87 protein-coding genes and 2 tRNA genes are annotated in these 95,063 nt (G+C 66.6%); 46 read left to right on the forward strand and 43 right to left on the reverse strand.

Annotated elements, in window-relative coordinates:
* A partial coding sequence (gene dnaE / locus TF1_RS10255; protein ID WP_061783846.1) for a DNA polymerase III subunit alpha occupies positions 1-2,988 on the forward strand: 2,988 nt, incomplete at its 5' end.
* 44 nt (positions 2,989-3,032) lie between these two features.
* Here the strand turns inward: dnaE and TF1_RS10260 are convergent.
* The gene (locus TF1_RS10260) at positions 3,033-4,871 is read right to left on the reverse strand and encodes a glycoside hydrolase family 15 protein (protein WP_011290493.1); all 1,839 of its coding nucleotides are present in this window, start codon (positions 4,869-4,871) and stop codon (positions 3,033-3,035) included.
* A 315-nt stretch (positions 4,872-5,186) separates the two neighbouring features.
* On the opposite strand from TF1_RS10260, the gene TF1_RS10265 reads away from it, so the two are divergent.
* The 11 genes from TF1_RS10265 to TF1_RS10315 all read left to right on the forward strand — a co-directional run bounded on the left by TF1_RS10265 (position 5,187) and on the right by TF1_RS10315 (position 13,261).
* Positions 5,187-5,513 (forward strand): YbaB/EbfC family nucleoid-associated protein, encoded by a 327-nt coding sequence (locus tag TF1_RS10265; RefSeq protein WP_016187973.1) that lies wholly within the window; start codon positions 5,187-5,189, stop codon positions 5,511-5,513.
* Positions 5,514-5,612: 99 nt separating this feature from the next.
* Entirely contained in the window at positions 5,613-6,212 is a 600-nt protein-coding gene (gene recR, locus TF1_RS10270; protein WP_011290491.1) for a recombination mediator RecR, read from the forward strand.
* 221 nt (positions 6,213-6,433) lie between these two features.
* Complete coding sequence (locus TF1_RS10275) at positions 6,434-7,705, forward strand: aspartate kinase (RefSeq protein WP_011290490.1); 1,272 nt, start codon at positions 6,434-6,436, stop codon at positions 7,703-7,705.
* The gene (locus TF1_RS10280; protein ID WP_011290489.1) at positions 7,702-8,760 is read left to right on the forward strand and encodes an aspartate-semialdehyde dehydrogenase; all 1,059 of its coding nucleotides are present in this window, start codon (positions 7,702-7,704) and stop codon (positions 8,758-8,760) included. The genes TF1_RS10275 and TF1_RS10280 overlap by 4 nt, the downstream gene beginning before the upstream one ends.
* Before the next feature lie 915 nt (positions 8,761-9,675).
* Positions 9,676-9,909, forward strand: coding sequence for a hypothetical protein (locus TF1_RS10285; RefSeq protein WP_011290487.1), 234 nt, complete (start codon positions 9,676-9,678; stop codon positions 9,907-9,909).
* A 303-nt stretch (positions 9,910-10,212) separates the two neighbouring features.
* Positions 10,213-10,446, forward strand: a complete 234-nt coding sequence (locus TF1_RS10290) for a hypothetical protein (protein WP_016187972.1) — start codon at positions 10,213-10,215, stop codon at positions 10,444-10,446.
* Between the two features lie 310 nt (positions 10,447-10,756).
* Positions 10,757-10,993: a hypothetical protein gene (locus tag TF1_RS10295; protein ID WP_011290485.1), complete on the forward strand. Its 237-nt coding sequence runs from the start codon at positions 10,757-10,759 to the stop codon at positions 10,991-10,993.
* Positions 10,994-11,289: 296 nt separating this feature from the next.
* A complete protein-coding gene (locus TF1_RS10300; RefSeq protein ID WP_038043006.1) occupies positions 11,290-11,541 on the forward strand; it encodes a hypothetical protein in 252 nt (83 codons plus the stop codon).
* A 255-nt stretch (positions 11,542-11,796) separates the two neighbouring features.
* Positions 11,797-12,045, forward strand: a complete 249-nt coding sequence (locus TF1_RS10305; protein WP_011290483.1) for a hypothetical protein — start codon at positions 11,797-11,799, stop codon at positions 12,043-12,045.
* A 295-nt stretch (positions 12,046-12,340) separates the two neighbouring features.
* A complete protein-coding gene (locus TF1_RS10310) occupies positions 12,341-12,616 on the forward strand; it encodes a hypothetical protein (RefSeq protein ID WP_016187970.1) in 276 nt (91 codons plus the stop codon).
* Positions 12,617-12,886: 270 nt separating this feature from the next.
* On the forward strand, positions 12,887-13,261 hold the full coding sequence (locus tag TF1_RS10315) for a hypothetical protein (RefSeq protein WP_016187969.1): 375 nt from the start codon (positions 12,887-12,889) through the stop codon (positions 13,259-13,261).
* 27 nt (positions 13,262-13,288) lie between these two features.
* On the opposite strand, the gene TF1_RS10320 is transcribed toward TF1_RS10315, so the two are convergent.
* Entirely contained in the window at positions 13,289-14,083 is a 795-nt protein-coding gene (locus TF1_RS10320; protein ID WP_011290480.1) for a GntR family transcriptional regulator, read from the reverse strand.
* A 600-nt stretch (positions 14,084-14,683) separates the two neighbouring features.
* Here TF1_RS10320 and TF1_RS10325 point away from each other — a divergent pair.
* On the forward strand, positions 14,684-15,250 hold the full coding sequence (locus TF1_RS10325; RefSeq protein ID WP_011290479.1) for a PLDc N-terminal domain-containing protein: 567 nt from the start codon (positions 14,684-14,686) through the stop codon (positions 15,248-15,250).
* 53 nt (positions 15,251-15,303) lie between these two features.
* On the opposite strand, the gene TF1_RS10330 is transcribed toward TF1_RS10325, so the two are convergent.
* Positions 15,304-15,489 (reverse strand): hypothetical protein, encoded by a 186-nt coding sequence (locus TF1_RS10330; RefSeq protein WP_061783847.1) that lies wholly within the window; start codon positions 15,487-15,489, stop codon positions 15,304-15,306.
* Positions 15,490-15,730: 241 nt separating this feature from the next.
* On the opposite strand from TF1_RS10330, the gene serS reads away from it, so the two are divergent.
* Both serS and TF1_RS10340 read left to right on the forward strand, forming a co-directional pair.
* Positions 15,731-16,999, forward strand: coding sequence for a serine--tRNA ligase (gene serS / locus TF1_RS10335; RefSeq protein ID WP_011290478.1), 1,269 nt, complete (start codon positions 15,731-15,733; stop codon positions 16,997-16,999).
* Positions 17,000-17,289: 290 nt separating this feature from the next.
* Positions 17,290-17,601 carry a type II toxin-antitoxin system VapB family antitoxin gene (locus tag TF1_RS10340; protein WP_011290477.1) on the forward strand — a complete coding sequence of 104 codons (312 nt, stop codon included), beginning with the start codon at positions 17,290-17,292 and terminating at the stop codon, positions 17,599-17,601.
* On the opposite strand, the gene TF1_RS10345 is transcribed toward TF1_RS10340, so the two are convergent.
* Positions 17,568-18,485 carry a LysR family transcriptional regulator gene (locus TF1_RS10345; protein WP_061783848.1) on the reverse strand — a complete coding sequence of 306 codons (918 nt, stop codon included), beginning with the start codon at positions 18,483-18,485 and terminating at the stop codon, positions 17,568-17,570. The genes TF1_RS10340 and TF1_RS10345 overlap by 34 nt on opposite strands.
* 83 nt (positions 18,486-18,568) lie before the next feature.
* Here TF1_RS10345 and TF1_RS10350 point away from each other — a divergent pair, with 83 nt between their 5' ends.
* A complete protein-coding gene (locus TF1_RS10350) occupies positions 18,569-19,675 on the forward strand; it encodes an aminotransferase class V-fold PLP-dependent enzyme (RefSeq protein ID WP_011290475.1) in 1,107 nt (368 codons plus the stop codon).
* Positions 19,676-19,800: 125 nt separating this feature from the next.
* Here TF1_RS10350 and TF1_RS10355 read toward each other — a convergent pair.
* From TF1_RS10355 to TF1_RS10370, 4 genes are all read right to left on the reverse strand, one after another.
* Positions 19,801-19,888 (reverse strand) — tRNA-Ser (locus tag TF1_RS10355).
* A gap of 823 nt (positions 19,889-20,711) precedes the next feature.
* The gene (locus tag TF1_RS10360) at positions 20,712-21,197 is read right to left on the reverse strand and encodes a nucleoside deaminase (protein WP_016187966.1); all 486 of its coding nucleotides are present in this window, start codon (positions 21,195-21,197) and stop codon (positions 20,712-20,714) included.
* Positions 21,194-21,688 carry a tRNA adenosine deaminase-associated protein gene (locus TF1_RS10365; protein ID WP_061783849.1) on the reverse strand — a complete coding sequence of 165 codons (495 nt, stop codon included), beginning with the start codon at positions 21,686-21,688 and terminating at the stop codon, positions 21,194-21,196. The genes TF1_RS10360 and TF1_RS10365 overlap by 4 nt, the downstream gene beginning before the upstream one ends.
* 58 nt (positions 21,689-21,746) lie before the next feature.
* Positions 21,747-22,247 carry a tRNA adenosine deaminase-associated protein gene (locus TF1_RS10370; RefSeq protein ID WP_011290472.1) on the reverse strand — a complete coding sequence of 167 codons (501 nt, stop codon included), beginning with the start codon at positions 22,245-22,247 and terminating at the stop codon, positions 21,747-21,749.
* Positions 22,248-22,554: 307 nt separating this feature from the next.
* Between TF1_RS10370 and upp the strand changes: the two genes are divergently transcribed.
* The 4 genes from upp to TF1_RS10385 all read left to right on the forward strand — a co-directional run bounded on the left by upp (position 22,555) and on the right by TF1_RS10385 (position 24,662).
* A complete protein-coding gene (gene upp, locus TF1_RS10375; protein ID WP_016187965.1) occupies positions 22,555-23,208 on the forward strand; it encodes a uracil phosphoribosyltransferase in 654 nt (217 codons plus the stop codon).
* Positions 23,209-23,600: 392 nt separating this feature from the next.
* The gene (locus TF1_RS10380; RefSeq protein ID WP_011290471.1) at positions 23,601-23,825 is read left to right on the forward strand and encodes a hypothetical protein; all 225 of its coding nucleotides are present in this window, start codon (positions 23,601-23,603) and stop codon (positions 23,823-23,825) included.
* Positions 23,826-23,966: 141 nt separating this feature from the next.
* The gene (locus TF1_RS16245) at positions 23,967-24,134 is read left to right on the forward strand and encodes a hypothetical protein (protein ID WP_011290470.1); all 168 of its coding nucleotides are present in this window, start codon (positions 23,967-23,969) and stop codon (positions 24,132-24,134) included.
* Between the two features lie 15 nt (positions 24,135-24,149).
* Positions 24,150-24,662 (forward strand): PH domain-containing protein, encoded by a 513-nt coding sequence (locus TF1_RS10385; RefSeq protein ID WP_061783850.1) that lies wholly within the window; start codon positions 24,150-24,152, stop codon positions 24,660-24,662.
* 491 nt (positions 24,663-25,153) lie between these two features.
* On the opposite strand, the gene dnaB is transcribed toward TF1_RS10385, so the two are convergent.
* Positions 25,154-26,503, reverse strand: coding sequence for a replicative DNA helicase (gene dnaB, locus TF1_RS10390; protein ID WP_011290468.1), 1,350 nt, complete (start codon positions 26,501-26,503; stop codon positions 25,154-25,156).
* An 869-nt stretch (positions 26,504-27,372) separates the two neighbouring features.
* Here dnaB and TF1_RS10395 point away from each other — a divergent pair.
* The 5 genes from TF1_RS10395 to TF1_RS10415 all read left to right on the forward strand — a co-directional run bounded on the left by TF1_RS10395 (position 27,373) and on the right by TF1_RS10415 (position 33,963).
* Positions 27,373-28,791: an LCP family protein gene (locus TF1_RS10395; RefSeq protein WP_011290466.1), complete on the forward strand. Its 1,419-nt coding sequence runs from the start codon at positions 27,373-27,375 to the stop codon at positions 28,789-28,791.
* A 558-nt stretch (positions 28,792-29,349) separates the two neighbouring features.
* A complete protein-coding gene (manA, locus tag TF1_RS10400; RefSeq protein WP_011290465.1) occupies positions 29,350-30,621 on the forward strand; it encodes a mannose-6-phosphate isomerase, class I in 1,272 nt (423 codons plus the stop codon).
* The gene (locus TF1_RS10405; protein ID WP_227480965.1) at positions 30,618-31,724 is read left to right on the forward strand and encodes a hypothetical protein; all 1,107 of its coding nucleotides are present in this window, start codon (positions 30,618-30,620) and stop codon (positions 31,722-31,724) included. Before manA ends, TF1_RS10405 begins: the two co-directional genes overlap by 4 nt.
* Positions 31,721-33,031 (forward strand): DUF6716 putative glycosyltransferase, encoded by a 1,311-nt coding sequence (locus tag TF1_RS10410; RefSeq protein WP_061783851.1) that lies wholly within the window; start codon positions 31,721-31,723, stop codon positions 33,029-33,031. The genes TF1_RS10405 and TF1_RS10410 overlap by 4 nt, the downstream gene beginning before the upstream one ends.
* Before the next feature lie 173 nt (positions 33,032-33,204).
* On the forward strand, positions 33,205-33,963 hold the full coding sequence (locus TF1_RS10415) for a metal-dependent hydrolase (RefSeq protein WP_038042994.1): 759 nt from the start codon (positions 33,205-33,207) through the stop codon (positions 33,961-33,963).
* 27 nt (positions 33,964-33,990) lie between these two features.
* Here TF1_RS10415 and TF1_RS10420 read toward each other — a convergent pair whose 3' ends face one another.
* The 13 genes from TF1_RS10420 to dnaA form a co-directional block, all read right to left on the reverse strand.
* The gene (locus TF1_RS10420; protein ID WP_011290461.1) at positions 33,991-35,319 is read right to left on the reverse strand and encodes a polysialyltransferase family glycosyltransferase; all 1,329 of its coding nucleotides are present in this window, start codon (positions 35,317-35,319) and stop codon (positions 33,991-33,993) included.
* A gap of 4 nt (positions 35,320-35,323) precedes the next feature.
* Positions 35,324-36,286: a glycosyltransferase family 2 protein gene (locus TF1_RS10425; protein WP_011290460.1), complete on the reverse strand. Its 963-nt coding sequence runs from the start codon at positions 36,284-36,286 to the stop codon at positions 35,324-35,326.
* Positions 36,287-36,364: 78 nt separating this feature from the next.
* Positions 36,365-37,276 (reverse strand): N-acetylneuraminate synthase family protein, encoded by a 912-nt coding sequence (locus tag TF1_RS16505; RefSeq protein WP_011290459.1) that lies wholly within the window; start codon positions 37,274-37,276, stop codon positions 36,365-36,367.
* Between the two features lie 6 nt (positions 37,277-37,282).
* Positions 37,283-38,473, reverse strand: coding sequence for an acylneuraminate cytidylyltransferase (locus tag TF1_RS16510; protein WP_340147992.1), 1,191 nt, complete (start codon positions 38,471-38,473; stop codon positions 37,283-37,285).
* Between the two features lie 1,119 nt (positions 38,474-39,592).
* A tRNA-Ile gene (locus TF1_RS10440) sits at positions 39,593-39,666 on the reverse strand.
* A 160-nt stretch (positions 39,667-39,826) separates the two neighbouring features.
* Positions 39,827-40,519, reverse strand: a complete 693-nt coding sequence (locus TF1_RS10445; protein WP_011290457.1) for a DUF3566 domain-containing protein — start codon at positions 40,517-40,519, stop codon at positions 39,827-39,829.
* A gap of 199 nt (positions 40,520-40,718) precedes the next feature.
* Entirely contained in the window at positions 40,719-43,265 is a 2,547-nt protein-coding gene (gene gyrA / locus TF1_RS10450; RefSeq protein WP_011290456.1) for a DNA gyrase subunit A, read from the reverse strand.
* Between the two features lie 56 nt (positions 43,266-43,321).
* The gene (gene gyrB, locus TF1_RS10455) at positions 43,322-45,259 is read right to left on the reverse strand and encodes a DNA topoisomerase (ATP-hydrolyzing) subunit B (protein ID WP_016187959.1); all 1,938 of its coding nucleotides are present in this window, start codon (positions 45,257-45,259) and stop codon (positions 43,322-43,324) included.
* A gap of 364 nt (positions 45,260-45,623) precedes the next feature.
* Positions 45,624-46,145 carry a DUF721 domain-containing protein gene (locus TF1_RS10460; protein ID WP_011290454.1) on the reverse strand — a complete coding sequence of 174 codons (522 nt, stop codon included), beginning with the start codon at positions 46,143-46,145 and terminating at the stop codon, positions 45,624-45,626.
* A complete protein-coding gene (gene recF / locus TF1_RS10465; RefSeq protein WP_011290453.1) occupies positions 46,135-47,268 on the reverse strand; it encodes a DNA replication/repair protein RecF in 1,134 nt (377 codons plus the stop codon). The genes TF1_RS10460 and recF overlap by 11 nt, the downstream gene beginning before the upstream one ends.
* A gap of 101 nt (positions 47,269-47,369) precedes the next feature.
* Positions 47,370-48,254 carry a phosphogluconate dehydrogenase (NAD(+)-dependent, decarboxylating) gene (gene gnd, locus TF1_RS10470; protein ID WP_011290452.1) on the reverse strand — a complete coding sequence of 295 codons (885 nt, stop codon included), beginning with the start codon at positions 48,252-48,254 and terminating at the stop codon, positions 47,370-47,372.
* Positions 48,255-48,313: 59 nt separating this feature from the next.
* A complete protein-coding gene (gene dnaN / locus TF1_RS10475; RefSeq protein WP_011290451.1) occupies positions 48,314-49,456 on the reverse strand; it encodes a DNA polymerase III subunit beta in 1,143 nt (380 codons plus the stop codon).
* A 757-nt stretch (positions 49,457-50,213) separates the two neighbouring features.
* Positions 50,214-52,061: a chromosomal replication initiator protein DnaA gene (gene dnaA, locus TF1_RS10480; protein ID WP_016187958.1), complete on the reverse strand. Its 1,848-nt coding sequence runs from the start codon at positions 52,059-52,061 to the stop codon at positions 50,214-50,216.
* A 788-nt stretch (positions 52,062-52,849) separates the two neighbouring features.
* Here dnaA and rpmH point away from each other — a divergent pair.
* The 8 genes from rpmH to TF1_RS10510 all read left to right on the forward strand — a co-directional run bounded on the left by rpmH (position 52,850) and on the right by TF1_RS10510 (position 58,466).
* Positions 52,850-52,993, forward strand: a complete 144-nt coding sequence (rpmH, locus tag TF1_RS15890; RefSeq protein ID WP_011293534.1) for a 50S ribosomal protein L34 — start codon at positions 52,850-52,852, stop codon at positions 52,991-52,993.
* 85 nt (positions 52,994-53,078) lie between these two features.
* The gene (rnpA, locus tag TF1_RS10485) at positions 53,079-53,522 is read left to right on the forward strand and encodes a ribonuclease P protein component (protein ID WP_011293533.1); all 444 of its coding nucleotides are present in this window, start codon (positions 53,079-53,081) and stop codon (positions 53,520-53,522) included.
* Positions 53,519-53,836, forward strand: coding sequence for a membrane protein insertion efficiency factor YidD (gene yidD / locus TF1_RS15895; protein WP_011293532.1), 318 nt, complete (start codon positions 53,519-53,521; stop codon positions 53,834-53,836). The genes rnpA and yidD overlap by 4 nt, the downstream gene beginning before the upstream one ends.
* A 25-nt stretch (positions 53,837-53,861) precedes the next feature.
* Positions 53,862-54,788, forward strand: coding sequence for a membrane protein insertase YidC (gene yidC, locus TF1_RS10490; protein ID WP_011293531.1), 927 nt, complete (start codon positions 53,862-53,864; stop codon positions 54,786-54,788).
* 126 nt (positions 54,789-54,914) lie between these two features.
* Entirely contained in the window at positions 54,915-55,454 is a 540-nt protein-coding gene (locus TF1_RS10495) for a Jag family protein (protein WP_011293530.1), read from the forward strand.
* Positions 55,455-55,716: 262 nt separating this feature from the next.
* On the forward strand, positions 55,717-56,430 hold the full coding sequence (rsmG, locus tag TF1_RS10500) for a 16S rRNA (guanine(527)-N(7))-methyltransferase RsmG (protein ID WP_011293529.1): 714 nt from the start codon (positions 55,717-55,719) through the stop codon (positions 56,428-56,430).
* A gap of 211 nt (positions 56,431-56,641) precedes the next feature.
* Complete coding sequence (locus TF1_RS10505) at positions 56,642-57,475, forward strand: ParA family protein (protein ID WP_173668090.1); 834 nt, start codon at positions 56,642-56,644, stop codon at positions 57,473-57,475.
* A gap of 34 nt (positions 57,476-57,509) precedes the next feature.
* Entirely contained in the window at positions 57,510-58,466 is a 957-nt protein-coding gene (locus TF1_RS10510) for a ParB/RepB/Spo0J family partition protein (RefSeq protein WP_173668091.1), read from the forward strand.
* Positions 58,467-58,602: 136 nt separating this feature from the next.
* Here TF1_RS10510 and trxA read toward each other — a convergent pair whose 3' ends face one another.
* From trxA to TF1_RS10545, 7 genes are all read right to left on the reverse strand, one after another.
* Positions 58,603-58,926, reverse strand: a complete 324-nt coding sequence (gene trxA / locus TF1_RS10515; RefSeq protein ID WP_011293526.1) for a thioredoxin — start codon at positions 58,924-58,926, stop codon at positions 58,603-58,605.
* Positions 58,927-58,991: 65 nt separating this feature from the next.
* Entirely contained in the window at positions 58,992-59,924 is a 933-nt protein-coding gene (trxB, locus tag TF1_RS10520; protein WP_011293525.1) for a thioredoxin-disulfide reductase, read from the reverse strand.
* Positions 59,925-60,103: 179 nt separating this feature from the next.
* Positions 60,104-60,952 (reverse strand): anti-sigma factor family protein, encoded by an 849-nt coding sequence (locus tag TF1_RS10525; RefSeq protein ID WP_061783852.1) that lies wholly within the window; start codon positions 60,950-60,952, stop codon positions 60,104-60,106.
* Complete coding sequence (gene sigM / locus TF1_RS10530; RefSeq protein ID WP_016187955.1) at positions 60,949-61,578, reverse strand: RNA polymerase sigma factor SigM; 630 nt, start codon at positions 61,576-61,578, stop codon at positions 60,949-60,951. The genes TF1_RS10525 and sigM overlap by 4 nt, the downstream gene beginning before the upstream one ends.
* Positions 61,575-63,092: a protein kinase family protein gene (locus TF1_RS10535; protein WP_011293522.1), complete on the reverse strand. Its 1,518-nt coding sequence runs from the start codon at positions 63,090-63,092 to the stop codon at positions 61,575-61,577. Before TF1_RS10535 ends, sigM begins: the two co-directional genes overlap by 4 nt.
* Before the next feature lie 543 nt (positions 63,093-63,635).
* The gene (murJ, locus tag TF1_RS10540; protein ID WP_082797713.1) at positions 63,636-65,378 is read right to left on the reverse strand and encodes a murein biosynthesis integral membrane protein MurJ; all 1,743 of its coding nucleotides are present in this window, start codon (positions 65,376-65,378) and stop codon (positions 63,636-63,638) included.
* Positions 65,379-65,487: 109 nt separating this feature from the next.
* Positions 65,488-67,935: a DUF6049 family protein gene (locus TF1_RS10545; RefSeq protein WP_255266169.1), complete on the reverse strand. Its 2,448-nt coding sequence runs from the start codon at positions 67,933-67,935 to the stop codon at positions 65,488-65,490.
* A 358-nt stretch (positions 67,936-68,293) separates the two neighbouring features.
* Here TF1_RS10545 and TF1_RS10550 point away from each other — a divergent pair, with 358 nt between their 5' ends.
* On the forward strand, positions 68,294-69,802 hold the full coding sequence (locus TF1_RS10550) for a CCA tRNA nucleotidyltransferase (RefSeq protein WP_169803315.1): 1,509 nt from the start codon (positions 68,294-68,296) through the stop codon (positions 69,800-69,802).
* A 45-nt stretch (positions 69,803-69,847) separates the two neighbouring features.
* On the opposite strand, the gene TF1_RS10555 is transcribed toward TF1_RS10550, so the two are convergent.
* The 5 genes from TF1_RS10555 to TF1_RS16515 form a co-directional block, all read right to left on the reverse strand.
* A complete protein-coding gene (locus tag TF1_RS10555) occupies positions 69,848-71,149 on the reverse strand; it encodes an MFS transporter (RefSeq protein WP_061783854.1) in 1,302 nt (433 codons plus the stop codon).
* A gap of 19 nt (positions 71,150-71,168) precedes the next feature.
* The gene (locus tag TF1_RS10560) at positions 71,169-71,855 is read right to left on the reverse strand and encodes a hypothetical protein (RefSeq protein ID WP_016187949.1); all 687 of its coding nucleotides are present in this window, start codon (positions 71,853-71,855) and stop codon (positions 71,169-71,171) included.
* A 288-nt stretch (positions 71,856-72,143) separates the two neighbouring features.
* On the reverse strand, positions 72,144-73,223 hold the full coding sequence (locus TF1_RS10565; RefSeq protein WP_011293516.1) for an inositol-3-phosphate synthase: 1,080 nt from the start codon (positions 73,221-73,223) through the stop codon (positions 72,144-72,146).
* A 94-nt stretch (positions 73,224-73,317) separates the two neighbouring features.
* Positions 73,318-73,881, reverse strand: coding sequence for a PadR family transcriptional regulator (locus TF1_RS10570; RefSeq protein WP_011293515.1), 564 nt, complete (start codon positions 73,879-73,881; stop codon positions 73,318-73,320).
* A gap of 723 nt (positions 73,882-74,604) precedes the next feature.
* The gene (locus TF1_RS16515) at positions 74,605-75,051 is read right to left on the reverse strand and encodes a hypothetical protein (protein ID WP_159055917.1); all 447 of its coding nucleotides are present in this window, start codon (positions 75,049-75,051) and stop codon (positions 74,605-74,607) included.
* A gap of 195 nt (positions 75,052-75,246) precedes the next feature.
* Here TF1_RS16515 and TF1_RS10575 point away from each other — a divergent pair, with 195 nt between their 5' ends.
* From TF1_RS10575 to rplI, 6 genes are all read left to right on the forward strand, one after another.
* Positions 75,247-77,439: a transglycosylase domain-containing protein gene (locus tag TF1_RS10575; protein ID WP_016187948.1), complete on the forward strand. Its 2,193-nt coding sequence runs from the start codon at positions 75,247-75,249 to the stop codon at positions 77,437-77,439.
* Positions 77,436-78,806: a glycosyltransferase family 87 protein gene (locus TF1_RS10580; protein ID WP_011293513.1), complete on the forward strand. Its 1,371-nt coding sequence runs from the start codon at positions 77,436-77,438 to the stop codon at positions 78,804-78,806. The genes TF1_RS10575 and TF1_RS10580 overlap by 4 nt, the downstream gene beginning before the upstream one ends.
* 120 nt (positions 78,807-78,926) lie before the next feature.
* Complete coding sequence (gene rpsF, locus TF1_RS10585; RefSeq protein ID WP_011293512.1) at positions 78,927-79,217, forward strand: 30S ribosomal protein S6; 291 nt, start codon at positions 78,927-78,929, stop codon at positions 79,215-79,217.
* 49 nt (positions 79,218-79,266) lie between these two features.
* Entirely contained in the window at positions 79,267-79,812 is a 546-nt protein-coding gene (locus tag TF1_RS10590) for a single-stranded DNA-binding protein (RefSeq protein ID WP_061783855.1), read from the forward strand.
* Positions 79,813-79,873: 61 nt separating this feature from the next.
* Positions 79,874-80,110: a 30S ribosomal protein S18 gene (rpsR, locus tag TF1_RS10595; protein WP_011293510.1), complete on the forward strand. Its 237-nt coding sequence runs from the start codon at positions 79,874-79,876 to the stop codon at positions 80,108-80,110.
* A 26-nt stretch (positions 80,111-80,136) separates the two neighbouring features.
* Entirely contained in the window at positions 80,137-80,583 is a 447-nt protein-coding gene (gene rplI, locus TF1_RS10600; RefSeq protein ID WP_011293509.1) for a 50S ribosomal protein L9, read from the forward strand.
* 156 nt (positions 80,584-80,739) lie between these two features.
* On the opposite strand, the gene TF1_RS10605 is transcribed toward rplI, so the two are convergent.
* The 3 genes from TF1_RS10605 to TF1_RS10615 are packed head-to-tail and all read right to left on the reverse strand — an operon-like array spanning position 80,740 to position 84,440.
* Entirely contained in the window at positions 80,740-82,095 is a 1,356-nt protein-coding gene (locus TF1_RS10605) for an MATE family efflux transporter (RefSeq protein ID WP_016187947.1), read from the reverse strand.
* A 60-nt stretch (positions 82,096-82,155) separates the two neighbouring features.
* Positions 82,156-83,718 carry an FAD-dependent oxidoreductase gene (locus TF1_RS10610; protein ID WP_011293507.1) on the reverse strand — a complete coding sequence of 521 codons (1,563 nt, stop codon included), beginning with the start codon at positions 83,716-83,718 and terminating at the stop codon, positions 82,156-82,158.
* Positions 83,715-84,440, reverse strand: coding sequence for a class I SAM-dependent methyltransferase (locus TF1_RS10615; RefSeq protein ID WP_061783856.1), 726 nt, complete (start codon positions 84,438-84,440; stop codon positions 83,715-83,717). The genes TF1_RS10610 and TF1_RS10615 overlap by 4 nt, the downstream gene beginning before the upstream one ends.
* 89 nt (positions 84,441-84,529) lie before the next feature.
* Here TF1_RS10615 and TF1_RS10620 point away from each other — a divergent pair, with 89 nt between their 5' ends.
* Both TF1_RS10620 and TF1_RS10625 read left to right on the forward strand, forming a co-directional pair.
* Positions 84,530-85,711 (forward strand): lycopene cyclase family protein, encoded by a 1,182-nt coding sequence (locus TF1_RS10620; RefSeq protein ID WP_061783857.1) that lies wholly within the window; start codon positions 84,530-84,532, stop codon positions 85,709-85,711.
* Positions 85,712-85,826: 115 nt separating this feature from the next.
* Positions 85,827-86,045 (forward strand): hypothetical protein, encoded by a 219-nt coding sequence (locus tag TF1_RS10625; RefSeq protein ID WP_011293504.1) that lies wholly within the window; start codon positions 85,827-85,829, stop codon positions 86,043-86,045.
* A gap of 58 nt (positions 86,046-86,103) precedes the next feature.
* Here the strand turns inward: TF1_RS10625 and TF1_RS10630 are convergent, their stop codons facing one another.
* The 5 genes from TF1_RS10630 to TF1_RS10650 all read right to left on the reverse strand — a co-directional run bounded on the left by TF1_RS10630 (position 86,104) and on the right by TF1_RS10650 (position 90,321).
* A complete protein-coding gene (locus TF1_RS10630) occupies positions 86,104-86,685 on the reverse strand; it encodes a DUF4352 domain-containing protein (RefSeq protein ID WP_011293503.1) in 582 nt (193 codons plus the stop codon).
* A 238-nt stretch (positions 86,686-86,923) separates the two neighbouring features.
* Positions 86,924-88,303, reverse strand: coding sequence for an MBL fold metallo-hydrolase (locus tag TF1_RS10635; protein WP_011293502.1), 1,380 nt, complete (start codon positions 88,301-88,303; stop codon positions 86,924-86,926).
* A gap of 45 nt (positions 88,304-88,348) precedes the next feature.
* Positions 88,349-89,134 carry a sulfite exporter TauE/SafE family protein gene (locus tag TF1_RS10640; protein WP_011293501.1) on the reverse strand — a complete coding sequence of 262 codons (786 nt, stop codon included), beginning with the start codon at positions 89,132-89,134 and terminating at the stop codon, positions 88,349-88,351.
* Between the two features lie 2 nt (positions 89,135-89,136).
* Positions 89,137-89,733: a rhodanese-like domain-containing protein gene (locus tag TF1_RS10645; protein ID WP_011293500.1), complete on the reverse strand. Its 597-nt coding sequence runs from the start codon at positions 89,731-89,733 to the stop codon at positions 89,137-89,139.
* Positions 89,734-90,045: 312 nt separating this feature from the next.
* Positions 90,046-90,321 (reverse strand): metal-sensitive transcriptional regulator, encoded by a 276-nt coding sequence (locus tag TF1_RS10650; RefSeq protein WP_011293499.1) that lies wholly within the window; start codon positions 90,319-90,321, stop codon positions 90,046-90,048.
* 108 nt (positions 90,322-90,429) lie between these two features.
* On the opposite strand from TF1_RS10650, the gene TF1_RS10655 reads away from it, so the two are divergent.
* From TF1_RS10655 to TF1_RS10670, 4 genes are all read left to right on the forward strand, one after another.
* The gene (locus TF1_RS10655) at positions 90,430-91,008 is read left to right on the forward strand and encodes a hypothetical protein (RefSeq protein WP_011293498.1); all 579 of its coding nucleotides are present in this window, start codon (positions 90,430-90,432) and stop codon (positions 91,006-91,008) included.
* 98 nt (positions 91,009-91,106) lie between these two features.
* The gene (locus tag TF1_RS16675; protein ID WP_011293497.1) at positions 91,107-92,039 is read left to right on the forward strand and encodes an SCO family protein; all 933 of its coding nucleotides are present in this window, start codon (positions 91,107-91,109) and stop codon (positions 92,037-92,039) included.
* A 36-nt stretch (positions 92,040-92,075) separates the two neighbouring features.
* Positions 92,076-92,633 (forward strand): copper chaperone PCu(A)C, encoded by a 558-nt coding sequence (locus tag TF1_RS10665; protein WP_061783858.1) that lies wholly within the window; start codon positions 92,076-92,078, stop codon positions 92,631-92,633.
* Between the two features lie 18 nt (positions 92,634-92,651).
* Positions 92,652-93,944, forward strand: a complete 1,293-nt coding sequence (locus TF1_RS10670) for a Dyp-type peroxidase (RefSeq protein ID WP_011293495.1) — start codon at positions 92,652-92,654, stop codon at positions 93,942-93,944.
* A gap of 64 nt (positions 93,945-94,008) precedes the next feature.
* On the opposite strand, the gene TF1_RS10675 is transcribed toward TF1_RS10670, so the two are convergent.
* Entirely contained in the window at positions 94,009-95,013 is a 1,005-nt protein-coding gene (locus TF1_RS10675) for a DUF5914 domain-containing protein (protein ID WP_011293494.1), read from the reverse strand.
* Positions 95,014-95,063 lie beyond the last annotated feature (50 nt).

The following is a 95,063-nucleotide window of genomic DNA, read 5'->3' on the forward strand; positions in this document are numbered from 1 at the left end:
GTGGAGTTGATGGACCACGGTCTGGATATTGAGCGGGAAGTCCGCTCCGGCTTGTTGACTGTGGCGAAGAAGCTCGGCCTGCGGCCCGTGGTCACCAACGACTCCCACTATGTGACCGAGGACCAGGCGGCCGCGCATGACGCGCTGCTGGCCGTGGGTGTGGGCAAGAACCTCGACGACCCTACGCGTTTCCGGTTCAACGGCACCGGCTACTACCTCAAAAGCGCAGAAGAGATGCGGTCCCTCAACACGTTCGACGAATGGTTGGAGGGGTGCCGCAACACGCTGTGGATCGCCGAGCAGGTGGAGGACGGCGCATACGACGACGTGTTCCGCCCCCGGGACTTGATGCCGAAGTTCCCGGTGCCGGAAGGGGAGACGCAGGCGAGCTGGCTGCGCAAGGAGATTGAACGCTGCATCCCGAACCGGTACCCCAACGGGCCGAGCCGGGAAGTGCGGGAACGTATCGAACACGAGTTGAGCATCATCGAGCGGATGGGGTTCCCCGCCTACTTCCTGGTGGTGGCGGACATCTGCCAGTACGCGCGGCGTTCGGGGATCGCGCTGGGGCCGGGACGTGGTTCGGCGACCGGGTCGATGGTGGCCTACGTGCTCGGGATCACCGACTTGGACCCGTTGGAGCACTCGCTGCTATTTGAACGGTTCCTCAACCCCGAGCGTGTGTCGATGCCTGACATCGACTTGGACTTCGACGAACGTAAGCGCGGCGACATGATCCGCTACGTGACGGAACGCTACGGGGAGGACCGGGTCGCGCAGATCCTCACGTTCGGCACGATTAAGGCGAAGGCTGCGATCAAGGACGCGACGCGGATCCTCGGCTACCCGTACGCGCTCGGTGACAAGATCACGAAGGCGTTCCCGCCGGCGGTGGGTGGTAAAGAGATTCCGCTGTCCGCGGTCTTCGACGAAAGCCACCCCCGCTACAACGAGGCGGCTGAGCTGCGGCAGCTCATCGAATCCAACCCGGACGCCCGCAAGGTGTATGAGACTGCAAGCGGTCTGGAAGGGCTGACCCGGGGCACGGGTGTGCACGCGGCGGGTGTGATCCTCTCCGCTGAGCCGCTGCTCGATGTGATCCCGCTGCACAAGCGGGAGACGGACGGGGCCATCATCACAGGCTTCCCCTATCCCCAGTGCGAGGAGATGGGCCTGTTGAAGATGGACTTCCTGGGGTTGCGGAACCTGACGGTCATCGACGACGCGATCCAGAACATCAAGGCCAACGAGGGCAAGGAGATCAACCTGTCCGCCCTGCCGTTGGACAACAAGAAGACGTATGAGCTGCTGTCGCGCGGGGACACGCTCGGTGTGTTCCAGCTTGACGGTGGTCCGATGCGGGCGCTGCTCAAGCGGATGGAGCCGAAGAAGTTCGGTGACATTGCCGCTGTGCTCGCCCTGTACCGGCCTGGTCCGATGGCGGCGAACGCGCACAACGACTATGCGGACCGGTCGAACGGGCGCCAGGAGATCACTCCGATCCACCCGGAGCTGAAGGAGGCGTTGGACCCGATCCTCGCCGAGTCTTTCCACCTGATCGTCTACCAGGAGCAGGTGATGGCGATCGCCCAGCAGCTCGCCGGGTACACGCTGGGCGGCGCGGACTTGTTGCGCCGCGCGATGGGGAAGAAAAAGAAGGAGGCCCTGGAGAAGGAGTACACCAAGTTCTCCGAAGGCATGCTGTCCCGGGGCTTCTCCAAGGAGGCCATGCAGGCCTTGTGGGACGTGATGCTTCCCTTCTCCGGCTACGCGTTCAACAAGTCGCACACGGCCGGGTACGGGATGATTTCTTATTGGACCGCCTATTTGAAGGCGAATCACCCGGCGTCCTACATGGCGGCTCTGCTCACGTCGGTGGCGGACGACAAGGACAAGATGGCTGTCTATCTGGCGGAGTGCCGGAAGATGGGCATCCGGGTGCTGCCGCCGGACGTCAACGAGTCGGGTCTGCAGTTCACCCCGGTCGGCAACGACATCCGTTTCGGGTTGGGCGCGGTCCGCAACGTGGGCGCCAACGTGGTGGAGTCGATCCTCAAGACCCGTGAGGAGAAGGGGAAGTTCACGTCGTTTGTGGACTTCCTGTCGAAGATTGAGCTGACGGTCTGCAACAAGCGGGTCATCGAGTCGCTGATCAAGGCGGGGGCGTTCGACTCGCTCGGCCACTCTCGCCTGGACTTGTACCGGCACCACGAGGCCGCGGTGGATGCGGTGCTCAGTTCGAAGAAGCAGGAGGCGCACGGCCAGTTCGACCTGTTCGGCGGGGGTGACGAGGAGGACGGCGGGGAGAGCGCGCCGCTGGGCTTCTCCATCAACTGGACGGGTGAGGAGTGGGACCGGAAGACCAAGCTCGCGTTTGAGCGGGAGATGCTCGGCTTGTACGTGTCCAGCCATCCTTTGGCGGGGGCCGAGCGGATTCTGGCGCGGGCTAGTGACGCCCCGCTGCTGGACGTGGTGAACGGGGAGCGCCGCAACAACGACGAGGTGCGGATTGCGGGCTTGATCTCCAAGGTGGAGAAGCGCATCAACAAGGCGGGCAACCAGTGGGCGATCGCCACGGTCGAGGATTTGGACGCTTCTATTGAGGCTTTGTTCTTCCCCAAGGTGTATCCGCTGTATGTGGACGCTTTGGTGGAGGACACCGCGGTGTCGATCAAGGGGCGGCTCAACGACCGGGACGGCACCTTCTCCCTCTTCGTGTCCGAGATGTCGATTTTGGACATTTCCCATGTGTCTGAGGGGGAGCCGCCGGTTCTGTTGACTATTCCGGAGAAGAGGGTCACCCGGGAGTTGATCAGCGAGCTGAAGCAGACGCTGCGCAGCCACCGGGGGGACACGCCGGTGCGGATCCGGGTGGACAACCCGCGGCGGTCGCGGATTTTCGCGATCGACGACTATCCGGTGCGGGTCAGCCCGGAGTTTTCGGGTGAGGTGAAGAGCCTGCTGGGACCGGAGTCGATCACCTACTGATCCCGGTGTGGTGTGGGGGCCTGCCGTCCCGGCATGGTGCGTGGCTAGGCGGGGCGGCGGGCCTCCACGCGGTGGGCGCGTTCCCGTTGGGCTTCGTCCAAGTGGAGTGCTGCTTCGATCAGCGCCAGGTGGGTGAACGCGTGCGGATAGTTGCCGAGCATGGTGCCGTCTGCGGTCATTTCTTCCGCAAACAGGCGGAGTGCTCCGGCGTGGGCGCACAGGGTGGTGAAGCGGTGGTGGGCTTCGTCGACCCGGTTGGCGAGGACGAGCGCGGAAACCATGTCGAACGAGCAGGGGAGGAACGCGCCTTCCCCGGTGTCGGGCACGTCGTCGCGGGTGGTGGAGGCGTCGTAGCGGTGCACGAGGAAGCCGGCTTCGCCTAGTTCGGCGTCGATCCGGTCGATGGTGGCGACGACGCGGGGGTCGGTGCCGGGGAGGAAGTCGACGAGGGGAATGTGCAGCAGGGAGCCGTCGACGTTGGCGGCCCCGTAGGTTTGCACGAACCTGCCGAGCCCGGCGTGGCAGCCTTTCGCGATCACGTCGGTGCGGATCGCGTCGCGTTCTGCCTGCCACTGGTCGAGGGTGTCAGCGGGGACGGTGCCGGTCTGTTGGAAGAGGCGGATGGCCCGGTCGAAGCACACCCACGCGTACAGTTTCGATTCGGTCCAGTGCCGGGGACTGGTGTTGATCCCCCACACTCCGGCATCGGGGTGGCGCCACAGCCGGCCTGCGATCTCCACTACTTTGCGGAGTTCGTTGAGGTCGGTTAGGGAGGTGTGTCCGGTGGCCTCGTGGTAGGCGAAGGCTGCTTCCAGGATGTGTCCGTAGACGTCGAGCTGGTGCTGCCGGTAAGCGTCGCTGTGGATGCGCACGGGCCGGGAGTCGTGGTAGCCGCTGAGGTGGGTCAGCGTGGTTTCGTTGGGGAGCGGGGTGTTGTCGATGCGGGTGACGGGCGGCACCCGGTTTTCTTTTTCTGCGCAGTAGTCGAGGAGGAATCGCAGCAGTTGGCCTGCGTCGTTGTGGTGGCCGAGGCGGAGCAGGGCGCGGATGGTCCGGGCTGTGTCGCGGCGCCACGCGTAGCGGTAGTCCCAGTTGCGGGCTCCTCCCGGCCATTCGGAGAGCGACGTGGTGGGGGCGGTGATGAGGGCGCCGCTGTCGTCGCTTATGAGTCCTTTGAGGACGACTGCGCTGTGCCGCACCCAGTCGGCTGCGACGCCCTGGTAGTCGGAGCGGGATGCCCACGCCTGCCAGGTGTGCGTGGTCTGGGTGAGGAGGTGGTGGGCGGTGGTGGCGTCGACGCGGCGCAGCATGTCGCCCGTGTAGTCGAGGCCGAGTGCCACGGATTCTCCGGCGCGCAGCACCATGTCGGTGACGACGGCTCCTGACCGGTCGGGGATGGTTTCTGCGGGGCCGGAGAGGAGGAGGCCGCTGTGCTCGTCGATGAGCGCGTGGCTTCGGCTGGTCCAGTGGGCGTCGCGGGTGCTGTAGTCGGGGCGTGCCGTGATCCGGGATTGGAGGCGCACGGTGCCGCGCTCGCAGTGCAGGAGCCGCACGAGGATTCCGGCGGGTGCGATTCCGGAGGCGTGGCGGGGGACCACGGCGAGGAAGTCGTGGCCTACCGCGGTTCCGTTCGGGGTGTGCCAGCGGGTGCGCAGCACCAGGGTTTCCGCGAGGTAGTCCCGGTGGACTGTGGTGGCTTCGGGCACGGTCCACTCCCAGGCGCCGCCGTGGTGCCGGTCGAGGAGGCGGGCGAAGACGCTGGGGCTGTCGAAACGGGGCGCGCACAGCCATTCAATGGTGCTGTCGGGGGCGACGAGTGCGGCGGTGCGGCAGTCGGACAGCATCGCGTACTCGCTGATGGGCGGGATTGTGGTTGTGGTCATGGTCGCAACTCCGGTCGCTCGGGCGTGTCGAACGGTGTTGCTGGGTGCGCATCCTTGTGATGCGTGGGGGTGTACGGGCGGGAGGACGGGGCACAACTGTTGCTCGTCATGGTGTCTTCCGCCTGTCGTCGGATGCCTTACGGCGTGGAGCAGGGTTTTTTGCCGTGACTATTGCTGGCTATCCCTCTTGGGGGTGGGTAAACCCGCTGGGGGTGTCGCATCCGTGGTTTTGGGGGGCGGGAGAGCGGCTAGGCTCGCAGGCACGGACAACCCAGACCAAGGAGCAGAACAGTGAATCCTGGTGGCGGATTGGACATGCAGGCGATCCTGCAGCAGGCCCAGCAGATGCAGCAGCAGCTCATGGCGGCCCAGCAGGAGTTGGATGAGACCAAGGTGACGGGCTCTTCCGGTGGCGGTCTGGTCAGTGTCACCATGAACGGGCGCGGACAGGTGGAGGACGTGTCCATCGACCCGAAAGCGGTGGACCCTGATGACGCTGCGGAGACCGCGCAGACGATTGCGGACCTGGTGCTGGCAGCGATCCGCGACGGTGAGCGTATGGTGGAAGAGATCCAGCAGCAGAAGATGGGTCCGCTCGCCCAAGGGTTGGGCGGTGGTTTTCCTGGGCTTCCCGGTCTGTGACCGGTCAGCCGGGGTCGCGGGTCCGGTGGGGTAGGGTCCTCACCGGTTCCGTGTGTCCACTACGGTGGTAGCAGTATCCACGTCACGAGTAGGCAGGCAATGTACGAAGGCGCGGTTCAGAATCTGATCGACGAGCTTGGGCGGCTGCCTGGCGTCGGTCCGAAAAGCGCGCAGCGTATTGCCTTCCACCTGCTCGCCGCGGAGACCGCTGACGTTCACCGTCTGGTCAACGCGCTTGTCGCGGTCAAGGAGCGGGTCCGGTTCTGTGCCGTGTGCGGCAACATTGCCGAGGAGACCCAGTGCCGGATCTGCCGTGACCCGCGTCGGGACGACACGGTGATCTGTGTCGTTGAAGAGCCGAAGGATGTCGTGGCTATCGAGCGGACGCGGGAGTTCCGCGGCCGCTACCACGTGCTCGGTGGTGCAATCAGCCCGATCGAGGGCGTGGGCCCCGACGATCTGCGTGTGAAAGAGCTGATGGCGCGCCTCTCCGAAGGCCGGGTCACCGAGGTGATTCTCGCCACGGACCCGAACCTGGAGGGTGAGGCGACCGCCACCTATCTGGCACGCCTTCTGAAACCCATGGGGCTGAAGGTCACCCGGCTCGCCAGTGGCCTGCCCGTGGGAGGCGACCTCGAGTATGCGGACGAGGTCACCCTGGGCCGGGCCTTCGAAGGCCGCCGAGCCCTCGACTTCTGAGAGCCGAACTTCAGCCCCCTCGCCCCAGCGGCCGCGGCAGGTCACCCGGCCGGGCGAGAGCCGTATCCGGGTGATTGGTCGACGGCCCCACTGATATCCCTGTCCTGTTCACGGGTATCTCCCTGCCTCGGCTCCTGTCCGACGCGCAGGGAGCCGTGAATCTCCGATCACTAGACTGGCTGGTCGATTACCGTGAACCCGATTCCTCAGGAGCGCCGACCGTGGCTTTGATCGTGCAAAAGTACGGCGGGTCGTCCGTCGCTGATGCGGATGCCATTAAGCGGGTAGCCGAACGGATCGTCGCTCAGAAGAAAGCCGGATACGACGTGGTCGTCGTGGTCTCCGCCATGGGCGACACCACTGACGAGCTTCTCGACCTTGCGAAGCAGGTGAGTCCGCTCCCGCCGGGCCGGGAGTTGGACATGCTGCTGACTGCCGGGGAGCGGATCTCGATGGCCCTGGTTGCGATGGCTATCGGGAACTTGGGCTATGAGGCCCGGTCGTTCACCGGTTCGCAGGCCGGGGTGATCACCACGTCGCTGCACGGCAACGCGAAGATCATCGATGTCACCCCGGGGCGGATCAGGGATGCGCTCGCCGAAGGGGCGATCTGCATCGTCGCTGGCTTCCAAGGGGTGTCGCAGGACAGCAAGGACATCACCACGTTGGGCCGCGGTGGTTCGGACACTACGGCTGTGGCGCTTGCTGCGGCGCTCAACGCCGACTTGTGCGAGATCTACACCGACGTCGACGGGGTGTTCACTGCTGATCCGCGTATCGTGCCCTCCGCTCGACGCATCCCCCAGATCTCCTACGAGGAGATGCTGGAGATGGCGGCCTCCGGCGCCAAGATCCTGCATCTGCGCTGCGTGGAGTATGCGCGGCGGTACAACATTCCGCTGCACGTGCGCTCGTCTTTCAGTCAGAAGCCCGGTACCTGGGTCGTCTCGGAAGTTGAGGAAACCGAAGGCATGGAACAACCGATCATCTCCGGCGTGGCGCATGACCGGAGCGAAGCCAAGATCACGGTTGTGGGGGTGCCCGACCGTGTCGGCGAGGCAGCAGCGATCTTCAAGGCGCTGGCCGACGCTGAGATCAACGTGGACATGATCGTGCAGAACGTGTCCGCGGCTTCCACGTCGCGTACGGACATTTCTTTCACTCTGCCTGCCGACTCGGGGCAGAACGCGCTGGCCGCGTTGAAGAAGATCCAGGACAAGGTCGGTTTCGAGTCGCTGCTGTACAACGACCGGATCGGCAAGGTGTCGCTGATCGGCGCGGGGATGCGCTCCTATCCGGGGGTGACTGCTCGGTTCTTTGACGCTGTGGCCCGCGAGGGCATCAACATCGAGATGATTTCCACTTCCGAGATCCGCATCTCGATCGTGGTGGCGCAGGACGACGTGGACGCCGCAGTGGCCGCCGCGCACCGTGAGTTCCAGTTGGACGCCGACCAGGTCGAGGCCGTTGTGTATGGAGGTACCGGCCGATGAGTAACCGTCTTCCCACTCTCGCCGTTGTGGGGGCCACCGGTGCGGTGGGCACTGTCATGTTGGACATTCTTTCCACGCGTAAGAACGTGTGGGGGGAGATCCGCCTGGTGGCGTCGGCCCGGTCTGCGGGCAAGCGGCTCACGGTCCGCGGCGAGGAGGTCGAGGTTCAGGCTATTTCCCCGGAGGTCTTCGACGGGGTCGACGTGGCCATGTTCGACGTCCCCGACGAGGTGTCCAAGGAGTGGGCGCCGATCGCGGCGGAGCGGGGCGCGGTTGTCGTGGACAACTCTGGTGCGTTCCGTTTGGACGACGACGTGCCGCTGGTGGTGCCTGAGGTCAACGCCGAGCAGGTGCGCAACCGTCCGCGCAACATCATCAGCAACCCGAACTGCACGACCCTGTCGATGATTGTGGCGATCGGGGCGCTGCACCGGGCCTACGGGCTGACGGACCTGGTGGTGAGCTCGTACCAGGCGGCGTCCGGTGCGGGCCAGCAGGGGGTCGACACGCTGTACGACCAGATCGCCAAGGTGGCGACGGACCGCACGTTGGGTACTCGTGCGGGGGATGTGCGGGCTGCGGTGAGCGACTTGGGTCCGTTCCCGGCGCCGCTGGCGTTGAACGTGGTGCCATGGGCGGGGTCGTTGAAGGACGACGGCTGGTCGTCGGAGGAGTTGAAGGTCCGCAACGAGTCCCGGAAGATCCTCGGACTGCCTGACCTGCGGGTGTCGGCAACGTGTGTGCGCGTGCCGGTGGTGACCACCCACTCGCTTGCGATCCACGCGACGTTCTCCACGGAGGTGGATGCGGACGAGGCGCGGCGCCTGCTGGCTTCCTCTCCTGGCGTGGTGGTCCAGGACGACCCGGCGAAGGGCGAGTTCCCGACCCCGATTGACGTGGTCGGTACGGACCCGACGTGGGTGGGACGGATCCGCCGTTCGCTGGACGACCCGCGGTCGCTGGACTTGTTCCTGTGTGGGGACAACTTGCGTAAGGGTGCGGCGTTGAACACCGCCCAGATCGCTGAGCTGCTCGCTGAGGAGTTCACCAGCTAGCGCGGTTCTGGTCTGTTTGCGGGGAGGACGGCTGCTCGCCGGTGCGGCGGGTGGCGCGGTCCTCCCCGTTTTTCGTGTCTCGGCGGGGCGTGCTGCGGCCGGTGCGCAGCGGAGGCGGGGGTTGGCGCGGGAGAGAGGGTTCGATGGCCGCAGTCCTTTCCCTGCTTCGGATCCGCTTCATCCGGAATTCCGGTTTTCTTATCCTCGAAAAAGGGGAGAGCAGTTTCTTCTTTTCAACCGGAGAAAAATGTCTTCTATCCCATGAAACGCGGTGATCCGAACTGCAGGGACAGTAAAACAGTTGCAAGGATGTCTGGGGCGAGGTTTCTGTTTACCGGTAGTACGGGCATCGTTTGTTTGGTGCTGTTCAACGTCTGAGGCGATGGCCGGCGACTTGTGTCGTCGGCCATCGTGCGTTGCGGGGGAATGGACGCGGTGTGGCTGCCCGCTGCGGGGGCGGTTGTCCGGACACTGCTATATCGGCCGCTTTGACCAGCATCTTGAGGACTGGCATGTCGCCACGGGCCGGCTAGGGAGGGCCGCGTTCTGCTGCGAGGAGGGTGCAGCGGCCACAGGATCAATTCCGGATCTTGTGTCGGCAACGCCAATCCCAACAACAAAAGAAACCGTAATTCTTGTTTTCATTGCACTCCGTTCCCCTTCTGCACAGGAACGCTTTTCTTTCGGAGATCTCGGAAGGAGAACCAAATTTTCTCTTCCTCTACCTTTCTCCGCTAGTAACGTTGAGAGCCAATTGTTCAAAAAAGAGTCCAGGGCACGGATTTTCTCGTCTGTCTCGACTGGGTTGTGCGGCACTGTTGTGGTGTGCGTCCAGGAGAAAACTCCTGGACGTTGCGATAACGGCTGGCGGCCGCCTATCGGTCGCCGAGGGCACGAGAGAAAGGTATGTCTCAGATGCGGCGAATCATGAAGCTAGCCGCTGTGGGCGCGCTGGCCGCGGGGCTCGTCGGCGCGGGGGCCTCGACCGCCTTCGCCCACGACTACACCGAGATCACCGCCACCAAGACGGCACAGTGTGTCGCTGAGCAGCCAGCAGTCGGCCTCGGCCTGCTCGCCGGGCTGGGCTTGAACGTCAACGCCCTCAACTCGGCGTCCTGCACGGGCAGCGTCAACGTCAACGACAACTAGAAACCGCAATTCTTATTTGCATTAAAAACCATTCCACTGCCCTGATATAAAAGCGCCGCCTCCCACAGGAGTCTGGGGAGGCGGCGCGTCTTTCTCTCTCCCCCAGATCGCCCGGATTTGCGACGGTCACACTGTGGTTTTGCCGGTAAAGACAATGCAAAACCCGCGTTCCGAAGCGTTGCAGGTAAACCCCCGCATGGCATTGTTGTGCTGCACGGTTTGAAGGATGCTCTCAACCGTCATCGCAGTGAGCTGATGGTCGCTTTTGTCGACCGTCGTTACCGTCATCGAAAGGTATTTGTCATGCGGCGAATCATGAAGCTGGCTGCCGTGAGCACGCTGGCCGCGGGTCTGCTCGGCGCCGGGGCCTCCAGCGCCCTGGCCGGCGACTACACCGAGATCACCGCCACCGAGACCGCGCAGTGCATCTCGGCTCAGGAGGCTGGCGGTTTCAGCTTGCTCATCGGTGCGGGCGCGAACGTCAACGCCCTCAACGCGGCGTCCTGCACGGGCAGCGTCAACATCAACGACAACTAGAAACCGCAATTCTTATTTGCATTAAAAACCATTCCACTGCCCTTCGGGAAAAGACGACCTCCTCCACACTCTGCTGGAGGAGGTTCCGTTTTTACCCTCTTCCACACACTTCCCCTTGCTTCCCCAGATAATGGATTGCAATGAAACAATAAAGGGAAGCAAAGGAATGGCATAACGCGCATTCGTCCATTCAAAACGCGTTGGATTAACGGCAGTATTGCAGCACGTGTTCGGGCGATCAGCTCGGCACAGACCGTTGATCGGTGGTCGTTGTAGCGACCGTCGTTACCGTCATCGAAAGGTATTTGTCATGCGGCGAATCATGAAGCTGGCTGCCGTGAGCACGCTGGCCGCGGGTCTGCTCGGCGCCGGGGCCTCCAGCGCCCTGGCCGGCGACTACACCGAGATCACCGCCACCGAGACCGCGCAGTGCATCTCGGCTCAGGAGGCCACCGGTGCGGGTCTGCTCCTCGGCCTGGGCCTGAACCTGAACCTGCTCAACTCTTCGGCCTGCGCTGGCAGCGTCAACGTCAACGACAACAACTAGTTTCGAGGGCGCTCCGGTCCGCCTGGACTGACACCCCATCGCTCTCCACCCGCCGCCTCCCACGGCACGGCTGTCTGGACCGTGGGAGGCGGCCCGACACCCAACCCGCGTCGCACGGCGGCGTGGGCTAGCGGCATTTTCAGTAAAAGAAAAGCAATCCCCGTGTCTTCGCGTGGCTCATGCCCACCCCATGCGACATAGTTTCCGAGAGCAATCGAGAGATCACTCTCGGTGCACACCTGTCGATTGACGGTCGCCTGACCGCCAACGGTCACCATTTGAAAGGTTTGAGTCACATGCGTCAGATGACGAGGCTAGCCACGGTGGGCGCGATGAGCCTGGCCCTGGTCGGTGCCAGCGCTTCCGCTGCGCTGGCGGGCTACCACGAGTTCTCCAGCGAGGAGACCTTCACCAACATCGACCAGTGCGTGGTGGTCCAGCAGTTGGAGGCCGGCGGCCTGACCCTTCCGGACATCATCCCTCCGGACCTGCTGGGCGGCTCTGCCTACAACTGCATCGGCAACGAAGTCGTCGTCGTCAACGAGTAGTGCCTCCAGGGCTCCTCCCAACGCTGCGAGGAGCCCCCGTTTCTCATCCCAGAGACGGTCTTTGACTCTCCCATGAAACCGGCCCCGGACGGCCCAGCCCGCTCCGGGTAAGGGAGTCACGGTCTTCACCGGCCTCGTTCGCCCGTGGCCGCAGACCGTCGCCGCATCAAGCCAGAAAACGTGCTTCTCAACGCCCGCCCGCTGGCCGTGTCCGTTCCCACACGGTCAGCGGGCCTCACAGAAGGGACACCCTCAATGCGTGGAATCGTCAAAGCCGCGGCGGTGAGCGCGATCACCGCGGGACTGCTCAGCTTCAGCACCGCTACTGCCCTGGCCGGCGGATTTGAGATCGACCGGGAGTCGCACACCACTGTCGTGGACCAGTGCGTTGTCGACCAGCGCGTGACCATCTCCAGCCCGCTCGACCTTCCCGCCGAGCTGCTGCCGCTGGGGGAGGACACCTACAACTGCATCAGCAACGAGGCCGTCGTCATCAACCGCTGACACCTCGTCTGGAGCTCCCTCTCTGCAGGGAAGGCGGCCGCCTTCCACCTGGCTTCTGGGAGAAGGCGGCCGCACCCGTACTGACATTGATCCCGCACACCCTGGGCTGTGCGTCACGGTTGCGACCCACCACCCGATCCCCTCCGCCTGGTCTTCCGCTCTGCTTCTTTCTTTGTCATCGCGTCACCGGCTCCCGGCCTCCCGATCCCTGCGCGACACGGACCACACCCGCATCTTCGACCCGTCGGCCGTGACCGTTTCACACACCGAGATCCACACGGAAGGGACACCCTCAATGCGTCGAACCGTCACTGCCATAGCAGTGGGGACGCTTGCCGCAGGGCTGTTCAGCAACACCGCTCCTGCTCTGGCCGGTGAGGAGCCGCGCCCCATCGTCATGGAGCTGTGCACGGTCACCCAGCGCCTCATCACCGGGAACGTCACCGTTCCCTCCCCCGCACCGGCGCCTGATGAGCCTCCGGACCTGCCGGCGCCGGCCCCCGAAGCGCAGCACCACCCCTTGCTCGCCGCGGCATGCGAGGGCAACTCCGTCACCGTCACTACTCCTTAAGCCCAGCACACCCGCAGCTCTTGCCCAGGGCTGCACTCGAAAGCACGACGGTCTCGGGCCTGTCCGCGAAGACCGTCCCATCCGGCCTGGAGGAGTCCGCTACTGCTTCGGAAGGCGGCCTTCCGAAGGCCACAGCGGCACACGGTTCCCGTGGCTCTGCGCGCTGTGGCAAGAGTGGGGCTGTCCAGCGTCCCCGCTGCGGCTTCTTCGGCCTTGTCCGTCGCTGCCTACCGCACGAGCAGCGGACGTCCGAAAACCCGAAGAAAAGGAATGGATTCTGTGATGCGCCAGATCATCAGGGGGGCGGCAGTAAGCGGGGCGGCCGCGTGTCTTCTCGCTGTCAGCTCCTTCCCCGCCCTCGCCGAAGAAGAAGCGGACTGGTCTACGGACGTGAGCATCGACCTGCCCGTCCTGGACGACGAGGTCTCCGGCCTCAACGAGCAGCCTGAAGGCGAAGGGCTGGAAGAGGACACTGTCGGGGCGGGAACCGTCATCAACCAGTGCGTTGTCGAACAGGACGCTCTCGTGCTAGGTCTGGCCCCCGGCGACCCCGGTGGTCTTCCGCTGCTGTCCCTAGGCTTGAACGTCCTCAACGAGTACTACTGCATCGGCAACACTGTTGAAGTCCACAACCACGCCAACTAGGCGTACTCCTCACTCCAGCTGGTTTGCTCACTCTGCCGATCCCATCTGAGAAGAAGCGGCCGTCTCCCGGGACCGTGGGGGAGACGGCCCGTTCTTGTCCGCGGCAGTCCGCCCCGGCCGGGACGGGGAAACCAGCCGGTAGCCGAGCCGGCAGTGCTCCGCTGAGACGATGAGGTCCGACGTTTCCACGACCCGCCGCCCAGCAAAATGGGTGCGCTGCACGAGCAGGATGGCCGTGCCCGGCTCCAGTGCGAGCCGCCGCGCTTCCACCTCCCGCAGTCGACGAACCGACACCTCCTCTTCGATCCGGTCCACGGTGACCCCCACCTCGGCGAGCCGCTCCGCCACACTGGTGTCTGGCCGCTCCCCCGGGGTCAGGCCGGTGCCCAGCGTGAGAATGGCGGGCTCCCACGCCACCCACAGCGCGATCGGAGTGCCCTGCGCGTATCCGAGGCATTCCGTCCGGTACAGCGGCTCCCCCACCCGGGTGCCGAGCCGCCGGGCCATGGCAATGGACGCGGTCTCGGTCCGGGCCCCCAGCCACTCGGTGCGCAGCGGGTCGAGCCCGGGGAGGTGGGAGGTGCGGGATAAGAGGACTTCCGCGGAAGGCGCTCGCACGTAGTACCCGGATCCGGCCCGTCCCTCAATCAGCCCTTCTGCCACGAGAAGCTGTAACGCGCAGCGCGCCACCTGCTCGCTGACCGCGTGGCGGCGGGCCAGCTGGGCCCGCGAAGGCAGCCGAGTCCCTGGGGGAAGCTCCCCGTTGAGGATGGGTTCCCGCAGACTGTCGGCGACCCGCAGGTAGCCGGGCTTCTCAGTCACGGTTATCCGCACGGTTGGACTCTGCCTCCACGACACTGGTCGAGACTGTGTGTCACGACTGTGGTCCCGGGGCATACGGATCTGCTTGCGATGACGTGTCGCCGCTCGCCCATGGAGCCAGTAAAGCAGCAGGTCGTGCCCGTGCGCAGAGAAATCAAGAAGGAAGCCCGCTTTTCTTCCACCCGACCGACGGTCACGGAGAGTACATGTCTTCGGGGTTTTCTGAGGGCGCGTCGACGTGGAGACCGGACCGCTGTGGAGAGCAGCGGCCGCCATCCGCAACCCCGTGTCCCGGGAGTCCGGCCCCGGCGGTGACCCGCGGGTCAGCGGTGTCTCCGCTGCTGTTTCCCGGGGGGACGTGCCCCGCCGCCCAGACCGCGGTCTGCGCTGTCAGCCTGCTTTCCCGGCTCCGATGCGCCTACGCACAAGCCTGTGCCCGTGGACGGGCAGCATGCTCCGGGCTCCTATGCGGAGCGTGTCCGACAATCGCAGGGAGTTTTACCGTCGGCTGGCCGTGCCGCTGGCGTGCGTTGGGTCGTGACTCCCCATGCTGGTGATAGCAGCCGGAAAAAGAGTCGCAGAGGGAGGGTCACGGCAGCCGTGACACAGCAGCCGATGTCGGACAGCACCGCCATGCTCGTAGGAATCCTCGCGGGCCTGGCCACAATCGCGCTACTCACCTTGGTCATCGCGGCGCTGGCCTCCGTACTGTCCATGCGTTCGCTGACCCGGGGCGGCAAGCTGCTGTGGACGCTCCTCGTTCTCCAACTGCCGATCCTCGGCGCTGTTGCATGGTTCGTCATCGGCCGGCAAGGCCCGCTCAACAGCCTGCTCGGCTTGATCAAAAGCGGCCGCCACGAATCCCCCGGCACCGGAGAGCACGTCCACGACGACCTGTTCGAAACCGACGTGGACCGGCTTCTTGCAGCCTCGAACGGGGCAGAGTCGCGCAGCTCGCGGCGGGCCACCGCTCTCGTCACCGAGCCGTCTCGCTTCGCCGACGAGTACAGTCCGGCAGACCACTCGTGGCACACCGTCAACGGGCACCACGATACGGCCACGATCAGGGCCCGCACTGGGGCGACCGCCTCACGGAGGGGCAGCGACTCCACCCCGCGGTTCCGTAGTGAACGTTCCAGGATTCCGCGTTCCCGAATGCCCAGGTGAACGTTGAGGGGCCCTCACCTGAAACGTTGGGAACAGCGTGCCTGGCGGGGGTCTCAGCCCACCAGCACCGAATCCTCGTCGAACATCCAGTCTTCCGAGGCCACCCGGTACAGCTCGTGGCGCAGTGCCAGCTCCAAAGCCGTGTCTTCGGGTGCAACCTCGTCGAGCCGGTCCAGTGCCGCGCGGATTTCCGCGGCGGTCATTGCACCAACCGGCTTCATCCCCCAGTGCTGTGTCATTGTGTTCTCCCCCTTTCTGCTCCGCCACCACACCGGTGCGGAGCGCAGGCCGGTTTCCCGGCCGAAGCGAGACCCGTCGCAAGGAGGGATCCCACTCGTGTCCTCGTGTAGGCCCCCTTGCCGCACGCTGCGTCCCCGTGACAGGTCCTTTCGGCCTCATTCGACGAGGCCGACACCTTTATCGTTCCAGAAACGTCTGACACTGTGTGCGGAAAGCCGTGATACCGGTACCCTGCTCAACGTGATCGACCTTCGAGCTCTACGGGAAGACCCTGACCGTTTGCGCGCGTCGCAGCGGGCACGCGGCGAAGACGAATCTGTCGTCGACCGGCTGCTGGATCTGGACTCGCGGCACCGCGCCGCCCTGGCGCGTTTCGAAACGTTGCGCGCCGAACAGAAAAGCGTCGGCAAGTCTGTTTCCCGCGCCTCCGCAGAGGAGCGGGAAGCGCTGCTGAACCGGGCGAAGAGTCTGGCGTCCGAGGTCAAATCCGCTGAGGCTGAGGCCGAAGCGCTCTCCGACGAGCTCACCACACTGCTGCGTTCCGTGCCGAACGTGGTGGAAAGCGACGCGCCGGTGGGCGGGGTTGACGACTTTGTCGTGGTCGAAGAGGTCGGCACGCCCCGCCAGTTCGACTTCACCCCCCGCGACCACCTGGAACTGGGTGAGATGCTCGGCGCCATCGACACGGAGCGGGGCGCCAAAGTGTCGGGGGCGCGGTTCTACTTCCTCACCGGTGTCGGCGCGCTGCTGGAACTGGGCCTGCTCAACTTGGCGATGCAGCGGGCCGTCGCCAACGGCTTCACCCCGATGATCCCGCCGGTGCTGGTCAAACCGGAGACCATGGACGGCACCGGGTTCCTCGGGGAGCACGCTGCGGAGGTCTACCACCTTCCCGCCGACGACCTGTACCTGGTGGGCACCTCCGAGGTGCCGCTGGCCGGGTACCACGCGAACGAGATCCTGCCCGCTGACGCCCTGCCGACCCGCTACATCGGCTGGTCGTCGTGCTTCCGCCGGGAGGCGGGCTCCTACGGCAAGGACACGCGCGGCATCATCCGGGTCCACCAGTTCAACAAGGTGGAGATGTTCGTCTACGCTCACCCGGACGAGGCGCACGAGGAGCATCTGCGGCTGCTCGCGTGGGAACGCGAGATGCTTGACCTGATCGAGGTGCCCTACCGGGTGGTGGACATCGCCGCCGGTGACCTGGGGACGAGCGCGGCACGCAAGTACGACTGCGAGGCGTGGCTTCCCAGCCAGGGCCGCTACCGCGAGCTCACGTCCACGTCGAACTGCACCGAGTTCCAGTCCCGCCGTCTCAACATCCGCTACCGCGACACTGACGGCAAGCCGCGGTTCGTGGCCACGCTCAACGGCACGCTGGCCACCACGCGGTGGATTGTCGCGATCTTGGAGAACCACCAGCAGGAGGACGGTTCCGTGGTGGTGCCTGAGGCGCTCCGCCCGTTCGTGGGCCAGGACGTGCTGCACCCGATCGCGAAGAAGTAGGAGGGGGGCCGGTGGCCGGGGACCGGCTGCTGTCTTGCGGCCACCGCAACACCTCTTCAGGAACAGCCGCCTGCCGCGGAGGGTTTTCTCCGCGGTTTTCTAGGTTGGGCGGCTGTTTTTCTCTGCTTCTCGAACTTTTTCAGCGCGGACATTCCCCGTGCACCCCCTTTTTCCTTTCGCGGGCTGAAATATCCTCTTCGGGGCTGTTTCCGCCGACCTCATTCTGAACAGGGGGTGTCCGTTTCTCTGTCATCTCTCACCACCTGTCCAGTTCCGCTTACTATTGGTGCATGGTCTTCAAGCGGGTCGGCAACGGCCGTCCTTATCCTGATCACGGCCTGTCGCCAAGCGCGTGGTACAAGATTGCGCCTAGACAGGTGCGGCTGGATGAGCTCGTGACCACCAAGAGTGTTTTAGATTTGAAATACCTCCTCTCCAAGGACTCCACCTTCTTCGGGGATCTTTTTCCGCACGTGGTGCGGTGGAAAGGCGAACTCTACTTGGAGGACGGATTGCACCGGACGCTGCGCGCCGCCTTGCAGCAGCGGGAAACGGTGGCGGCCCGGGTTTACGACCCGGCCTGGTTCCCGGAGTTGAGTTGACCCACCGCGGCGGTGAGCTCGTCTACGAGCGCCGCGGCAGCAGGCGGTATCGTGCCCCCGGCAACAGCCACGAACAGGCGCCGCCAGCCCAGTTCCGGGGAGTCGACCACGGCGACGTTCTCCCCCTGGTGGAGGAGGAGGGCAAGCTGCGGCAGCACCCCCACTGCCATGCCCAGGGACACGAGACGCTGAACGGCCAGGTGGTCGTCGGTGGTGTAGGCGATCCAGGGCTCGAATCCGGCCCGGCGGCACACGTGGACGAGGTGGGAGCGGCAGCGCTCGCAGCCCGCCACCCAGGTCTCTTTGCGCAGGGCAGCGAGTTCCAGAGTGTGCTCAGCGGCGAGCGGGTGGTCACCGGGAAGCAGCAGCCGCACCTGTTCCCGGCAGAGCGTGACCTCGCGGATGCCGGTGCTCGCATCAGGGGGTGTCTCGTCGTAGGAGAAGGCGAGGGTGACGTCCACTTCGCCTTCGCGGAGCAGGTCCAAGGATTCGGGGGGTTCCGCTTCGACCAGGGTGACCGCGACATCGGGGGCGCGTTCCCGCAGGGTGGCCAGGGCTTGCGGCACGATTCCGGCGGTGGCTGTAGGGAAGGCAGCGAGGCTGACCCGGCCTGCCCGCAGTCCCGCGATGGCCGCGACTTCTTCTTCAGCCGTGTCCAGCCGGGCCAGTACGGCTTCCGCGTGGCCGACGAGGACCCGGCCCGCTTCGGTGAGCCGCACCCCGCGCCCGTGCCGCACCACGAGGGGCGTGCCCACTTCCGCTTCGAGGCGGGCAATGTGGTGGGAGACGGCGGGCTGGGTGTAGGAGAGGGCGCGCGCGGCCGCGCTCATCGATCCCAGTCGGGCCACCTCGCACAACACACGGAGTCGAGTGAGGTCCAGCACACCCCCAAGGTATCAAAGCTATTTATGAGAGAAGACGAAAATCTTTTCTTGATCTTTGAGATCGGGTTGCTGACAATCCAAGCATGGACACCGCACCCCTACTTCCCTCGTCAATCCGCGACCAGTTCACCCGTGAGGTGGTCTATTTGAACACCGCCACCTGCGGGCTTCCGCCCCGCGTCGCCCACGAGGCGACTCTCGCCGTGGAGCGCGACCGCGCCCGAGGACGGTTGACGTTGGACATTGCGCATCAGGCGGTGGAGCGGTCGCGGGCCGCCTTCGCCAGACTGGTCGGAGTGCCCGTGTCTCGAGTGGCGGTCGGATCGCAGGCGTCCTTCTTCGTCGGACTGGTCGCGGCTTCTCTTCCCCCGGGTGCAACCGTGGTCGTGGCCGAGGAGGACTTCACCTCGGTGACCTACCCTTTCCTCGCCGCAACCGGACGAGGGGTCACGGTCCGCCCGGTTCCGCTGGACCGGATCATCGACGCCGTGGACACGAGCGTGGACCTTGTCTCGGTCTCTGTGGTCCAGTCCGCCGACGGCCGTATCGTTGATGTTCCCGCGCTGCTGGACGCGGCTGCCACGCACGGCGCGCGGGTGCTGCTGGACACCACCCAGTCGTCGGGCTGGCTTCCTATTCCCGCAGACCGCGTGGACTACCTGGTGTGCAGCGCCTACAAGTGGCTGCTGGGACCGCGGGGCGCCTGTTTCTTCGCGGGAACCGACGATGCCCTGGCCGAACTCACGCCGATCGCGGCGAACTGGTTCGCGGCTGAGGACATCACGAGCGCGTTCTACGGCACCGAGCTACGCCTGGCCTCGGATGCGCGCCGCTTCGACCTGTCCCCGGCGTGGGCGTCGTGTGTGGGGCTCGCCCCTGCTTTGGAGCTGCTCGCCGACCTGGGGGAAGCAGCGCTCGGAGCCCATAACGTCGCGTTGGCGAACCGGTTCTGCGCTGCGCTGGGACTGCCGCCCACCGATTCAGCGATCGTCAGCGTGGCAGTGGACGCCAAGGCGCAACAGGTTCTGGCCGACGCGGGGATTGTCGCGGCCATGCGCGCAGGCCGCATGCGCTGCGCTTTCCACCTGTCCACGGACGCGGCAGACGTCGACCGCGCAGTGGAGGAGATCGGGCCGTACCTGCGCGACGCAAACCTGGAGGAGGCTGTCCGCGTGCCGGGCGACCGGTAGGGGACGCAGGAACGCGCAGAGCGGTGGACCGGGGTTCTCCGCGCAGCAGCACCTGCTGGGATGTGCTCGCGGTCAACGGTCGTCCCCGGGGAAAGCAAGAGGCCGGTCCTCCAGGACCGGCCTGCTGGCGGTGGAGGTGGGATTTGAACCCACGGAGGGTTGCCCCTCACACGCTTTCGAGGCGTGCGCACTAGGCCGCTATGCGACTCCACCGCGGACCACTCTACATGGCTCTGTGAAGTGCCGCGAGTTGAGCGGTCTCCACCCGACACTTTATGTGCGGTAAGTCACATTGAAGACAAAGTGCGCCAAGTGGAGCATCCCGGCCATCGGGTACCGCCACCGTGCTTCACCCGTCTCTCGAGCACAGCGCCCCCGGCAGGCTCGCATGGCCGGAAAGTGCGGCGTCCAGCGAGCAGTAAAGAGCTCGACCGCCGGACAGGCTTGTCGGCCTCTCGGATCCCTGTTTGGGGGATCGGTGGGCCGCCTCGTCCCCGTCTTCGCTGCCCTGTCACGGATGAATCTCACCCTGGCTGCGCCAACGGGAGGAAATGCTCTCTTCACGCGAAGCGCCCCCGTAAAACCATGGGGTACGGCACGCCGGTTACGAATACGAGCCTTTACCCGGAGACGCATTCCCCGACCAGCCCGCCTCGCCCCGGAAACTCCCCCTGAAATTCGTTTCTTTCGCGAAAGCCCGGCATACCGTCATCCGCCTCATCACCGAGCATCTCCATGCCCTGCTCCTGCTTTCCGGAAAGGCACAATTTCGACTTCACCAGATGTGGAGTTCAACGGGGAAGATTGGCGCACGCGGTTTCAGAAGTCCTTTTGCGCACGGGGAGTTCACTGCAGGCCAGTGGTTTTCTGTGCTTCCGCTCCCCATGGCGAATGCTTTCCTGCCCACGCAGCGCATGCCGTCGGGATGCTGGCGGGCCGACTACCCTGCAACACCGCCGGGTCCGACGAAACGGTGTTCGTTGCACGCGTGCGGCTGGTACTCACTGACGGTGGTGTCTGCCAGGGCTGGGCAGTGCTATCGGGTACGGTGGCGCGCGAAGAAATCGGTGAGGAGGCGGCTGCACGCGGCAGACAGTTCCGGGTCCACGAGGTCGGGGGGAATCACTTCGGGACGGTGGTTGAGTCGCCGGTCGCGAACCACGTCCCACAGGGACCCTACGGCTCCTGCCCGTTCGTCGCGTGCCCCGTAGATGAGCCGTTCGATCCGGGCCAGCACGATGGCGCCCGCGCACATCGTGCACGGTTCAAGAGTGACCGCCAGGGTGCAGCCGCTCAGCCGCCAGCTGCCTAGACGCCGTGCTGCGGCGCGCAAGGCGAGCACTTCGGCGTGTGCGGTGGGGTCGCCGGTGGCCTCGCGCTCGTTGTGGCCGGCGCCGATGACCACGCCGTCCGGGTCGAGGACGACAGCGCCCACGGGAACATCGCCGCTAGACGATGTCTTCTCGGCCTCTTCCAGCGCCCGCCGCACGGCGGCGTCGACCCCACTCCGCCCTACGCTCATGCCCGCAGCTCGTCGAGTTCTCCGGCGAATCCGGCACGGTCAGCGATGGTGGTCAGCGCATCCGCGGGCAGGATGCCTTCGCGCGTGGTCAGCACCATCAGTTCGGTGCCTGGGATGCCGAGGTCGTCGAGCAGGTCGGGGTCTCCCACCGGTTCGGGGTAGGGGTTCTGCCCCGTGCCTTCGGTTTCTTGATCGTCGTCTATTCCTCCGTCGGTTTCGAGGAACAGGCGGGCTGCCGGGTGCCCGTACACCACTCGCATGTCGGAGAGGAAAGCTCGCGGCTCCCCGGTGTCGTCCAGTCGGGCAACGCCGAACCATTCGTCGTCGGCTTCCGCGAGCACCACGACGGAGGTTTCTGCGGTGGACTCGGCCGCGGCCGTGTCACGCATCAGATCGGCAAGGTCGTCGATTCCCTCGTACTCCGCTAAATCCACCTCGGTCCCCGTCCACCCGTCTGCTGCATGGGAGAAGACCGCTGCGAAAACCGCCACCCGGACTCCTGTCTACTGCGCTTCTTCAACCACGTGCCAGCCGGTGTGCACGCTGGCTTTACCCCAACGCGTCCAGGGCGCGTTGGAAAGCAGCGTGAAATCCGAGACGTTCCGCGATACTGGACAGCACCTCGTCCGGATACAGGTCGAGGTCTCCGGCCAGTGCACCCAATTCCATCTCATCCAGCCCCAGGTCAGCGAGGATCGACATGTCTCCTGCGGGGAGCACCTGGTCTACATCCTCGTCGTCGGGGATGTCGATATCCAGGTATTCCAGGACATCGCGGGCGATCTTCCAGTCCATCGACGCGGTGATATCGGAGAGGAAGACGCTGACGTTGTCCCGTCCGTAGACGCGGGCGAGGATGAAGAAGTCGTCGGCGACCGAAACCAGGCCGATGGCTCCGCTGATGCTCGGCTGCTGGTGGAGGGCGTGCAACAATCCTTTGAGGTCGCGGGTTAGCGCGACTGGGAGCAGGTCGACATCCCAGTAGTCTTCTTCTCGATAAGCTACGGCGGCGAAGTCGCCTGCGCCATCGTCCAGTTCGAGTTCCGTCATCGTCGCTCCACCCGGCTGGCCTTGGTCAAACCAGAATCGCAGATCGTCCCTTGCTTGGTCACTGAAACGGCTGCCTTCGCCCGTGTTGTGCTCTCCTAGCGGGAAGGCTGGTCCGTTGTAGAAGTCCGCGCTCACATCTCCTATTAGAACGGACGTTCCTGTAGGAACAGAACGTGATCCGGTCTTCAACCGCACCCCGCGACAGCGACAGAGCGCCCCGCGGGGAGCACGCACCGTGAAACCCCTGGTGGAATCGGTTTGACGGGGAATGTGTGGGAAGGCGCCCGGAACGATAGTTTGATCTCCTATGGAGATCTTCGTTGTGGACCATCCGCTCGTTGCCCACAAGCTCACCACGCTGCGGGACGTGCGCACGGATTCGCCTACCTTCCGCCGTCTCACCGACGAACTCGTGACTCTTCTCGCCTATGAGGCGACGAGGGATGTGCGGGTGTCGGAAGCCACGGTGCAGACTCCGCTGACCGAGACGGTGGGGGTCCAGCTTTCCCGGCCGGTTCCGCTAGTGGTGCCGATCCTGCGCGCCGGGTTGGGCATGCTGGACGGGATGACGCGTCTGCTGCCCACCGCCGAAGTGGGCTTTTTGGGGATGGTCCGCGACGAGGAGACGCTGCAGCCGGCGACTTACGCAGACCGGCTGCCTCGGGACTTGTCGGGGCGGCAGTGCTATGTGCTCGACCCCATGCTGGCGACGGGCGGCACTTTGGCGGCGGCGTTGCGGCTGCTGGTGGAGCGGGGCGCCGACCATATCACTGCGCTCTGCCTGCTTGCTGCCCCGGAAGGGTTGGAGCGGCTGCGCACCGGTTTGAGCGGGGTGTTGGAGGAGCGCGGCGACCTGCGGCTGCGTGTGGTGACGGCCGCTATCGACGAGCGTCTCAACGAGTCGGGGTTCATTGTTCCTGGGCTGGGGGATGCGGGGGACCGGTTGTACGGCTCCGCATAGCCACTGGAAAGTTTCTTTCTCCACTCCCCAGATAAATTAAGGAAACTTTATGTTTTAGTTTTATCTCCTGGGGAATAAAGCAATGCTTGTTCGGGATCTAAAACTCTACCCCTGGGATCACAACCAGGGGTTTCTTGTACCAGTCGAACTCATATCGAGATATACGCGTGACCCGTTGTGGTAATGATGTTTATGGCTCCTAATAATTCTCCGCACAACCCCAACCGAAAAACCGTGATCTCCACCACTCATCCCCCCGGTCCCTGATCGGGCGCTCGGTGGTCGGCACAATCCCGCGCCTGCGGGAAGGTGCCCCGCCCGCTCTGGACTGCGCCGGAGCTCACAAAGAGATCGGAGCACCACGACCGCTCTCTGCCGTCCCGAGGAGTGACATGTCCCAGACCCATGACGCGCTCTCGCGCGACCTCGCCCCCGTTGTCACGCGACTCAGCGCCGAGTTCAAGGACGTGCACCCGGAATCGATCGTGTCCCGCTGCGTCACCGCGGCCCGGAACGGGGCGGAGGACGTGGTCGGCTACGCCACTCCGGAGCTCGTGGAGCGGATTGCGCGGCAGCACCTGAAAGTTCTCGCCTTGGCCCTGGCGGAGCAGCGCTGACCAAATATCGGACGAAGGTCCGACCCTAACCTTCTGACCTGGAACGGCACGCCAGAGCTTCCTATTGTCTTTACGTGTCCCAGCACTGGTGTAACAATCGTTGTGGGTTAGTGGGTCTTCGCTCTAGTGGGGAGTGCGTTCATGCCGCCGAAATTGAAAAAATGGCTGGGTTACGCCCTCATTGCCTTTGCCATCTTCTACCTGCTGACTCAGCCGGCCACGGTGGGCACTCTGGTTCTGAACATCTTCGCCGGGCTGGGCGGAGCCGCCAACTCGCTCTCCACGTTCGTCAACACCATCTTGTTGTGAGGGGCGTGAGCCCGGATGAAGCTGGTGACACCGGGCGACTCGGCGCCCGCGTCGGTTAACCGCTACCTGCTCCCCCACGAGCAGCAGGTCATCACGGTCCGCCGACACCCTGCTGTCCTGTTGGGGCCGACGGCGATCGTGCTGGGCAGTCTGATCGCCGCGGGGATTCTGAGCAACATCTCGTTCGTGACGAGCGGGGCCATGCTGGCCATCATCTGGTGGCTGTGGCTGCTGGTGCTGGTGTGGTTCGTATGGAAGGTCGCCGAGTGGTCGGTCGACTACTTCGTCATCACGTCGGCGCGCCTGTTGGGCACGAACGGCCTGATCACCCGGCAGGTCAACATGATGCCGCTGGGCAAGGTCACCGACATGCGCTTTGAACGCACCCTGTTGGGCCGCTTGCTGGGCTACGGCACGTTCGTCATGGAGTCGGCCGGTCAGGACCAGGCTCTCAGCAAGATCGACTTCATCCCCTACCCGGAGCAGCTTTATCTCGAAGTGGTGGGCCTCATCTTCCCCGACAAGTGAGTGACCCACTCACCATTACGATCCACCCCTCGTGAGTTGTGGGGCCTCGCGCGAGCGCGGGGCCCCACAACTTTTGCTGCCGTTCCCACGGCAAGGAAGGTCTATTTGACTTCAAGGTGAACAGAAGGTTAACTTGGGTCATCGTCTAGTTGAATGAGGGGGTGATGTCATGGCTTGGCGAGCAAGCAAGGCGCCATCGACCACCCGCCCCGCCCAGACTCGACGCCGCCATCGGCCGACCCGTCGGATGACTTCTCTGCGGCACAGCACCACCCTTCTGCCGCAGCAGCGGGACACTGCGGACACGGAGACCCTCGACACACGGCCGAAGCTGACGTGGGTTTTGCTGCCGGACAGCACTGGCCGTCTGCGTCCTCAGGCGCGGTGGATCTGAGATTGTTCGCCTGAGCGGGTGAGGGACCGACCAGACGCTGGTCGGTCCCTCACCCGTTAGCGACGCCTGCCAGTGAGACCTGCTGGTGGGGCGCCTGTTACCCCGGTGCCATGTCGACGAACCGGCTGTAGTGCCCTTGGAACGCCACGGTCACCGTGGCGGTGGGGCCGTTGCGGTGCTTGGCCACGATGAGGTCGGCTTCCCCGGCCCGCGGCGACTCTTTCTCGTGCACGTCCTCGCGGTAGAGCAGGATGACCATGTCGGCGTCCTGCTCGATGGAACCCGACTCCCGCAGGTCGCTGATCTGCGGTTTCTTGTCGGTGCGCTGTTCTGGGCCGCGGTTGAGCTGGGACAGGGCGACGACGGGAACCTCAAGCTCCTTAGCGAGCAGCTTGAGCGAGCGGGACATCTCGGAAACCTCCTGCTGGCGGCTCTCCACCCGGCCGTGGGAGCTCAGCAGTTGGAGGTAGTCGACGATGACGAGTTTCAGGTCGTGCTGCTGTTTCAGCCGACGGCACTTGGCCCGGATCTCCATCATCGTCAGGTTCGGGGAATCGTCGATGAACAGCGGCGCTCCCGCGACCTCGCCCATCCGCCGCGCCAGCCGGGCCCAGTCCTCGTCGGTCATCATTCCCGAGCGCATAGTGTGCAGGGGCACGCGCGCTTCCGCCGAGAGGAGCCGCATGACGATCTCGTTGCGCCCCATCTCCAAGCTGAAGAACACCGTGGTCAACTGGTGTTTGATTGCTGCAGAGCGGGCGAAATCCAGGGCGAGAGTGGACTTTCCCACCGCGGGACGGGCCGCGATGATGATCATCTGTCCGGGGTGCAGCCCGTTGGAGAGGGCGTCGAAGTCGGTGAACCCGGTGGGGACCCCGGTCAGGGTGTCGTCGTGGGAGGCGATTGCTTCGAGCTCGTCGAGCGCTCCCGGCATGATGTCGCTGAGCGGCAGATAGTCTTCGCTGGTGCGCCGTTCCGCGACTTTGAAGATCTCGGCTTGGGCTTGGTCGACAAGGTCGTCGACGTCCCCGTCTCCCGAGTAGCCGAGCTGCGCGATGCGGGTGCCCGCCTCGACCAGGCGGCGTAGCACGGCGCGGTCGGCGACGATCCGCGCGTAGTATCCGGCGTTCGCTGCGGTGGGGACGGTGTCGGTGAGCGTGTGCAGGTAGGGAGCGCCGCCCACCCGCGCGATCTCTCCCCGTTTGGTGAGTTCCGCGTGGACGGAGATCGCATCCACCGGCTCGCCTCGGGCGAACAGGTCCACGATCGTGTCGTAGATGGTCTGGTGGGCTGGGCGGTAGAAGTCGGAGGAGCTGAGGATCTCCACTACCTGGATGATGGCTTCTTTGGACAGCAGCATGCCGCCGAGGACGCACTGCTCGGCCATGATGTCGTGGGGCGGGGTCCGGTCATACCCCACTTCCTCGACTGAATGGTCGACGCTCATGGCTCCCCCCGGCTGACTTCACGCCTGAACGTGACATGCCCGAACCAGGATTCTCGCCACTTCACGAGACGGTCGCAAAGACAACCTGTGGATAAACCTGGGGACATCCTGTGGATGACTGGCGTCTAGTTGTGGATAACCTGTGCACGCAACCTGTGGATAACTTTTCCCCACCCTCTAATCACAGCCTCTGAGCTGCAAAAACTCTGTCCACGGGCTGTGCATGAAAAAAATTCTGCAGATAGATATCCACAAGTTATCCACAGGCTAGGGCGACACCTGTGGATGTTCTTGACTCCGACTTCCCCACGTATCCACTGCGGCAGCCGAGGCCCCTCGACCCCTCTCGGACGGCTACGCGAACCCCGCTACGGCAGGCGATGGCGCAGCCCGCACCCTCACACGCACCGACGGGACATGGGCGGCGCTGTCCTCAGCGAAGCGCCGGACCCGAGGCAGGTGCGGCCGCGCGGAAACCCCGTCCCGCCGCACACACCCCCTGGAAACGAGGGCCCGTGCCCTGCCATTGCCGATTCCTTTCCTACCGCAGCCGCCGCGGCCCGCACCATCCTCTTCTCACAACAGCTTCCGCTGCAGCACACAGCGGTTTTCCCCACCACCCGGAAAGGCCCGCTACGTTCCGGTTCCTCGGCATCTGCGCTGTTCACTCTGCTGAACCAGGTAGGCCCAAGGCATACTTACCCCGCCCCTCTGGCGTTTCCCTTCTCCCCTCGAACCCCGTTTTCCTGACTTTCCACAGCAAAAGCCAAAAATTCCGCAACTCACCACGAAAAGGAAGGTAGGGCGCCGAGTGGTCGCCGTGTTTCCCGGTTAGATGCCTCCCCACGGATGCGTGGGGGTGGTTGACCATGGCATATCCAGCGGAAGGCGGGCGGCGCCCACGGTTCTGGGCGACCGCGCGCGCCGCATTATGGACGAGCGCTTCGGCCCTCCTGCCCGGCCTCGCCCACCTGCGCGCTGGGAAACGCGCCGCAGGAGCCGGCATCCTCGGAGGATTCCTCCTGCTCGCCACCGCCGCCGGTGCGGCCTTCTACCAACTGCGCAGCGACCTGTCCTGGCAGGCGTGGCTGGCTGCCCAGCCCTACTGGGTGGAAGCGGTCGCCATCGGCGCCGTAGCCCTCGCCACCCTGTGGTCGAGCATCATCATCCGGTCCTGGCAGCTCACCCGGCCGCGCCCCGAACGCTGGGGGTCCCGGGCCGTAGGCGCGGTACTGGTCACCGTCCTGTGCACCGCGCTCATCGTGCCGTTCGCGTTCGTCGTCCGCACCGCCGTCACCCTGCACAGCACGCTGACCAGCGTGCTCGCCCCCGCCGAACCGGCGTCCCAGGCTGCCGCCGACACCCCGTGGCCCCACCGCTCCCATATCAACGTCCTGCTCCTCGGCGGCGACGCCGGCGACAACCGGTACGGGCTGCGCACCGACACGATGATCGTGGCCAACATCGACATCGACAGCGGGGACACGGTCCTCATCAGCGTGCCCCGCAACCTGGAAAACGTGCCGTTCCCCGAAGGCACAGCGCTCGCGGAACGCTACCCGGAGCCCTACGGATTCGACGACCTGCTCAACGAGGTCTACCAGACGGTGGCTGAAGAACCCGAGGAGCTGGCCATCAACCCCGACGCGCCCGATCCAGCCGCGGACACGCTGAAGCACGTCATCGGGCACGCACTCGGCATCTCCATCGACTACTACGCTCTCGTGGACCTCCGCGGGTTCGCGGACCTCATCGACGCGATCGGCGGCGTGGTCGTCCCCGTGGAAGAACCCATCCGCTACGGCCGCCGCGGCGAAGGCCTGCTCGAACCAGGGGAGCGGCGCATGAGCGGCAAAGAAGCGCTGTGGTACAGCCGCAGCCGCACAGACAGCGACGACTACGCCCGCATGGGCCGCCAAGGCTGCCTGTTGAAATACGTCGCGGAGCAGACCAACCCGGTGACAGTGCTGCGCCGCTTCGACGAACTCGCCGACGCCACACAGCGCACCCTCACCAGCGACATTCCCCCTTCCCACCTGCCTGCCCTCGTCGACCTGGCCAGGCGGGTCTCCCAAGCGCGCATGCACACCCTGCAGCTTTCCCCGCCCCAGGTCACCACCGCGCACCCCGACTGGACGGAGATCCGCACACTCGTCGACAGGGCGATCCGCAGCAACGGCGAAGACCACGGCCCTGCCGACACCGCCAAGCAGCCGTCACCGTCCCCCGACAGCCCTGGCCGCCAGATCGGGAAAAAACCGGTCTCGCTCGACAGGCTCTGCCCATGAGCCCCGGCCGCACAGCCGTCTGGGACAGGCTGCTCCGACCCGCAGCAGCCCCACCATGGGCGCTTCCCGCTGGGCGGGCCCCGCCCGAGAAACACACAGGGGGTGTGAAACCGGAGGAACAAGGTATGCCCATCGAAGAGCCGCAGAACTGTAAGCATACAACAACAGAAAGTCACGAGACTCTGGGGTGAGCGTGCCCAGCCGGAAGGAGGACCCTGTGAGCCCAGCCGCGTCCTCTCGCCCAAGCAGCGAGGAGCGTCGCGGGTCCTCCACGGCGCCTGGCAGTGGAGTACAGGCCCGGGACCGCTCGCCAAGAAACCGCGCCAACGATCACACAAGGCTCACTGCTGGACAAAAGTGGCCCACTTCATACGATCCTGGCCTAACCTACAGATTCCCTACTAGCGAGTTAAATCTTGCTGGCGCGAGGACGAAATTCAGGGGGAACACCCCTCTGATCACGGTTTTCACCGTCTTGTCGGGGTTAGCGTGGCGGCTACCGCGTCCTGGTGAACCGAGTTCGAGGGCGCACCGTTCCGCCTCACGGAGGGACTGACCATGTGGCGACTCGCCAACCACGTTCGGCAGTACGCGTGGGGATCCACCACCGAGATCCCTAGGCTGCTCGGAATTGAACCCAACGGGCAACCCCAAGCCGAACTGTGGCTGGGTGCCCACCCCAGTGCCCCCAGCACGATCGCCAGTGGCGGCACGGAACCGATCGGACTCGACGCGATGATCGCGTCCGACCCGGTCACAACACTCGGCACAGAAGTGGCGCGCAGCTTCAACAAACGCCTGCCCTTCCTCCTGAAATTCCTCGCCGTCGCCCAACCCCTGTCGCTGCAGGCCCACCCCGACAAGGAACGCGCCCAAGCCGGATTCGCCGCAGAAGAAGCCGCCGGGATTCCCATCGACGCGCCGCACCGCAACTACCGGGATCCCAACCACAAACCAGAACTCGTCATGGCGCTCGGCGAATTCGAAGCCCTCTGCGGGTTCCGCTCCCCGGCCGCCTCAGCGGCCGACCTCGCCGGCCTCACCACCCCGCTGGCACAGGCACTCCACGCCGACCTGACCGCAGCCGATCCGTCCGCGGCACTGCGCTCCGCCATGACCCGGCTGCTCACCCTGCCCGCTGACCAGCGCGCCACCCTGGTCACCGAAACCGCGGAAGAACTCGCGGAACGCGCCACAGCGCCCTCCCGCCACCTGCGGGCCGTGCTCGACCTCGCGGAACGCTACCCCGGCGACCCGGGGGCCATTGCAGCGCTCCTCCTCAACCACGTGGTGCTGTCCCCAGGGCAAGCCCTGTTCCTGCCCGCGGGCAACGTCCACGCCTACCTGCACGGGGTCGCCGTGGAAGTGATGGCCACCTCCGACAACGTGCTCCGCGCAGGCCTCACCACCAAACACGTCGACCCTGAGGAACTCCTCAAGGTGCTCGACTACAGCATGCTGCCCATCCCCTACGTGGAACCCGTGGTGCGGGACGGCCTGATCGAATACCGGCCCGACATCGACGACTTCGCGCTCATCGTCGCCGAACCCAGGGAGAAAGCGGTGTGGCTTCCCGAAGGCCCCGCCATCGCCCTCGTCGTCGAAGGCGCCGTGGAACTCCACGCACCCAGCGGAGGCAACCTCGCCCTGGCCCGCGGAGAATCCGCCTTCCTCAGCGCCCGCACCGGCCCCGTGCTCGCCTCCGGCCAAGGCCGCATCATCATCGCCACCGTGGCCCAGCAGCCGGCCGCCACCACGGCAGACCACCACGACCACACCACCCGTTGGTCTTCCGTTCACCCGACCCTGGATCCCGTTAACCCACGATGAGTACTCTGCGTGCCGCCCTCCTTTCCTTTCTCTCCCCCGGTGTCGACATACCGGGACGACAGGTCGGCATCGTGAAGAACTCCTCGTCTCCCGCGTTCTGCCCGGACCGTGCGGACAGCACCACCACCGCTATGGCCTGGGTGGAAACCCCGCTGCAACTCCTGTCCGTGGTCGAAGCCCACCACACCGGTGCCTTCGCCCAGCACACGCAGGTCCTGCCCCGCGCCGGATCCCCGTCCCTCGCGGACACGGTCACCGCACTGGCCGAGACCGATCTTCCCGACGGGCTCACCGTCCTGCCCGCCGTCCCCAGCCTGGCCCCGCACCACAGCGGGTCCGGGGTCTGGTTCATCGGGGACGCGTTCTCCGGACAAGTGCAGCGCTCCCTGCTCGGCAGCCGCGCCCGCCACTACGTCATCGTGGACGACGGGCTCGCCACCCTCCACCTGCTCCGCCTGCTCAGCCGCCGCACCGCAGTCCCGCTGGAGCGGGCCCGCGTGCGCTCCACCCTGCCCCGCCGCCTCCTCGGCCTGGCAGCGGCACGGAAGATCCGCGCGGCGGCACGCACCGGACGGGTCACCGTGTTCACCATGCTCCCGCTGCCCGACCGTCTAGTCGACGAAGCCACCGCGGTCGGCATCCGCATCATCACGCACGACTTCCCCTGGCTGCGGTCCCTGCCAGGCGGGACCCTGCCCGAGGAAAACCGCGTGGTGCTCGGCACGGCAATGGTCTGCGACGGCCTCATCCACGCCGAGCCCTACCTGGCGTGGGTGACGCACCAAGCCGAGCAGGCACCGCTCCTCTACTACCCGCACCGGCGGGAAGACGACCGCACCCTGGCAGTCCTGCGCGCCCACCCTCGCCTGCGGGTCGCCGACCAGGGCCTCCCCGCCGAACTGGCCTTGCGCGGACTAGCCGCCCGGCACGAAGTGGTGAGCCTGCCGTCCACGGCCGTGACCTCGCTCCGCGTTCTGCTGGAACGGAACGGCACCACGGTCAGCGCGGTACCGATCCCGGAAACGTGGTGGACCGACCAGGCCACCCCCAGTCTGCGAGCCCACTTGAGCACATTCGTCACACATCCGAAGGACCCGTCGTGACCAACCGTGGACCCGTGCACGTCATGGCGATCGCCGACTCCGACTCCTACCTGAAATGGGCGGCGTGCCTCGTCGACGCCCTTCCCCCTGACTGGTCCGGGGAACTCGCAGTGGCCCGCACCCCGATCGCCCCCTCCCCCACCCAGATGCGGGGCGCGCTCGAAAGCACCCGCGCGAGCGCTGCGCTGCCGCCCGTGCTGTCCGCCACGGCGCTGCGCCGCGCCGTACGCCGCACCCGCCCCGACGTGGTGGTGACCGCGTGCACCGGCCCCGTGGTCGACTTGCTCATCAACGACGTGCTCGCCGGGCTCACCCCGCGCCCGGTCTTCGTCTCCGGCCTGCCCGGGGTGTCTGTTCCAGCCACGGAGAAAGCGTGGCTATACCGCGCCCCCGTCGACTTGTTCATCGTGCACAGCCACCGGGAAGCAGCCGAGTTCCGGGAATTGGGCGAACAGCTGGGGGTGACCGGGGAAGTCGGGCTCGCCACCCTGCCGTTCCTCCCCCACAACCCTGCCCCGGCCCTCCCCGCACCGGCTGCTCCCAGGGAAGCGCCGCGCAACCGCGTCGTCTTCGCCACCCAGGCGAAAGTGCCCGTGGAACGGGAAGAACGTGAAGCGATCCTGCGTGCCCTCGCCGACCTTGCGGCCCGCCGCCCCGACCTGGAAGTCGTCGTCAAACTGCGGGCCCGCGCCCACGAACAGCAGACCCACCGGGAACGCCACCACTACGAAACCCTGTGGCAGAACCTGGTGGCGGCCGGGGAAGTGCCCGCCGACGCGGTCACGTTCGCGGACGGGTCGATGCGGGAACAGCTCGCGCACGCCGTCGGTTTCGTCACGGTCAGCTCCACGGCCGCGCTCGAAGCGATCGCCTACGACGTGCCGCTGCTGATCCTGTCGGACTTCGGCGTATCCGCAGAAATGATCAACCTGGTGTTCGAAGACAGCGGCACCCTCGGCACCCTGGAAGATCTGCGCACAGCCGAATTCCGGAAACCGGACCCGCAGTGGTGTGCGGCGAACTATTTCCACGACGCGGCCGACAACGACTGGGTGCCGCGGTTGAGCGCGCTCGTGGCACGCGCCCGCACGGAAGGGCTGCCAGTACGGCCCCCACTGCTCACCAGTCCCAAAGACGTGGCGCGGCGCCGCCGGGGACGGCTGCGCATGGAAGTGCCACCGGGTGCGCTGCGTACGATCGGCCGGTTCCGGAAACGCCTCAAACGAGTCCGCCGCCTGCTCACCCCCGCGAAGAAACCCGCGGCGCAACCGGTGCACCACGACCGGGCCGAACAGTCGTCCACCTAGCGGACCCGTGGGCAGCCGCGGTTCCCCACCCAGCGCACTGGCGGTCCAGGGGGCGCCCGTTTTTCGGACAGGGAGTCCTCCCCCCACCGGGACAGCAGTAAATATCGGCTCCCGCGCAATGGGGTAGGACATGGCCCGTCCCCCCAACAATTGGAGAACGGGAGTCCACCACGATGATGGGCTTCAGCCATGCGACCACCGGAGTCCTGGTCGGAGTCGCTGTCGCTGCTCCGCTCGCTGCCGCCGCGGGCACCCCTCCCACCCCCATGGGCCTGCTGGCGTGGGCGTTACTCGGCGCGGGCTCGGCCTTAGTCCCCGACCTCGACCATCCCTCCTCGACCGCCACCCGCTCCCAAGGGTTCGTCACCGGCCTGCTGTCCCGGGGAATGCGCGCCCTGTCGCTCGCCGTCTACCGGCGCACCCGAACCCCAGCCGACCGCTCCGACGGGGAACACCGCCACCTAGGCCACACCCCCGTCTTCGCGGCCGCAGTCGGCGCAGTGATCGGCCTGCTCTGCCACCTGTCCTGGTGGGCGACCCTGGTCACCGCATGGTTCCTGGCTTTTCTCGGCCTCCGCGCGCTCCGCAAAGTCGCGTGGCGGGGACTGCGTACCGCGCTCGGCTCGTGGCCGGGCGCGGCCCTCGGCGCGCTCTGCGTGGCCGCACTGTTCCTGACCGCGTGGGACAACCACCCGCCCGGGTGGATCGTCGGCGCCGTCGTCGCCCTCGGCATGATCGTCCACTCCCTAGGAGACGCGCTCACCTCCTCGGGAGTTCCCCTCGCCTGGCCGTTCACCGTCAACGGCCGCCGCTGGGCCATGCTCGGCGTGCCCCGGTGGATGCGGTTTCGTACCGGAACCTGGCCGGAATGGGTGGTGGGGGCCGTGTCCCTCACCGGATCGCTCGCCGTCGGCTACGCGCTCGTCGCCTAACCGTGCTGCGGCCCGCGGCAGCCCACGTCAGGACCGTCCCCGCAGGCGGCGCACCCGGGCAGCCAGCCAAGGCAGCGAGCGCGGCTTGGCGGGGGCAGCGCCGGGCAGCCGCAGCGCGGTGAGCCGCCGCTTCTTGAAATAGCGGCGCGTCACCTCGTCAAGCCCGCGGGACAGATACGCTACGGCCTCGTCCCGCAGATGCGAGTACACGCTGTTCTGCATGCAGTAGCCCACCGCCACCAGCAGCGGCAGCAGCTCCTCCGCTACCCGGTCGGCGGTGATCCGCGGCGGGTGCACGGTACCGTCCTCGGCCAGCCGCGGCATCGTGGCGTCGGCGAGCGTCACCGGAATCCGGTTGCTGTTCTGATACGGGGTGATCCGATCCAGCAGCAGTTCCGTGCCCACGGTCGCCACTGGCAGACCGTAGTAGCGGGACGCGGTACTCAACCCCGTAGAGAACACACCTACCACGAGAGCCGGGCGCAGCACCTCGTACCACACTTCCACGGGCACCGGCTCGTCGAGCACCACCAGTTGCACCCCCTGCTGTTCAGCGGTGGCGTGCAACGTCCGGAACGTGCGCGCTGTGGTTGACGGGTGCGGTTTGAACAGCACTGTGCGGTGGCCTTGGGCAGCCACCCCGCGCAGCATGCGCGCGTGCAGCGCATCCTCCTCAGCCGCGGTAAGAAAGTTGAGCGCCGCAAGATACTGGCCGAGCAGGAGCGGCGCCCCCGCCCACGCCGTGCGTTCCCCCACCCCGTCCACAGCTTTCGCTACCTCGGCCACCACGGCACGAAACGCTTCACCGCTGATCGTGCGGCGCGCAACCCCGTACTCGCTGAGCAGCAGCGGCTCCACCCCGGGCACCAGGTCAAGGTAGAGGACCCGGTCGATACGGGTGGCGACCTCGCGCGGCGGCGACTCCCGGGTCGGGCCGTAGCTCATCAACCCGTCGGAGTACACGGTGATCGCGGCATCGTCGAACACGGAAGCGAACGCCCGCGCCGGCGGCACTTGAATGGACTCCACCACCAGGTGCAGCGGCTCGTCCTCCGCCAGATCCCAGTAATGGCGCAGCAGCCGGTTCAGAAGCGGCCGCTCCTGCTGTCGCGGCTGCCATGTGGACGGGTGGAACGGCCACAGCAGCTCGTTCCAGGACACCACCTCCCCGAAACGCGACCGCAGCACATCAAACCCGGGGGCGGCATCCAACGGCGGAACCACCTCGGGCACGAGCGCATTGTTCGACACCACGAGGATGCGCCGCTGGTCTGCCGCACCGAACTGGCCCGCGTCCAACGCGGCAGCAAGCGACATCGCACCGAAAAACGTGCTGGCGACGAAAAGCTGCGCCATCAGGTCAGGCCACCACCGTTTCCAGGTCGACCAGTTCCGCGAGAAGCTGTTCGCGTTCCGCCCCCAAAGCGGGCAGCACCCGGGCGAGAAGACGCGGCGGCATAGCGCTCAGCGCCGCAGCAGCCCGCGACCGCAGTTGTCGCCGCACCCGCGGAGCCAACCGGTCCTCCCGGTCAAGGTGGAAGGCAATCAACGCACAGTAGGTGCGGATGAGCTTAGGAAGATAGCGTTCCCCGTCAGGCAGGGACTCCAGTTCCGCGCGGATCCGGTCGTGGGCGTCGAAGAACTGCAACTGCCGCTCGTCCCCTGCCTGAGTCAGCGACTGGGGGACCTCCCGCCGGTAGAACACCCCGACCAGGGGGACAGCCGCAAACGTGTCGGCGTGCAAGTGCAGCCGCCACGTCCACAACCGGTCTTCAGCGGTGTGCAAGTCCTCGTCGAAGGAGAGCAGGCCCTGCTCGTACAAGCGCCGGTCGTAGACACCGGACCACACGTTGGGATAGTCGACCATGGTGGTCGCATGCTCCGGGGGGATACCGGAGCGTGCGGGAAGCGCCACCCCACGCCGCCCTTCAGGGACCCGCGCCCTGCTGCGGGCCTTCCCCGTGACTTTGACATGGTCGGTTTTGATGAAGTCGACCCCCAGGTCCGCGATCGCCTCGACCGCGTCCGCCAAATATCCGGGAGCCAGCCAGTCGTCGCCGTCGAGAAAAGCGACATACTGGCCCTGCGCCACCGCCAGTCCCCGGTTGCGGGCCGCGGACGGCCCCAGCGACCGCTCGGAACGGAGCAGGGTCAGCCCCGGCACCCCCGAATCTTCCACCACCTCAGGGGTGGCGTCGGAAGAAGCGTCGTCCACAACGATGAACTCGAAGTCAGGCCGTGCGTTGCGCCGCAGGCTTTCCAGCGTGTCCGCGATCAACGGTGCAACGTCACGCACCGGAATGATGACCGACAGAGTGGTCACTCACGAGCCCCCAGCAGAAACGAAAACGGGAATGTTCGGGAGGCCGCAGCCTCCCGAACACGACAGCACCGTGCCGGCTCACGCGGTGGTGCGGCGCAGCCGTTTCCGGGGCTCCTCCTCCCCCGGGAAGACGCGCTTCACACCGTCGCCGAGCGCCTGCTCAATCACCCGGATGTCCCGGACCAGGTGCTGCAGCCCCGCGGGCTCCAGCGAGGCGGCGTGGTCCGACCCCCACATGGTGCGGTCTAACGTGATGTGCCGTTCCACCGCCACCGCGCCCAACGTGACCGCGGCCAACGAAATCTGCAGGCCACGCTCGTGCCCCGAATAGCCGACCGGCACCCCGTAGCGCTCCCGCAGCGTGATGATCGTCCGCAGGTTCGCCTCCTCCGGCGGCATCGGATAGGTGGAGGTGGAGTGCATGAGGATCAGCTTGCTGCGGTCGAAGATCTCCACCGCCGCGTCGATCTCCTCAATCGTCGACATGCCCGTCGACAGGATGATCGGCTTTCCAGTTGCGGCCAGCGCCCGCAGCAGTTCGTGGTCGGTGATCGACGCGGAAGCCACCTTGTGGGCGACCACGTCGAACGACTCCAGGAACTCCACCGACGGCACATCCCACGGGGACGCGAACCACTGGAGACCGTTCTCCTCGCAGATCTTCGCGATCTCGGTGTACTCGTCCCGGCCGAACTCCACCCGGTGCTTGTACTCCAGGTAGGTCATCTCGCCCCACGGGGTCTGCCGTATCTTGTCCCGCTGTTCCTTGGGGACACAGATCTCAGGTGTCCGCTTCTGGAACTTGACAGCGTGACATCCGGCTTCCGCCGCGACCTCGATCAACTGGCGCGCAATGTCCACGTCGCCGTTGTGGTTGATTCCGATCTCGCCGATGACGTAGGTGGGCTGGCCGGGTCCGACCAGAATGTCACCGATCGCTACGGGAGCCGGAACAGACACGCTGAGGTCGGTCGTTGCGTTCTGGGTCATGGCTACCTATCCTTTGCGTGCCGCGAGGACGCGTTCACAGATCTCGCGGACCGCCCCGGAGCCTCCGGGACGGGTCAGAACAAGCCGGGCCGCGGCGAGGACATCCGGATGGGAGTCCGGGACCGCGATCGGCCATCCGACCTCGGCCAGGCAACCGAGGTCATTCACGTCGTTTCCGACGTAGGCGACGCGGGCTGGGTCGAGCCCTTCGTCGGCCATCCACTGGAGCAGGGCTGTGCGCTTGTCGCTCAGCCCGTGCATCACAGGGACACCTAGTTTTCGTGCACGCGCCCGCACCACCGAGTTGACCTCGGTGGAGAGAATGCACACGCGGATACCTGCCTTAAGGAGCAGGCTCACCCCCATACCGTCACCGCGGTTCACCACCACCGTTTCACGTCCGTCCTGGTCCACGTAGACGCGGTCGTCGGTGTGCACACCGTCGAAATCGGTGACCACGGCGTCGACGTCCAACGGTTCTTCCCGGTCCAGTGCACGGGCGACCGCGCAGGCCAGGTCCAGTTCCTCGACCGAGTCCACTTCCACCGCGTGGGCGGGGTTGACCTGCTGCACGGCGATACGGCCGAAGAACCGGTGCTGGTGCTCGCGGAAACCGGAGACACGCAGCACGTAGAACGCTCCGGTCTCCCGGTAATGCGGGGCGCGGTCCTGGCGGCGCGGCCGGTACGTGTGGTCATGGTTGACCCCGCGTGCCCCATCGGGGGTGATGTGCCACAGGAACTCGTAGGTTTCCACGGCGGAGAACACCGAGTCGGCCAGGTCGTCGCGGACCTGCCGCACCGCGTCGTCCAGGTCAGCGGGGTCGATGAACGGGCTGGTGCACTGGACGAAGACCAGGATCTGCGGGTTGATGCCGTCTTCCGTGAGCCGGTCGAGGGCGTGCAGCAGCACCGACTCGGAGGACGCGGTGTCCGCGCCCAGGTCGGCAGGGCGTTCCACCACGGTGGCCCCGGCGTCGCGGGCGACTGCGGCGATGCCGTCATGGTCGGTGGAGACAACCACCATGTCGACGAGGTCGGCGCGGCGGCAAGCGTCCACTGCGCGCGCCACCAGAGGGCGGCCGCCTACTCTGGCGAGGTTCTTCAGGGGGACCCCCTTGGATCCTCCTCGTGCGGGTATGACGGCGACAACGCTCACAGGCTGGGCTCCAGGATCGGGAAGAGAAGAAGAGGACACACAACCCCCGCATCCGGTCCCGAAAACCGGTCAGGGGCCATCGACAGTAATGGGACTTCCCTACACCTGGGTGAACAGCAACCCCGCAAACAGTGAATATGACTTTGTGATCCGGCACAGGGTGCGTATCAGGATCTTTCACAGCAAAAACGGGCATTGCGGAAGACGGTGGTGCTGCTTCCCCTGCCAGCACGGCGGTTCCGATCGTTCACCTGCTGTTCATAGCGGACACTCCGGGAAGTCGACCTACTGCACGGAGTAAGAAACAGGAGCGGAGATCCCCAAGTCCGGCGTGTCACGCTTCCCTCTGCGCGCAGGTCTATGGCAAGGCACGGCCGGGTTCGGCAGACGGTGTGTGGCGAGCGTGGGACATCCCGCGGTGGAGCTGGACTGGGAGGACGAGAGGGAAACCGTGCTGGAGAAGGCCCCGACTGGTCTTGCCACGCATCAGCCGAGACTCGAGCAGGGTTCCCCGCCCTGGGCTCGCGGTGGCTTCCGCCGTGCCGCCTGTGCTGGGTGAACGCTCACGCAGGCATCACCACCATCGCCAGGACAACCCGCGCCGACTGCGACAGTCCTCCTTTTCACAAGGAAAGGAAGTTCACCCTCGGCGAGCAGCAAAGTCTTAGCGGCCCATCCGGGCAGGGCGCATGCCGCGCAAGCGTTCCACGGGATCCCGGCGGTCTCTGCGATAGACAGGGAGCACGGCGTCTACCTCTCCCCCAGTTGCCCATCACGTTCGCGCTTCAACGTGGGCGGCCTCTCGAGAGCCGTTGACACTTCTTCACCCCAGGAGATCGCCAACCACTTGGGAATGAAGGAAGGGGCAAGGCATCGGTCCGGCGCCGCCTGTACTTCAGGGTTGCTGCCCCTCTTAGGGGCGATAAGGAAACGTGCACACCTGGCAGCGCGGCCAGAGCGGCGGGTTGCTGCCCCTCTTAGGGGCGATAAGGAACCTGGTGATGACCAGCCCTACGTGGTGGGTGTCGAGATGTGCCGCAACCAGATCTCGAACGCGATGGAGATCTCCACGCCTAGCGGCGGGGATCCAGCGGGACGGATTCGCTCCCCAAGAGCGGAAATTAAAAGGCCCCCGCATCCGGCGAGGGCCTTGAACTGTGGGCGTACCTGGACTTGAACCAGGGGCCTCATCCTTATCAGGGATGCGCTCTAACCGACTGAGCTATACGCCCTTCGCTCGTGTAGAACTCTACCGCATCCAGGGGAGTGGGGCGAACCGGAAACCCCCGGGTGGGAGAGGAAGTCCGGAGTGGTTTGCTCCGTCTTCTTCAATTCTACCCGCTTCTGGAAGTCCTCGGGCCCGTGCTCTGCGGCACGGGCCCGCGAGAAGACTCACTCGGTTTCGCTGAGCGTTACGTCGATGCCGCCCACGAGGTCAGCGGACAGGTTGTAAAGCATCGCACCTGCGGTAGCGAGAGCCGTGATGAGGATGACGTTCAGCGCACCGAACAGCGCGGTGTATCCAAGAATCCGGGTCGGCGAGAACCAGACCTCCGGGTTGATGATGAACTCCTCACTGACCTCGTCCCCCTCGGTCAGCGAGGTGATCAGCTCCGTCACCGCGTCGAACACACCCAGGACTTCCAGCCCGGTGTAGAGCACTGCGACCGCCACGAACAGGATGATGAAGCACACCAGCGAGATGATGAAGCTGAACTTCATCACCGACCACGGTTCGATCCGGCTCAGCGTCAGATGCGCCTTACGCGCCGCGGTCTTGGCGGTCTTGCTTTCGGCACTCGGTGACGCGGCAACCGCTTCTGCTGCCATATCCGAACCCCCCTGTGCAGCTTCCGAGGTCGATGCCTCGGCCGCGTCCGCGCTCTCCGGAGACTCCCCCTCAGCGCCTCCGGTCGTCTCGGGACCCCCTGCCCCAGTCACTTCATCAGAGTCCGTGGCCGTCCCGAGCGTCTCGGTCTCGGGTCCCTCGACCTCGGTAGTCCTTGCGGCGTCTACTCCGCTCTTGTCGGTATTGGCAGGATTCGGCTCCACCGCAGCGGACTCTCGTTGCGCGTTGTCGGACATAGCCACGTTACCGCTGAACTCTCCCTATAGTCGGTGGAATTCGGGGAGATCTCAGGACAGGAGCACCGAACTCCACGAAACGAATGTCACTGATGACGAAAAACCACTCTATTGAGTGGTGGACATGGCGGCCAGTGGCACGCGCGAGGGGCGGGTAATACCTTTCCCCTCACGCGTGCGCACGCGTTTCACGTGAAACTCAGTCTTGTTCGGTGTCTTCGGCGTCCTCGGAACCGTGTGCACCGTTCTCGGCGTCGTCGCCCATCCCCTCCGTGTTGCGGGCGATAGCGACCACGTGGTTGCCCTTGGAGAGGTGCATGAGGCGGACGCCCATGGTGGCCCGCTGCGACTGTTTGATCTCCGCGCACTTGGTGCGGATCACGCCGCCGTTGGAGGTGATCGCGAGGATCTCGTCCTCGGGGTCGACCATCAGCGCGCCCACGAGCTTGCCCCGGGACTCCACGATCCTGGCGGTGAGCACGCCCTTGCCGCCGCGCTTCTGCACCGGGTACTGGTCGGCCGGGGTGCGCTTGGCGTAGCCGCCTTCGGTAGCCACGAGCACGTCCGTGGCGCCTTCGCCTTCCCGGATGACGTCCATGCTGAGCAGGTAGTCGCCCTCGGCGAAGCGCATACCGATGACACCGCTGGTGGCGCGGCCCATGGGGCGCAGCGAGTCGTCGGAGGCGGGGAATCGGATCGCCTGGGCGTTGCTGCTGATCAGCAGCAGGTCGTCGGTGGGGTAGACGAGCCGGGCGGCGATGAGCTCGTCATCTTCCCGCAGGTTGATGGCGATGATGCCGGAGGAGCGGGCGGAGTCGAACTCCGCCAGCTTGGTCTTCTTCACCAGGCCGGAGCGGGTGGCGAGCACCAGGTAGGGGGCGGCGTCGTAGTCGCGCAGCGCCAGCACCTGGGCGATCTCCTCGTCCGGGAGGAACGGCACCAGGTTGGCGACGTGGTGGCCCCGGGAGTCGCGGGCGAGCTCCGGCAGCTCGTACGCCTTGGTGCGGTACACCCGGCCCTTGTTGGTGAAGAACAGGATCCAGTGGTGTGTGGTCGTCACGAAGAAGTGCTGGACGATGTCGTCCTGTTTGAGCTGGGCGCCGCGCACGCCCTTGCCGCCGCGCTTCTGCGCCCGGTAGTTGTCGAGGCGGGTGCGCTTCGCGTAGCCGCCCCGGGTGATGGTGACGACAATGTCCTCTTCGGCGATGAAGTCCTCCATCCGCATGTCGCCCTCGTAGGGGACGATCTCGGTGCGGCGGTCATCGCCGTACTTTTCGACGATTTCGGCGAGCTCGTCGCGGATGATCCTGCGCTGCCGCTCCGGGGATTCGAGGATCTCGTTGTAGTCGGCGATCTGCGCCATCAGCTCGTCGTATTCGCTGGTGAGCTGCTGGCGTTCCAGGGCCGCGAGTTTGCGGAGCTGCATGTCGAGGATGGCGCGCGCCTGCACGTCGTCGATGGCCAGGAGCTCCATGAGGCCGTTCTTCGCGTCGTCTGCGGAGGCGCTGCCTCGGATGAGCGCGATGACCTCGTCGATCCGGTCGATCGCCTTGAGCAGGGCGCGGAGGATGTGGGCGCGTTCCTCAGCTTTGCGCAGCAGGTAGCGGGTGCGCCGGACGATGACTTCGATCTGGTGGGCCACCCAGTGGCGGATCATCTGGTCGAGGCGGAGGGTGCGGGGGACTCCGTCCACCAGGGCCAGCATGTTCGCGCCGAACGTTTCCTGGAGCTGGGTGTGCTTGTACAGGTTGTTGAGGACGACCTTGGCCACCGCGTCGCGTTTGAGGACGATGACGAGCCGCTGGCCGGTGCGGCCGCTGCTCTCATCCTTGACGTCGGCGATCCCGCTGATCTTGCCTTCCTTGACGAGCTCAGCGATCTTCAGCGCAAGGTTGTCCGGGTTGACCTGGTAGGGGAGTTCGGTGACGACGAGGCACTGCCGGCCGCGCTTGTCCTCTTCGATCTCGACCACGGCGCGCATGGTGATCGAGCCGCGTCCGGTGCGGTAGGTCTCTTCGATGCCGCGCCGGCCGACGATGCGTCCGCGGGTGGGGAAGTCGGGGCCTTTGATGCGTTCGATGAGCGCGTCGAGGAGTTCCTCGTCGGAGGCGTCGGGGTGGTCGAGGTACCAGTAGACGCCTTCGGCCACCTCGCGGAGGTTGTGCGGGGGGATGTTGGTGGCCATGCCGACGGCGATACCCGACGACCCGTTGACGAGCAGGTTGGGGAAGCGTGCGGGAAGGACGACGGGTTCTTGGGAGCGGCCGTCGTAGTTGGGGCGGAAGTCGACGGTCTCCTTGTCGATGTCGCGCAGCATCTCCATGGCCAGCGGCGCGAGTTTGCACTCGGTGTAGCGCATGGCCGCTGCCGGGTCGTTGCCCGGGGAGCCGAAGTTGCCGTTGCCGTCGACCAGCGGCATCCGCATCGCCCAGGGCTGGGCGAGCCGCACCAGGGTCTCGTAGATGGCGGAGTCGCCGTGCGGGTGGTAGTTACCCATGACGTCCCCGACGACGCGGGCGCACTTGAAGTAGCCGCGGTCGGGACGGTACCCGCTGTCGTACATGGCGTACAGGACGCGCTGGTGGACGGGTTTGAGACCGTCGCGGACGTCGGGGAGGGCGCGGCCGATGATGACCGACATGGCGTAGTCGAGATAGCTGCGCTGCATCTCGACTTGGAGGTCGACCGGTTCGATGCGGCCGCCGGTGTTGTCGGGGGCCTCGGGAGTCGTGTTCACATCCGTCACGGGATGTCGATCCTTTTCTGGTGGGTCGTTCGCTGCCGGGAAACGTCAGGTTCGGGCTAGATGTCCAGGAAACGGACGTCCCGGGCGTTGCGCTGGATGAAGGCGCGTCGGGATTCGACGTCTTCCCCCATGAGCACGCTGAACATTTCGTCTGCCTGGGCTGCGTCGTCCAGCGTCACTTGCAGCAGCACCCGCCGTTCGGGGTCCATGGTGGTTTCCCACAGTTCGCTGGGGTTCATCTCTCCCAGGCCTTTGAAGCGCTGGACGAGGTCGCGGGGCCGGGGGTCCTTCTTGCCCGCTGCGATACCGGCGGCGATCTTCTCGTCGCGTTCGCGGTCGGAGTAGGCGTAGTCGACGTCGGTTCCGCGGGGGTCCCACTTGATCTTGTAGAGCGGGGGCTGCGCGAGGTAGACGTGTCCGGCTTCGATGAGCGGTTTCATGAAGCGGAACAGCAGGGTGAGCAGCAGCGTGCGGATGTGCTGGCCGTCGACGTCGGCGTCGGCCATGAGGATGATCTTGTGGTACCGCAGCTTGGTGATGTCGAAGTCGTCGTGGATCCCCGTGCCCAGCGCGGTGATGATCGCCTGGACCTCGTTGTTTTTGAGGATCCGGTCGATGCGGGCTTTCTCGACGTTGAGGATCTTGCCGCGGATGGGGAGGATCGCCTGGTAGTAGGGGTCACGCCCGCCTTTGGCGGAGCCGCCGGCGGAGTCTCCCTCGACGATGTAGACCTCGCAGCGTTCCGGGTCGGTGGACTGGCAGTCTGCGAGCTTGCCGGGCAGTGAGGTGGACTCCAGCAGGGTCTTGCGCCGGGTGAGTTCCCGGGCTTGGCGGGCGGCGATCCGGGCGCGGGCGGCCTGGGTCGCCTTGGTGACGATGTCTTTGGCTTCTCCCGGGTTGCGGTCGAGCCAGTCCCGCAGGTATTCGTGGCAGACCTTTTGGACGAAGGACTTGGCTTCGGTGTTGCCGAGTTTGGTTTTGGTCTGGCCTTCGAACTGGGGGTCGGCGAGTTTCACCGAGACGATGGCGGTGAGGCCTTCCCGGATGTCGTCGCCGGTGAGGTTCTCGTCCTTGTCCCGCAGCAGTTTCTGGTCGCGGGCGTACCGGTTGACGATGGAGGTGAGTGCGGCGCGGAAGCCCTCTTCGTGGGTGCCGCCTTCAGCCGTGTTGATGGTGTTGGCGAAGGTGTGCACCGAGGAGGTGTAGGACTGGTTCCACTGCATCGCGATCTCGACGGCGATCCCGTCGCCGGCTTCTTCGAACGCGATGATGGAGGAGTGGACGGGCTCCTTGGTGGCGTTGAGGTGGCGGACGAAGTCCGACAGCCCGCCTTCGTAGTAGTAGGTCTGGGTGACCGGGGAGTCGCCGACGAATTCGGGACGCTCGTCTCGGATGGTGATGGACAGTCCCTTGTTGAGGAACGCCATCTCCTGGAGCCGCCGGGAGAGCGTCTCGAAGTTGAAGGTGGTGGTTTCGAAGATGGAGCCGTCCGGCCAGAACGTGATCTGGGTGCCGGTCTCGTCGGTGGGCTCCCGCCTGATGAGCTCGGTGACCGGTTTGGTCATCTCGTAGCTCTGGGTCCACAGGTAGCCGTCCCGGCGGACTTCGACTTCGAGCCGGGTGGACAAGGCGTTGACGACGGAGACGCCGACGCCGTGCAGGCCGCCGGAGACCGCGTAGGACTTGCTGTCGAATTTGCCACCCGCGTGCAGGGTGGTGAGGACAAGCTCTACTGCGGGCTTCTTTTCTACTGGGTGCGGGTCGACCGGGATACCCCGTCCGTTGTCGGTGACCCGGACCCCGCCGTCAGCGAGCAATGTGACCTCGATAGCGGTCGCGTATCCGGCGAGCGCCTCGTCCACAGAGTTGTCCACAACCTCTTGGACAAGGTGGTGCAGTCCGCGCTCGCCCGTGGATCCGATGTACATACCGGGGCGTTTGCGTACCGCTTCGAGGCCTTCCAGAACCGTGATTGAACGCGCGTCGTAGGCCAAAGTTGGAAACACCCTCCTGCCCGGGGACGCCGACCATCCGCATGACAACCGGCGGACACACGGCGATCCAGGCGAAACGCGATGCTACGCCCCCGCCAAGACGCTGCTGCGACCCCGATTCCCGGTATCCGCTCCTAGGTGCGGTCTCTGCCGGTGGAGGCGTCCAAGAGAACTGCCTTCATGATACCTTGCGCGAAACCTAAAAGTCGCATCTAAGGCGTCTGGAACGGCCCTGAACGAACGAACGGTGTAGGAGACGAGTCCCCACACATGACCTACCCCGGCGTGAACGCCCCGGTTGAATCAGTGCTGTTGGTTGATGGGTAGACACGGGTCGTGGCCCGGTGCTGGCGTGGGCGCCGGTTCACCGGACCCGCCACTGGCCTCGTGAGGTCCGGTATCCGCCGGGGCCGTTGACTTTGATGACCCGGACGGCACCGTGGCCGAGCTCTTCGTTGAGCTTGCGTACTAGTTGGGGGGCCATGGCACGGATCTGGGTGGCCCAGGCGGGTGAGTCGACGGCGACGACGAGTTCCCCGTCAGCGTAGCTGCAGGGTCGGACGTGTTCGGCGAGGCGTTCGCCGACGATCCGGGACCAGCGTCCGAAGATGCCGCCGATAGCGACCTGCTCCTGCCAGCCGTGTTCGATGAGCCAGGCGCGGATGGCGTCGCCGAACTGTTGGGGTTCGCCGCGGCTGCGGACCAGGCTGCGCTGGGGTTTGCGGTCCTGTCCTTGGGGGGCGGCGCCGCGGGCTTTGGCTTCGGCGCGGGCTTTAGCGAGGGCTTGGCGGGCGAGTTCCACACCTCGCAGGGGGGTGGGAGGTGTGATGTTCTCCTCAGTCTGGGGAGAGTCGGTGCGTTCCGGGGCGGGGTGCTCACCGTTCACGTTCCACGCTCCCTCCTGTGACCCGGAATCGTGCCCCGGAGAGTTCTTGGGGGACATCGTCGGGTACGGCAGCGGTGACGAGGACTTGTTCCGCGGTGCGGACGTAAGAGGCGAGGCGGCGCCGCCGCTCAGCGTCGAGTTCCGCGAAAACGTCGTCGAGGAGGAGGACGGGGTCGTCGCCGTCGGCGCGGAGCAGTTCGAAGCCGGCGAGCCGCAGCGCGAGGGCGTACGACCAGGATTCGCCTTGGCTGGCATAGCCCTTGGCTGGCAGGTCGTTGAGCCACAGCTGCAGGTCGTCGCGGTGGGGGCCGACGAGGCTGACACCGCGCCGCAGTTCGTCGGGGCGGGCGCGCAGCAGTGCAGCGCGCAGGATTTCCACAAGCTGTGGACGGTTGGTGGTGTCGAGCTCCTCGTCAGTGGCCGAGCAGCGGTAGCGCAGGCTGATCGGGTCTTGGGTGGCGGTGAGTTCGCCGTAGGCTTTCGCGGCCAAGGGCTGGAGTTCCGCAACCAGGGCGAGCCGTGCCGCGAGGAGTTCCGCGCCGATCTGGGCGAGGTGCTCGTCCCACACGTCCAGCGTGGGCAGGTCGCGGCCGCCCCGGTGGTGGAGGTTTTGGGCGGCTGCGGATTTGAGGAGCGCGTTGCGCTGTTTGAGGACGCGTTCGTAGTCGGAGCGCACCCCCGCGTACCGGGGGGCGCGGGCGGTCAGCAGCTCGTCGAGGAAGCGGCGGCGCTCCCCCGGGTCTCCTTTGACCAGGGCCAGGTCTTCGGGGGCGAACAGGACGGTGTGGAGGATGCCGAGGACGTCGCGCATCCGGGTGTTGGGGGAGCGGTTCAGGCGGGCGCGGTTGGCCCGCCCAGGGTTGATCTCCAGCTCGATGAGGGCAGTTTGGCCGTGGCGGACCACGGCCGCGCGGATGACGGCTCGTTGGGCTCCTCGGCGGACGAGGGGAGCGTCGTGGGCCACGCGGTGGCTGCTATGGGTGGCGACGTAGCCGATCGCTTCGACCAGGTTGGTCTTGCCCTGCCCGTTCGGGCCTATGAAGGTGCTGACTCCCGGCTCCAGCTCCAGGTACGCGGCCTCGTAGGACCGGTAGTCGGCCAACTGAAGGTGGGAGACGTGCATGGGGCGGCTCCTGGGGACGCAGACCGGGGTCGCGCGGGCGTGGGCGCGAACCCGGGAGGTGTGGGGCGGCCGTGTCGTCCACAGGCTGTGGACCGCGCAGCCTAGTCGGTGTTCTTCTTGACGACCGCGTGCCCGCCGAACTGGTTGCGGAGTGCGGCGATGACTTTCATCGCCGGGCTGTCCTCCTGCCGGGAGGCGAACCGGGCGTACAGGGCGGCGGTGATAACTGGGGCGGGCACCGCGTGGTCAACGGCGGCTTGCACGGTCCAGCGTCCTTCACCGGAGTCTTCAGCGTATCCGCGCAACTGCTCCAGCTCGGGGTCTTCTTCCAGGGCGCGGACCAGCAGGTCCAGCAGCCAGGAGCGCACCACGGTGCCTTGGCGCCAACTGGCGAGCGTGCCGGGGACGTCTTTGACGATCCCAGAGGCGGCCATGAGCTCGTAGCCTTCGGCGAAGGCCTGCATCATGCCGTATTCGATGCCGTTGTGGACCATCTTGACGAAGTGCCCGGCACCGATTTCCCCGGCGTGGACGAACCCGCTCCCGGCCTCGGGGGTGAGGGCGTCGAAGATCGGCTTGGCGCGGGCCACGTTCTCGGCGCTGCCGCCGACCATGATGCCGTAGCCGTTTTCGCGTCCCCAGATTCCGCCGCTGACTCCCGCATCAAGGTATTCGATGCCGCGGCGGGCGAGTTCGTCGGCGTGCACGCGGTCGTCCCGGTAGTGGGAGTTGCCGCCTTCGATGACGAGGTCGCCCTCGTCGAGGAGGTCGGCGAGCTCCCGGATCGTGTTCCGGGTGGGCTCCCCGGCCGGCACCATCAGCCACACGGTCCGCGGGGCGGACAGTCGTTCCACGAGTTCGGCGATGGAGTCCACGTCGCGCAGCTCGGGGTTGACGTCGTAGCCGATGACCTCGTGCCCCTTGTCGCGCAGCCGTGCGGCCATGTTGCCGCCCATCTTGCCGAGGCCGATCATGCCGAGTTGCATGCTCGTCTTCCCTTACTCGTAGCCAGGTGGGTGGTGTGCGGGTGGCCGGCGCGGGTGGGTCAGTTGGAGATCCGCACAGGCATGATCAGGTACCGGTAGTCCGAGGCGGTGCCGTCGTCTGCGGGCTTGCCGGTGATGATGGCCGGTTTGGTGGAGGTCGTGAACTGCAGGTGGGCCACGTCTGATTCGATCGCGTTGAGCCCGTCGAGCAGGAAGGTGGAGTTGAAGGCGATCTGGATGTCGTCGCCTTCCAGGGTGGCGCTGAGTTCCTCCACAGCCTGGGCTTCTTCTCCGGTGCCGGCTTCGAGCACCAGGCGGTCGCTGGTGAAGGACAGCCGCAGCGGCGTGTTGCGTTCCGCGACCAGCGAGACGCGTTTGACGGCTTCGATGAACTCGTTCTTCTGGACTTCTGCCACCGAGTTGAAGGACTCCGGGAGGAGTTTCCGGTACTTGGGGAACTCCCCTTCCAGGAGCCGGGTGGTGGTGCGTCGGCCGCCGCCTTCGAAGCCGATCATGCCTTCGCCGCCGTTCTCCGCGGTGGACAGGGCGATGGAGATCTGGGCGCCGCCGGTGAGCGACTTGGCGGTGTCGGCGAGGGTTTTGGCGGGGACGAGGGCGACCGCGGACACGTTGGGGTCCTCGGGGGTCCAGGTGAGTTCCCGGACCGCCAGCCGGTAGCGGTCGGTGGAGACGAGGGTCACGGTGGAGCCTTCGATCTCGATGCGCACCCCGGTGAGCATGGGCAGGGTGTCGTCGCGTCCGGCGGCGACGGCCACCTGGCTGACGGCAGCAGCGAAGGTGTCGCTGAGCACGGATCCGGTCAGCGCCGGCATGGCGGGGAGGGTCGGGTAGTCCTCCACAGGGAGGGTGAGGATCGTGAACTTCGCGCTGCCGCAGGAGACGACGACTTTGGCCCCGTCAGTGCTGACTTCCACAGTCTGTGGAGGAAGGTTGCGCACGATCTCGGCGAGCAGCTTGCCCGACACGAGGATCCGTCCCGGTTCGTCGATATCGACGTCGACCGATACCTGGGCGGAGACCTCGTAGTCGAAGCTGGACAGGGTGAGCCGCTGGTGTCCGTCCACGTCGTCGGCGTCCAGCAGCATTCCAGCGAGGACGGGCACCGACGGACGGACCGGCAGAGTACGAGCGGTCCAGGCGACGGCGTCTGCGAGCACGTCGCGTTCGACCCGGAACTTCACGATCGGTCTCTCTTTCCTCGACGACTATGAACCGCCGACCGACGCCCTGGGTCGCACGTGTCGGCGCTTGCGGGTCAACGGACGGGACCGTCCGCGTCGGGATGTCGGTCAGGACATCGGGGGTGAGTTCACCACGGTACCCCTATTCGGGCGCGAGTGTACGACGGTCGAGGCGTCGAGTCGGAGGGGACTCTCCGAGAAGGAGAGTTGTGGACAGAAGTTGGGGCAGCGGGGAGCGTTGTCCACAGAAATCGGCCGAGCCCGTTTACTAAGCCACGAAGATCTCTCTTTGTGGCGCAGTAGTAATAGGGGCTGTGGATACTGTGGACAAACCCTGTTTTCGCAGGTCAGCTCGGTGATTTTTGTCCACAGGAGATGTGGATGGCGGGTGTGGAAAACTCGGCGTCCTGTGGACAGAGCGCGGTTGTCCCCAAGTCATCCCCAGGTTGTCCACAGCTTGTCCACGACTTTACCCACAGATCCCCTCATGGGATGACTGGATGTCGTGGCGGGTTATACACAGCGTATCCCCAGGCTGTCCACAGAAAATTGGGAGTTATCCCCAGAGTTATCCACGGCTTATCCACAGCTTGGGATGTGGTATAGGGCCGCGGGAGGGGCATGGGGAAAACAGGGGGAAAGTCCGGGGCGAACCGCCGCGAAGTGAGTGGTTTCACACCCCTGGGGAGTGCAGTGACCTCCCCCTGACCAGCCCGTGAACGGGCGTCGGGGGTGGCGGTCCACCCCCGACGCCCGTTCACAGATGGTGGTGGTTGTGGTGGGCCTGCTGCTTGATGCGGTTGGTGAGCTCGGTGACCTGGTTGTAGATCGAGCGCCGCTCCGCCATGAGCGAGCGGATCTTGCGGTCCGCGTGCATCACTGTGGTGTGGTCCCGACCGAACTGCTGCCCGATCTTGGGCAGGGACAGGTCGGTCAGCTCCCGGCACAGGTACATGGCGATCTGCCGCGCGGTGACCAGCACCCGTGAGCGGGAAGTGCCGCACAGGTCCTCGGGGGTCAACCCGAAATATGAAGCGGTCTGGGCCATGATTTCGGCGGCCGTAATCTCTGGGACTTCGTCGTTGGGGATCAGGTCCCGCAGCACGATGCTGGTCAGGTGCAGGTCGACCGACTGCCGGTTCAGGCTCGCGAACGCGGTGACCCGGATGAGCGCCCCCTCCAGCTCCCGGATGTTGGTGGAGATCTTGCTGGCGATGAACTCCAGCACCTCCGGGGGAGCGTTGAGTCCCTCCTGGGCGGCCTTCTTCCGCAGGATCGCGATCCGGGTCTCCAACTCCGGGGGCTGGACGTCGGTGATCAGCCCCCATTCGAACCGGTTGCGCAGCCGGTCCTCCAAGGTAACGAGCTGCTTGGGCGGCCGGTCCGAGGAGATGACGATCTGCTTGTTGGAGTTGTGCAGGGTGTTGAAGGTGTGGAAGAACTCCTCCTGCGTCTGCTCCTTGTTCTCCAGGAACTGGATGTCGTCGACCAGGAGGACGTCGATGTCCCGGTAGCGGCGGCGGAACCCGTCCGCTTTGCCGTCCCGGATGGAGTTGATGAATTCGTTGGTGAACTCTTCCGAGCTGACGTAGCGGACCCGCGCGCCCTCGTAGAGCCGCTGGGTGTAGTGGCCGATCGCGTGGAGCAGGTGGGTCTTGCCCAGCCCGGAGCCGCCGTAGACGAACAGCGGGTTGTAGGCCTTGGCGGGGGCCTCGGCTACGGCGACCGCGGCGGCATGCGCGAAGCGGTTGCTGGAGCCGATGACGAACGTGTCGAAGGTGTACTTGGGGTTGAGCTGGTCCGGGCCGCCTGACGTGGGGTTGGTCGACCCGTCCCCCCGCTCGGTCACGCTCAGCGGCGGAGTGACCGGCGGCTGCTCTGCGGAAGGCACGCCAGAGTCGCCGCCGACGTCGTGCGGACGGTTTCCGGCACCGGGGTGGGGGCCGCCTTCCCACGGGCGCGGCGTCTCCCAGCGGTTGGGTTGGTCCCAGTGGGGAGCCGACGTGTCCCAGCTCTGGTAGCGCGGGCCGGTGTCGGACTCGGCGACCGGGGCAGGGGATGCAGGACTGCCGGGGTCGGCCGAGGAGGGGTTCCACCCCGAGGACAGCAGGTCTGGGCCGCGGGAGAACGGCTCGCCCGGCAGCGGGCCCGGCCGTCCCGACGGGGTGAACTGGGGCGCGGTGGGCTGTGGATCAGGCAGCACAGGCTGCTGGGACCACGCCTGCTGCCGCGCCGTGTCGCGAGGCCCGGAGTAGCTGGCCGAGCCCTGGTCGGGAGCCGGGTGCGAGCTGTCTGGGCTGCTGGTGCTCGATGCTTCCTCGGTGGGCGCGGACGGCGGCACCGCGCTGGGATCCACGGTGACAGCGACCCGGATCTCCCGGCCGAGTTCGGCGGAGAGCGCCTGGCTGATGACCGTCCGCAGCCGGGTTTCCAGGATTTCCTTGGCGAATTCGTTGGGGGCGGCGAGCAGTGCGGTGTCCTCGATGAGCCCCAGGGGCCGGGTCTGCGGCAGCCAGGCCCGGTGCTGGGGAGGAAGGCTGTTGTTGTCGAGGTTGTCCAGCACTCTCGACCACACCATCGCGAGGTTGATCTGTCCCTCAGACACGGCGGCCTTCCATGTTTCGCCCCTTCCAGCGGTGTCCTACCGGCCGCGTCCTCGTCCCGTGGCGGGCGGCACGAGTGACACGGCACCCCATTGTGTCGTTCACCACGACGGCTCCCGTCTGTCCACAGCGTCAAGGAGCGACGTGATCAAACTGTGATAGCGAATGGTGTTCTGTGGGTAACTCGGTGTTTTCTGTGGACTCGGTTGTGCATGAGATTCCGTCCTCCCCGCGCCATGCGAACCTTGTCGGGGAACGACAGTCCACAGGATTGGCGAGTTTTCCACAAGTTATCCACTGCGTTATCCACAACCTTTCGCGACGTTGTCCACAGCCTGTGGTTATCCACATTTCCCAGTTGAGACCCTGTGGGTAACGTCGGTGATCATGGCTTTCCCCGTGGGCTGGGAGGGGTGAGACGGCTCTCACGCAGGGACGAGGTTATCCACAGCTTAGGTCCCTGTGTGGGTTATTCGCAGCCTGTGGACAGAGGTTTTCCACAGACCGCGTGGTTCGTGGAAAACTCCGGCGTGGGCGTGTCGCAGCGGCATAGTCGATTTGACCTGCGGAAGCTCAACCCGTATCTTCTTTGTGCTTACGTCGGTATCCGTCCGTGCCGTGGTGCAGAGAAACCGGATCTCCGCCCGTGACTCGCACCACACAGTGCGCGGCGGAGCGGCCGAGCGGGCGATGTTCCAGCTCGTCCCCGCAGCAGCAGGAACACACGGACCGCCGCACGGTCGGCTGGTTCGCGTCGTATGTACTTCCGGAACGCCCCTGGAGTTAAGCAGTGAGCAAGCGTACGTACCAGCCGAACAATCGGCGTCGCGCCAGGACCCACGGTTTCCGGCTGCGCATGCGTACCCGTGCCGGCCGCGCGATCATCGCTGCGCGTCGGCGCAAGGGGCGCAAAGCGCTGACCGTCAGCCACTAGGCGTCAGCAGTCAAACGTGCAACGGACCGGTCTGCCCGCTTAGGCAACCGGTCCGATTGCTGTTGTTCGAGGGTGTTCTGAACCGATGCTGTCTCCACGCAACCGCATGCGGCGTCGCGCCGATTTCGACACCGCCCTGCGTCACGGGCGGCGGGCCGGCCGGAACGCTCTCAGCGTCGCTCTCTTCGTTCCGCAGGACACTCCAGACCAGCCAGGTGGAGACGCACCTCCTCGCGTCGGGTTCAGCGTCAGCAAGGCGGTGGGGAAAGCCGTCGTCCGCAAACGGGTCCAGCGGCGGCTGCGTCACCTCATGCGGGAGCGGGTCGGCTCCCTCCCCGCAGGTAGCCTGCTAGTGGTACGGGCTAAACCCCAAGCCGCGCTTCTCGACTACAGCGAACTGGCCGCCCAGTTGGACAGTGCGCTGCGCGCGGTGACCCGCCCCCGCGGACAGTCGTCACACCGTACCCGCGCTTCGCGCGAGGCCACGTCCGCACACACCACGGCAGTGGGAGAACAGCCGACCCAATGACACGCGACAGACCCACCTTGCTCGCCCGGGTGTTGATTCTGCCGATCCGGGGCTACCAGCGTTGGATCAGTCCGCTCTTTCCACCGGTCTGTCGTTTCTACCCCTCGTGCAGCAGTTACGCGGTCGAGGCACTCCGGGTTCATGGGGCCGGACGAGGACTGTGGTTGACCATCCGCAGACTTGGCAAATGTCATCCGTTCCATCCCGGCGGGCTTGATCCAGTCCCGCCGCGGAGAAACGAGAGTGGCACAGAGATCAGTGACGCGAGGCCTGGCAGCGACGGGGAAGCCTCCCCCGGCGCACCGGGTCTGTGAAGTCAGCGAACAAGGGAGATAGCCGGTGCTGGACTGGCTCTACAACATCGTCGGCCAGGTGCTGGTCTGGATCCATTCCGGTCTCAGCATCTTCCTCGACCCCGACAGCGGGTTGGCGTGGGGACTGTCGATCGTCCTCCTCACCATCCTTGTGCGTGTCCTGATGATTCCGCTGTTCGTCAAACAGATGAACACGCAGCGGAAGCTTCAGGAACTCCAGCCCAAGCTCCTCAAGGTGCGCGAGCGGTACAAGAACGACAAGCAGCGCCTCCAGCAGGAGCAGATCAAGATCTACCAGGAGAGCGGAACCAACCCGCTCATGGGGTGTCTGCCGCTGCTGCTGCAGATGCCGGTCTTCTTCGCCCTGTTCAACGTCCTCCGCCAGATCGCTGAGGGGGAGGCCAAGTTCGGCTTCACCCAGGAGCTGGCGAACAGTGCGCAGAGCGCGCTGATCTTCGGCGCTCCGATCGCCGCGCACTTCACGTCCTCGGCTGACGAGCTGGCCGCCTTCGGGGCTGACCCGATCATGGCCAAGGTGATCATCGCAGTCGCCTGCGTGATCATGGGCACCACGACCTTCCTGACCATGCGCCAGAGCATGAGCCGGACGCTCAAGCAGCCGGGGATGGAAGACAACCCGATGGTGCAGTCGCAGAAGATCATGATGTACATCGCGCCGGCGTTCGGGCTGTTCGGTCTGGCGATGCCGGTCGGTGTCCTGATCTACTGGGTCACCTCCAACCTCTGGACCATGGGCCAGCAGCACTTCCTCTACCGCAAGTTCCCTCCGGTTGCGTCGGACGGTGGGGAGAAGAACAAGGCCGGAGTCTCTGCGACGGGCAAACCCGGATCGACTAAGCGTGGTCAGCAGTCTGAGAAACCGGAACAGCCTAAGATCGAACGTAAGCAGCCGAAGAGGCAGCCAAGGTCCAAGAGGACCGGCGGGAAGTAGATCCGGCGGATCCCCAAGAGATCCTTGTACTTCACTTCCGCTGCGTGGGTGCGTAGGCGAGAGCCCCTGACGCGTATCCGCGCAGCGCACTGCGTACAGGGCCGCGATATAAGGAGAAAGCTTGTCGTGAGCGACAGCAACACCGGAGGCGGGGCGAACTCTGCGGTAGCGGTGGCCGAGAAAGCAGAAGAGACCGCCCCTATTGACATCGAGGCACTCGAGCGGGAAACCGATATTGCCGCCGACTACATCGAGGGCCTCCTCGACATCGCCGATTTCGATGGTGACATCGATATGGATGTCGAAGGAGACCGTCCCCTGGTCTCCGTGGTAGGGGTGACCATCAAGGAACTGGTGGGAGAGCGTGGTGAGGTTCTGGAGGCGCTCCAGGAGCTCACTCGTCTTGCTGTGCACCGGGTCACCGGCACCCGGAGCCGGCTCATGCTCGACATCGGCGGCTATCGCGAATCTCGGCGCAAGGTCCTTCGGAAACTGGGCGCCGAGGTGGCCAGAGAAGTCAAGCGGACCGGCAAACCCAAGAAGCTCACTCCGATGACTCCTTTTGAACGGAAAGTGGTGCACGACGCCGTGGCGGCGGCGGGTCTGCACAGTGAGTCTGAGGGTGAGGAGCCCAACCGTTGCGTGGTGGTTTACCCGGTGGATTGAGCCATAGCACCTCCAGATCGGGTGCTGCATGTTTCACGTGAAACATGCAGCACCCGATTTTTTTTAGGGGAGGATAGAGCAGTACCTGGAGCTGCGGAGACGTCGCCGTGTCAGCGCAGGTGCAGGGGGCGGCCCCAAGAACAGGGCAGAAACCCACATAAGATCAGGTGGGGTGGTCGTTTCGCGGTGGTCAATCCCAGAGACCTTCGGTCGCCACTCCGCTCGTAGCTGCTGACCCGGCTGAAAGCCAAGGTGGTGACTGATGACCGAACATGTCGTCCCGTCCGACGCGGCTCGGGAGTTGTTCGGTGAGACCTTGCCGGTGGCGCAGCGGTACGCCGAGCTGCTCGCAGACGTGGGGGTCGCTCGGGGCCTGATCGGTCCCCGTGAGGTTCCCCGGCTGTGGGAGCGCCACCTGATGAACTGTGCTGTCGTCGAAGAGCTCATCCCCAAGGGCGCCGATGTCATCGACCTTGGTTCCGGTGCTGGACTCCCCGGGGTGGTACTGGCGATCCTGCGCCCTGACCTGTCGGTGACTCTGCTGGAGCCGCTGCTGCGGAGGACCGTCTTCCTCAACGAATGCGTGGAACTCCTCCGCTTGGACAACGTCAGGGTTTACCGTGGACGTGCAGAAGAAGTCCACGCCAAGTTGAGAGCGGATATCGTCACGGCGCGCGCGGTGGCTCCACTGCCCAAACTCATCGGCTGGGCACTGCCGCTCCTCCGGAAGGGGGGAAGCCTGCTCGCGTTGAAGGGGGAGCGAGCCGAGGCTGAACTGGAGGAAGCCCGCCACGAATTGGCTCGACAGCGCCCTAACATCGCAGACGTCATTCGGGTGGGGGGCGGTAAAGTCGATCCAGCTACCACGGTCGTTCGCGTCACGGTCACGACTGCTCTCGAGACCGGAACCAAGGCGGCCCCGTCCAGGTCCCCACGCAAGCCGGGCGGTAGGAAGAAGCGCGGACGAAAGAGGTGAACTCTTCGTGCCCCACAACCAATCCGATGGCGCCCACGTTTCACGTGAAACCTTCTACTACCAGACGAGTGGCGCCGTCTCAGCAGACATCTCCATGTCCGGTGCGCATGTTTCACGTGAAACCGCGCTTGACCGAAGCTCCTCCCCCGCAGTCGACGAAAGTCTCGCTGCGGACTTCGACACCCCGATCGCCCGTGCTGCCCAAGCTGCGATGAGTGTGCGTGGACGTATGGGTGAGACGTGGCCGCGTCCCGAGCGGTGCCGCATCATCAGCGTGGCCAACCAGAAGGGCGGTGTCGGCAAGACGACCACCACGGTGAACCTCGCGGTGGCGCTTGCGATGCACAACAACCGGGTGCTGGTCGTCGACCTCGACCCTCAAGGGAACGCATCCACAGCCCTGGGAATGGAACGTTCCCCCGAGTCCCGTTCCATCTACCATTGCCTGGTTGAGGACGAAGAACTCCGGGCGTTGGAGCGCCCTGTGCCTGGGGTGCCGAATCTGCGGTGCGTTCCAGCCACGATCGACCTGGCTGGCGCGGAGATCGAACTGGTCTCCCTCGTCGCGCGGGAGTCCCGGCTGAAGCGGGCCTTTGAAGCGTACGACGTCAGCGAACTCGACTACATCCTGATCGACTGCCCGCCGTCGCTGGGACTGTTGACCGTCAACGCCATGGTCGCCTGCGAAGAGGTGTTGATCCCCATCCAGTGCGAGTACTACGCGTTGGAAGGGGTGGGGCAGCTGCTGAAGAACATCGAGCTGGTGAAGTCGCACCTCAACCCGGGGCTCTTCATCTCGACGGTTCTCCTCACGATGTACGACGGCCGTACCCGGCTGGCAGCGCAGGTGGCAGAAGAGGTGCGGAGCCACTTCGGGGACGTGGTGCTGCGGACGATGATCCCGCGGAGTGTCCGGGTGTCCGAGGCCCCCAGCTACGGCCAGTCGGTGATGACCTACGACCCGGGATCGTCCGGCGCCATGGCGTACCTGGATGCAGCTCGTGAACTGGCTTTCCGAGCACAGAGCCGGGTGGAGAACCAGTGAAGCGAACCGCTCAGGGAGCTGAAGGGAGACGGCGTTGAGCCAACAGCGGCGCGGTCTTGGCAAGGGGTTGGGAGCGCTCATCCCGCAGGGACCGCCCACATCGGTGCTCGGAGGAGCTGCCCGGCCTGGCGCTCCCGGAGCAGCCCACGAACCCCGGACCATCGACGGAGCCTATCTGGAGGAGATCCCCGTCGACGCGGTGATGCCCAACCCTCGGCAACCGCGACAGTACTTTGACGAGGAGGCACTAGAGGAACTCACCGCGTCCATCGCCGAAGTCGGACTGCTCCAACCCATTGTCGTCCGCAAACTGGACGGGAGCCAGAGCGACAGCACCGCCAAATACCAATTGATCATGGGAGAACGGCGGTGGCGGGCAAGCCAGCGGGCCGGACTGGAGAAGATTCCGGCGATCGTCCGGGAGACCTCCGACGACGATATGCTCCGGGACGCGCTGTTGGAGAACCTGCACCGCCAGGAGCTCAACCCGCTGGAAGAAGCCGCCGCCTACCAGCAGCTCCTCGACGACTTCGGGGTAACCCACGAGGAGCTCGCCAAGCGGCTCGGACGCTCCCGCCCCCACATCAGCAATACGCTCCGGCTGCTCAACCTCTCCCCGGCCGTGCAGCGCAAGGTGGCCGCCCGGGTGATCAGCGCGGGCCACGCCCGGGCACTGCTCGCGGTGGAGGACCCCGAGCTCCAGGACCACCTCGCGCACCGCATCATCACGGAAGGGCTCTCCGTGCGCGCGCTGGAGGAGATCATCGCGCTCGGCGAGATCAAAGCCCCGACGAAGCAGCGCCGGGCGACAGTGCGGCAGCCCTCTCCGGAACTCGAGGAAGTGGCCAACCGGCTCTCTGACGTTTTCGACACCCGGGTGAAGGTCAACATGGGCCGGAACAAGGGGAAGATCGTCGTGGAGTTTGCGACCAAGGAAGACTTGGAGCGGATCCTCGCCACGATGGCCCCCGGGCTGCTCGCCGAGAAGTAATCCGGGCTCAGGAGAGAGACAAGCGGGCCGCGGGAGACAGTGGTGTCGGGTTGCAGCAGCAACCGCGCACCTGCTCTCCCGCGGCCCGCTTGGTGTTTCGTGTTTCACGTGAAACACGGAGCGGAGTGCTGTGGGGTTACAGGAACTCCTCGAGCTCCTTCTCGATGACGCGCTTGGGCTTAGCGCCAACGAGCTGCTTGACCACTTCGCCGTTCTTGTAGAGGTTGAGGGTGGGCAGGCCCATCACCCCGTACTGGCGCACGGTGTCCGGGTTCTGGTCGGCGTTGATCTTGACGACAGTGAGCTTGCCCTCCTGCTCTTCAGCGATCTGCTCCAGCACCGGGGCGATCATCTTGCAGGGAGCGCACCACTCGGCCCAGAAGTCGACCAGGACCGGCAGCTTGCTCTTGAGGACGACCTCCTCGAAGGTGTCGTCGGTGACATTCTGAATGGTGGCCATTCAGCTAGCTCCTCATCGTCGGGGTGGAAAAAGACAATTCGTCACACGGGGCGGATCGCTCGTGCTTATCCGGCCTCTTCGGTCAGGTAGCGTTCCGCGTCCAAGGCCGCAGCACATCCGCTTCCCGCCGCGGTAATAGCTTGACGGTAACGGTGGTCGACCACGTCGCCGCAGGCGAACACACCGGGGATGTTGGTATGGGTGGTGGGCGAGTCGACCTTCAGGTAGCCCTGTTCGTCGAGTTCGAGTTGGCCCTTGAAGAGCTCCACGCGGGGGTCGTGACCGATCGCGATGAACAGTCCGCTGATGTTGAGGGTGCTCTCCTCACCCGTCACCCGGTTGCGCAGTCGAACCGCGTGGACGCGGGTGTCGCCGAGGATCTCAACGACTTCGGTGTTCCAGAGGAACGAGATCTTCTCGTTGGCGAAGGCGCGCTCCTGCATGATCTTGCTGGCGCGCAACTGGTCACGGCGGTGGATCACCGTCACCGAGCGGGCAAACCGGGTGAGGAAGATTGCTTCCTCCATGGCGCTGTCGCCGCCGCCGACCACGGCAATGTCCTGGTCGCGGAAGAAGAATCCGTCGCAGGTAGCGCACCAGGAGGTACCGCGGCCAGAGAACTCCTCTTCACCTGGAACGCCGAGCTTGCGGTAGCCGGAGCCGGTCGCGACGATCACCGCGCGAGCGTAGAAGGTCTGGTCGCCGGCCTTGACCACTTTCGGGTTGGCGGTGAGGTCCACCTCGGTGACGTCTTCCGGAACGAGCTCGGCTCCGAACCGCTCAGCCTGCTTACGCATGTTGTCCATGAGCTCGGGGCCCATGATCCCGTCCGGAAAACCGGGGAAGTTCTCCACCTCGGTGGTGTTCATGAGAGCGCCACCCGCGGTGATGGCGCCTTCAAAGACCAGAGGCTTCAGTTCGGCACGGGCCGCATAGATGGCCGCGGTGTACCCCGCAGGCCCGGAGCCGATGATGATCACATTACGGACGTCACTCACAGTGGTCAGACCCCTTGCGCACTCGTGCTTGTGTTGGACAGGACGCTGTTCACTTCAACCGATGGTAGGCGTCGGCGATTCCCTGGGAGCACGGTGATGCAAGGAGGCCGACCGTCGCCTGTTCCGGTTTCCTCAGCGCAGGGTGGTGCGGCGCAGAAACCGGGTGAGCCACATCACTCTCAGTGATTGGGGAGCGATGCGGTATCCCGTACCGCGGACGTGGGGTCATCCTCTTCCGCGCACCCCGGCTCAACCACGCGGACCGTATAACCGTCCGTCTCGCTGTCAAGAGCCGCCGGAAAGAACATAATCCATGCCGGTTGGCCCTCATACGAGGCGAGGTCCACGAGAGCCGGAGCGCCGTAGGTGTCGCTGAGCGTGTGCGCGCACGACGCAACGTCAGCGGGTACCGCGCTGTCCGGTTCTAGGGAGAGGCTTTCCTCGCCCTCTCCCGTGGTTAGGTTGGCGCGCTCGAGGACCGAGGCCCCCTGGGTGGCGAGATTGTCCGCGGTGTAGTCGGTGCCGCTGGACACCACGGAGATCCGGTAGGGCAGCGCGGCGTGCGGAGAGGAGGCAGGAGGCGGCTCCGCCGCGGTTCCGGGGTCGGCGGGCGGGTCAGCGGTGAAGAGGCCACTGACCGCCGCGGCACCCGCGCCGAGCACGAAGACGGCTGCTGACGCGGCGACCAGGAACGGCATCCAGCGGGCAGGACCGCGTGGCCGGGGCAGCGGCCGCACTTTCGCGGTCTCGTCGATCGACGCCTCGGGGGCGACCGCAGGGCGGGAACGAGCGGCATGCTTCTTCGCCTCGGCCCGCAACGCTTCATCGATGCGGTCGACGAGCCCTTCAGGCATGGGCGGTACCGGGGCGGAGGCCAGGATCTGCGAGACCTCACGCAGCGCGGAGAGCTGAGCGCGAGCCTCCTCCGACTCGGCAAGCCAGGCGCGTACCTGCTCCTCCTTGGCTTTGTCGTTCAGCTCTCCCTCAGCGAAGAGCGCGAGGGTCTCGGGGTCTACGTGAGACGTCACGATCTCCTGCCACCTCCTTTCGGAGATGGGACGTTTGACGAGTCGCTGGGGTTCCTGAGATGGGCGAGATATGGGAGAAGCCTAGCGCGGCCTCGCGCACACCGGCTCTTCACGGTACCCGGAGCGACGTCGAGGATTTTTGCGGCATCCTCGACCCGGTAGCCGAGCATGTCGACGAGGACCAGGGCGAGGCGCTGCTCCACGGGAAGGTACCCCAGGGCAGCGTGGACGTCGAGGGAGGTGTCGCTGCGGCCGGTGGGGTCGGGCGCGGACCGGCCCCGCTCGTTGGAGAGAAGGTCGAGCGCAGTGTCCTCGGTGGGCACGGCGGGGCGGACCATTTTGCGGCGCAGCCGGTCGTGGCAGGCGTTGATGACGATCCGGTGCAGCCACGTGCTGACCATCGCCTCCCCCCGGAAGCGGTGTGCGCTGCGGAAAGCAGAAAGGAAAGCATCCTGCAGCGCGTCGGCGGCCTCTTCCTGGTCGCCTAGAACCCGGATCGCTACTGCCCACAGCCGAGCGTGGTGCCGTTTGACCAGTTCGCTGAAGGCGTGCTCGTCACCCTGATTGTGCCTGAACAGTAGCTCGTTGTCGGGGATCTCCTGAACTGCGTCGGTCACCGTGTTCACTGAATTCCGCGTAGTTCGACCTCGTTGATAGTGCCCCGGTATTTGCCACCGTCCTGGGAAAGAGGGGAGACGAACCAGACCACCACGTACTGTCCGGTAGCGGGTTCGTCCAGCTTAATCGGCACCTTTCCGGTTACTCCAGCGCCCTGCCACACAGGTTTCTCGTCCTCTCCCGGGGCCCCACCGGAGTCGTTGCGCACATACAGCTCGGCGCTGTAGGTGCCGCTGCCGAAGGTGATGTCCACCTCGTGGATCTCCACTTCGGTGCCCATGTCGATAAGCAGGCCGACACCGTCCTTGTAGTTCCCGAAAGCGGCACTGTTGTAGCCCTCGGTGTTCCAGTGGGTTGAGGGATCCCCGTCGATGGTGTTGGGGGCTTTGTCGTCGTGTTCGCTGTTGTCACCCGCGGGAGGCGGGTCAAAACCTGTCGCGCCCACCGGGGTGAGCACAACGAGCTCGGTCTCTTCGCTTTTGTCGCCAGGGACGTCGGCGGTCTGCGTCCCGGAAGTGTCCCGCATCGAGCTGCCAAGCATCCAGGCGCCCATCACCACGGCGACGAAGACCAGGAGTGCCACAGCACCGATGAGGATCCGGTTGGTGAGGGAGCCCTCAGTGGCCTGGGGGGTGCGGTGGCGGGAGGAACGGGAAGTCCGAGGTGTGGACGACGCGGCCGCGGCCACGTCGAGCTGGCCGGAAATGCGGGAGGTGCCCCTGGGCGGTGGCGGCGGAGAGGCCACTTGGGCCATGGGGATAGGAACCACTCGGGGCACGTCGGCCAGGGCGTCGACGAGCTCTTGCGGGGTGCGCAGCGGCGGGTATCCGCTCTCGGGGAAGGCCGCGCGACAGACGATGGTGTTGAGGACGTCGGGAATGCCCGCAACCACTTGGGCGGGTTCGCACGGCCGTCCGGAGACGATCGGGGCGGGACGCAGCGCGGTGGCTTCTGGCCCAGGCCAGTAGCCGGTGAGCGCGGCGTACAGCAGTCGGCCCAGTCCTTGGGCGTCGGTGCCCTGCGGGTCGTCGACGGTGATGTTGTGCAGGGCAGCGTCGAGGCCGAGACCGATCACCTTGACGGCGCCGCCGACGCTCCACACCAGTTTGTCCGGGGTTAACCGCAGGTGGTGGATGCCGACTTGGGCGGCCGCGGCGAGGGCTTCGGCTGCCTCGGCGATGAGGCCCGCGGCGCGTTCAGGTTCCAGGGGCCCGTTGCGCAACAGGTCCGACAGGGTGGTTCCGGAGATCCACTCTTGGACGACATACGGGGTGGGGCCGGACTCGTCGGCGTCGAACACCTGGGTGACGCGGGCGTCGGAGACACGGCTGGCCGCGCGGGCAGCACGGACCACCTCACTGGTACGGCTGAAGCCGTCAGCGAACGTCCAAGCCCCGACGGGGCGCGCGAGTGTTTCGTCGGTCGCCTTCCACAGTGAGGCTCCGCTAGTCTCGCTCACCAATTCGTCCAGTCGATAACGATTGGCGAGCCTCGCGCCGGGCTCAATCATGAAGGTGCTCATACCGGGAGTGACGGACGGGAGGGGTGACGTGAGGCTGACCTCCCTGCTGCCGGGCCATAGCGCCTGTCCCCGACCTCCCTCCGGGCAGCTGAGAAGAAACCGAACTTTAGGGCAGAGTCACGCCGTCCCATGCTAAGACGCTTGACCGTGCCTGTTGGAGGACACGGTCGGGGAACATTGGGAAATATCGTGTGCAAACTGGGACCTCCGTGGGGTGGGGAGGGGCGCGGGGTTTCGGCGATCAGCGCTCGCAACGACGAGCACACACCGTTTCCCCAGCTTGGGTGACTTGCATCACTCTAGTGTGGAGTGGTGGTGGACAAGAGGGGCGGACCGAACCAGCCGGTCTGCGACCACGGTAGAGCCAGACCTGCTGGGAGGGAATAGCCCATCGGTCCGGATCCCGCGAACACCACCACACCGAACACTACGCCGGGAACCGCCCTCGCGCGCAACTACCAAGATCCGCAGTGTGGCGCGTCGCCCGCCCCGGTGCAGCCGGCGGAGGAACTGTCCGCGAAAAATCCCCGTCCACCGCGGCCGTTACCGGCGCAACCGGGACTTGACGAGCTCCATCACCGCGCTCAGCTCATCGATCCGCAGCAGCTTGGCCGCTACCAGGAACACGGGGAGCCCTGCCAGGCAGCCCACCACGGGCGCACCGATGTTGATGGCCAGCCCCGAGACGAACCACGACTGGAACAGAACCAGCACGCCCCAGCCCACAACCACGCTGGGTGCGGTCGCCAGGTAGAGCCGGACCAGCGTGCTGGCGATACGGCGCCCGTCCAAACCGCCCAGCCGGCGGCGGAGGATGAGCCCGCCGAGGAACACTCCCACCAGGAACGAGGACATGAACCCGCCGGCCACGCCAACCACCACGAAGTGCGGCGGCAGCAGCCAGGACGCGGTCAGCGCCAGCACGCCGTGCACGGCGATGTTGGCGATCCCCAGGAACGCGGGGGTGCGGGTGTCGCCCAGCGCGTAGAACACACGCAGCATCAACTGGAAGACGCTGAACGGCAGCAGGCCGAGCGACATCACCATGAGGATGTAACCGATGTTGGCAGCGTCGCTGTCGCCGGTGTTGCCGTGGGCGAACAGCAGCACCGTGATCTCCGTGGCGTACAGCGAGATCGCCAGCGACAGCGGCACCAGGATCAGCGCGGAAACTCGCAGCGTACGGGAGAACCCGGCACGCACCTCGTCCCAACGCTGGTCGGCAGCGAACGCGCTCATCTGCGGCAGCAGCACCGTGATCAACGAGACCGCGATGATCGCGTACGGCAGTTGGAAAAGCTGGTAGGCGTAGCTGTAGGCGGTGAGACCGGCGCCCGCGTCCGCTGACCCGTGCGCATTCGCGGCCACGTTGGCCCCGGTGGCGATCTGGGAGGTGATCACGAAACCCAACTGGGTGGTGAGCGTGTACAGGAACATCCACCCGGCCGTGCGCAGGGCCTCCCCCAGCCCGGAGCCGCGCAGGTCCAGCCGGGGCCGCCACCGGTATCCCGACCGCCACAGCGAGCCCAGCAGCACCACCGTCTGCAGCACCATGCCGCAGCTCGTGCCCGCGCCCAACAGGATCTTGTCGGCGGTGGTCACCGTCTCCACTGTGCTTCCGGTGCCCACCATGAGGAACAGCACCCCGACGGCGATGATCACCAGGTTGTTGAGCACAGGGGCCCATACCGGAGCGCCGAACTTGCCCCGGGTGTTGAGCATGGCGCTGATGAGACCGCTCATCCCGACGAAGAACACCTGGGCGAGCAGGAAACGCGCCAGGTAGACCGACACCTCGGCCTGCGCAGGCAGGAAGTCGCTCGCGTAAAGCTGGATCAGCGGCCGCGCGAGCAGGATCGCCGCCACTGTCACCACCAGCAGCACCAGGACAGCACTGGTGAACAGGCGGTCCTCCGTGGCCTTGCCGCCGTCGGCGTCCCGTTTGCGCCGCCGCACCAGGAACGGCACGATCACGCTCGCCATCAGACCGCCGATGAGCAGGTCGTTGATGATGAACGGGATCGTGTTGGCGACGTTGTAGGCGTCACCGAGCAGCTGTGTGCCCAGCGCTGCAGCGAGCACGACGGTACGGAAGAACCCGGTGACCCGAGACACCATCGTCCCGACCGCCATGACCATGCTGGAGCGCATCATGCCGCCCGGCGTGGCGGTGGAGTCCTGCTCCGCCTGCGGGGCAGCCGAATCGGCGTGGGGGGAAGGGGACCCCGCGTCCTTGGCAGGGCCGCCCGTGTGGTCGTCGCTGGCGCTGCTGATGTCGGTCGCCACCGGCGTGGCTCCTTTCGATAGCGCCGACGGCACGCCCGTCGGCGCCGAGATGTCGTGTGGGAAGGTCTCGTCGAAACAGAAGTTCAGGGTAGAAGACCGCGGCCTCTGGTCAGGAACGGGCCTCTTCAGCGCTCTCCCCATCCTGGTCTGGTTTGACCGGGCCGGGCGGGGAGTGGCTGTCCGTGTCGTCGGCACGCTCCCCGGTGACCGCAGCCAGAGAGTCCTCCTGCGCGGCAGCAGTAGCGTCAATGGCCGCCTGGGTTTTCCGCGCCTGGTCCCGCCGCCATTTACGGACCGCGCGCGGGGCCAACGCAACCACCAGGACCAGGGCGGCGATCCCGCTGATGAGGAGTGCGCCGCTGCCGAGCCCGGTGGCGTTGACCGGGATAGTGGTCGGCTCGTCGGTGATCGGTTCCCCATCAGCATTGTGCAGGCTCAAGTGCAGCACGGTGCGGCCGTTGACCGTGGCGGAGAGCGGCACGTACACGGTGGTCTTGCCGCCGGGGCCGATCTCCATCGACTTGGTGTAGTCGCCGATCGACAGGCGTTCGGAGTTCTCCGAGAAGATCGACAAGTGGACGGTCACCGAATGGTCGCTGAGATCGTTGGCGACCATCACTCCGAGCGTGCCGTTCTTGCTGGCCAGCGTGATGGGGTCGCCGGGGATCACGTGGATTTTGGCTTTGTGCTCCTGAACCGCCTGGTCCACTCGGTCCAGGATGGCCTCGGCGACTTCCGTGTCCTCACGCCACCACGCCGACTCCAACCGCAGCACCGCGGGACGGAACGGGTCCGCGTCCTCGGTGAGCACGCTGTTGAACAGCCGCACTTGGCGGCGGATCTTCCGGATCCGCTCCACATGGTCCGCGGAGAGTTCCGCTTCCGCGGCTTTCTTCGGGTAGGTGAGCCCTTGCCGGTCTTCGGCATCGGCAGCGTCGGCGTCGACGCTGGTGAGAGGCACCGCGGACAGCCACGGCGCCTGCTCGGTGGCGTCGAGCAGGCCGGTGGCGTACGCGGGGTCGGGGTCCCAGTCCTGCGGCGGCGCCAGGATGAGGGTGCGCCGCTTGTCTGGCGCCTCAGCCGCAATCATCGCTGTTTCCGCGACGAACCGCTGCGTGGCCAGCGTGCTGGCCCCGGGCGTGTGGGTGTTGGCGCCGAGGATCCGGGTGAGCCCGCGGTCGACGACGAGCGCAGTGCCTTCCTCCCCGCCGGCGAGCGGCAGCGGGGCTACGCCTCCCGGCGTGTGGCCGAGCCAGTTCTTCGCGGGCATTGCCGACTCGTCGAGGAGGAACGTGGTGGCCCCGTGCGAGTTCAGGAAGTCGCGGGTGGCTTCGTCCATCACCCCGTTGGCGGGCCAGGCGAGTTCAGTGTCGGCTTCGCGGCCCAAGAGCTCCGCTACCGTGGAGCGCCCCAATTCGACCGCGGTCTCCGCGTCCCCGCTCAGGTCGGCGTCGAGCAGGGCGGGCAGGTCGGGGTTGGCATAGGGGACGGCGAGCAGCGGGTCTTCCGCCAGCCACAGGCGGGCGTGCGCGAGCCACACTTGGGCGTCCACGCTGGCCTCGTGCTCTTCGAGGACAGGGCCCGACTCGGTGGCGTTCGTCAGGGACCAGTAGCTGCCCTCCCCGAGCCGGTGGATGTCGTCGAGGAGGGCCGGATCCACCGCCCAGGTGATGGGGACGGGGTCGGCGGGTGAAGGAGTGTCCTCCGGGGTGGGGCCGGGCTGGGTTTCGGTTTCCACGGCCGTGGCGGGGGACGCGGACGGGTCTCCCAGCGGGGAGGCGGTGGCGTCGGCAAGGTCCGTGACCGCGTCCTCCTCCTCGGGCTGGGGAGTGGGCCCGGTGTAGGTGGAGTCGATTTCTCCGTCTTGGGCGCCGATGGTGAGCAGGCGGCCCAGCCGACCGTCTTTGGTGATCTCAGCGGCGAGGTCTGCGGTGAGATAGGTGTCGTCGTCGGCGCGCTGCGGGCGGTCCATCAGCGGCCACACCCAAGCGACCTGGAGCTTCGTCATTTTCTCCGCACCGGTGTAGACGACGAACGTGCGGAGGGTGCCGAGGTCGTCCCCGGATTCGGTGGCGGCGCTGATGGTGAGCGGGTACACCCCGAATCCGCCTTGGAAGTCCAGGTCTTTGACGGTGGTGCGCAGGGTGAAGGAGATCGCGGAGCCGGGCGGCAGGGGCGTGTCGATGGTGGTGGAGGGGCCGGACGCGTACGGTTCGGGGCCTGCGCCGTCGGCGTGCCGGTCCAGGGCGTCCCGCCCGGTCAGCGGGTAGGGGTTGTAGCGCAGGCGGACGGTGATCCCGTCGAGGGTGGCGTCGGTGGTGTTGGTCACCAGTCCTTTGACGGTGACGGTGTCTTTCTTCTTGGCTACCACCGAGGTGATGTCGGAGAGGGCCAGGGAAGGCAGCTCTCGCACGTCGTCGACAGGGAGGATCGTCGCTACCCCCGGCATCGACTCGGTTACGGCCTGGGCTGGCGGACTGGGCTGGAGCGGGGTCAGTGCCGGAAGCACCGCGAAGGCGGTGGCCACGACCACGCCCAGATGAGCAATTCGACGCACGCCTCTGGGTCTTCCGAATCGTTGGACGGTCGGCTGAAGTCGCCGTACGGGTGGCTCCACAGAATAGAAGAGTCCCCACGGGAGCGCGATGACTCCGGGACAGTACCCGTCAAAGGCGCCGCTGCCGACCGTTGCGGGCCTTGTGGATCAGGGCGGACGCGGCACGCCGCGCGTCACGTCCGAAAACGACGATACCTGTTGTCCCCAAATGGGAACAGTGGGCGCAAGCGTCAGGCCACGAGGCATACGGCATCCTGAGAAGCAAGGGGACGGGCGACAGGGCCGTGGGATACGCCACTGGTGCCCGGTCCGGAAGCAGAGTCGATTCGCCATGGTGGAGTCTGGCCACATAGTCTCTGTGCCTGTGTCGAACAGTGAGTTTCCCGATCGGATCTCGAACTCCCCGACCGTTGAGGCCACGCTGACGGACGAACAGCGCTCGTCAGTCGACCGACTGCTGCGCACGGTCGACCCGGTAGTGACCGAACTGGGTGAGCGGTTCGCCGCGGCGGGGCACGAGTTGGCGATCGTCGGCGGTCCCGTACGCGATGCGCTCCTGGGACGTCCGGTTCACGACATCGACTTGACCACCGACGCGGTGCCCGAACGCGTCCTGGAACTCGTGGACGGCTGGGCCGACGCGGTGTGGACCATCGGTATCGAGTTCGGCACGGTAGGACTGCGCAAGAACGGGCGGCAGGTGGAGATCACCACCTACCGGAGCGAGTCGTACCAGGTCAAGTCGCGTAAGCCGGAAGTCAGCTACGGCACGTCGCTCTACGAGGACCTGGTCCGGCGGGACTTCACGGTCAACGCCATGGCGGTGCGCGTGCCCGGCGGGGAGTTCGTGGACCCGTTCGGAGGCCTCCGGGACCTGGCGGACCGCACGCTGCGCACTCCCGGCAAACCCGAAGACTCCTTCAACGACGACCCCCTGCGGATCATGCGGGGAATCCGGTTCGCCGCCCAGTTGGGGTTCTCAGTCGACGAGAAGGTCGCTGCCGCGATGACCGCGATGGCGGAACGGCTGCGCATCGTCTCCGCTGAGCGGATCCGCGACGAGCTCACCAAACTGATCCTGAGCCCCAACCCGCGGCTCGGCGTGTCCCTGATGACGGACCTGGGGGTGGCCAACTATGTGCTCCCCGAGATCCCGAAACTCAAGCTCACGGTGGACGAGCACCACCGGCACAAGGACGTCTACGAGCACTCGCTGACCGTGCTCGACCAGGCCGTGGACTTGGAACGGGCCCGCGGCATGGAGCCCGACCTGGTGCTGCGGCTGGCCGCACTCCTGCACGACATCGGCAAACCCAAGACCCGGGCTTTCCAGCCGGGCGGCAAGGTCACGTTCCACCACCACGAGGTGGTGGGCGCGTCGATGAGCAAGAACCGGCTGACGGCGCTGCGATTCCCCAAGGACGTGGTCAACGACGTCAGCAAGCTGGTCTCCCTGCACCTGCGGTTCTACGGCTACGGCAAGGGGGAGTGGACCGATTCCGCGGTGCGCCGCTATGCGCGGGACGCCGGCCACCTGCTGTCCCGGCTGCACATCCTGACCCGGGCCGACTGCACGACGCGCAACCGCCGCAAGGCTGCGGCGCTGGCCCGCGCCTACGACGACATTGAACGGCGGATCGAACGGCTGGCGAAGGAAGAGGAGCTGTCGAAGATCCGTCCGGACTTGGACGGCCACGAGATCCAGGAAGTGCTGGGAATCCGGCCGGGCCCGCTGGTCGGGCAAGCATGGCGGTACCTCCTGGAGCTGCGGCTGGAGCACGGCCCGCTCGGCAAGGAGGAGGCGACGAAGGCGCTCCTCCGCTGGGCTGAAGAGCAGGGAATCACCCCGGGCAAGCCGGAGGAGTGACCTGCGGCGGGCATCCCCTGCCCGCGATGCTCCGAGTCGGGTGGGTCAGCCGGCAGTGGCCGGGGACTCTTGCGCCACGGCGCTCCGCCGGGTCACGGCACCCCAGTACAGGGCCATGGCCGCGTAGCTGACGGCCATGGCTGTCACGACCGGGACCGACACCCCTGACGGCGGCACGGTGAGCGCGGCAACCGCCGCAGCAGCGACGAACGCCGCGTTGAAGAGCATGTCGTAGACGGAGAACACCCGGCCCCGGTAGGCGTCGTCGACATACCGCTGTACGAGGGTGTCCACGGTGACCTTGACCCCTTGGGAGACCACCCCCAGGGCGAAGCCCGCCACGGGGAACACGGACGCGTGGAAAGGCAGCCCGAACACGAGCAGAGCCGCGGCCCCGCCGACCAGCAGCACGGCGATCCACGTTCCTGCGCGCATCCGTTCCCGCGCCCACGGGGTGATGACCGCGCCGACCAGGAAGCCGACAGCGGAAGCCGCCATCGTCACGCTGAACGAGGCGAACCCGGCCGTGCCGCCCGCCGTGAACGTGTTGTTGTACAGCAGCAGCGTCATGATCGTGGCAATGCCGTACAGGAACCGGTGGCCAGCGATCGTGGCCAGCCCGTCGCGGGCCCAGCGGCGCTCCCCGATGTGCCGCGCCCCGTCCACCAGTCCGGCTACGACTGTGCGCAGCGCCTCCCGTACGCGAGGAGAGGCGGCTGCCAAGTCGGGGCCCAGCTCGGTACGGCCCAGGGTGAGGGACACCAGCCCGGCCACGGCGAAACCGCAGCCTGCCCCCGCGAGGATCAGCGCAGTGCCCAGCAGGCCGTCCCCACCGACCAGGCGCAGGCCAGCCCCCGCCCCTGCGCCGAGGAACGCGGCCGCTGTGCCGCACGTCGGCGTGACCGCGTTCGCCATGACCAGCCGGTCGTGCGGCACCACGTGGGGCAGGGCAGCGGACAGGGCGGCGAGGAAGAACCGGTTGATGCTGAGGAGCAGCAGCGCCGCGAGCAGGAACGGCGCTCCGTCCCACCCCAACGCGACGAGGACAGCGGTCGCCGCTGCCAGTCCCGCTTTGACCAGTGCGGAGTACAAGAGGACTTGGCGGCGCGCCCAGCGGTCGATGAACACCCCCGCCCACGGTCCCACGATGGAGAACGGGAGGAGCAGCACAGCGAAAGCCGCGGCGACCTCTCCCGCGGTCGTGTGCTGCTCCGGGGAGAAGAAGACGTATCCGGCCAGGCCGGCCTGGTAGACGCCGTCGGAGAACTGCGACGCCAGCCGAGTAGCGAAGAGCCGGCGGAATCGGGGACCGCGCAGCACTTCGCGGAGATCGCCGTGGAAGGACATCCGAACAGGGTAGGCCGGATCAGGACGGGTTCAGTACGCCGTCGGCGGTGCTGATCGACCCGTCGGGCTGCTCGGTGGCCACGCCGACAAGCAACTGGCCGTCTTTCACCACGATGTGCACGTGGCCGGAGGGCGTGCAGGTGCCGTTGCCGTCGTTGGTCGTGGTGTACTGCAGGTCAACGCTGTCGTCGCCGCTGCCGGTCACGAGGAGGCCCCAGGTGCAGGTCCGGCCGTTCGACATGGACAGCTCGGCTTCTGCGGTGCTCTCCCCGCCTTCGATGTGGAGCTCCAGATCCCACCGGGACTCCAGGTTGCCGGACATGTCGTACTGGCTCATGGTGCCCTGCCAGTCCCCGTCCATAGCGTCGGGGAATACGGGGGACGACCCGCTGCCGGTGTCGTCAGCAACCTGGTCGGAGTCCCCGGTGCGGGTGTCCGAGGTGGCGGTGGGACGGTCGTCTGCGGTCCTCGCGGCCGTGCTGTCCGGTGAAGCGTGGGCGGCCGGAGGGTCCGCTGTGTTGTTGTTCAACGCGATGACCGCCACGATCGCCACGATCAGCGCGACAATGGCGACGCCGCTGACGGCGAGCATGATGATGCCCGCAGTGTTCCGGCGTGGCGGTGGAGAAGGAGCAGGGTACTGCGGCGGGTAGGCGCTGTTCTGCCAGTGCGTCCCCTGGCCCTGGGGGTGGTGGGGGTAGTTCACGGACGTGCCGTCCCTTCCAGTCAACTCGGTGGGTGGCGCCTGGTGCCCGGAGTGCTGACGGCACAACGGGAAGGCAGCACGGTCGCGGACGTGTCTTCCGGAACCTGGATAGCAGCGGAGGGTGACGGTCGGCTGCTGTTCTGCTTCTTCCTTCTCTTATGTCGAATGAGATGGTCCCGGAATGTTTTTGGTTCCCTCAGGGCGGGACCGGTGCGCCTACGACAAGCCCATACACGAAAGAACGCCGGGGCAGGCGTCCGCCCCGGCGTGTGCGGTAGGCCGTCGGAGTTAGCGTTCGATCTCTCCGGCGATGAACTTCTCCACTGCTTCGTGCGCTTCGGCGTCCGAGTACTGCACCGGCGGGGACTTCATGAAGTACGAGGACGCTGCCAGGAGCGGGCCGCCGATTCCGCGGTCCTTAGCGATCTTGGCGGCGCGCACGGCGTCGATGATGATGCCCGCGGAGTTCGGAGAGTCCCACACTTCCAGCTTGTATTCCAGGTTCAGCGGGACGTCGCCGAAGGCGCGGCCTTCCAGGCGCACGTACGCCCACTTGCGGTCGTCCAGCCACGGCACGTGGTCGGAGGGGCCGATGTGCACCGAGCGGGCGTTGAGTTCGTGCGGAATCTGCGAGGTGACCGACTGGGTCTTGGAGATCTTCTTGGACTCCAGCCGCTCCCTCTCCAGCATGTTGAGGAAGTCCATGTTGCCGCCGAAGTTGAGCTGGTAGGTGCGGTCGATGATGACACCGCGGTCCTCGAACAGCTTCGACAGCACTCGGTGAGTGATGGTCGCGCCCACCTGCGACTTGATGTCGTCTCCCACGATGGGCACACCCGCGTCGGTGAACTTCTGGGCCCACACCGGGTCCGAAGCGATGAAGACCGGAAGGGCGTTGACGAACGCCACACCCGCGTCGATCGCGCACTGGGCGTAGAAGCGGTTGGCTTCTTCAGAACCGACCGGAAGATAGGAGACCAGCACGTCGGCTTGAGCGGCCTTGAGCGTGGCGACCACGTCGACGGCGTCTTCGGTGGACTCCTCGATGGTCTCCCGGTAGTACTTGCCCAGTCCGTCGAGGGTCGGGCCGCGCTGCACCGTCACCCCGGTCGGCGGGACGTCGCAGATCTTGATCGTGTTGTTCTCGCTAGCGGTGATCGCGTCCGCGAGGTCCTGGCCGACTTTCTTGGCGTCGACGTCGAACGCGGCGACGAACTCGATGTCCCGGATGTGGTACGGACCGAACTCCACGTGCATGAGGCCGGGCACGCGGGATGCCGGATCGGCGTCGCGATAGTAATGGACGCCTTGGACGAGTGAGGCGGCACAGTTGCCCACGCCCACGACGGCTACGCGTACCGAACCCATGGCAGTGGTCTCCTTCTGTCGATTCCGAAATCTTTGAGTGCGTGGGACATGCTTGTCGCGGCGTTGCCGCAGGGCTGGGGTGGTTCGGAAGGAGTCATCCCAATGGTCCCGGCTGAGACGGGGAGAGTGCAGCGAGGCGCTGTTCCCGCGCGATAAGCCCGTCAAGCCAATGGATCTCCCGCTCCACGGACTCGGCTCCGTGGCGGCGCAGTTCCCGCAGATAGTCGTCAGCGGTGTGGGCCAGGCGGGAGCGCAACTCCTTCAGCCGGGTGAGAAGCCGATCGCGGCGACCGTGCAGAATGCGCAGCCGAAGGTCCGATCTGGCGTGCCCGAAGAGGGCGAAGTACACGCCGAAGGACTCGTCGTCGCAGGCCGCTGGGGTGACCTCGTCGAGCATCCCGTGCAGGTGCTGGTGTCCAGCCTCGGTGAGGCGGTACACGATCCGGGTCCGCCCGAATCCGGTCTCCTCGGGGTGCTGGGAGATATGCCCCCGACGCAGCATCCTCTTCAGGCAGGGGTACAGCGACCCGTAGGAGAAGGCCCGGAAGAACCCCAGTTCGGAGTTGAGGCGCTTGCGCAGTCCGTACCCGTGCAACGGGGACTCGTATAACAGGCCGAGGACGGCTAGCTCCAGCACCCTGGCCCGGCGTGCGCTCATCCCTCACCTCCACCCCGGCTGTGTCTTGGACATGGTGAACGCCTCTACCCCGAGCCGGGGAGAGGCACACCTGTCGGCACCCTTTGAGGCGTTCCTGAGTGTATCTGGTTGATATATCGAGCCGATAGGTGAACCCCCCGAGTACCGGATTGAGGAGTGGTGGGGCGAGGCGTCGATAGGTGAGGCGGAAAACCCGATGCTGTCGGGTTTTTCGGCGATTCGCCGCACTCACAGCCGTTTCGTTCTCCGATTGTGGAAAACAGTGCGCGTCCCCGGTGTGGCCAGGTACTCTCAGCCGTGGGTTGTGCTATATGGCGTTACCGTCCTAACGTAACTTTCGCCCCGATAGGACCATCGCATGCCGTTTGCCGTGGTATCGGTGTTCGCTATGCGTCGGTGGTGCGGCTGGTCCACCGTTCACTGGCAACGCGTGAACGGCCGTAGCAGGGAAAGACCACGTGGTCGTCACGGGCCCCACCCGTGGTGTCATCCACGTGCAGCCGATACAGAGAGGTTCGGGGTTCGGGACGTTCCGAGGTCTTCCCCCGATCAGCCAGTGACGAGGAGGTCAGGCAGCAACCGGTTCAATTCCGCCTCACGAGCGCCTTCGGTCACGCGCCGATCCCCCAGGCGACACCGAGAGCGGGAGAAACGGAACGAGGCTTTCCCGCATGGTCCGGGGGCTGCACTGCCTCTCCCAGAAGTCGACAGGCCGGTCGGCCTTCAATAGACGAACGAGGACGCGTGAGTACCGAAAGACGACGGAGTGCTGGCGGTCGCCGCCGGGCCGATGGCCCGATGGGTGAACCGCGCGGCGACGGCGGTAGGCGTAGCCGCGACGGCTACGCCGCGGACGAGCGCGCCGCGGCGGGTCGCCGTAGGCCGCGGGAGGACGACGGTTTCTGGGCTGACGAGCCCGGGCGCCGTGCCCGCGGGTCGCTGGGCGACTATGAAGATCGGCCGCGCCGCTCTCGGAGCAGAGAGGACTTCGGTGATCGTCCACGTCGTTCCCGTGACCCACGGGACGACTACTTCGACGAGTCCCCGCGCCGCACTCGGGCGCCGCGAGGCGAGGACGAGTACCGTCCGCGGCGGCGGGCCGCTGATGAGACGGCCGTGCTCGGCAGTGGCGGGGCACCGGGTCGCCGGAGGAGCCGAGATTCCGGCCATCCCGAGGACGGGCGTCCAGCGCGTCGCCGACGTGCCGAGGATGAAGGATACAGCGGACGTCGTCGGGCAAGCGCGGCCCACTCGGGGAGTGGCGGCGGACGGCGCCGCCGGTCCTGGGAGGACGAGGACGAGTACGACGAGAGAGGGCCCGTCCGGCGCTTCTTCGCCAAAGCGTGGAAGCCCACGCTCATCACCATGGCGGTGCTGTTCGTCCTCGGGGTCGCGGGGATCGGCATCGCCTACGCCATGGCCCCCTCCCATGAAGACCTTGAGGCCAAAGCCGACGTCAAGCTCGCAGCGAACGTCGTCTACTTCGAGGACGGCAAGACCGAGGCCACCAGGTTCGGGGAAGTCGACCGGGTGCCGGTCGGTATCGAGCAGGTGCCGCAGACCGTGATCGACGGTGTCCTCGCGGCCGAGCACCGCACCTTCTACGAGGACAACGCGATCAACCTGATGGGTCTGCTCCGCGGTCTCGTCTTCGGCGGTACGCAAGGTGGTGGTTCGACCATCACCCAGCAGATGGCCCGGAACTACTACGACTCGCTGACCACCAACGAGTCGTCCACGATCGACCGGTACGTCCGTAAGTTCAACGAGATCCTCATCGCGTTCAAGGTCGAGCAGAGCCTGACGAAGGACGAGATCCTCGAGCAGTACCTCAACACCATTTACTTCGGGCGCGGCATCGGGGTGCAGGCAGCCGCCCAGGGGTACTTCGGCAAGGACGTCAGTGAACTCGACGCCGCTGAGGGTGCGTTCATCGGCACGGTGATCCAGCAGCCGGGCAACTTCGGCACTGCGGTCCCCGACTCCGAGATGTACGAGATCCTCAAGGAGCGGTGGCAGTACACGGTGAACGGCCTCGTCGAGATGCACGAGGAGAACCCCGAGCGCGGTCTTAGCCGCGAAGAGGCCGACAAACTGGAGTTCCCCGACCCGCTGCCGCTCGAAGCCGACGACTCGTACGCGGGCTACCGCGGCTACATCCAGGAGGCGGTCCGCAGCGAGCTGGAGTCCCGCTACGGGCTGACCCCGGAGCAGATTGCGCGCGGCGGCTACCAGGTGACCACTTCGCTCAACGAGAAGTGGATGCAGTACGCCGAGGAAGTCGTCGAGGAGCAGAAAGAACGGACGCTGAACAACACCGGCCAGGAGATCCCGGAGGAGACCCAGTTCGGTATCGCCATGGTCGATACCTCCACCGGTGAGATCAAGGCGTTCTACGGCGGTCCGGACCCCACCCAGTACGCCAACCAGTCTCTGGTGCAGCGGCAGCAAGCCGGCTCCGCGTTCAAGCCGTACGTGCTGGCCACTGCGTTGGAGCAGGGCATCAGCCTGCGGAGCATCTACGACGGCGACAGCCCGAAGGAGTTCCCGGGCCTGGCCCAGCCGGTCAGGAACGACGGCAACCGCAGCTACGGTCCGGTCGACTTGATCCAGTCCACCCGGGACTCGATCAACACCAGCTACGTGCAGTTGGCGATCGAGGTCGGCCCGCAGGCGGTGATCGAGACCGCGCTGGCCGCGGGAATCCCGGAGAAGCAGTTGGAAACGGCCGAGATCGGTCCCAACATCGCGCTGGGCACCATGTCGGTCGCCGCGGTCGACCAGGCGGCCGGGTTCGCGACTTTCGCCAACGGCGGTTACCACATGCCGCAGCACTTGATCGCTAAGGTGGTGGACACCGAGACCGGCGAGGAGCTGCAGCCGAAGGACGCCGACATTCTGGAGTCCGGTGGCACCCGGGCGTTCAGCGCAGAGACGGCGGCCGACGCTACTTACGCGATGCAACAGGTCATCACCGACAACCACAACGCCAAGCTGGACGACGGCCGTCCCATGGCCGGCAAGACCGGTACCTCCAACAACGCCGTGTCCGCGTGGTTTGTGGGCTTTGTGCCGCAGTACTCCACTGCGGTGGGACTGCATCGCACCGACGGCGAACCGCTCGTGCTGCCTGGTGAGGCCAGCATCTACGGTGGTCAAATGCCAGCCCGGTTGTGGAAGGCGTTCATGACCAAGGTGCTGGAGGACGTGCCTCCCGAAGAGTTCCCCCAGCCGGTGTTCGGCGGCGAGGTGCGCAACCACGCACCGACTCCGAGCCCGGATCCTTCGCCTTCGCAGGAGCCGGAGGAGACCGAGGAGCCGACCACCGAGCCGAGCATGCCGCTTCCCTCGTTCACTCCGCCGGGTCGGGGCGACGAGCCGAACTGCGACATCCAGTGGTGGCTGCCGGAGTGCCGCCAGGATGACGAGCCGCCCGGCGACGGGGAGCCGACTTCTCCGCCTGACGAGCCGGGCCAGCCGGGCACCGGGCCTGGCCCCGGCGGTATCGGCGGTCCGGGGTGGAACAGTAACCAGATCGCTTACCGGGGCCGGGAGTGACCTCGTCACCGCACCGGTCTGAGGAGACTGGACTGCAGGGCGCCGACAGCGGGACTGTCGGCGCCCCTGCCGTGTCCGCGCCCCGTCCCGCCGACTGGGTCTGGCTTGTCGTTCTCGGGGTCGGCGGGGCGCTGCTCGGCTACCTCGGCAAGGCCCGCTGCCGGTTCGGTGGGGCGTGGCTGGACGGCACCCAGTACCCGGCGCTGTGCTACACCGACGTCTTCCCGCTCTACTACCGGGACGAGCTCGACACCGGGGCCATCCCCTACCTGGACATCCCGGTGGAGTACCCGGTGCTCACCGGCGGCCTGATGTACGTGCTGTCCCGGGCCGTGTCCTGGCTGCCCGACTCTTTGACCCGCGGATACGGCTACTTCGACGCCACCGCCCTCGTGATGGGCGTGTGCCTGGTGGCCACGGTGGTCTGTGTCGGATGGCTGGTGGGGCGCGGCGGGGTTACGGCGACCCGGCGCGTCTTCCACTCGCGGGCTGCGCTGCGCGCTGGAGCGTTCGTCGCCCTGGTCCCGGCCGCGGTGCTGACTTTCGCGATCAACTGGGACCTGCTCGCTGTGGCGCTCGCCGCCGGCGGACTCGTCTGCTATGCGAAGGACCGGCTGTGGGCGGCCGGGGCGCTAATCGGTCTCGCCGTGGCCGCGAAGTTCTACCCGTTCTTGTTCTTCGGCCCGCTCTTCGTGCTGATGGTTCGCGACCTGGTTCGGGAGCGGGCAGGCCGGGAGGCGGTTGCCCGGTTCGCCGTCCCGCTGGGGGGCGCGCTGCTGGCGTGGGCGGCGGTCAACCTGCCCGTCTACCTGGCCAGTCCTGAAGGGTGGAGCACTTTTTTCACGTTCAGCCAAGAGCGGGGGGCCGACTGGGGGTCGGTCTACTACGTGCTCGGCATGCTGGAGCTCTTCCCTTCCGGTGACCGGGAGATGGTCAACCTGGTGGGCACCACGGCACTGCTGGTCTGCTGCGTGGGGATTGCCGCGCTCACCTGGTTCGCGCCGCGCCGTCCCCCGGTAGAACAGTTGATCTTCCTGGTGGTGGCGGCTTTCCTGCTGACCAACAAGGTGTGGTCGCCGCAGTTCGTGCTGTGGCTGCTGCCGTTGGCTGTGCTCGCCTGGCCCCGCCGCCGCGGTCTGCAGCCGTTCGCGGTGGTGCTGTTCGTGCTCTGGCAGCTCGCCGAGGTCGGCTACATCGTGGGGGTCTGGCACTACCTGTGGGCCCACCAGAACCCGATGATGGGGGTGGGGATCGAGTTCGAGACCTACGCGGTAGCCGTGTTCGGCCGGATGCTTTCCCTGCTTGCCGTGGGTGTACTCGTCGTTGTGGATTCTGTGACGAGCCGGTCCGCTGTCCTTGACAACTGATAGCCTTGAACTCTGTTCGGCTAGGGGAGCCCTCGCGAGCACGGTTCGCGCGCAGGCTCTTGCCCTCCTGCCATGGAAAGACCATGGCCGCAACAGTCCAAAGGAGAGGTACGTACGCCTATGCGTCGTTACGAAGTGATGATCATTCTGGACCCGACCCTTGACGAGCGCACGGTGGCCCCGTCACTGGAGCAGTTCCTTTCGGTCGTGCGCAACGAGGGCGGCTCCGTGGAGAAGGTCGACGTGTGGGGTAAGCGTCGGCTCGCCTACGACATCGGCAAGAACTCCGAGGGCATTTACGCCGTCATCGACCTCACCGCGAAGCCCAGCACGGTCCACGAGCTCGACCGCCAGCTCAACCTGACCGAGGCTGTGCTGCGTACCAAGGTTCTGCGCCCCGAGATTCACTGAGTCTCGTCGGCCGCACAAACTCTCCCGTCTAGGAATCCGGAGCCCAGCAATGGCAGGCGAAACCCAGATCACGATCGTCGGCAACCTGGTCGATGACCCTGAGTTGCGCTTCACCCCGAGCGGGGCCGCGGTCGCGAACTTCCGCGTAGCCTCCACACCGCGCGTCTTTGACCGCCAGACGGGAGAGTGGCGAGATGGCGAGTCCCTCTTCCTCAACTGCTCAGTCTGGCGGCAGTACGCGGAGAACGTGGCCGAAAGCCTCCAGCGCGGTATGCGTGTCATCGTGCAGGGACGGCTCAAGCAGCGTTCGTACGAGACCAAAGAAGGCGAGCGGCGTACCGTCTTCGAGGTCGAGGTTGAAGAAGTGGGTCCCGCACTGCGGCACGCCACCGCCAAGGTGACGAAGACACAGCGTCAAGGCGGAGGTTACGGCGGCTACGGCGGACCCCCGTCGGGCGGCGGCTACGGCGGCCAGGGGGGCGGTTACGGCGGCAACCAGGGTGCCCCGTCCGGTCCTCCAGTGGACGACCCGTGGGCCACCGGCGGCGGAGGGTTCGGTGGCGGTGGAGGCTACTCCGACGAACCGCCGTTCTAAAACATTCCTGTCCCAGCGACCATCCCCGCACCAGCGGGGCTCTTGATCAAGGAGCACCACGATGGCGAAGCCACCAGTCCGCAAACCCAAGAAGAAGGTTTGCGTGTTCTGCCAGGAGAAGATGACCTACGTCGACTACAAGGACACGACTCTCCTGCGCAAGTTCATTTCCGACCGCGGTAAGATCCGCGCCCGCCGCGTCACCGGCAACTGCACGCAGCACCAGCGCGACGTCGCCAAGGCCGTGAAGAACGCCCGCGAAATGGCGCTGCTGCCCTACACGAGCAGCGCCCGCTGACCGAGACCGGACGAGGAGGTACGAACGTGAAGCTCATCCTGACTCACGAAGTCGACGGTCTCGGTTCTCCGGGTGACGTTGTCGAGGTGAAGGACGGCTACGGCCGCAACTACCTGCTGCCGCGCGGGTTCGCCATCAAGTGGACGCGGGGCGCGCAGAAGCAGATCGACTCGATCCGCCGCGCCCGCGCCGCTCGGGAGATCCGCAGCCTGGACGAGGCCAAGCAGATTGCTGAGCAGCTCGGTTCGCTCAAGGTGCGCCTGAACCAGCGCGCCGGCGACAACGGCCGCCTGTTCGGTTCGGTGACCAGCACGGACGTGGCCGAGGCGGTCAAGGCGGCGGGCGGCCCCGAGGTCGACAAGCGTCGGATCCAGATCCGCAACCCGATCAAGTCGGTGGGCGACTACACGGTGGAGATCCGGCTCCACCCCGAGGTGAACGTCTCCCTGCCGATCGAGGTTGTCGGCGTCTGAGTTCCGCGATCCGAGTCGTTGCCAGGCCCCGGTGCTGGTGCATCGGGGCCTTCTGCTGTGCGGACCCGCCCCGGGCAGGGCCGCGCCCGGCAGTAGATCCAGCGCAGGCTGTGCGGCCGGGGTACGGCGCACGCCGGGCCGGTGCCTGATCGCCGGTTACCGCGGGGATCCGGCCCCGGTGACGAGCCACGCGGTCCCGGAAGCCCGGACGCCCAGGAACACTCCGCGTGCCGCGATCCACACTCCGAAGGCCGACCACAGCAGGACAAGGCCGGTGACGGATCCGGGGACGGCGAAGAGGGGGACCAGGGCAGCGCAGGGCAGGAAGATCAGCATGGTCCACAGGCTCGCCCAGGCCAGGTAGCGCTGGTCTCCAGCGCCCATCAGGATCCCGTCGAGGACCATCACGACCCCGCTCAGCGGCTGCAGCAGCGCGACGACGATCAGCGCGGCGAGGATGAGGTCGCGCACGTGCGGGTCGTCGGTGAACGGGATCCACGCCCAGGGGCGTACCGCGAGGACGAGCACGGTGAAGACGGCGCCGATCATGATCCCCCACTCCACCATTCGGCGGGTGACTTCGCGGGCGCCGGGCACGTCCGAGGCCCCCAGGTAGCGGCCGACAATCGACTGGCCTGCGATGGCGATCGCGTCCAGCGTGAAGACCAGCAGCGACCAGAGTTGGAACACCACTTGGTGGGCGGCGATCTCCGGGTCGCCGAGACGGGCCGCGATCGCGGTGGTGACGACAAGGACTGCGCGAAGCGACACGGTGCGGATGAACAGCGCGAACCCGGAGGCTGCCGCGTCACGCAGCCCGGACCGGGTGGGCGCGAACGAGACACCGTGGCGTTGCGCGGCGCGGACCAGCACCACCAGGTAGATGGCTGCACCGCCGCTCTGCGCGACGACCGTGGCCCACGCGGATCCGGCGATCCCCCAGCCCAGGCCCCACACGAACAGCATGCTCAGCACGATGTTGGCGAGGTTTGCGCTGACCGTCACGAACAGGGGGATGCGGGCGTTCTGCAGGCCGCGCAGCACCCCGGTGCCCGCCATGATGATCAGCAGGCCGGGCAGGCTGAGCAGGCTGATCCGCAGGTAGGTGAGTGCATACGGGGCGACGGTCGGGGAGGCGCCCAAAGCGTCGATGAGGAGGGGGGACAGCGGCCAGCCCAGGGTGATGGCGGTGGCGGCGATGAGGACGGCCAGCCATACTCCGTCGATGCCGTGGCGTAGTCCGAGGGCGATCTGCCCGGCGCCGAACCGGCGGGAGACCGCAGCCGTGGTGCCGTAGGCGAGGAAGATGCACAGGTTGGCGAAGGTCAACAGGATTTGGCTGGCCACGCCCAGGCCGCCGAGTGCCGCGGTGCCGAGACTGCCGACCACCGCGGAGTCGGTGAGGAGGAACAGCGGCTCGGAGACGAGCGCGAAGAACGTGGGAATGGCGAGCCGGAAGATTTCGGTGTCCCGAGGATGCCGGAACGGCGCCGTAGTGCTCAGACGTGCCATTGCGTGGCCACGTTACCTTGTTGCCGCATGCGGGGTGACCAGTGGGGTGGAGGTAGCGGTTCACCCGAGGGCCGACAAGGGCTGTGTCCGCGGTAGCGGGGGCAGCAGGTGCCGGGCGAGGGGGATCCGCCCCTGGTTGGGGACGCTCCACACCACATGGCCGGGCAAGCCCCACAGGCTCAGCAGGGTGTTGGCGGCGAGCAGGCCGCTGGTTGCGGCGCGTTCCATGAGCGCGACGGGAAGGTCGACGCGGACGTGGTCTCCGGCGACGACGAGGAACGGATCGGGGGTGGTGACGGTGAGCCGTCGGGTGAAGTCGCCGGGGGGAAAGAGCGGGCAGTCGGCGCGGAGTTCGGAGCGTTCGTCGACGATGCGCGCCGTCGCGGTCTCCGGGTAGACCTGGTGGAGTTGGGCGACGAGCCGGTCGCGCTCCACGGAGAGCACAGCATCGTCGGGGAGCGCGTAGGCGTGGAGTTCGACGACGGAGCCGCCGGTGCGGGCCGCCCACGCGGCCGCTTGGTCTTCGTAGCGTTCCAGCACGCTGATGTTGTCGAGCGTGGGGTAGCCGCTGGTGCCGAGGAACGCGGGCCGGTCGGCGCGGACGGGCTGGTCGAGCCAGAGTCGGCACACGAGGAAGGGCGGGGCACTGGGCCGTTCGGCGACTTGGGAGCGCCAGGCAGGGCTGCCGAGCCGGGGGGATGCGGCGACGAGGGCGCGCAGTCCGGGCAGGTCGGTGGCGAGTACCACGGCGTCGTATTCAGCGGTCCCGGTCAGCGTGGCCACAGAGTAGCGGCGGGTGTGCCCCGGTTCGATCCGGGTGACCGGGGTGCTGGTGAGGATGGCGGCGCCGTGGGAGCGCAGGTAGTCGGCGAGCGGCTGCCACAGGGCGCGGGGGAAGGGGGCCCGCGGCACGTCGAAGAGCAGTCCTTCGCCGGAGCCGAGGAAGTAGATGTGGAACATGGTGAGCAGTTCGGCCGCGGACAGGGCGCGCGGGTCGGCGAAGAAGCTGCGGGAGAACACTTCGAGCGCCAGGTGGCGGGCGGTGTCGGGGAACCGCAGCCGGTCGAGGAAGTCCAGCGCGTCGACGTGGTCGAATTGCTGGTAGACGTCGGGGACGCGGACGTCGAGGAGGGCGAGGGCCGCGACCAGGTTGACGCGGGCGAGGTCGCGCCAGTGGAAGCTGGGGCTGCGGGCGACGAAGGTGAACGCGTTCCATGGCGGCGTGGTGGGCAGGCCCGCGAACCCGTCGAGGGCTCCGTTGGCGTGGACGAGCGGATAGTCGGGCAGGGGGACGAACCCGGAGAGTCCGGGGTCGGCGCGGCGCAGCAGGGCGCGCAGGTTGTAGTACTGGCGGAAGAACGCGTGGAAGCCGCGGCTCATGGTGACGGTGGAGCCGTCGGTGAGCACCGTGTCCCACCCGGAGAGGCGGCCGCCTAGCTGCGGGTCGCGTTCCAGCACGGTGACGGCTATACCGCGTTCCGCGAGCGCTGTGGCTGCGGCCAGGCCGGCGATGCCGCCGCCGATGACGGCGACGCGGGCGGGTTGTGCTGGTGGGGATCCGACGGGGCGCGGCGGGAGGTGGCGTTGGATGCGCGGGTCGCGGCCGGGAGGCTGCGGGATCATGCGGTCTCCTCTTCGTAGGCGCGGCGGGCGAGGAAGGTGTGGGTGATCCCGGTCTGCCAGCCGGGCAGCGGGAGGACGCGGATGTCGCGCAGGCCTGCGGTGCGCATGCGTGCGGTGAGTTGGCGTACGCCGTCGAATTCCACGACGCCGCGCCACAGGTAGCGGTACAGGTCGGCGCGGCCGGACAGGGCCCAGCCCAGCGGGATGATCACGGACCAGCAGACCGCGGTCCACACGGCGGTGGCGAGGGGCGAGTCGGCGACGGAGTACTCGTGGAGGGCGAGGCGTCCGCCGGGGCGGAGCAGGTCGTGGATGACGGCGAGCGTCCGGTCGGGGTCGGGGCAGTTGCGCAGCAGGTAGGCGGCGAAGACCGCGTCGAACGGTCCGGTGCCGGCGAGGGTTTCGGCTCGGGCGTGGTGGAACTGCACGTTGTCGGGCCAGGTTTTGCGGCGGGCTACGGCGAGCATGCCGGCAGAGGCGTCAACGGCGAGGATGTCGGCGTGCGGGGCGACGTGGAGGAGCGCGGCGGTGGACGCGCCGGTCCCGCAGCCGAGGTCGAGGATCCGCAGTCCGGCCCCCTTGCGGGGAAGCCGCAGCCGGGCGGCAGAGCGGCGCAGGTGGGCGTGGTAGCCGGGGTTGGCGGCGACGAGGCGGTCGTAGACGGCAGCGGAGCGGTCGAATTCTGCGGTGACCCAGTGCTGTTTCTTGGCCTCGACGGACAACGGCAGTCCCTCTCCCCGGAATAGCGCTTTAAGTAATGGAAAAACTACCCTGCGTTATTCCATGGTGTGGTGCTGTCGGGAGGGGTGTCGTGGAACGAGTGGACGTGGCGATCGTGGGGGCGGGTGCGGCCGGGCTTTCGCTCGCCCACCGGTTGGACCGGGTGCTGCCGCACCGGTCCGTGGTCCTGGTGGAGACCCCGGAGGCGGCGCTCCGGTCTCCCGAACGCACCTGGTGTTTCTGGGAGGAGGAGACCGGGGAGTGGGATGCGGCTGTCTGCCATAGGTGGCACGCGTTGGCCGTGCAGGGGCCGGACGGGACCACGTGGCGGTCCCGCATCCACCCGCTGGTGTACAAGATGATCCGCTCCCGGGACTTCGAAGCCCTGGTGCGGGGCAGTCTGCAGCGGGTCCGTACCCTCCACTGGACGGTCACGGACATTGTCGACGGCCCCGGGGAGGCTGTGCTGCGGCTGCGCGGCGCTGACGGCGCGCAGCGGGAGCTTGCCGCGGGCCTGGTGTTCGATTCCCGGCCGTTGGTGGGCTTACCGGCGGAAGGGGTGACGCTGCTGCAGCATTTCCGGGGCTGGTTCGTCCGCACTGACCGGCCCCGTTTCGATTCTTCCGCGGCGGTGCTGATGGACTTGCGGGTGCCGCAACCGGAGCGGGGGGTCGCTTTCGGCTACCTTCTGCCGTTTGATGCGCGTACCGCGCTCGTGGAGTACACCGAGTTCACGCGGGAGGTGTGCTCGGACGCGGCGTATGACGCAGCGCTGCGCGACTACACCGAGAACCTTCTCCATTTGGGGGTGTTCACGGTCACCGGTGTGGAGCAGGGGGTGATCCCGATGACGAGCGCCCACCTGCCCGAGCGGGTGGGGCACCGCGTGTTCCGGATCGGGACTGCGGGAGGGGCCACCCGTCCTGCCACGGGCTACACCTTTGCCGGGGTGCAGCGGCAGACACGGCGGATTACGGCGGCGCTTGTGGCGGGTCGGTTTCCGGTCGGCTATTCGGCGTACCCGGCTCGCCACCGGTTTTTCGACGCGGTGCTGCTCCGCGGCCTCGACGAGGGGGTGGTCGACGGCGCGGAGTTCTTCGCCACCCTGTTCCGGAGCAATCCGCTGCCGCGCCTGCTGCGGTTCCTTGACGGGTCGAGCCGCCCGTGGGAGGAGTTGGCGATCGGTTTGGGCACCCCGGTCGCGGACATGTCCACGGCCTTGTGGCGGCAGGTGCGCGCTGGCCGCCGGGTCGCGAGCAGTCTTCCCAGGTGACGTGTCTTCCCGGACCGGGATGCCGTGCTGTGGCGACTCTGTGTCGCAGTCTGGTGTCTCATAGTGGCCTCTATCGGCCAAACAGAAACCTACCTTCCGGTATTAAGGTGGTTCCATGGTGGCGATGATCCTTCCTCCGCAGGAGGATACGACCCCCAGCACTGTGCACACCGTGGACGAACCGTGGGCGGAGGCGGCGGGCGAGCCGACCCTCGGCAGCGAAGGGCTGGCTACGTCAGTCCCGTTCGCGGACACCGTCATGACCAGCCCAGACGACGAAGAAGAAGAGGACGACGGCGGTCCGGAGTGGCTCTGGCCCCCACACCGGATCTAGAACTCGTGTGCGCGGCACGGTCGCCCTGCGGCCGTGCCGTTCCGCAGTCCACACCCCGTCACGGACGGGCTTCCAGGTTGGCGAACACCGCCCCGTAGTCGAGCGTGAGCACGATCTCGTAGAGCCGCGTGTCCGGCGGCGCAGCGAACACGACCGCGGTGTCGGCGGCGTCCCCCGGGCCCAGCAGCAGCGGCTCCGTGGCAGCGGCGACCACCTGCTCGGCTTCCGGGTCGTTGGGGAAGGTTTCCCCCGCCACACTGGCCGCGGTCGCCGCAGAAGGGGCAAAACTCGAAGGCTCGGTGCCGCGGTTGACGACGCGGAGGGTGAACACGTGGTAGGTCATCCCTGCGGGCGCACGCACCTGCTCCCCCGCGCCGCTGGTGAGGATGCCGTCCCCGTCCACGTGCACGCCGGTGACCTGCAACCGCCAGTCCCCCGCAGTGGCGGTCACCCCGCGGAAGTCATCCGGCTCAGGGGTCTTCTCGAAGCGGGGAAGGAACGGGGTGCGCGGGGCTCCGGACACCGACCGGAGGGGAGCCGGGGCCTGCTCAGGAAGAACGTGAACGCCAACGACGAGGAGCGCCCCGAGGACGAGGACAGCGCCGCCTCCCGCAGCAACGGTCCACACGGTTTTCTCCATGGGAAGTCCTCCATCGCGGACTTGTCCTGCTTCCCCGCTTCGAACCCGGTAAAGACCGGCTGCGGCAAAAAAGCAGCAAACCCCGGAGACAGCGGTGGGACGCCGTCTCCGGGGAGGCCGCCCGGGCACGGCAGGCAGACCGGTGAAGCAGCCGTGCCCGGACAGCGCGGTGCAGCGTGGGGCTCGTCGGCGGCGGACCGCCGGAAGCCGGGCGCGGCACCGCTGAGCGGCCGCCGGACTAGACCGTCTGCTGCAGTGCTTCGAACGCCGTGTAGCCGCCGAGCAGGTCGGAGACGTCCGTCAGCCCTTCGGCGCGGAGCAGGCTGGCCGCGACACTGGAGCGGTAGCCGCTGGCGCAGTACACCACGACTGGGCGGTCCTTCGGCACCTCGTCGAGCCGTTTGGGCAGCTCCGCAAGCGGGATGTGCAGAGAGTCGGGGATCGCGCCCTGGTCACGTTCGCCCTGGTTGCGCACGTCCAGCACCACGGGCGGCTCCGCGTCCCGCAGCCGCTCGGTGAGCGCCACCGCGGTCAGGCGCGATGAGCTCTGCATCTCGTCGGGGATGGTGACGAAGACGTTCTCCGGTTCCGGCAGGTAGCCGCGGGCCGTGTCGAAACCGACCCGGGCCAGTCGGACCAGGGTCTCCTCTTCCTGGCCTTCGGGAGCGACGACCAGCAGCGGGGTGCCCGGCTTCAGCACGCTTCCCGCGGTCTCCGCGAACCGGCCGTTCACGGGGATGTTGAGCGCGCCGCGCAGATGGCCGGTCGCGTACTCCTGCGGGTCCCGGGAGTCCACGACCACTGCCCCGGCAGCCCGCTGCGCCAGGAAGTCGTCAGCGGAGAGGGCGACGACGAGTGTGTCGATGTCCAGCACTTCGCGCTGCTTGCGGTTGAGGACCGCGTCGTAGGCGAAGTAGGAGGGAGCGGACGGCTGGCCCGCGGTGACCAGGGAGACGAAGGTCTCCTCGTCCATGGGACGGCACGCGTAGTTGGTGCGCCGCTGCTCACCGATCGTGGACCAGCGCTCGGTGGACAGGTTCTTGCCGCAGGCCGAACCCGCGCCGTGCGCGGGGAAGACCCGCACGTCGTCGTGGAGCCCCATGAGCTTGTGCTGCACCGAGTCGTACAGCATCCGGCCGAGTTCTTCTGCGGTGTAGCCGAGCGAGGCGAGCAGGTCGGGGCGGCCCACGTCGCCGATGAAGAGCGCATCCCCGGTGAGGACCCCGTAGGGGACCGGGTCGTCGGCGTGCTCGTAGACGAGGATGCTGATGGATTCAGGGGTGTGCCCCGGGGTCTCCATGATCTCCAGGACGACGTCGCCGAGGACGATCCGCTCCCCGTCAGCCAGTTTCCGGATGGGGTATTCAGCTTCGGCGCGGCTGCCGTAGCCGATCCATGCCCCGGTGCGTTCCGCCAGTTCCAGGTGGCCGGCGATGAAGTCGGCGTGGAAGTGGGTGTTGATGACCCCTTCGATGGTCAGCCCTTTCTCTTCGGCGTCCGCCAGGTATTCGGTGACGTCGCGCCGCGGGTCGACCACGATGGCCTTCCCCGTGGTTTCGTCAGCGACCATGTAGGACGCGTGGGAGAGGCAGTCCAGGTAGTACTGCGTGAACAGCATGGGCGATTCCTTTCCAGTTGTCGCGGGAGAGCGAGAGAGCTGCGGTTACCAGAGCAGTTCGGGAGCGGTCAGGGATGTTGCGGCGACTCCTGCGGCGACGGCGAGGACGAGGGCGGCGAATCCGCGCCGCAGCGCAGCTGCGGGCAGGCGCGGGGCCAGGGTTCCAGCAGCGAGCGAGGTCGCCATGGCGCTTGCTGCGAAGACTCCGACAGTGGCGACGTCGAGGCCGGTGGGCGTGAGACTGTGGGCGGCGAGTCCGGACACCGAGTTGAGGACGATGACGGCCAGCGAGGTGGCCACCGCCTCGGATTCGGCGAGGCCGAGGCCGAGGCTGAGTGCCGGGACGATGACGAATCCACCGCCGACCCCGAAGAGGCCGGTGAGGAATCCGACGAGAGCGCCCGCCAGCGTCGCCCAGGGCAGGCAGGCGCGCCAGTCCACGGTTCCGGACGCGCCCCGGCAGGCCCCCACCGCAGGGGTGGACTGCCGCAGCATGCGCACGGCCACCACAACCATGAGCGCCGCGAACGCGAGCATCAGCCAGTGGTTGGGCAGGAGCCTGCCTACCGCGCTGCCTCCGAAGGCGGCGGGCAGTCCTGCCAGTCCGAAGACCAGGGCGACCCGCCAGCGGACGAGCCCGGCGCGGATCCGGGTGAGCAGGCCGGTGGCCGACGAGGCGCCGACCACGACCAGGGAGGCTGGGATCGCGGCGGTCAGCGGGAGGCCCACCCCGTAGACCAGGGCAGGCACCGCCAGAATGGACCCGCCTCCGCCGAGGAGTCCGAGAAGCAGCCCGATGAGGGCGCCGAACAGTCCTGCCGCAACAACCACGGTCAGCCTCGTTGCGCGGGAGTGGTGCCGGTGAGCGCGGCCAGCATGGTCGGGGCGTCGCACCGGTCGGTGCGGTTGTAGGGCAGCAGTGCCAGCAGTCGCGCCATCAGGCAGGTGTCGGTGATCGCTGCGAAGGTCAGGCCCGCGCCGATGGCTGCGGCGACCCATTTGAGGGGGTCAAACACGGCGCTGGCGGTGACGAAGACAAGGACGATCAGTCCGGCGACGAGCCGCACTTGGCGTTCCATCGCCCAGCGTCCCCCCGAGCCCCGCTTCAGGGGCGCGCCGGTGCGTTCCCATTCGCTGATGCCGCCTTGGAGGACGCTGACTTGCCGCAGGCCGCTTTCCGCCATGAGTTTGCTGGCCTGGTCGGCGCGCATTCCGGACCGGCATACGAGCACGACCGGGTCGTCGTGGTTGGCGGTGAGTTCGCGCTGGTGCTCGCGGAGCAGGTCGAGCGGCACGTTGTAGGAGCCGGGGATGTGCATTCCGGCGAATTCGCCGGGGGTGCGGACGTCGATGATCCGCACTCGAGGGTTGCGCTCCTGGAGTTCCCGGACCTCTTCTGGGGTCAACGAGACAGGAAGCGAGGTGTCCATTGCAGCCTCTTCTCTTCCTCAGATACGGGCGGGGGTATGTGGAGGGCAAAAAGGGGTGGCGAATCAGCGGGAAGCCGCGGCGCACACCCGCGCTAAGCCAGTCGGTCGGGTCCCGCGGCGGCTGCTGTGCCAGGGGCGCGGGTGGCCCGCCGGTCCGGAAACGGCTGTGCCCGCTCCGGTGGTGCGGCCGGGCCGGTAAGCCCATCCCCACCTCGGCTTTTCCGCACAATCCTCAACACCCCCGGGGGTATACGACAGGCACAAATAAGGGTGACAGGCGGAGCATCGCGCGTGCCAAGGGACGCTCGGGGCTCAGGCCAGTGAGAGAAACAGCTTCTCCCACTCCTCTTCGCTCATCGGCGGCTCTTCCCCGCGCTCCCGCATGGTCTGACAGTGCCGCAGACCACTGGCAACGAGCTTGAACCCGGCCCGGTCGAGCGCGCGCGAGACCGCGGCGAGTTGGGTCAGCACGGCAACGCAGTCCTCGCCCGACTCGATCATCGCGATGACTCCGCCGAGCTGCCCATGCGCACGACGCAGTCTGGTCAGGGCATCGCCCACCAGTTCGGGTTTCATCTCCACTGTCATCACCTCTTCGCCACTCACTATACCCCCACCCGTATCGAAAACGCTAGTCGCCCCTTTACCCCACCCCGAAACAGCCCTGCTCAGAACCGGTGCGACGATAGAAGTGCTGTGCACGGAAGGTCACTCACCACACTGGTCCGCGCCGGGATCTTCGCCGCGGTCTCCGTTGGCGTGTCCGCCAACGGACACGCTGTCCACTCCGGCCACGACGTCCCGCTCACCGGAACCCTGCTCGGCGGCGCGCTGATGCTCGCCATCGGTTGGGCCCTCGCCAAGCGGGAACGCGGCGGCGGCATCATCCTCGGGTGGATGCTGTGGGGACAGCTCGCCCTGCACCTCATCTTCGCGCTGACCGAGGGCGGGACCGGTGCCCACGCCACCCACGCGGCGGCACGTGTGGGGGAAGAGACCGCATCCGATCCCACCCTCGGCATGCTGGCAGCCCACCTCGGCGCAGCACTGGTCTGCGCCCTGTGGCTACGCCGCGGCGAGGCCGCAGCATTCCGGCTTGCCCGCCAACTGCGCACCCTGCTCGCGGGCATGTTCCAGATCGGGGCCGCACCACCGGCCGTGCCATGCCCGCCCTGGGCGGGACAGCACCGGGACAACGGGGCCGTCCCCGCTCCCCGCACGGTGCCGCAGTACGCGGTCAGCCGACGCGGACCACCCCGTCCTCGGCTCAGTTGAAGCCGTCAGCTCCACCAGCAAGGCCGACGCGCCAGCGCCGAGCCTGACCTCCGCGTGCCCCGCAAGGCACCACGCAGACTGACCCGAGGAGAACTACTGTGACCAAACACACCGGGGCGATCCGCGAGAACAGTCCGCTGCAGCGCCGACTCCCCGACCTAGTCGTCGTCCACACCACCGGCCAGCGTGGTCACGCCGACCAACCGCTGCAGCCCACGCGCGGCAGAAAGCCACACACCACACTCCGCGCACTCGCGAAGATGGGCGCGGACCTCTTCCGGGGAGTGATTCGGCTGCTCCCCGTCGATTTCGGCGGAAAGAGCGGTTCGACAGTCGATGCACCTCACAAGACCATCATCGCCCACAACGTCCGTCTTTCCCAGAAACCGGGATATAAGCGCGTCCGAAACTTAAGAGGACGCGGGGCAGCGGCGTGCGCGGCAGCGAGCATCCTCCTCCTCGCCGGATGCGGCCAGACCGGCAGCACGGGCAGCCCGAACACCAGCGAATTCGACTACTACCTCGACCTGGCCGAAACCCCGATGTCCGCCCCGCCCCACGAGTTCCGCACCGTCGACGGCGACCCGTGGGCCTTCACCGACGTCGCAGCAGACCGGCTCACCCTGCTCTACTTCGGCTACACCAGCTGCCCTGACGTGTGCCCCACGACAATGGCCGACATCGCCGACGCGGTCACCCGCCTCGGCGCAGACGGGGAACAGGTCGACGTGGTCATGGTCAGCACCGACCCGGAGCGCGACACCCCCGAACAGATGCGTTCCTGGCTCTCCGGCTTCAACCCGGACTTCCAGGGAGTCATCGGCCCCATCGACGACGTGGTCCAAGCCGCCAAAGCCTACGGCATCCCCGTGGAACCCCCCGAAGAGACTGACGGTAACTACCTCGTCACCCACGGGGAGAGAGTCGCGGTCCTCCGCCCCGGCGGCGACGCCATCGGCTTCTTCGACCCCGGCACCTCCGGGGAACAGATGAGCGCCGTCCTCCCCGAGCTGATCGCAGCACAGCTCTAACCCACGTCCACGCCACGCGTCCGGAGTACTGCGTCCATGAACACGTCCACCACTACGCCACTGCTCGTGCTCGGCACAGCCCTCGCCCTCGTCACCCTGTCCGGCTGCGGCGGCCCGCCAGCCGACCAGCACACCGACAGCCGCGACCACCACGCGACCGCCTCAGCCCTCGACCCCAGCACACCCCCCAAGGGCAGCGCTGAAGCCGGCGACCTCGTTATCGAAGACGCCTGGCTGGCGGAACCCGCCAACCCGTCGATGACCGCCGGCTACCTCACCATCAGCAACACCGGCGACGAGGACATCACCCTCACCGAGGCGGCCACCTCGCTCTCCGACCGGACCGAACTGCACACGGTGGAGACCACGGAAAGCGGCGCCGCGCAGATGGTCCCGGTCGACGACATCCCCATCCCCGCCGGGGAAACCGTCGAACTCGCCTCCGGCGGACTCCACATCATGGTGCTGGACATAGCGGACCCGCCACAGGTCGGCGACACCGCCACCATCACCCTGACCTTCGACAACGGAGAAACCGTCCAGGTTGACGCCCCGGTGCTGGAACGCACCGGAAGCAGCGGCCACCACCATTGACGGAGGGGTGAGCAGGCCATGACCGAACCAGACACGGAGAGGAAAGGCTCCTCCCGCCGAGGATTCCTCGCGGGACTGGGCGCGGCAGCACTCACCGGCGCAGGCATCGGCATGGCGGCAGGAGAAGTCCTCCGCCCCCTGCTGCCCGACTCCGACCCGGCCGCCTCCCCGGAAGCCGAGCAGCGGCTGCGCATGGCAGCCCAACGGGCCGACGCCACCGCAGCGCCCCAACCCGGCATCTCCGGCCCAGCACCCGCGTTCGTTCACGTCATCGCGCTCGACCTGGCGGAAGAAGCCCGTAAGAACCCCGACACCGCCCGCGACAGCGCAGCCGCCGCGCTCCGGTCCTGGACCGAACTAGCGGCCCGCCTGCACGAGGAGAGTCCGCACGACATCGCCGAGGGGGCCGCCTCTGCAGGGCTGCTCCCCGCCTCCCTCATGGTCACCGTCGGCATCGGAGGCTCCCTGCTCTCCGCGATCGACGCGGAAGACCGCCGACCGGACGCGCTCGCCGACCTCCCCGAGTTCTCCACCGACGACCTGCACCCCCGCTGGTGCGGTGGAGACTTCATGCTCCAAGTCGGTGCGGAAGACCCCATGGTGCTCACCGCGGCCGTGGAAGAACTCGTCGCCGCGGCCGCGGATGCGACCGCGGTGCGCTGGTCTCTGCGCGGCTTCCGGCGGACCGCCGCAGCCGCGCGCGACCCCGACGCCACCCCCCGCAACCTCATGGGGCAGATCGACGGCACCGCCAACCCCGCCCAGGACCACCCGCTGTTCGACCGGACCATCACCGCACGGCCGGCCGACAACCCCGCGCACGCCTGGATGGACGGCGGCAGCTACCTGGTCGTGCGACGGATCCGCATGCTCTTGACCGAATGGCGGAAACTGGACGTGGCCGCCCGGGAGCGGGTGATCGGCCGCCGCCTCGACACGGGAGCACCCCTCGGCAGCCGCAACGAGACCGACCCCGTCGTGCTCTCGGCCCGCGACGAGGAAGGGGAACCCCTCATCCCCGAGAACGCACACGTGCGCCTCGCCAGCCCGGAGAACAACCTGGGTGCCCGCATGTTCCGCCGCGGCTACAGCTACGACCAGGGGTGGCGCGACGACGGCGTCCGCGACGCCGGACTGCTCTTCATGGCCTGGCAAGGCGACCCCGCCACCGGGTTCATCCCGGTGCAGCGCAGCCTCGCCGACCAGGGCGACGCCCTCAACCGCTACATCCGGCACGAAGGCAGCGCCCTCTTCGCCGTCCCCGCCGCCCGGGAAGGCCGCTACCTGGGACAGGACCTGATCGAAGGATGACACCGCCGGCCACGGCCCGTCCCCTCGGCGTGCGCCAGGGCGAGCCGTGGCCGGCCAGACCGGGTCAGGACGGCCACCGCCCCGCCGACCGCAGAGCGTAGCGGCGTTCAGCGTAGGCGAGATCGTCCCGCCACAGACGGCGCGCCGCAAACCGCATGAGCGGCCGCACCACAGGAGCCATCCGCCGCGCCACCCCGAACCCGGGCCGCGGCGACGTAGCCACCGTCGCCTCGATCACCGCGGTGCGCGGCACCCCGTTACGGTCCACGCCGAGCGGGGTGGCGTGGGTCTCCACCACACTCCCTGCCCCCTCCCCTTCGAGGATGCGCATGACGATCGTGCGCGGCTCCGGGCAACGGAATTCGGCGCGCACCGGCACCCCCCACCGGCCCGCGACCTTGAACGCTACGTCCACCACGAACCGGTCGTCCGCGTCGGCCACCCCTTCCTCGGGCGCCTCAACCACCCGCAGATCCACAAACGAGTACGGGTGGAACCAGGAGCCGTGCCACGGATCCAACCGGTTGGCGATCACATCCTCCGGCTCACACCGCCCCGCCATGCTCGCCACCGCGGCCAACGTGCGCCGTTCCGGCCGCTCCGGCACGATCGGGGCAGCCAGCGGCTCCTCGCCTCCGACCGCGTCCAACCGCACCCACACCAGCACCCCGTCATCGTGGACAGGGAATGGCGACCACCCGGGAAAGCCTTCCGGCCCCAGCGACAGGCCATGCCACCGGCACACCAGCCGATCCCCGCGGACCGCCCCACGGCACAGCGGCGCTCCCAAGTGGGGACAGGATCCGGGAGCGGCATGCACCACGTTGTCGCGGCTCCGCCACGCCACCACTTCAACCCCCGCCACCATCCGCCCGAACGGCTGCCCCGGACGGATCTCCGTGCTCGCCGCCAGCACGAACCAGTTCCCCGAAGGCCGGGCAAGCGCCCGCTTCAACGCCCCTTCAATCAGAGCGGGCCGTGCCCCCTGCCACGACGGCTCCTGCTGCTCCCACCGGGTCTTCGGCAGTCTGCGCAAGGGAAGCCGCCGCACCCCCATGGATTCAGACATCGTCAATTCCCCCCGTAACTCCGAGCGCCGCTCATCCGCGGCGCCACCCC

It is taken from the genome of Thermobifida fusca NBRC 14071 = JCM 3263, assembly GCF_001592045.1.
In the GTDB taxonomy this organism is placed as follows: domain Bacteria; phylum Actinomycetota; class Actinomycetes; order Streptosporangiales; family Streptosporangiaceae; genus Thermobifida; species Thermobifida fusca.

Excerpts from the sequence above, each read along its gene's own strand:
- TF1_RS10380 (WP_011290471.1), top strand. The coding sequence starts at position 23,601 with ATGTCCCAGACCCATGACGCGCTCTCGCGCGACCTCGCCCCCGTTGTC.
- upp (WP_016187965.1), top strand. The coding sequence starts at position 22,555 with ATGGAGATCTTCGTTGTGGACCATCCGCTCGTTGCCCACAAGCTCACC.
- TF1_RS10315 (WP_016187969.1), top strand. The coding sequence starts at position 12,887 with ATGGATTCTGTGATGCGCCAGATCATCAGGGGGGCGGCAGTAAGCGGG.
- TF1_RS10310 (WP_016187970.1), top strand. The coding sequence starts at position 12,341 with ATGCGTCGAACCGTCACTGCCATAGCAGTGGGGACGCTTGCCGCAGGG.
- TF1_RS10370 (WP_011290472.1), bottom strand. The coding sequence starts at position 22,247 with ATGACGGAACTCGAACTGGACGATGGCGCAGGCGACTTCGCCGCCGTA.
- TF1_RS10555 (WP_061783854.1), bottom strand. The coding sequence starts at position 71,149 with ATGTCCTTCCACGGCGATCTCCGCGAAGTGCTGCGCGGTCCCCGATTC.
- TF1_RS10340 (WP_011290477.1), top strand. The coding sequence starts at position 17,290 with ATGGTCTTCAAGCGGGTCGGCAACGGCCGTCCTTATCCTGATCACGGC.
- trxA (WP_011293526.1), bottom strand. The coding sequence starts at position 58,926 with ATGGCCACCATTCAGAATGTCACCGACGACACCTTCGAGGAGGTCGTC.
- TF1_RS10295 (WP_011290485.1), top strand. The coding sequence starts at position 10,757 with ATGCGGCGAATCATGAAGCTGGCTGCCGTGAGCACGCTGGCCGCGGGT.
- TF1_RS10420 (WP_011290461.1), bottom strand. The coding sequence starts at position 35,319 with ATGGCGCAGCTTTTCGTCGCCAGCACGTTTTTCGGTGCGATGTCGCTT.
- TF1_RS10290 (WP_016187972.1), top strand. The coding sequence starts at position 10,213 with ATGCGGCGAATCATGAAGCTGGCTGCCGTGAGCACGCTGGCCGCGGGT.
- TF1_RS10445 (WP_011290457.1), bottom strand. The coding sequence starts at position 40,519 with ATGTCCGACAACGCGCAACGAGAGTCCGCTGCGGTGGAGCCGAATCCT.
- TF1_RS10385 (WP_061783850.1), top strand. The coding sequence starts at position 24,150 with ATGAAGCTGGTGACACCGGGCGACTCGGCGCCCGCGTCGGTTAACCGC.
- TF1_RS10300 (WP_038043006.1), top strand. The coding sequence starts at position 11,290 with ATGCGTCAGATGACGAGGCTAGCCACGGTGGGCGCGATGAGCCTGGCC.
- TF1_RS10395 (WP_011290466.1), top strand. The coding sequence starts at position 27,373 with ATGGCATATCCAGCGGAAGGCGGGCGGCGCCCACGGTTCTGGGCGACC.
- TF1_RS10630 (WP_011293503.1), bottom strand. The coding sequence starts at position 86,685 with ATGGAGAAAACCGTGTGGACCGTTGCTGCGGGAGGCGGCGCTGTCCTC.
- recF (WP_011290453.1), bottom strand. The coding sequence starts at position 47,268 with ATGCACGTCTCCCACCTTCAGTTGGCCGACTACCGGTCCTACGAGGCC.
- TF1_RS10625 (WP_011293504.1), top strand. The coding sequence starts at position 85,827 with ATGGTGGCGATGATCCTTCCTCCGCAGGAGGATACGACCCCCAGCACT.
- rsmG (WP_011293529.1), top strand. The coding sequence starts at position 55,717 with ATGACCGAACATGTCGTCCCGTCCGACGCGGCTCGGGAGTTGTTCGGT.
- TF1_RS10535 (WP_011293522.1), bottom strand. The coding sequence starts at position 63,092 with ATGAGCACCTTCATGATTGAGCCCGGCGCGAGGCTCGCCAATCGTTAT.
- TF1_RS10665 (WP_061783858.1), top strand. The coding sequence starts at position 92,076 with ATGAACACGTCCACCACTACGCCACTGCTCGTGCTCGGCACAGCCCTC.
- rnpA (WP_011293533.1), top strand. The coding sequence starts at position 53,079 with ATGCTGTCTCCACGCAACCGCATGCGGCGTCGCGCCGATTTCGACACC.
- TF1_RS10675 (WP_011293494.1), bottom strand. The coding sequence starts at position 95,013 with ATGTCTGAATCCATGGGGGTGCGGCGGCTTCCCTTGCGCAGACTGCCG.
- rpsR (WP_011293510.1), top strand. The coding sequence starts at position 79,874 with ATGGCGAAGCCACCAGTCCGCAAACCCAAGAAGAAGGTTTGCGTGTTC.
- TF1_RS10260 (WP_011290493.1), bottom strand. The coding sequence starts at position 4,871 with ATGACCACAACCACAATCCCGCCCATCAGCGAGTACGCGATGCTGTCC.
- TF1_RS10575 (WP_016187948.1), top strand. The coding sequence starts at position 75,247 with ATGGCGGTGCTGTTCGTCCTCGGGGTCGCGGGGATCGGCATCGCCTAC.
- TF1_RS10565 (WP_011293516.1), bottom strand. The coding sequence starts at position 73,223 with ATGGGTTCGGTACGCGTAGCCGTCGTGGGCGTGGGCAACTGTGCCGCC.
- TF1_RS10505 (WP_173668090.1), top strand. The coding sequence starts at position 56,642 with ATGAGTGTGCGTGGACGTATGGGTGAGACGTGGCCGCGTCCCGAGCGG.
- TF1_RS10590 (WP_061783855.1), top strand. The coding sequence starts at position 79,267 with ATGGCAGGCGAAACCCAGATCACGATCGTCGGCAACCTGGTCGATGAC.
- recR (WP_011290491.1), top strand. The coding sequence starts at position 5,613 with ATGTACGAAGGCGCGGTTCAGAATCTGATCGACGAGCTTGGGCGGCTG.
- TF1_RS10650 (WP_011293499.1), bottom strand. The coding sequence starts at position 90,321 with ATGACAGTGGAGATGAAACCCGAACTGGTGGGCGATGCCCTGACCAGA.
- manA (WP_011290465.1), top strand. The coding sequence starts at position 29,350 with ATGTGGCGACTCGCCAACCACGTTCGGCAGTACGCGTGGGGATCCACC.
- TF1_RS10265 (WP_016187973.1), top strand. The coding sequence starts at position 5,187 with ATGCAGGCGATCCTGCAGCAGGCCCAGCAGATGCAGCAGCAGCTCATG.
- TF1_RS10645 (WP_011293500.1), bottom strand. The coding sequence starts at position 89,733 with ATGGACACCTCGCTTCCTGTCTCGTTGACCCCAGAAGAGGTCCGGGAA.
- yidD (WP_011293532.1), top strand. The coding sequence starts at position 53,519 with ATGACACGCGACAGACCCACCTTGCTCGCCCGGGTGTTGATTCTGCCG.
- TF1_RS16515 (WP_159055917.1), bottom strand. The coding sequence starts at position 75,051 with ATGGCCGGAATCTCGGCTCCTCCGGCGACCCGGTGCCCCGCCACTGCC.
- TF1_RS10605 (WP_016187947.1), bottom strand. The coding sequence starts at position 82,095 with ATGGCACGTCTGAGCACTACGGCGCCGTTCCGGCATCCTCGGGACACC.
- TF1_RS10360 (WP_016187966.1), bottom strand. The coding sequence starts at position 21,197 with ATGAGCGTAGGGCGGAGTGGGGTCGACGCCGCCGTGCGGCGGGCGCTG.
- gnd (WP_011290452.1), bottom strand. The coding sequence starts at position 48,254 with ATGCAACTCGGCATGATCGGCCTCGGCAAGATGGGCGGCAACATGGCC.
- dnaB (WP_011290468.1), bottom strand. The coding sequence starts at position 26,503 with ATGAGCGTCGACCATTCAGTCGAGGAAGTGGGGTATGACCGGACCCCG.
- TF1_RS10570 (WP_011293515.1), bottom strand. The coding sequence starts at position 73,881 with ATGAGCGCACGCCGGGCCAGGGTGCTGGAGCTAGCCGTCCTCGGCCTG.
- TF1_RS10415 (WP_038042994.1), top strand. The coding sequence starts at position 33,205 with ATGATGGGCTTCAGCCATGCGACCACCGGAGTCCTGGTCGGAGTCGCT.
- TF1_RS10405 (WP_227480965.1), top strand. The coding sequence starts at position 30,618 with ATGAGTACTCTGCGTGCCGCCCTCCTTTCCTTTCTCTCCCCCGGTGTC.
- TF1_RS10610 (WP_011293507.1), bottom strand. The coding sequence starts at position 83,718 with ATGATCCCGCAGCCTCCCGGCCGCGACCCGCGCATCCAACGCCACCTC.
- TF1_RS10635 (WP_011293502.1), bottom strand. The coding sequence starts at position 88,303 with ATGCTGTTCACGCAGTACTACCTGGACTGCCTCTCCCACGCGTCCTAC.
- TF1_RS10670 (WP_011293495.1), top strand. The coding sequence starts at position 92,652 with ATGACCGAACCAGACACGGAGAGGAAAGGCTCCTCCCGCCGAGGATTC.
- TF1_RS10305 (WP_011290483.1), top strand. The coding sequence starts at position 11,797 with ATGCGTGGAATCGTCAAAGCCGCGGCGGTGAGCGCGATCACCGCGGGA.
- rpsF (WP_011293512.1), top strand. The coding sequence starts at position 78,927 with ATGCGTCGTTACGAAGTGATGATCATTCTGGACCCGACCCTTGACGAG.
- TF1_RS10285 (WP_011290487.1), top strand. The coding sequence starts at position 9,676 with ATGCGGCGAATCATGAAGCTAGCCGCTGTGGGCGCGCTGGCCGCGGGG.
- TF1_RS10350 (WP_011290475.1), top strand. The coding sequence starts at position 18,569 with ATGGACACCGCACCCCTACTTCCCTCGTCAATCCGCGACCAGTTCACC.
- TF1_RS10280 (WP_011290489.1), top strand. The coding sequence starts at position 7,702 with ATGAGTAACCGTCTTCCCACTCTCGCCGTTGTGGGGGCCACCGGTGCG.
- TF1_RS10330 (WP_061783847.1), bottom strand. The coding sequence starts at position 15,489 with ATGACACAGCACTGGGGGATGAAGCCGGTTGGTGCAATGACCGCCGCG.
- TF1_RS16505 (WP_011290459.1), bottom strand. The coding sequence starts at position 37,276 with ATGACCCAGAACGCAACGACCGACCTCAGCGTGTCTGTTCCGGCTCCC.
- TF1_RS16245 (WP_011290470.1), top strand. The coding sequence starts at position 23,967 with ATGCCGCCGAAATTGAAAAAATGGCTGGGTTACGCCCTCATTGCCTTT.